We start from the raw sequence: 114,849 nt of genomic DNA, 5'->3' as shown, positions 1-114,849 counted from the left end.
TCGGTTTTGGTCGATCGGTCCGATCGCTGCGAAGCAGGCAGCTCCGCACGAACGATCGATTACCTTCCCAGGAGAGACTATTCGGTCTCTTCTCAGGAGAACTTTCGAACGGTCACGTCGAGCGTGCTGAGATCGACGATCGGGGCGAAGCCCGAATCGGGGTCGATGTTGACGCTCTTCTGGAAATCCGTCTGCGCTTGCCAGCAACCCGAGTTGATCGCGAGCACGTCGTGATACTTGCCGAAGCCGAGTTTGTGGACGTGTCCCGTGTGGAAGATGTCGGGGACGGATTCCATCACGAGGTGATCTTTCTCTTCGGGAGCGAGTCTTGTGTGGCCGCCGAACTGCGGGGCGACGTGGCGTTTTTTCAGCAGCTGGTACATCGCTTTGTGCGGTTCGTCGTAGCTCGCTTTCTCCGACGGCAACTCCGCGATCACTTCGTCGAGCGAGACGCCGTGGTACATGAGAATCGAGACGCCCTCGATCTCCACGGTCGAGGGGTTACTCACGATCTGTGGATCGTGGGCGGACATGATCGATCGCAACTCCTCGTTGAACCCCGGTTGCGGTTCGGCCAGCCGAACGGCGTCGTGATTGCCAGGGATCATCACGATGTCGAGGTCGCCGGGGACCCGTTTGAGATACTCGTTGAAGGCCTCGTACTGTTCGTAGATGTCGATGATGTCGAGTTCCTCGTCCTGGTTAGGGTAGACGCCGACGCCTTCGACCATGTCCCCAGCGATACAGAGGTACTCGACGTGCTGGGCCTCCTCGGTGTGGAGCCAGTCGGCGAAGTCGTTCCAGGCGTCGGCCATGAACTCCTCGCTGCCGACGTGGACGTCGCTGATTAGCGCGGCCTCGACGTGTCGATCGGCGGTCTTCGGCTCGTGCGTTCGCGGCACGTCCGGCGAGTACATGCTATCGACGAACGCGATCCCCGAGTCATCGGCGAGCGTCCCCTCCATCGCGATCACCTCGTCTCGCAGCAACTCGTCGACGAGGTCGACGTACTCGCGATCTTTCATCACGAGGAAGGGAAACGTCCCGGTCGTGTCCTCGAGTTCAACTAGCCAGTGACCGCTCGCCGTCGAACGGATGTCGTTCACCAGGCCGATCATCGCGACGTCGCTACCGCCGGGCATACTCTCGATCGAACTCGCCGGTCGGTGGTTGACCCGGCCGCTCAGCTTCGAACTGAGTTTGTCGAGTCGATCCCGAAAGACGGCGATGAAGTCGCGATACTCACCGGTCCCGGTACTCTCACCGGTCATGTCGCCACGAACGGCGATGTCGCGCTGTGACCGATCGCCGGCACGCTCGAACCCCCCTGTTTCAACTGCATCCACGGCCGCCTCGTCGGACGGATCCGTGGCTCGCTCTCCAGGTGAAGTGGTGGGGTCCTGGCCAGCCGTGTCAATTTCAGCGCCCCCACCGGTGTCGGTGGCCTGTACGGACGCGCTCGCTCCCGCTGCTGGCTCTGATGAAGGCGATACATCCCGAGTGCTCGCAGAATCTTCGTCGAGCACTCGTTCGACGTCGTTCGCGCCAATAACCAGCGTTTCATCTGGAGTGTTCTCGAGCACAATATCGAGGGCCTGATCCGGGTTCGGCCGGGAGGCGAGCAGCGTCACGGCTTCTCGCTCGGCGTTGTATCCGTGCGCCGTCAGTTGCTGGACGATCCGGGCCGGACCCTCGAGTGGCACAGCACGGAATTCGCGACCGCGCCCAAAAACGTATTGACTCTCACTCGGAGACTGATTTTCACCTGGGGATGGGTTGCCCACTGGGCAGCACCGAATCACCTGCGGGAGCAGAAGGTTGATTTTCTACCCGCGTGAACGGGGCTGTAATGACCGACAGGGGGTCCGACTCACCACCGGACGAGTCGGATCGTACCGGCGACCGAGGCGATGGACCCGCTCCTAGGCCGTCGACCGAATCGGAACGGGCGTCCGATCCGTCACATCGACACCCGCGAGGCTCGGAGACGGCGAAGTCGTCGGGCGGCGACGACGCGGAGTCACGTGAGCTCGGTGGATCGGGTGCCCGTGAGTATTCGAGCGAATCAGGCGGGTCGAGTGCCGACGAAGATCGGCCGAGCGCCCGTGGTGACCGGCCGGTCTCCATCGAAGACGACGGGATCCTTCGCTGGTTCCTCAAAGCGGATTCCGGCGCCGTCGTCTACGTCCGGGATATCGCCTCGAGTGTCGGGTTCGTCATGCTGATCGCGCTCATCCTGTTCGGCGTCAGTGGCGTCTGGCCGCCGATGGTCGCCGTCGAAAGCGGGAGCATGGAGCCGAACATGGAGCGTGGCGACATGATCTTCGTCGTCGAGGACGACCGCTTCGTCGGCGACGGGGCGATCGGCGAGACGGGAATCGTGACCCGCGCGGTCGGGAGCGAGACCGGCCACGACAAATTCGGAAATCCGGGTGACGTCATCATCTTCCGTCCCGGCGGATCGGAGTTCGAGACGCCGGTGATTCACCGCGCGATGTTCTGGGTCGAGAAAGACGAACGGTGGACCGAGACGAAGGCCGACGCTAACGCGCTCGGCGGGGCGTCATGTAACGAGCTTGCCACCTGTCCCGCTCCGTACGACGGGTTCATCACCAAGGGCGACGCGAACGGAGGCTACGACCAGCATCCGAGCTACGGTGCTGATCCGTCGCAGGTCGTCAAACCCGAGTGGATCGAAGGGAAGGCCGCGTATCGAATCCCGTGGCTCGGCCAGATCCGTCTCGCCGTCGACGACGTCCTCGGGAACGGCATCCCGCCCGAAGAGGCAGCACCAATCGCCGCCCTCGGCGGTGGACTGGTCCTCTCGCGGCGCGTGACGTAACCGGTCGTAGTCGCGGTTTCGTCGGTTGGGGGCTTCGTCGGACGGAGAGTCAGATTTGTCCGTCCGATGTGGACGTTCGATCCGCCCGATACGGACGGTCGAAGCCGATCCCGTTTTTTTCATCTCGGTTTCGACATCGTGAATCGCGCGTCCCGATGCTCGGTGGACACGCGGCTGACTGGGCAGAAACTGGCCGATTCCACTCGAAGGAGGGGGCTCGTGTCGGTCGGCAGACTGCCGATCGAACGGATTCCGGAGACACAGCCTGGTCGCGATCAGTTGTCGAAACGGGCCTGTACGAAGGGTTGGACGTCGTCGATGTCGGAGAGTCGGGAATCGGATCGGAGGACTACTTCCGTCTCTTCGAGTGGAACGGAGAGGCTGATCTCTTTCGTCCGGCCGTATCGGCCCTTCGAGACGACGACGGCGTTGACGATTCCCAGCATGTCGAGTTCGCTGATGAGGTCGGTGACGCGACGCTGCGTGAGGACGTCCGTATCGAGTTCCTGACAGAGCCGTTTGTAGATGTTGTACACCTCGCCGGTGTTGATGCTGTGGACGCCGTTCTGCTCGAGCATGATGATCGAAAAGAGGACGAGTTTGCTCTGCGTCGGGAGGGTCCTGACGACCTCGACGACGCGATCCAGTTCGATCTTGTCCTGGGCCTGGCGAACGTGATCCTCGACGATGGTGTCCGTCTGGGATCGTTCGGCGAGTTCCCCGGCCGTCCGGAGCAAGTCGAGCGCGCGACGGGCGTCCCCATGTTCCTGCGCGGCGAACGCCGCACAGAGTGGAATCACGTCGGGTGAGAGGGCGTCGCCTTTGAACGCGACGTCGGACCGATGCTGGAGAATGTCCCGGAGCTGATTCGCGTCGTACGGTGGGAAGACGATCTCCTCCTCACCGAGTGAGGACTTCACGCGCGGATCGAGGAAGTCGGTGAACTTCAGGTCGTTACTGATACCCATGATCGAGACGCGCGAGTTCTCGAGTTCCGAGTTCATCCGCGAGAGGTTGTAGAGCGTATCGTCGCCGCTCTTCTCGACGAGCTTGTCGATCTCGTCTAACATGATCACGACCACGCGTTCGGAGTAGTCGACGGCGTCGAAGAAGACGCTGTACACCCGGTCGGTCGGCCACCCGGTCATCGGCACTTCTTCGAACGAGTCGCGGTCGTCCTCGAGCTCCTCGATGCGTTCGGTGACGGCGTCGATCGAGTCGAAGGGCGTGTCCGCGAGCGGGTGCGTGGGTGGTACTTCGTCGACCCCCGTCGCTTCGGCTGCAACACCGCCGTCATCGTCGTCTCCGTCGCTCGAAACGACTGACTCGTCCTGGAATTGAACCGTCGGTTCTGACTCGGGATTTGCCGTTGTGGACGGCGCTTCGTCGGTCCCATCGACCCCGTCCGTTTCAGGTGGAGATTCAGCGCCGTTATCGCCCGTTTCGTCCGCCGTCGACTGCGACGACTGGTGTTCGTCGGCTTCGGTCGTCGACGACTTCGTGGCGTCCGTCCCACTCCAGTCGTCGTCGATCGATTCGGCACGGTCCTGGAGATCCGTCAGTTCGTCGAGTCGGTCGTCGATCCACTCGTGGTTCTTCTCGATGAACTTGTTCGCGAGCTGGGCGAGAACGCGGTACTGGGTGTCGGTCACCTCGCAGTTGATGTACTCGACCTCACAGGGGACGCTGTACTTCGACGAGGTCTGTTCTAACTCCTGGCTGACGAATTTCGCACTCGCCGTCTTCCCCGTTCCCGTCTTGCCGTAGATCAGGATGTTGGACGGGGTTTCCCCGCGCAAGGCGGAGACGAGGATCGTCGCCATCTTGTTGATCTGGTCGGATCGGTGGGGCAGTTCGTGTGGCGTGTACGACGGGCGAAGGACTTCCTTGTTCTCGAAGATCGGTTCGCCACTGAGGAGATCGTCGAAGAGTCCCTGATTCGACTCGTCGTCCCCGAGCGATCGCTCCTCGGGCGCGGTTCGAAAGCCCGGTGTGGAGCCGATTCCGTCGGTGTCGTTCGTGTGCGAGTTGTCGTCAGCCATCCGTCGTACGTGCCCCCCTTTGTTTCAACTGGAGATGATCCGCCGCATTCGTCGAAATTGCAGGACAAACGTCCTGTGGACCTAATTTTGGTATTCTGAGATACCCTCGAAGGTCCAGTTGATGCAGACGAACCAGATGAAGACCTGCCTATTAAATCTATCCTTCTCGAAACCAGTCACCGACCGTGATCGAACGCAACGACGTTCAGTACACGGCCGATACGGAATAGGTGAATACCATCGCTCGCGGAACCGTATCCTGTGGAAGGGTTTCAGGTGGAGTCTGCCGTGTCGTCCAGGCGAAACCGTCGCGTCGGTTCGCCCTCGAACGGCGGCCCCGCTCCGACGTCTTCGAAGCCGCCGGCCTCGAGCCGCTCGCGCTGGCGCTCGTTTCCGATCGGGACGACGGCTTCGACCGGCATCGATTCTGCCCGCGCGAACGAGATCGGCTCCTCCAGGAGGCGCCGACAGGCCTGATCCGATCCGCGCACGTTCGTCACGAAGACGGTGTCGGCGTCGGCGTCGAAACTGACGAAGCCGAGGATGTCGGTTTCCTCGTCAGCCCCGGGCCGGGCGTCCGTCGCCGATTCGTCCCCTGACGGGGTGTCTCCGCCGGACGGCGCCGGTCGATCGTCGGTCGACGGTACAGCGACGCGAACGGTCCGGGTGTGGAGCTGGGACCTGAGGACGTCCGTCGGGGCGTCTGCGAGCCCGGCGAGGGCCGCCGCGTCGGCTTCTCTGGCGTCTCGGACGTTCATTTGCCGACCTCTACGGAAGCCAGCCTGAAAGATGTCCCTCTCGAACCCGACCGGCCCGTCGAACGTGCGCTGTTGCCCGAGGGCGAGGGGGCACAACGCGGCCGTCCGCTGCTCGTCGGTGGCGCTCTCCGGGAGTGGGTAAAATTCCGTCCGAGGGACAGGGTTATCACCAGTCTTCCCAAACTGGCAGCCATGTCGAACCGGGTCTCGAACGGGTTGGATCGGACGGCTATCGGGGTGGTTTCGTGCGCGTCGTAGCCAAGTTCGGCGGGACGAGTCTCGGCAGCGGTGATCGGATAGCCAGAGCGGCCGACTCGATCGAGGCGGCAGTCGCCAACGGCCACGAGATCGCCGTCGTCGCGAGTGCCATGGGATCGACGACCGACGACCTCATCGACGACATCACGTTCGAGGCGTCGGACGCCGACCGTGCGGAGATCGTCAGCATGGGCGAACGAACGTCAGTCCGGATGGTGAAAGCGGCACTGACGGCACGGGGCGTCGATGCGACGTTCGTCGAACCCGGCGATCCCGAGTGGCCGGTCGTGACCGACGAGTACGGCGAGGTCGACGTCTCGGCCACGCGAGAACGGACCGAAGCGCTCGTCTCGACGCTCGACGAGACGGTCCCGGTGATCACTGGGTTCCTCGCAGAGGGACCTGATGGAGCCGTCTCCACGCTCGGGCGAGGTGGCTCGGACACGACTGCCGTCATGCTCGGGTCGTACATGGACGCGGACGAGGTCGTCATCGTGACCGACGTCGAGGGCGTCATGACGGGCGACCCACACGCCGTCGAGGGGGCACGTAACGTCGGCGAAATCTCCGTCGACGAACTTCGAAACCTCTCGTTTCGCGGTGCCGAGGTCGTGGCACCGTCGGCCCTTTCCTACAAGGACGAGGCCCTCGACGTCCGCGTCGTTCACTACCAGCACGGCGATCTGTTGACCGGCGGCACGACGATCGAGGGGACCTTCGAGAACCTCATCGACCTCCGCGAGCGCCCCCTCGCCTGCCTCACCGTCGCCGGCCGGTCCATTCGCAACGAATCCGGCGTCTTTCAATCGCTCGCGGGTGCGCTCGGCGACGCCGGCATCAACATCGACGTCGCTGCGAGCGGCCTCGACAGCATCACCCTGTACGTGGACGCCGAGGAGGCCGGGCGAGCGGAGAACATCCTCCACCAGCAGGTCATCGAACGGCCGGAGGTCGCGTCCGTCACGGTGGACGAGCCGCTCGCCATCATCCGCCTCACGGGTGGCGAACTTCCGACACAGCCGGGAGTCATCCACGAGATCGTCGACCCCTTCGCCGAGGAGCGCATCCAGATTCACGACCTCGTCACGTCGGCCACCAGCGTTGCCATCGTCGTCGCCTGGTCGGATCGCGAACGCAGTCTCGAACTCGTCCAGGATCTGTTCTGAACGCGGAAACGTCACGTTGCCCGCCTTTCGTCACGGTCCGCCGTCGAACGAATCACGGTAATCGGCGCGTAACGAAGCGGGTATTCGGTGGCTCGTCGGATATGACCGACGACGTACCCGTCACTGAACTATTCGAAGACGTCGAGGCCGACCCGGACGCGATCATCGCCGCCTACGGCGCCAATTCCCCCGAGGATCTCGTCGACGGGCCGGGCGAGCACGATCCACACCCTGATCCGGTTCTCGACGGTGACGTCGACGGGGCCGTAGAGCGACTCACCGAACTCGCCGACCTGACGCTCGACTCGACCAGCGACGATCACGGCCCCCGCGACGACCCCACGGACTCCGCCACCGAGCCCGACCCGTCCGCCGGGGCGACTCCACAGACCGATACCGACACAGACGGCCCGCGATACACCGCCGATTCGGTCGGTGGCGGCGTGACGGTCGACGTGCTCCCGGGAGACGGCGAGAGCCTCGGGGAGTTCCTCGGACTCGACGACACTCAGGAGGCGTCGACGGACCACGAACCCGTCCTCGTCGGACCCGAGCCGGCGGCGACCCGGGTTTCGAACGAATCGTTCGGGCCGGCGGCCACCCCTCCAACCGCCGACGGCCCAGGCGCGGGACCGGCGACGTGGCGACGAGCCGGGAATCGACCGGATCCCACACAGACCGACGCTGACGCAGCAACCGAACGGGAGACCGAACTCGCTTCGTCGGTGTTCGAGTGGGTCTCCTGAGTTGCGCTTTCACACTGCTCGGTGCACGAGTCAAGGGTACGGACGGTAGCATTCTGTTCGAACGGCCAGGAGAACAGTTTGCGCTCCAGTCGGGCTTCGAACGGCGACGAGCGGTACTGGCGTCGCGCGGCGAAACACCGCTTACCTGCTGACGACCGTCCGTGCGCGGTCGGTCACCGACTGCGTGGACGATTCCTCTCGACCGCCGAGGTACTCCTGCACGACTGCGGGAATAGCCGGGCCCTCGGTACTTTCGCCGCTGATCCAGTCGGGAACCATCGATTCCAGTTCCTCGCGGCGCTGGTCACGCATCGTGGCGTAGCGACGGAGGACGAGGCCGACACCGATGAAGAGCGCGGCGTCTCTGAGTTCGTGGCGGAAGCGCGTCGAATCGTCCCTGAGAGCGATGGCCTTGACGAGCGAGACGCCGCCGATGGCGAGGTAGACGAGGCTCGTGCGGCGGGGGTTGCCGGTGAGTAGCTGTTTGGGGGTCATCCAGCCACGTCCTACCACGTCACCCGTGATAGCCGTTCGGTCACGTTCACCCAGGCGAGAATGTGCGACCGCCGTCGACCACGCCGAACCGCTACTCGCCGCGAGCGAGTCGCGATCCGATTCGGGTGGGGAGGCCGGCCTCCGTGACGCCGTCCTGGACGCGTTCGATGTCGTACTCGACCCGGTGGGTCTCGACGGTCATCGCGTCGAGATCACAGATGGCATAGGCCGCTCGCGGATCGCGGTCGCGGGGCTGGCCGACACTCCCCGGGTTGACGACGATTCCGTCTGCGAACCGCTCGGCGTGCTGGACGTGCGTGTGTCCCATGACGAGGACGTCCTCGTCCGTTAGCATCCCCGACGAAAACTCCTCGGGGTAGGTGTAGCGATCCGGATCGTCGGGATGGCCGTGGACGATTTTCAGTCGGCCGTCGAACAGCGTTCGTTCGTCCGGGAGCGACGCGAGCCACTCGCGCTGGTCCTCGTCGAGAACCGTGAGTGCGTGCTCGACACCGGCAGCGGCCATGTCGTTGAACTGAAATCCTGTTTCCGTGACGACGGCCCGATCGTGGTTACCCATCACGGTCGGAACGTCGCGCTCGCACAACGCGTCGACGCAGTCGCCAGGCCAGGGATTGTAGCCGACGACGTCGCCGGCGCAGACGAGCGCATCCACAGCCGGGAGATCCGCGAGTACCGCCTCCAGCGCGACCCGGTTGCCGTGAACATCGGAGATGAGACCGATCTGCATTGCCTGAGCGGAGGGGTGCCAGCCGTATGTGTGTTTTTGCCCGCGACGGCGGTCGAGGTCGACGCGATGTCGCGCGATAGCGGCGTCCGACCGGTGTCGCCGTCAGTCTCGACCGTTCTCGATCGCGGTCGTGAACCCGTCGCCGTCCCGCGTCACACCCGCGGCGCAGACGGCGTGTTCGAAGTCGAGGTCGTACGCGACCGTCGCGGCCGTCTCGGCGTCCGTCGCGTCGAACTCGAACGCGGCCGGCGTGTCCCGTTCGTAGGTGGCGACCAGCGTGGGTTCGTCGACACGCTCGACGAGGAGGGCCTCGCGACGGACGGTCGCGATGGTGGCCTCGCCGTCGCCGTCGAGCACCCCCGCGATTCGCGGGGTATCGTAGTCGTCCTTCTCGAAGTCGAGCGCCAGCAGCGCCGTCGCCAGCGCGTCGCGAGCGGGGTAGCCCAGTTCGAGCTTTTCGGCGATCGGATCGACGTGCGAGCCGTTGCCGATCGCTGCCGCCTCGCCACGCGGTGTCTCCACCGTGCGCAGGCAGTTGTAGGCTACGTACGGATTGTCCGTCTCCGGCGCGTCGGGCGTCGGCCCGACGGTCAGGGTGGTATCCTCGTCGCTCCGATCCGTGATATGGCGATTCGGGAACGAGCGCGACGACACGCGATAGGCAGCCGTTTCGGGACCGACGACAACGAAGCGTCCGACGTACATACGCGTGCATGCACTGGAAGCGGGTAAGTTGGTGTCGATTGCCAACTGGCGCCCACTCGTCGATCGGCGCGGAGAAATCGGAAATTTCGGAAGCGTACGCGTAGCGACTATTATTTATTCCGTGTAAGATGGTTACGATGTCAACGACGGTCTCCGAGTGCATCGACGCCCTCCAGCGCGCTGCCGCGGAACTTGGCCAGTCGCCGACGAAAGCGCAGTACGAAGCGTTGGGATTCACTCCGGCGTCGGCAACGATCATCCGGACTATTGGTAGCTGGAACGAGGCAAAGGTGAAGGCGAATCTCGAAACGTATTACTCTCGCGGTCCCAGGGTCAGTCCAAAACCGGACGATATTGACCTTCCTGACGATCGTGACTGGTCCTCGTTGTCAGTCGATCAGCGGTGGCATTATCGAAATCGAGAGTGGAACACGAAACGGACATTGCGTCGACGAACCCGTTTACGAGAATGGGTCAGAGACCAACGCCAGCAGCGAGGCTGTACCCGGTGTGGCATGAACGATCCCGGGTGTCTCGATTTTCACCATCGAAAAGACGAATCGAAGCGGATGAACGTGGGGGAGATGGTTACGTACGGGTACGGAAAAGACGCACTTCGTGAGGAGATTGCGAAGTGCGACGTCCTCTGTGCAAATTGCCACCGACTGCTACATCATCAGGAACCGTCGTGCGACCTCCGACGGTGGAAAGTGACGCAAAAACGGAAGAGCGGCGGCTGTACCCGCTGCAGTGAAGAGCGGGCGGCGTGCCTCGATTACCATCACACGGGTGAGGACAAATCGATGAGTGTTTCGCAACTCGTTGCCAACAACAGGCCAAAGGGAGAGGTACGCCGTGAGATGAAAAAGTGCGTTATCCTCTGTGCGAACTGCCACCGGAGAGAACACTACCATCCTTCGGATACGGCTTTACAAGCCGATCGACACTAACACGATTGGCTGGGTATAGATCGAAACCACTATACCTCAAACCGCCTTACGGCTGTGTACAGTCCATTAGGGTAGCGGCCAATCCTTCGAGCTTCTGGGGCTCGAGACCCTGGTTCGAATCCAGGATGGACTACTTCTCCGTCTATTGCTAACTCAGCGTTGCGTGTATCTTGGATATCCAAAATCCGTCCCACCGGCGTAGCGGGGACGCTACACATCCGACGTCGTCGTGAGCGAACCGAAGATTCGACCCGTCGTCTCAGATCCCGACGCCTTCGGCGAGCAGCTCGTGCGACCGTTTCGCGTCGTCGAAGTCGGGAATGGTGTGCTGAACGATGACGTCGTCGACGCCGACCCGATCGGTGAGTTGGGTGAGGACGGCGTCGATCGTCTTCGGACTGCCGGAGATCGAGCGTGACCACTCGCCCTCGGGGAGCGGATTCGGCGTGTGGTCGGGGACGCCGCCGAGTTCGTCGATCGCCGTCTCGATGGGGGGGATGCCGTCGCCGATGGTCCCACGGGCCATGCGCTGGTAGACCGCTTCGGTCGGGGCTCGCAGGCGGGCGGCTTTCTCGTCAGTCTCGGCACAGACCGCGTTGATCGCGAGCATGCCCGCCGGCTCGTCGGGCCCGGCGCCGATCGGCGAGGGGGTGAACGCCTCGCGGTAGGCGTCGAATGCGGGCTCGGCGAACTGCGGACGGATGAAGCCCGCGAAGCAGTACCGGAGGCCGAGTTCACCGGCGAGTTTCGCACTGGAGGGCGACGACCCGAGCAACCAGGGTTCAGGGGTGTCCTCGGCGGAGCGTGCGAGTTGCAGCCCGCTGTAGGGATGGTCGTCGCCGAACTCGTCGAGCGCGTGTCGGAGCGTCTCCTGGACCTTTGCGCGGTGTTCGGAATCGGCTTCCTCGGGCGTCTTGGGACTCGAATCGTAGCCCATGGCGCGGTCGGCCGCTGGCGGCCCCGTCGCTCGCCCCAATCCCATGTCGATCCGCCCGGGTGCCAGCGAGTCGAGGACGCTGAACGACTCCGCGACCTTGTACGGCTGGTAGTAGTTGAGCAGGACCGTTCCCGACCCCAGCCGGATCGACTCGGTCTCCGCGGCGAGATGGCCGAGCAACACTTCTGGCGTGGTCCCTGCGATGTAGCCCGCCATCCCGTGGTGTTCGGCGACCCAGAACCGCTCGTAGCCGAGGTCCTCGCCGAGCTGGGCGAGTTCGACGGTCTGTTCGTACGCTTCAGTCGCGCTCGAACCCTCGGGAACGTGGGAGAGATCGACGATAGAGAGGTCCATATGTCTGCCTGGGACCGGACGTTCAAACGGGTTGTCCATCCGGCAGTCTGCAAGGAACGCCGTTCGCTCGTCCGTCGGGCTGATACCCTTCGATCGTCGCGGCGGGCCAACGAGCGTGTTATCGAATCCCTCTGTAATTTCACATGGAAAGAAACAAACGAGTATTCCCTCGGTTTCCACCTGAAATAGGGGGGTGTTCGGGGGCTCGACTGGTGTCCGACGACCGAGCCGATTCTGGATCGCGGTACCGTAATGGCTACTTGATTCGAACCCCTGTTCGTGGATATGAACCGACGCGCGTATCTCGCGGCAACTGGTGTTACGACGGTCAGCGTCTTCCTCGGCGGCTGTCTGTCCGACGACGAAGACCGACCGCCTCATCCGGGCACCACCCTCGACGATCCGTCAGAGTACGACGTTTCACCGACTGGTGGGTATAACGTCCCGCTCGCCCCGGTCACAGACGTCTACGGCTCGTATCTGGACGACGACCTGCTCGTCCTCGACGCGCGGAGCGAGGCCGCGTATTCCCGATCCCGCGTCGAGGAGGCGAAACTGAGTCCCGCCGGCGCACCCGACTTCGACCATCCGACGGCCGACGTCGCCACCGATCGGCGGATCGTCACCTACTGCGGCTGTCCACATCACCTCTCGACGGCCCGCGCCGCCGAGCTGTACGACGAGGGCTTCGAGACTGTCTACGCCATCGACGAGGGTTTCGGCGGATGGACCGATAACGGCTATCCGACCGCAGGCTCTGGCACGGCGAAACCCGTCTCCTACGTCGTCGAGGGGAATACCGACGCCGCCGACGCCGGCGAGCAGGTATGGCTCCGCGAACCCGAAACCCGCCAGCAGTACGTCGCCAGGATCAAATCGAACGGCACCTGGGCGATGCACTTCGAATTCGTCGAGGTCGACGATGATACGCTGGCTGTGCTCGAGCTACCGAATGGGACGATCGAGCGCACGCTCGGCGACCTATCGAGCGAAACAGTCCGGCTGTAGTCACGCTCACGACCGGTCTCTGCGGCCGCGATCGGTTCGAGGTTTACTTCTCGACGGCGAGCAGCGCGACGCGTTCGCGGACGAGAGCCGCGAGCGTCGCGTCGGTCGTATCCCGTTCCGCCTCGTCGATGTCGAAGAACTCGGTCACCGTCCGCTCGTCGCACTCGTCGAGAACGGCCGTTTCCGCGAGGTCGAGTTCGCGGCGGAGGGCTTCGGCCGCACCCGCTTCGTCGCCGCCGGTGACGACGATCGCGGCGGGGCCAGTCCCCTCGTCGACGCCCATCTCGAGTGCGCGCTCGATCTGACGGCGGCCGGCGGCGTACAACAGGAGTTCGACAGCCGGATCGCGGGCGATGGCGTCGTCGTTCGCGATCGCTCGTTCGGCGCTCGCGACGGCGCGTTCGAGGTGTTCGGTACCGGCGACGTACCGGGCGTCGAACGCCTGTATCGTGACGTCGTGTCGCTCCGCGACTCGGTCGATCGTTGCCAGAAACGCATCGAGGTCGTCGATCCGAAGTTCCCCGCCGACGATCGTCACGTCATCGGTCGCCATCAGAAGTCACCCAGGCTGGACTGGTCCTCCGAATCGGGTGTCGTCGACGCGTCCGATCCGTCCTCGCTGGTCGATCCAGAGCTGGTGCCGGCTCCCGCGGAACTGGTCGCCTCGACTCCGTCAACCTGGATCGGCTCGACGCCGGCCATCGAGGGATCCTCGCGACCGGCGTTCTCGAGGATGTTCTCGGCCGTCTTGCGCCCTCGAAGAGCGCCGAGAACGATTCCCTTGTCTACGGTTCGTAAGTCGGCTGCCGACTCGACGCCGGCCTGGTAGAGCTGGCGAGCGCGCTTGCGACCGACGCCGCGGACGGAGACGAGCTCCAGGAGTTCTTCCCGGACGCCGTGTTCGACCCGTGCGCGCGCCTCGCGGACGGCGACGCTCCAGTCCGAACTGATCTCCGCGGCGAGCGTCTCCGCGGCACCGAGCAGCCACTCGGCAGTTTCGACCTTCCCGCGGAGGTCGCCGGGGCCGATGGAGTAGCGCTCGGTGAGGCGATCCTCGTCCATCTCGTCCGCCCAGTCTTTGAGGAGTGCGCCGGTCTTCAGCGCCGCGAGCCAGTCCTCGAAGCGGTTGTCCTCGTACTCGCTCGGGGCGTCGCCGAGCAGTTCGTCTTCCAGTTCGTAGTAGAGCTGCCCGTATTTGTCGTCCTCGCCCGAGCGCAAGTAGAGTTCGTACATGTTCGGCGTGCGGGCGATCAGCTGGTAGAGCCCCATCGCCGTTGGGCGGCTGCCGGCCGATTCGAGCCCGTGGACGATCTCCGCGGCGCTCATTGGATCGAGGTAGAGCCGCGAGACCGTGTGGCCCAGGTTCGTCGCCCGGAGGTCGACGTCCTGGTCGGCCTCCGTCGCGAGGTCGGCGGCAGACGTGAACGCGTCGTCGGCGGCATCCGCGTCGGCTCCGCTTCGTGACCCGCCGGCGGTTCCCCCCTCCCGTTCTACGAAATCGTTCCGTTCCAGATAGTCCAGCACGGTGTCGGTGACCGACTCCAGGCGCCCGCGTTCGTTCGTCTGACTCGCGTAGAGCGTCTCGTTCATGAACGAGAGGAGGCCGTCTCGCGTGCTGGCGAAGCCGGAGGCGATGGTCGCGAGGACGTGGGTTCGCAGCGCGGGTTCGGCCGCCAGTTTCGACCGGACGTCTTCGGCGTCGGCCCAGATGTACCGGTCGAACAGGTCGTCCTGCTCGTCGTGGCTCTTCGCGAGGAGGACGGCCTCGCCGTAGGGGTCGAGGCCGGGCCGACCCGCCCGTCCCATCATCTGGTGGACCTCGAGGACGTCGAGCGGGGTCATGCCGCCCGCGGTCGAGTCGAAGCGGCGCCAGTCACGGACGATTACGCGACGGGCGGGCGTGTTGACGCCGGCGGCGAGCGTCGGCGTCGCACTGATGACTTTCAGCAACCGGTCGCGAAAGGCGTCCTCGACGAGCGAGCGGTGTTCACTGGCCAGGCCCGCGTGGTGGAAGGCACCGCCTTTCTCGACGGCGGCCGCGAGGTCCGTGCTCGTCTCGCTGTCGCTGACGTCCCGGATGTCGTCGGCGAGCTCGTCGAGTGCCGCTTTCTCTTCGTCGGCGAGTTCCGGCGCGACGACGTTCGCGAGTCGGCGTGCTGCGGCCTCGGCGTTGCGCCGCGAGTTGACGAAGACGAGCGCGGAGGCGTCCTCGGCGACGATGTCCCTGACGAGGGCGTCCTCCTGGCTCTCCGAGCCGTCGACGGGCACTTCGCGCTTGCTGCCGTCGTCGAAGCTGATGGCGTTTCCGTAGTGAACGCCCATCTGGAGGTCGATCGGGCGCCAGTCGGAGGCGACGAGTTCGGCGTCGAGCCAGTCGGCGATCTCGCCGGCGTTGCCCACCGTCGCGGAGAGCGCGACCACCTGGAGCGCGGGGTTGAGCGCGCGTAACTTCGCGAGGGTGACCTCAAGCGTCGGGCCACGATTTCTGTCGTCGATGAGGTGGACCTCGTCGCTCACGACGCAGGTCAGGTCGGAGAGCCAGTCGGCGCCGTTTCGCACGAGCGAGTCGACCTTTTCGCTCGTCGCGACGACGATGTCGCGGGTGGCGAGCCAGTCGTCGGTGCTCTCGTAGTTGCCGGTCGTGACTCCCACGGAGACGCCGAACTCCTCGTAGGCATCGAACTCGTCTTTCTTCTCGCTCGCGAGTGCGCGAAGCGGGACGATGTACAGCGCCTTCCCGCCGCGTTCGATGGCCGAGAGCATCGAGAGGGCGGCGATCATGGTCTTCCCGCTCGCCGTCGGGACGGCCGCGACGAGACTGTCGCCGTCGGTGGCGCCGGCCTCGACCGCCTCCGCTTGCGGGGGATACAGCGACTCGATCCCCTCGTCCTGGAAGTGCGAGACGGCGCCGGGCGGGAGCCCCGACAGCTCCTCTAAATTCATTACCCGTGGTTGGGTCGTGCTCCGGTTTAAAGTGTCGTGTCGGACGGGGCGCGTCGGCGTTCGGCTGGGGGTCGGTTGGACCCGGTGGTCCAGTCGCCGTGGCAGGCCACCACGGGTCTTCACGGCCGTCGCCGATAGGCCGATGGGGCTGGGTGCCCAATCGGAGCTATGGCCGATCCCGACCACGTCCTCGTCGTCGCCCTCGGCGACCCGGACGACGAAGACGCGCTGGCACACGCCCTCCAGACGTTTCCGGGGGCGGCGGTGACGCTCCTCTCCGTGGTCGCCCCGCTGGATCAATCCGTGAGCGAGGGCCGAATCCTGGAACGGGGAGAAACGCGCCTCACGGAGGCCCGCAATCGAGCCGACGGACTTCGGTCGTCGGTCGATGACCCGTCGCGGGTGACGGTCACGACGTGTGAGGGGCCGCCGGCGGAGCTCGTTCCGTCGTACGTCGACCGCCACGAGGTCGATCACGTCGTCGTCTCCGGGCACGACATCAGTGGCATCGTCCGGCGACTCCTCGGCGACGGAATTCCGGAACTCATCGCGGAGCGGACCGAGGTACCGGTGACGATCCTGAAGTGAGATCGAGGCCGGATCGAGGCCGGTCGGGCCCTGATTCAGGACTATCCGCCAAGTCCGATCGCGAGCACCCGATAAAGCCCGTACCCGACGGCGATCGAGCTTCCCAGCGTTAACAGCCAGAACGAGACCGTGACGCCGATCTTGCGTCGGGAGACGCCGGCTGAACCGGCTGCGAGGCCGCCGCCGATGACACCCGAGAGGATGATGTTGTTGAGCGAGATCGGGATGCCGAGGACGATCGCCAGCTGGGCGATGACGAATCCGGGGACGAGCGCGGCGATCGACCGGCGAACGCCGAGTTGGGCGTACTCTCTGGAGGTCGCTTGCAGCAAGCGAGGTGCAGCCATCCAGGCACCCGCGAGGATCCCTGCGGCGCCGAGTGCGAGCAGCGCGATCCCCGGCAACCCGAGTTCCACTCGGAAGAGATTCTCGAGTGGCCCGGTCGCCAGGCCGACCTGTGAGCCGCCCGAGGAGAAGGCGACGATCCCGCCGAGAACGAGCAGAAACGAGCGAATTCCGCCTTCGACCGAGGCGAGGACTCTCCGACGCACCCAGTAGAACGCGATCGCACCGGCTGCGATCGTCACGAAGACGACTCCAAGGTCGACGCCACCCGCAAGCGAGGGGCCACCGCCGAACTGCCGGGAGACGAGGCCGGCGAGGGTCCCCTGGTCGGCGGTGGGATCCGGGATGACGCCCAGCCGGATGTTGGCGATGATGGCTCCGACCAGCCCTGCCAGTGCCGGGACGCCGACGGATTCGGGGATATCGTCCCGGCGCAGCGTGATCGCGGTCGCGTACGCCAGGCCGCCGGACATGACGGGGACGAGCAGCCAGAAGATCCCGAGTCGCTGGTAGGTCGCCATCGCCGGATCGCCGCCGAGCGAAAGGCCCACGCCGACCATCGCGCCCGTCGTCGCGAACGCCGCCGGGATCGGATATCGCGTGTAGATGCCGATTCCCATGAACGTCGCCGCGGTGAGCAAGCCCGCGATGGCGGCCAGCGGCGTGATCGTCACGCCGTCGATGAGATCGGCCCCGATCGTCTCCGAGATGCTCCCGCCCTGCATGAGCGCGCCCGCGGCGGCAAGTAGCCCGATGATGAACGCCGCCCGCATCGTCGAGATCGCGTTCGCTCCGATCGCGGGCGCGAACGGCGGCGAGTTGCTGTTCGCGCCGAGCACCCACGCCATCGACAGGCAGGCCAGCACGGCGACCCCGATCAGGACGACGAACGACAGGGCGACCATTCCGTCTGTCGTGATTTGCCGACCGGGCGGAAAAGCGTTCCTTCGAGACGACTCGCGTCCGCAGTGGTCGCTTCTCCTGGTTGGGCTTGCGCCCCATCCGTGCAACAGCGGATCGGCGTGGTACTCAGGGACCGCTACATCACGGTCGCGCCCACCGGGTCCGACGCCGTTGATGTCGCGATGCACCCTGCCGAGCGAGCGGACTCAGTCGCCGATGTCGCTCGAATTTCCGACGGAACCGTTCGTCGCCGATTCGTTCCCCGTGGAGCCGTTCAGCGGGTACTCGTCGCGGTCTGTACACCGCTTCGACGTCGTCAACACACCGATCCCGAACAGTCCCAGTCCATCGACCATCACGTTGGGCGCGAAGCAGTCCGGATAGTCGTAATCCTCCGGGGTGACCGATTGCCACGAATCGCCGTCCGATCGCGCCGAGAGGGTGAAGTCTCCCGTCTCTTTCGGCCAGGTCGGTTCAGGAGTGACTTCCTGCAAGTACTTTGATTCGGGGTCATCGGCCGGGAGGTCGTATGACTGATCATGGACGAGTTCCCCTTCCCACTCAACTTTTAGGTCGATGGTGTGGGACTCATCGTGGCTATTTGCCACGAGAATAGCTCCGAGTTTCGATCCATCAGGCTCGCTATCGGTGTAGAAACAGCCAGCCAGTGATCCGGCTGCGACACTTGCGAGGACCGCTCGCCTGGAGGGCGCTTCCATACTCATATAATAAGACAAGATAGATAAATACGTTTGTATCTAATGTGGTATTTAGTCCGTGGGACATTTCCAGCAAGGTTGTAGTGGGGCCCACTCGCGGGTATTTTCATCCGTATAGACGCCCCGAACGGCCGCGGAGCCCCTCGCCTCCGAATCGACTCCGTTCTCGCCTGTGGTCACCCGCGGAGGTGCGGTGCCACGACCGCGACGACGACCGCGAGCAGGGCAACGATACCGGTCGCGTGGACGGTCAGCCGCCGGCGCCGCGCCGTGCGCGGCCGGCCGATCGATTCGAGCCCGAGCGAGAGCACGCGGCCGCCGTCGAGTATCGAGACCGGTAACGCGTTCATCAGGCCCACGTTCGCGCTCAGCAACGCGGTCCAGAACGCGAGGTTCGTCCCGGCGCCGAGTGCGGCGATCGAACCGGCCGTGGGAGGTGCGCCGCCGGAAACCGCCCAGCCGAAATACTGCATGAACGCGTCAGTTGGGCTCCCGGTGACCGGAGCGAACAACGCGGCGAGCGCGAGGACCGCGACGAGGACGTTGTTCGCGACCCCAGCGGCGAAGACGCGGAGTTTACTCCGCCGCGGGGCGTCGTCCAGCGCTTCGCCCGGAAGGACGTAGGCCGCGAGCGGGATGACCCCGAACAGGAGCGCGATACCGCTCTCTCGAACCGGGATCGCTTCCCGCCGGCAGGCGATCGCGTGGCCGAACTCGTGAACCCCCGTTGCGACCACGAGGGCGACGATCACGTACGGTGCGGCTGCGAGCGGCATGAACGCGTTGACCCCCGGGACCGCGACGGTGTTCTCCGGCGCGTTCATCGCGGTCGGATCGGGTTGCTGGAGGGCCAGCCACGCGCCGGTAACGACGACGGCGAGTACCGACACCTGACACGCGAGCAAGAGCCCGATCGACCAATCGTGCCACCGGTCCCACCAGCCACGACGGGCGAGGCCGTCCAGCCGATCGCTGCCGCCGCTGCGGTGCAGGTAGAGCACGCCGGCGCCGACCTTCAACTGCCGCGGAAGCGCATCGTTGAGTCGCGCCTCGAGGGCGTCGACACGTGACTGCGATGAGATCCGGCGGCAGTTTCGCCCGAACGCACGTAACTGTTGACGTCGGTCGGCTCGCGGGACGGGTCTCCAATCGGACCCGAACGCCGATCGTTCGCCGGAAGTCGGGTCACTCGGCTGTGTGCTTCCCGACGCGTTCCAGCAGCGCCCGATAAAACGTCCCGTCGTTGGTGGGAAACACCTCGTCGACGCGCCAGGGCGTCCCGGCCGTGGCCTCGCGGAGTCGATCCGGCGAACACAGCAGGAAGTGCAGCGACCGACCGATCGCGTCGAGACCGGGCGCCGTCGTCGCGCGCTCGTATTCGAAGTGGAAGCACCGGTGGGCGATTCCCTCGCGTGGATCCGGTCGGTACCCGAAGAAATCGCTGTCGAGCTCCCGCGGATCGTAGTTGTCGACGAGCGCGAGCGCATCGTCGGTCGTGACGCGAGCGAACCGATCGAGGACGTCGGCGATGCCCGCGAGGGAGCCGCCGAGACCGAGTTGCGTTCCGGAACAGTTGATCGCTCGGAACCGGTCCCGGCCGAACGGCAGGGTGAACATATCGCCGACGAGAACCTGTCGGGTCCCACGTTCGCGGGCGGTCGCCACGGCGCGCGAACTCACGTCGATACCGACTGCATCGACGTCGTGATCCCGAACCCACCGAACGTGCTGGCCGGTTCCACACCCGACATCGAGAACCGGTCCGCCGGAATCGGTCAGCCGCTTGAGCTGGGCGATTCGGTCGTCCGCCCACTCGGCAGGGGGTGTAAAGTAGAACTCCTCGACGTTGCCGTCCTTCGTCGCCAGGCCGTCGCGGTAGCGCAGCGTTCCATCCCGGCCCTGCTGGTAGTCCCACATCGCGAGCCCCAGTGCGTCCTCGGCCGGTTCTGCGGTATCGGCGGCGTCCGTGACCATACGACCGACTCGATTCGCCGGGAACATAAAATCACGATGATATATGGTCCCGACTAACGTACCACACGGTTTGCCGGCCCAACCGGATTCGACGGTCCGTCGGTTCGGACGGCCATTCCCGCCAGCGCTATAGGCCGACCGTCCTAACCCTCGACTATGAAAGTCGAGTTCGACGAGGACACCTGTATCGGGATGTACCAGTGTGTCGCCGAGTGGGGCGAATTCGAGAAAGACAAGGATCGCGGTAAGGCCGTCCTCAAGGGCGCTGAGGAGGCCGAAGACGGCGTCTTCGTCCGCGAGGTGCCCGCGGACGCCGAACTCGACGCGAAGTTCGCGGCGCGGGCCTGTCCCGTCGACGCGATCACGATCTACGACGACGATGGCGAGCAGCTGATACCCTAACGACGCCCTCCTCACCGCGTCCTGGAGGAACGGAGCGCGTATCCTGCTCAGGAACAGTCACCGGCGTGTTCTCGCTCGAACACGTCGTGGTCGTATACCATCGCCCACGCGCCGATCCGTTCGGGAACGGTCTCGGGCGTCGCGTTGCCGCTTCCGTCCCCGACTTCGACGCGGACGAAATAACACTCGCCGTCCAGATCGCGGTCAGACGCGCTTTGGTACTCACCGATCGGGTCCGAACTGGTGAACGACGTCCGTAGCCCGTGTTCCGGGACCTCGAATTCCAGTTCGTACTCGTCGGTCGCTCCCATCCAGTCTTCGACGAGCTGGACACCGTCGATAACACCGTGCTCGCCGGCCCCGTCGCTCGTTTCCGTTCGCACTCCCGCTATCGAGTATCGGTCCTCGTGAACCTGCGTTCCATTTCGCCGGGCAACGACGGTTACGTTGACCGCTTCGCCAGTTCTGTTTTCTATTTCGACGAGTGCGAGCGATGCGACGGGTTCGTCAGCGTCGTCCGACGTGCCGTTCGAGAGACAGCCGACGAGAACCGCCCCGCTTCCCGCTCCGATCGCCTGGAGGATGTTCCGTCGTTTCATGCGGCGATCTTCCTTTCAGCACAATATTCCACCCCTACGTTATTAATTATTCCATGCCAATTCTTCCTTTCGTAAAATGAACCGGCGCAGTGTTTTGCGTGTTTGCTATCGCTTTCGGACCGTTCGGAGTAGCATCCTTCTTTGCGTTTCCGGAGGTTGTCAACCCGATATCGACCAATAGTACGGCGCCGTTTTCTGCCTCAGACATACCGATTCGGGCCACTGAGTCTCGGTTGGGCCGTTGGGTGAGAACGGAATACGTATCTCCATATCCCAGTATGGGTTGTGGATTTCTGTTACACCGTGTCACCTCTTGTCCAGGGGCTATCTCGTCGAGCTTGAACCTCTCCCTCGATGAGAAGATAGTGATGGTGTTCATCTTACTCGATTGTCTGACCGCCAGTTAGGCCATCATTTCCGTTCCGACGACACGGTCACCATCCGGAACTATCGCTGTCGTCACGCTGGGGGTGCTCCCTCATTACGCTCCTGGCCAATATGCTATATAATTTCTATAGATCTAGATTATATTTTTATATTCGAAGGCCTAACTCCTGAGGGAAGATGGACGAAAATCCGAACCACCGCGCACAGCGATCAGTCAGTGACCGACCCTGCCCTGTCAGCCGGCGTTCGTTCCTCGCCGCCGCGGGCGCGGGAGTGAGCGGATTGTTCGTCGACACGGCAGGTGCATCGACGCCGACGACACAGTCCGCGATGACCGACGAGTACGCGTTCGTCGTGGATCGGGTGGGAAGCGGCGAGCGAATCCCGACATTGCTTCACCTTTTCGACGAACGGGGCTTCGCCCAGATCGAGGGCTTCGGGACCGATGTCCGAACGACGGAGAACCCGTGGCCCGCGGCGTACGCACGCCTGACACCCGACGAAGCCGCGGAACTCGCACAGCTGCCGCTGATAACGCAACTCGAGTTCTCGCCCGGCGCGAATCCGTTCTGGAAGCACCACGACTACCCGGACCGGGTGTTTCCCGACCCACAGGACGCGCTCGATTACATCGCCTACGAGGAGGCCGTCGACGGCCTCGAACACTTCGCCGCGGAATATCCCGACCGCGTCAACGTGAAACGCTTCGGGAACACGCCGGGCCTGGACAACCGACGAAGCGGCGACCGGCGTTCCTACGACCTCGTGGTCGCGGAACTCTCGAACGACGTGGATACGATCACCGACAAATCGGTCGTCGTCAACTCGCTCAGCATTCACGGCGACGAGCGAAGCGGTGTCGAAGCGGGGATGCGCCTCCTCGAAGGCGTCCTCCGCGGCGAGGAGGAAGCACTCGAGTCCTGGCTCGACGACATCGGCCTCGTCTTCGTCCTGTCGAACCCCGACGGCTGGATGGCGAGACATCCCGAAACCGTCTCGGCAGCCAGTTCCTCGAGCGATACCTTCACGCGTGTGAACGGCTCCAATCTGGATCCGAACCGACAGTACCCGACCGCGGGGCTCATCGATCCCAACCGGTATCCCGGCGAACCGAACGGCCAGAATCTGGTCAACGACGATCCCAGCGGCCCGGACGACGACGTCGAGAGTCAGTACGAACAGAACGTCCCGGACGTCCTCTGGCTCGTCCACGAACTCCGCAAATACGACGACGTCGCTTACGCCTCGGACTTCCACGGAATGTACGGCTCGAACCACTTCGTCAACTCGATGCAAGGAAACGGCGAGTACGGGCCGCGCGACCAGGCAGCGATCGACGCCCTCAACGAGCGGACGAATCAGGCCTACGAAGACGAGATCGCTCCGCTGATGGACCAGTACAGCAGTGAGATCTCCGACGCGGCCTCCCAGCGCGGCATCTACGAGGTACCCTCGGTGCCCTACGAGTGGGGGACCACCGCGGACACGATCGACTACAACGTCACCGGCAGCATGGGTGGCTGGCTCGGCAAGACCGTCGAAATGGGTGGACTCGGTGCGACGGTACTCAGCTACGAAATGGCGATCGACAACGCCCAGACGGCCAGTCCTGTCCCCTTCAACGCCGGCCTCGTGACGGTGCAGACGGCGGCCTACCAGATCTGCATGCGCGAACTCGCGCGCGTCGCGGGCGAGCCGATCGACGGCGGGATCGAGACCGACGGCCGTTCGCTCGCGATCGTCGACAGTCCGACCGTGGCCCGTAGTTCGAACGACGTCACGATCGATTCGGCGACGACGCTCTCGCGTGACGAGACCACGATCGACGCGGCGATCGGTCGCGGACGCCACCCAATCAGTGTCGACCGCGGCGTCCACACCCTCTCGATCGACGTCACCGAAGCGACGGGCCGCATCGACGAGGCCTCGCTGATCGCGCCGGACGGCACCGAGATTCGCTCCGCGCCGGTCCGCGGGCGGGAATTCGGCCGCGGCGCGGACTGGCTGGTGACCGATCCCGACTCGGGAACCTGGGAAGTCCGCGTTCAGAGCGGGGACGAGCGTGCTCGCGGCGAGAGCGACCGCGCCGGAGGCGAGAGCGGACGCACTCGCGGTGAGGGTGGTACGGCCGCTCTCCGGTTCGCGACCATCGATGCCAGCGGACAGCCCGATCCGGGGACCATGGACTACGACCAGCGTCCGTACGACGTGACGCCGGTCACCTTCCTGGAGGAGTACGGCGACGCCATGGTCGACGGCTCGGCCGCGACGCTTTCCGTGAGCGATGTCGAAAGCGGTGCGCTGGTTAGCGGCGGCCAGCCGGCCCACGATCAGCTAGTGATCCTCCACGACGACGGCGTCGACAGTTCCACTTACGTCGCCGCGATCGAGGCGTACGTCGACGCCGGCGGCGACCTCGTCCTGACCGACGCGGGCCTCTCGCTCCTGGGCTCGCTCAGTGTCGAGGGCGCGGGCTCGATCAGCGCTTCGGACGTGAACCGAACCACCCGGCAGTTTGCCACACTCGAGAGCACGTCGAACCACGAACTGGTGAACCACGTCAGCTCGCTCGAGGGCGAACTCTGGACGGGCCCGACGATCGGTTACACGCCCAGCAACGAGTCGCCGGTCCACACCGTGAACCAGAACGCGTTCACGTCGGCCGGCGGTGACGTAGCCGCCACGACGGACGGCGACGTGATCGTCGGCGAACTCGGTTCGATCACCGTTATCGGCAGCCTCCTGCCGCCGGCCAACCAGTCGAACATGCATCCCTTCGGCATGGAAAACTACGGCATCACCGCGCCTGGCATGCGGATTCTCCGGGCCGCTCTCGGGCACGATCAGCGGCGGTGACAGTGTCGGACAATGCCGATCGGCCGGGTTAGCCACCCGAACGATCGAGGTCCGTGTGACGCCCGACCGGGCTGGGACGTGCGGTTCGAACCGATGCGATAGCGGGATGAACCCGGTGTCGCCAGCTTCTGGCACTGACCGTGTCAGGCGATCTTCTCGTACTGCTCCGTGAGTTTCTCGGCGGCCTCGTCGAGCTGGTCGTGTTCGTCGTCGGTGAGGTCCCACTCGACGACTTCCTCGACGCCGTCGGATCCGAGCTTGCACGGCACGCCGAAGGCGGTGCCATCGTGGCCGAACTCGCCGTCGAGTTTTAGGCTGCAGGGCAGGACTTCGCCGGTATCCCGCAGAATCGCCTCGACCGTGTGGGCGACGCCGGTCGCGGGGCCCCATTGCGTGGCGCCTTTCTTCTCGATGACGTTCATCGCACTCTCCTGGAGCTCGCCGAGCAGTTCCTCTCGCTCGCTCTCATCGAACGCAAGGTCCTCGCCGTCCACGCGAACCTTCGAGAAGAGGGGGACCTGGGCGTCGCCGTGTTCGCCGAGGATGGTCGCGTCGACGTTCTGGACGGGAGCGTCGTAGCGCTGGGCGATGACGTACCGGAAGCGGGCGGAGTCGAGTCGACCGCCGAAGCCGATCACTTGCTGGCGGGCTCGGTCGCCAGTCTCGTAGAGGTGGCGATTGAGCAGGTCGACCGGGTTCGAGGTCGTGACGGTGACGAAGTCGTCGTTGTGCTCGGCGAGCGACGACCCGATGTCCTCCATGATCGGCGCGTTGTCGCCCGCGAGGTCGATTCTGGTCTGGCCGGGCGAGCGGGGAATCCCGGCAGTGATGACGACGACGTCGGACCCGGCCGTGTCCGCGTACGTCCCCTGCCGAACGGTCGTGTTCGAGTCGTAGGCCACCCCGTGGTTCGTGTCGGCGGCCTGGCCGATCGTGACGTCCTCCTGGTCGGGGATATCGACGAAGACGAGTTCGTCGACGACGTCGCGCAGTGCGAGATTGTAGCCGGCGGCGGCGCCGACCGTCCCGGCGGCGCCGACCACGCTAACTTTTGACATGCCGGGTTCGGATACGACTTCCTACTGGTTAAACCGTCGGGTCCCGTGACGGTGCGCCGTTCGATTGGGACGAGGCGGGCTGGAGCGGTGGTCGATACCAACCCACGTTTGTTGCCGTTTTCAGGGTTCGGCCTCAGCTTCTTCGGCCACGTCGTTCGCAGCGTCGTCCCGAAGCTCGGTGCGGCGAATCTTGCCCGTCACCGTTTTGGGCAGTTCGTCTCTGAACTCGATCTCGCGGGGATACTCGTGCGCCGAGAGCACCTCTTTCACGTGATTCTGAATCGCCTCTTTCGTCCGTTCTGACGACTCGGCGCCCTCGCTCGGGACGATGTAGGCCTTGACGATGTTGCCCCGCTCCTCGTGGGGCCGGGGGACGACCGCCGCCTCCGCGACGGCCTCGTGTTCGCCCAGTGCACTCTCTACCTCGAACGGCCCGATCCGATAGCCCGACGAGAGGATGACGTCGTCGGCCCGTCCCTCGAACCAGACGTAGCCGTCCTCGTCTTTGTGTGCGAGGTCGCCAGAGAGGTACCATTCGCCGTCGGGCCCGTCGACGAACGCGTTCTGAGTCTGTTCCGGCCTGTTCCAGAACTCGGCGAAGAAACACGGCTAGTCGCCGCGCTGGGCGATCTCGCCGGTCTCGCCGGGTTCCATGACCGCCCCCGTCTCGGGATCGACGATGTCTGCTTCGATGCCGGGCAGTGGCTTCCCCATCGACCCGGGTCGGAGCTCCATCGTCGGGTAGTTGTTGATGATCATGTTCCCGGTCTCGGTCTGGCCGTACGTATCGAGGATCGTGACGCCGAGTTCTGCCTCGCCCCACTCGACGATGCCGGCGCTGAGCGGTTCGCCGATCGAGAGCGCGTGTCGCAGATCCAGGTCGACGTCGGCGAGCACGGCTTCGTTCTCCCGGAGCATCCGGTAGGCCGTCGGCACCGAGAACAGCACGGTGATCGGGTACTCGTCGAGCAGTTCGGCCCACGTTTCGGGACCGAACTCGCCCTCGTACGTGAACAGCGGCGTTCCCCAGAACCAGGCGCCGAGCGTGTTGATCGCGCCGGTGAGCCAGCCGAGGTCGCCGGTCGACCAGTAGAGATCGTCAGCCTGGAGATCGACGGCGTACTTCTGGGTCGCGGCGACGCCGAGGAGCCAGCGCTGTTTGTGCAGGACGCCTTTGGCGGGCCCCGTCGTCCCCGACGTGTAGTACAGCAATGCGTCGTCTTCAGCACCGGTTTCGGCGACGTCGTATGCCGTGCTCGCGGCGTCGAGGGCGGTGTCGAATGCCACGTCGTCTGCGGGAACGCCCCTGCCACGGTCGACGGTGATCACGTGGTCGATCGTCCGGACGTCGTCCAGTACGTCCGCGATCGTGTCGCGGTTATCGCTCGTCGTGACGACGGCCGTCGCGTCACAGTCGCCCAGCCGGGCGGCGATGCCCTCGGGACCGAACCGTTCGTTGATGCTCCCCCAGACGGCGCCGTGTTTGAGCGTCCCGACCAGCGCCACGTAGTGTTCGGGAGTCCGGGGCACGTACGAGAACACCCGGTCGCCCTGCTCGACACCGATGTCGTCGAGGACGTTTGCGAACTGGTTCGACCGATCGGCGAGCTGCCAGAACGTCATCGTCGACAGCTCCCCGTCGGTTCCGACCTGATAGAGCGCGACCCGTCCCCGGTCGGTCGCGTGTCGGTCGGCAACCTCGTGCCCGATATTCAGGGTGGTCGGTGCGTCCCAGTCAGCTTCTGCGGCGATGTCGTCCCACGTAAACGCTTCCCGTACCGTATCGTAGTCCGAGAGGTTGTGGCTAGTTCCCATACACAATCGTGGATATCACCACCCGGAATAATGCTACTGGTCACTATCTTCTATTGAAATAACGGCCCGTCTCCGCAGAACCTATCCTTCTGCCGTCGTACTGGTGGTCTGGACCCGGCTCCGTCTGGCCTGGGTAACCCGTCCATCTGATCGTCGATCCCCCTCCGCCAGTCGCCCGTCGCCGCGACCGATCACCGCTGACGGCACTGCCGTCCGCGTCCGTGAACGTTGCCGACAACAGTCCATTCGAGTCTGCGGAACGGCGGTCCAGTCTCGACGATAGTATCTCAGACGTGAATTTCAAATTGAACTGGATGCCCTCCGGGTACCAAACAGTCAAGGGCCCGGCCCGTCCTGTCTCTCTCATGCGCGTCAGTGTCATCGGCGGGGGTGAGATCACCGATGCGGAGTCGAAACTCGCCGAGCGAGTCGGCCGGGAGCTGGGAACCCGGGGTCACGACGTCGTCTGCGGCGGACTCGGCGGCACCATGTGGGCCGTCTGTCGCGGCGCGTCGGAGGCCGGCGGCCGCACCATCGGCATCCTTCCGACCAACTCGGTCGCCGACGCCAACCCCCACGTCGACGTCCCGATCGCGACCGGCATGGGTCACGCTCGCAACGCGCTCGTCCCGCTGAACGGCGACGCGGTAATCGCCCTCGCCGGAAGCACCGGTACCCTCTCCGAAATCGGGTTCGCCCACGTGTACGAGCGTCCGATCGTGGGTCTCGGGGCGGCGGAGGTCCCGAGTCTCGACATGGAGACGGCGTCGACCCCCCAAGCGGCGGTCGAGTTCGTCGAATCCGCCGTCTCCGAGTAGCACACCCGTCGTCACCGTCACCCTCATTTCACTGCCGGCGAACGCTCCTGCATGGCAGCACCCGCAACCGTTCCCGACGGCTACACGCTTCGGCGGGAGGTCCCGACCACCGAGACGTTCCTCGTGCTCCGTGAGGCCGCCGGCATGCCCCCGCGATCACGCGACGGTGCAGAACGCGGCCTCCCGAACTCGCTGTTCGGTGTCACCGTCGTCCACGAGCCGACGGACGAGCCGGTCGGCATGGGACGCGTCGTCGGCGACGGTGGAACCGTCTACCAGCTCTGCGACATGGCCGTCCACCCCGACCACCAGGGCCGGGGCCTGGGAACGGCGATCATGTCCGCGATCGACGACTGGATCGCCGAGACGGCCCCGCCGAACGCCTACGTGAACCTTTTCGCCGACGTCGACGGCTTCTACGAGCGATTCGGCTTCGAAGCGACCCGTCCGGCGTCGAACGGGATGTTTCGACGGACGGAGTGAGCCTTCGGGGACGGTCTGCGACGGCCGCGGCGGAACGCGATCGACGGCCACCGACGCCAGTCCCTGACGCGGGTCGTAGCCTTTTCGACGTTCCAGCCCCACTAGTCGTCTATGAGCGAGACGGAGGACGACGACGGCGGTATCGACAAGGAAGCCCTCCGGGAGGAACTGCGCGAGAAGTACGAGGAAGACGACACCGAGCGTGAGGCCACCCAGCGCATGAGCGACCTCCTGTTGAAGGGCGCGACGATGACGAACTCACACTGTAACACCTGTGGCGACCCGCTCTTCCAGCAGAACGGTGCCACCTTCTGTCCGTCCTGTCACGGTGGTCCGGAGGGCGTCGAGGCGTCGGCGAACGGCGCCGCTGCCGGTGACGCCCCCCAGAACGGTACGTCCGACCGCCGCCCAGAACCGACGTCGCAAGCACCGAACGACTCGCGCACGGCCGACGAGCCCCGCGAGCCGTCGTCGGTCGAACCGGAGCGCCAATCGTTCGACCCACAGTCGTCGCCGACGAACCCGGACGCTGTCGACACACCGGATCCGTCGGAACTGGCCGGTCCCGACGCCGGCGCCACCGGTGGCCCGTCGACGCCGCCGAGACGCACGCCCGCACGGCCTGCCGACGGCGACGCGACCGACGCGGTGACCTCGCTCCGGGCGGCACTCGAACGCTTCGCACGCGAGGCGGCGACGACCGACGACCCCCGATACGCTCGCGAGTGTCTCGAAGCCGCGAACGAGGCCGCAGAAACCCTCGAAACGCTCCAGCGATAACCGCCTCACGTCCACGCGTCTCGGCAGGTGGCGAGGGTCTCGTCGATGAACGCCGAGAGGAACGACGCGACGTCCTGCGTTTCTTCGTCGATCCCTCGCTGGGTGGTGAGCGAGTCGAGGTGTGAGGCGGCGACGAACGCCCGGTAGGCGTCGGCTCGCTCGTCGAATCCGTCCGGAAGCGGTCGGACGGACTCGTAGGCCGCTCGGAACGTCGCCTCGGCGTCGTCCGGTCCCTCCCAGCCGCCCCCGTCGAACAGCGGGACGGCGGTTCGCCAGTAGTCCCACTCGGGACTGCCCGCCAGGGCGTGTTCGAAGTCGATGACACAGGTCGTGTCGCCGCCGGCGACGGCGACGTGGTCCGGCGTGAACCAGCCGTGACAGAGCGCGGCTTCGCCGTCAAGACAGTCGAATCGGGCGGCGTGATCCCGAAGGAACGCCCGCGTTTCGGCGACCGCGCTCTCGTATCCGGTGGCGGAGACGGTCCGTTCGTAGACGGCCAGCTGATCATCGAGCGCGTCGCTCCACGTCGCATCTCGGTCGGTGTCGATCCGCAGGTCGCTCTCCGGATCGGCGGGATCGCCGTCGATCGCCAGCAACCCCGGTCGGTCGAACGTCGCCTCGCCGTGGAGCGTCGCGAGCGTCCGTCCGGCAATCCGGAGCCAGTCCGTCTCGAGGACCTGCTCGTCCTCCGGCGGTTCTGTCGGCGAATCGTCCCGGTAGGCCGCGAGAAACCAGCCCGCACCCACGTCGAATATCTCGGGAACCGGAATCGACGTCTCCCTCGCTACGTACCGGAGGACTCGTCCCTCGACACCGGCCGACCCGCGATCGTCCACGGACACCTTGCAGACCGCCCGACGGTCGTCGACTTCGACCTCGTACACTTCGTGCGGCGGGACTGCATGAAGGGATCGCACTGGTTCCACCCGTCCGAGCACCGTCTCGATTCGCTCACCCGCTGGCAATTCTTCCATTGCACGATTCGGTACAATCCGAGGGGTACAAGCCCTGACGCTACCGTCCACTCCTACCGGTAGACTGAAGTGTTCAAGTGCCCTAGTCCCGACCGAAAGTTTGTTTCTCGGGGTCGAACTCGCCCGTCGAGTGCTGTCTCTATCGGCGAAAAACCGGCTCCAGGCGCGCGGAATCGCCGCTATCCGATGACGGAACCGCCTCGACGCCCGACGGTAATCGACTCATCTACGGTCGAATCCAGGCCGTTGCGGTCGTTCGAAGACGAGCACGACCCAGGTACTGACCGTGATGGCGAGCACCGAGCCGGCGCTCCACCACCGGACGCTCACGAAGGGAAGCAACCGGACAATGCCGATGGCCGCTAGCCAAACCACCAGGTCGAAGAAGATGAACGAGCGAAGCGGGTGCGTCTCGTGGAATCGGCTGATCCACTTCTTTCGCTTCTCGCGTCCGTCGGCGACACCCCGTCGATCGTCGGCCATGGGCATGTCGTGAGCGCCCCATGTAGCGCCCATGCCAAAACTGTCGCGCATCCGTGCCACCCGTGGATCGCGGCTCCACCGCTTGGACCACGGCTCGGAACATCTGAGAACAGGTGGATGCGGTTTTCCGGCGATTCCGTCGCGGTCCTTTTTCATCGAAGTTTTTCGCGACGAGTTGCGGGCAACTGCCCGCACTCGTTCGCGCAAAAAGTTCGTCGTAAGGCCTATCGCTCTCCCCACCGACCTGTCACGTATGACTGACGTCGAGGTGGACTTCGGCGAGACCGGACTGGTCCCCGCGATCGCCCAGGATGCCGAGTCGGGCGAGGTATTGATGCTCGCCTCCGTCTCACCGGAGGCGCTCGAGCGGACCCGGGAGACGGGACTGGCACACTACTACTCGCGCTCCCGTGAGGAACTCTGGCAGAAAGGGGGTTCGAGCGGCCACGTCCAGCACGTCGCGGAGGTCCGGGTCGACTGTGACGCGGACGCGCTCCTCTATCTCGTCGAGCAGGAGGGCGGCGCCTGTCACACCGGCCATCGCTCGTGTTTCTACCGCACCGTCGATGGCGACCACGTCGGCGAACGGGTGTTCGATCCGGAGGCCGTCTACGAGTAACCATGTCGAATCCTGTGCAATCTGGCAGTGATGGCGCTGACGCTGCCGGGCCGAACTCGACCGCCCGCGAAATCGACAGTGATGCGCTGGCCCAACTCGAGGCGGCGATCGATCGGGTCGAGTCCGTCCAGCATCGAATCGACGACATCGGCGCGGACGAAGTCGAACGCGGTGCCGAGGCCTATCGCCGAGCCCGGAAACTCCTCGAGAACAACGACGAGCGGGCGGTCGGGACGGGTCGCGAGGCCTTCGCGGCCTACGTCCAGTTCGAGGCGCAGTTCGACGATCTCGTCGACGGACTCGACGACGACCTGGTGGAGCGGGCGGCGTTCGAGGACGCCTACGAGGCTATCGACAAGCGTCGTCTCTACGACGAGGACTTCGAGGCGGCGAAGGCGGCCCTCGACCCCGCCGAGCGCTACGTTTCGCTCCTCGACGAACGCGAGGCGGCGACGAGCGACCTCCACGAAGCTCGCAAAGCTGCCCGCCGACGAATCGACACCCTCGACGCCGAGATCGCCCGCCACGATCGTCTCGTCGAACTCGCGTCGGTCGATCTCGACGTCCCGGTCGATCGCATTCGGGACCCGATCGAGACCTACAACCGGGCCGTCGAGGCCGCTGTCGACGCGTATCTATCGACGGCCTCGGCCCGCGAGGTCTTTGCCTTCCTCGAACGGAGTCGCCTCTACCCGCTCGTGGACTTCGAGCGACCGCCTGCGGATCTCCGTGACTTCGTCGAGTCGAATCCAGCAGGCGAGTCGACCGTCTCACAACTCCTCGAGTACGCGGCGTACTCGCGGTCGAAACTCGCCCACCACGTCGACGATCCCGACGAACTCAAGCGCCAGGTGGCCACCCAGCGAACCTACCTGCAGCGCCTCGACGCCGAGCCGCTGACGATCCCGTGGCCGCCAGCACCCGCCGAGACGCTGCGGTTTCAGGTGCGCGAACGCCGCCCGCTCGTCACCCGACTCGCGGACACCGTCATCGACGTCGAGACGGACCCGGTCGTCGCGCTCCAGGCAGTCGGGGACCTCGTCCACGATCCGGCGTACGATCGGCTCCAGACCGCTGCGACCGCTCGAACCGAACTGAGCGAGCGCGAACGCGAGCGCATCGAAGCTGGGCAGGTCGCCGCCGACCTCGAGGCCCTTCGAGCCGAACGCGCCGCGCTGCAAGACGCGCTGGAATCGGCCGACGACGTGACCTGACGCCGCTCGACGCGGACCCATCGACTTTTATCCGTCCGACTGCGTAGCCTCGTCCGTGACTCAGCAGCTCCTCGTCCCGATGGACGATTCGGCGCTCGCTCGTTCCGCACTCGAGTACGCGCTCACCGCGTTCGGCGAGGTCGCGGTGACCGTCGTCCACGTCGTCGACGACCTCGAAGTGGCCTACGGCGGCGGTGCGCCGGGCGTCGCCGACGGTGAACCGGACTTTTTCGCAGACGTTCGAACTACCGCCGACGAGCACGACGCCACCGTCGAGACGACCGTAATCGAGGGTGCACCCGCGGATGCGATCGTCGAGTACGTCCGCACCGAACCCGCAGACGGCATCGTTATGGGCAGCGAAGGTCGATCGGGCGTCTCGCGCGTCCTGCTCGGCAGCGTTGCCGAGGCTGTCGCGAGGCGGTCGCCGGTCCCGGTGACGATCGTCCCCGCCGACGATCGCGGTACTGGCGAGTCGTAGCGACAGCCCGTCGCGGACCGTCGAGTGTCGTGTGGTTCCGCTCGTCTCCGCTCCGAAACCGCGGAGTCTTTGCCCGTGTAGTGGCGACTGACGGGCGATGGACGACCGCGTCGGCACGACGTTGCACACCGGTGTGCTCCTCTCGACGACGGCGGCGCTGGCCTGGCTCACGGGACTCCCGATACTCTTTCCCAGTCTCGGGCCATCGGCGTATGTCCTCGCGCTGTTCGAACGCGGCGAGTCGACGTCTCCGCGACGGGTGATCGGCGGTCACGCCGTCGGCGTCGTCGCTGGGCTCCTCGCGTACGCGCTTCTCGCTGGCGGTGCCGATATGACGACCGCGACGGCGCCGGGCTCGATCGCGGGATTGCGCCTCGGGGCGAGCGCCGTCCTCGCGACGACGCTCACCGCCGGCGGGATGCTCGCGACGGACACTCGTCATCCGCCCGCCTGTGCGACCACGCTCATCGTCTCGCTCGGCCTGCTCCCGACGGTGGGGGAGGGCGTGCTCATCCTCCTCGCGGTCGTCGTGCTCGTCGTCGCCCACCGCGTGCTCCTCGCGACGGAGCGCCTCGGCAAAACGTACGCCGCGGCAATCGGTTCGTAACGCCGACTGAACGACGGTCCTGGTGGAATGGGAACGCAGCGAGCTACAGACAGCAATCGACGAATCGACTGACTTCCGTTTTGCCAGACTGGCCGGTGTCCGTTATGCCTGCCCCGTGGCGGCCAGCAGCGCCTCGTGGACGTCCGCCACGAGTTCCTCGGCTCGTTCTCGCTCGCGGGCCTCGGCGTAGATGCGCACGAGCGGCTCGGTTCCCGAGGGGCGAGCGAGCACCCAGGCGTCGCCGTAGTCGAGCCGGTAGCCGTCGCGGGAGGTTACCGACGCGTCGGCGTCTTCGGCGTAGGCGGCTGCGGCCTCGAGCATGGCGTCGCACTCGGCCGTGGACGCGTACTCGACGTTTCGGCGGACGTTGGCGTAGCCGTCGTACGGCGCGACGAGTTCGCTGGCGGGCGTCTCGGCGACGAGTTCGAGGAAGCGAGCCGCGATGTAGGCGCCGTCGCGCGCGAGTCGGTAGTCGGGGAAGAAGATCCCGCCGTTGCCCTCGCCGGCGATCGGGACGTGGCGTCCCTCGGCGTCGAGCTCGCGGATGCGCGTGATGATGTTCGTCGACCCGATCGGCGTGAGTTCCACGTCGGCTCCGACGTCGGTGGCGACGTCGACGAGTCGCTGGGAGACGTTCACGGCGGAGACGAGTGCGTCGTTCGCGTCGAGTTCCGCCGCGGCGAGGGCCGCGAAGGTCGCGTCTCCCTCCACGTAGGTGCCGGACTCGTCGAAGAAGATCGCCCGGTCGGCGTCGCCGTCGTGGGCGATGCCGACGTCGGCGTCGGCGGCGCGAACCAGTCGGCCGAGTTCGCCCAGGTTTTCCGCGACGGGTTCCGGATCGCGCCCGGGGAAGTGCCCGTCGGGTTGGGCGTTGACGGTGACGACGTGACAGCCCAGCGCCCGGAACACGTCCGGACTCGTCAGCGACCCGGCGCCGTGGCCGGGGTCTAACGCGACGGTGAGGTCGGCCGCGGCGATCCGCTCGCGGTCGACCGCGGCGAGGACGTCCTCGACGTACGCTTCTCGAGTGCCGTCTATCGCTCGAACCTGCCCGATCTCGTCCCAGGCGACGTCGGCGAAGTCCTCGGCGAGCAGCGTCCCCTCGATCGTCTCCAGTTCGGCGACCGAGAGCTCGACGCCGTCGGCGCCGATCAGCTTCACGCCGTTGTACTCGGGCGGGTTGTGCGAAGCCGTGACGACGATCGCCGGTACGCCTTCGCGCGCCGCGTAGGCCTGGACACCGGGCGTCGGGGTGATTCCGAGTCGATCGACGTCGGCGCCGACGCTCGCCAGCCCGCTCGTCGCCGCGTCGACGAGCATCCGGCCCGTGTGACGCGTATCGCGGCCGATCGCGACGCGCGGAGCGTCCCACGCCGTCCCAGCCGCCTTCGCGACGCGGAGGACGAACGCCGGTGTCAACTCCTCGTTCGCTACGCCGCGTGCCCCGCTCGACCCGAATACCTCCATCGAACGCTATTCCGACCGCCCACCTCAAAGACATTCCGAAGCGTCACGCGGCTGCCACCGGTTCGAGACACCACGGGTGCCGGGTGATGCCAATCCTTTCTACGATCCGCGCCGAATCGGCTGGTATGCAGACCCTGACGGAGAAGCGGGTCTACGACGAGCACGTCGGCGCGCGTTCGTGTCTCGTGGCGAGTGCAACCGGCCTCGTCGTCGTTCGAGTCACGGACACCGCCGTCGGCGAATTCTCGCTGGTCGATCGACGATCGGCCCGTGACGTGGCCGTCGAGTCGGTTGCGACCGACGCGGACGGTCTCAGCCACGTCGTCGCGGTCGCGACCGAGGACGACGTTCTCGTCGGAACAGTGGCGGGATCGACCGTCGCGCGAACCGAGTCGACGACCGACGCCGAACCGGCGACTGATTTCGACCGATCCGGCGCGACCGATGGCCCCGATCTCTCGACGTCGCTCTCGGACGCGCTCGAACCGACCGGATTCGGCCCCGCGACCTGCGTCGATGCCGGACCCGAGACGATCGTCGCCGCCACGCCGGACGGCGAACTCCGCTGTCTCGAGTACGCTGATGGGCAGCCGGCCGCCGACTCGTCGTGGATCGAGATTTCTGCGCCGAGGGAGGCGGTCGCTGACGAGCCCGTCCAGCGTCCGTCCGTTGCAGCGATCGACGCTCCGTACGTCGCGACGGACCGTGGCGTCTTCCGCATCCGAGACCGGACGCTCCGGGCCATCGGCCTCGACGAGGTCCGGGACGTCGCGTCAGACGGAGTGGTGCTGGCGGGAACCGAGTCGGGACTGTACGCGTTCGAGAGCGAGTGGGACTCGCTGCTCGACAACCCGGTCGATGCCGTCTCCGTCGTAGCCCACCCCAGCGGGTCCGAACCCACCCGCTCGGCTGTCGCGTCCGGAACGACACTCGTCGCACTCGAATTCGCGGAATCGGACGCAGAGCCGACCCACCGGACACTCACCACCGCGGACGACCAGATCGTCGATCTGACGGCTGGGCCGGCCGGTCCCGTCTACGCGATCACCGATGCTGGGTCGCTCGTAGCCGCCGACCGTACCGACCACCGCCGTCACGTGCTAGGGGTTCGTGATCCGGCCGCGATCGCACTCGTCGACTAACGAGATTTACCGCGGTCCCCGTAACCGACTCGCCGAGAGGGACGACGCAGTTGGCCCGAAACAGTCGAAGTCCAGACATATGTCTGACAAACAGTTATCCGCGACAGGTCGAAGAATCACGTATGACACAGCGGACACGACGCCGATTCCTCGCCGTCGCCGGCGCGCTCGGTGTGAGCGCGACGGCCGGCTGTCTCAGTGGTGACGAGAGTGACCCGGACGATAGCTCCGACGACGGCTCGACCGACGACGGAACCGACGGCGATGCGAATCCGTCGGACGATTCCGAGCCGACGGACGAATCGTCGACCGTCGACGGGACCGTCCTCGGCGACATCACGCTTCACAACCTGAACGACACTGCACACACCGTGACGATCCAGGTCGAAATCGACAGCACGATTCAATCCTGGCCGACGAAGGAGATCGAAGCGGGAACCGGCGGTATCACCCTCGATCGGGCCTGGGATGGCGCTAACGGTGACGTCCGCGTCCGTGCACGACTCGACGGTGAGAGTTTCGTCGAGGTCACCCCCGCCGACTGGAACGATCCCGACTGCCTCTCGCTGATGGTTCTCATCGACCAATCCGGCACGCTCCGTATCACTGCGCCCGCTAACGACGCGTTCTGTACCGAGTGAGTACGCTCGCGGGTGAAGCCTCGCTTCCCGTCTCGTTCGTTGGTCTCGCTCTCGAGCCGGCGCCGCTACCGACAACCGAAACCGGTTCGTAGCCGCCGCCAGTCGTCTCCAATATGATCGTCAGTGGGTCTTCCTCGCAGTCGCTGGCCGCCACGCTCGCTGCTGAGCTCGACGAACCGCTCGCCGCGGTATCCATCGAACAGTTTCCCGACGGGGAGTTGCTCGCCTCCGTGCCCGGTCTCGCGGACGCCGAGCGCGTCCCGGACCGCGTCGTGATCGTCGCGTCGACCGTCTCCAGCGACGCGCACGTCGAACTCCTCCAGTTGCAAGACGCCGCCCGGGAGGCTGGCGTCGACGAGATCGTCACCGTCGTCCCCTACATGGGCTACGCCCGTCAGGACGCCTCGTTCGAGGCCGGCCAGCCGATCTCCGCCCGGGCCGTCGCCCGGGCGCTCTCGACCGGTGCCGACCGGGTCGTCACCGCGAACCCTCACGAAGCCGCCATCTGTGACTTCTTCGACCCGCCGGCGACGGCCGTCGATGTCGCGCCGGCACTGGCCGAGCCGCTCCCCGACGACCTGACCGACCCCATCTTCCTCTCGCCCGACGCGGGCGCCGTCGACATCGCCGAGACCGTCCGCGACGCCTACGGGGCGGGTACGACCGACTATTTTGAGAAGACTCGCACGTCCGGAACCGAGGTCGAGATCGCACCGAGCGACGTCCGCGTCGCCGACAGGGCCGTGGTCGTCGTCGACGACATCGTCGCCACCGGCGGGACGATGAGCGAGGCCATCGGCGTCCTCGACGCCCGCGGTGCCGCCCGCGTCTACGTCAGCTGTGTGCACCCGCTGCTCGCCGGCGCTGCCTACACGCGCCTCGCTCGCGCCGGCGTCGAGGCGATCTACGGCACCGACACCATCGAGGGGCCTGCCAGTGCGGTATCGGCCGCGCCGTGGCTCGCCGACGCGCTGGAGTAATTGCTCGTCACCACCATCGCCGAACATCCCCCTTGCCGTCGCGTGCGTCCTCTTCGCTCGCGAAAATCAGGTCCCTGTGTCGCAGGTCTGGGCCACTCACTCGTCTCCCCAGAGGCCGCGCCGTCGAGCGGCGAGCACGCCGCCGAGCGCGGCGACGAGCGCCGTTACGCCCGCGATGGCCGTCGCCGAGAGCGAGGTAACCGCCGCTTCGGCCGCTGCAGCGTAGCCGGCGATTCGACCCACACCGACCAACGTCTGCCGATCGCCGGCAGTCACCTGGTTCAGCCCGTTCTCGCGGAGCGTGAACGTGGCCTCGACCCGCGTCGACTCACCGGGAGCGAGGTGAACGGTCTCCTCGGCGACGGTGCCGCCGGGGGTCCGGATGGTCACCTTGCGCGTCGACGGCCGATCCGGGTGGCCGGTTACGACGGCCGTCGCCGTGACGTCGTCGCCGACGTCGACGCTGCGGTCAGAGACCACGAGGTCGGTAACGGTCGCCGTGGCTGCCGCCTCGACGGTGACCGTTCGACGGTCGTCACCGACCTGCAACTCGTACGGTCCCGGTTCCGACGGCGTCAACGCGACCGTCTCGGTCGTTCGCTCCCCGGCGCCCAGCTGGCCGGCGGTCGCATCGACGATCTCGCCGTCGACGGCGAGTGCGGCGTCGTAGTATCCCGCCGTCGCGTCGACGTTCGTGACCGTGATCGGTATCGTCGCCGTCTCACCAGGGACGAGTTCATCGAGTTCGTCGACGGAACCGTCGCGATAGGGACCGGCGATGGAGATCGGCTCCTCGGCGAAGGCGGCGTCGAACGCGGTCGGTTCGACGGCGAACAGCGACCGATACGCCGACTCGGAGCGCGTGTCCGGGATCGTCTCGGTTTCGACGACGCGTTCGGCCGTCGCCACAGCGTCGGGGCCGCCGACATCCTCGACTGCCGCGTAGAATTCGGCCAGTTCGAGGGGCTGCTCCGCGGCGCCTACCCGCCTGAAGACTCCCTGCAGGCTGCGGTCGCCGTCGGTGGCGCGCCTGATCTCGCGGTCGATCGCCAACAGGGCGAGCGGACCGCGGGCGTACGTAGTCTCCCTGTCGGCCCAGGTACCGGGGTCGGCGAGGACACCCTGGTCGTAGGGATACCGAGAGCCTCGTTCGACGAACCGGCGGAACGCGTCGTACTCGACGTATCCGAGTTCGAGTGCCAGAGTCGCGGCGTAGTAATCGGCCTGTCCCTCGACGAGCCACCGCGTGGCGGCCGTCGTGCCGTTTCCGACGCCAGCGAACGGCTGGCGCGAGTGAGTGTACTCGTGCAGCCAGACGTTCCCCGGCCGTTCGAGGTCGGCGTCGGCCCGAACCCACGCGTCGCTGTCGCCATACTGCAGTCCGGCGGCGCGCCAGTCGACCTCCCCAACGGGCGCCGCGACGACGAAGAACTCGTCGTTTCGTGCGCCGACGTCCAACCCCTGGCTCGCCCCGCTTAGCGCCTGGAGAATCGCTTCCGGCGATTCGGCGAGATCGGCCGCCTCGGGGACCACGAGCCGGTGCCGCTCGCCGTTGGCTTCGGAGACGTACTCCTCGACGGGTCCGAAGACGGCGATCGTCTCGCCGACGGCACCCTCGCCGTCGACGCTCACCGTCCGTTCGACCGAGATCGAGTGGCCGCGTCGGTACTGCCAGCCGTAGGACAGCTGCGGGACCGCGACGATTCCCCACTCGCCGGTCTCGGCGAAGTCGAGGTCCCCGCCGCGCTGGGCGGTCGCCGTCGATCGATGGCCACCCTCCTGGTACTGGCGATTCGCCTCGACCCCGAGCGTCACCGTGGGGGCCGCCGTTTCACCGTCCCACTCGAGCGTGTTCGAATCGATCTTCGCGAACCCGTCGGTCGCCTCGATCGTCGCCTCCGACGGCGCGGAGAGTTCCAGGGCGGTGACCGCGTCGGGGATCGAAATCGTCGCCTGTGCGCCGAATTCGCCCGGCTCGTCCGGTCGCTGGCGAAGTTCGAGCGACGAATCGATCGTCTCTCGCGTCGCTGCGGCGCTCGGGCGGGCCGGTTTCGCCTCGCCCGGCGCGACCGAGGAGTGAACCGTCGCCACCGACGTCGTGGCCGCTACGGTCGGGCGCTCGTCTCCCGGCCCGGTCGACGCCGAACCCGCGGTTCCCGCTGCGGGCCCGACGGCCATCGCGGGGAGCGATAGCACGAGAAGAAAGACGAATACGATCGACAGACAGTGTCGCATCTGAACCTGTTTGAGTGACGGACCAGCAAATCCCTTGTGGGCGTGCCGTGACGATCATCGAAGCACGGACGACAGGTCAACCAGCGACGAGGGCGTGTACGTGGGCTCGGCGTCGACGGTCAGTCAGCAGGAACCGCTCCGCATCTCTCTCACGATCACCGCCGCCGCCGATGCCGAGTGGCGAGTCGTCGTGAACGGCGACGCATCGATCGCCGACTGTCTGCCTTCGATGTAGAAGTCCGTCGCGTCCGCCTAATCGGACGCCTCGGCCGTCGCGAGCGGTTCGGTTCCCGCCTTTTTCCGCTCGGGTTCGCTCCGCTCACCGCTCGCGCAAAAATCTGTCTGGCGAGAGCGTAGCTCTCGCTGACCGTTGCCTCGCTCCGCTCGGCAAGAGACCAAAAAGCGCCTCGTGCCACTCGGCGGTGCTAGTCCGACGCTTCAGCGGTCGCAAGTGGTTCGATCGCCAGTTCCATCGAGACTCCCTCGACGTCCCAGGTCTCCCGGTGGCCGTCCGAGACCGTTCGGACCTCGTCGGCGCGCACTTCCTCGCGGACGAGATCCATGCGCTCATCGACGAGGTCGGCGACGCGGTCGTCGTCGACGTCGAGTTCGAGCGCGATGCGCTGTTCGACGTCGAGGTCGGCGTCCTTGCGCATCTCCTGGACCCGGCGGATGACCTCGCGGGCGTAGCCCTCGCTCTCGATGTCCGCGGTGAGCGAGGCGTCGACGTAGGCGACGCCGTGTTCGTCGCCCTCGATCGTGATCGTCGACCCGGCCACGTCGTCGGGCGTCTGCGTGACGAACGAGACCATCTCCTCGTCGAGGTCGATCTCTTCGTCCAGAGCGTCGGAGACAGTCGCTTCGAGCGCGTCGAGGTCCGGTTCCTCGATGCTGGCCTCGTTGAGCGCGTTCATGACCTGCCCCGCTTGGTCGCCGAACGCGGGGCCGAGGAGGCTCATGTCCGCTTCGGCGCTATACTCGAGTTCGCCCCAGCGCTCGTCGGCGCCGAGCACCTCGATCTCGCGGGCGTTGAGCCGGTCGGCGAGCAGGCCTTCGTGGCGCTCCACGGCGGTGGCGAGGCGCTCGTCGTTCGCGGCCACGACGACGCGCGGGACGGGCCAGCGCAGTTTGCGACCGGCCTGCTGGCGCGCGTTGGCGCCGGCCTCCTCGATCGCGCGCAGCAGCGCGACGTCTGTCTCGAGTTCCTCGTCCGCCCAGCGCTCGTCCGGCGTCGGCCAGTCCTCCATGTGGACCGTGTCGAAGCCGTCGTCGCCGGTGAGCGTGCCGTAGAGTTCTTCGGTGACGAACGGGGCGTAGGGTGCGAGCAGGACGACGATCTCGCGGAGGACGTGATAGATCGTCGCGTAGGCCGCCGACTTCGAGGCGCTATCGGCTTCCTCCCACATGCGTTCGCGGACCGCCTGCACGTAGAACCGGGAGACGTCCTCGACGACGAACTCGATGAGCGCGTCGAGGGCCCGATCCTGCCGGTAGTCGTCGAAGTGGGCGGCCATCTCGGCCTTGGTGGACTGCAGCCGGGCCAGCACCCACTCGTCGACCAGTTCGAGGTCCTCGTCGACGTCGTCGAGCGTCACTCCGGCGGTTTCACCGCCTCCGTCTCGTTGCGACGGAGTCGCAACGCCCGGCTCGAACCCATCGAGACGCATGTACGGCAGCGGGAAGCGGAACACGTTCCAGAGGGTGCGGAGGTGGCGTTCCATCGTCTCCATGCCGTCCCAGGAAAAGCGCATGTCGTCGCCCTGCGGGTTGTTCGACAGCAGGAACATGCGCATCACGTCCCGGCCGTGCTTGTCGATGGCCTCGTGCGGGTCGACGAGGATGTCTTTGGACTTCGACATCGCGCGGCCGTCGGGCATCTGCGCGAAGCCGTGCATGAGGACCTCCTTGTAGGGAATCTCGCCGAGGGCGGTCGTCCCCATGCCCAGTTGCGACCAGAACCAGCCGCGGGTCTGGTCGTGGGCCTCCATGATGAGGTCGGCGGGCCACAGTTCATCGAAGTCGTCCTCGCTCGACGGGTAGCCGATCGTTCCCAGCGAGGCCACCGAGGAGTCGAACCAGACGTCGAAGACGTCCGGTACGCGGGTGTAGGTCGTTCCATCCTCGGTGATCGTCAGCTCGTCGACCGTATCCTTGTGCAGGTCGACGGACTGGGGATCGACGTCCTGGTCGACGCGCTCGGCAAGTTCCTCGCGGGTCCCGACGACGATCATGTCTTCAGCTGCGACACCGTTGCCGTTCTCGCCGCTGGTGCCGTCGTCGTTCTCAACGCCCTCCGGTGTCCAGACGGGTAGCGGGATCCCCCAGTAGCGCTGGCGGGAGACGTTCCAGTCGGGGGCCTCCTCGACGAAGTCACGGAAGCGGTTGTCGCGAGCCCACTCGGGGTGCCACTCGCTGTCCTCGATGTTATCGAGCAGTTCGTCCTTGACGTCGGTGATCGTGATGAACCACTGCTCGGTGACGATCTGGATGATGCCCGTGTCGCAGCGCCAGCAGTGGCCGTAGCTGTGCGAGATGGTTTCCGAGGCCAGCAGTGAGCCGTTCGCCTTGAGGTCGGCGATGATGTCCTCGTTCGCGTCGCGGACGAACTGCCCTTCGTACTTCCCGCCCTCCTCGGTATAGACGCCGTCACCGCCGACGGGACAGAAGATCGGGAAGTCGAGTTCGGTGCCGCGGTCGAAGTCCTCCTCCCCGTGGCCGGGTGCTGAGTGGACGAGGCCAGTGCCGTCGCCGTGCGTGTCGACGTAGTCCGCTGCGTAGACCTCGCAGGCACCCTCGTGGTCGGGATGGGCCGGTACGTTTTCGGCCATGGGATGTTCGTACGCCCAGCCGAGCAGGTCCGCGCCGGTCAGCTCCTCGACGACTTCGTAGTCGTCGTAACGCCCGGCCGAGAGGACGGCCTCGACTTTCGGTTCCGCGACGTAGAGGAGCTCTTCGTCCCCGTCCTTCTCTGCGCGGACGCCCACGTAGTCGCCCTCTTCGTCGACGGCGACGAACGTGTTCGCGGGGATGGTCCACGGTGTGGTCGTCCAGACGACGAGTTTGCCGTCACGGCTCGCGTCCGCTGGTGTGTCTCCCTCGCGGTCCGTTACGTCGAATTTGACGTAGATCGAGGGGTCCTCGACGTCGTCGTACTCGACTTCGTTGTTCGCGATCGCGGTCTCACAGCGGGGACACTGCGAGATGGAGCGGTGGCCCTTCTCGACGAGGTCGCGGTCGGCGGCCTGGGAAAAGCCCCACCAGGCGGCCTCCATGTACTCCGGCGAGACCGTCTTGTACGGATCCTCCCAGTCCATCCAGACGCCGAAGTCCTGGAAGTCCGACTGGAGCCCCTCCAGTTGCTCGTCGGCGTACTCCTTGCAGGCTTCGATGAAGGCGTCCTCCCCATAGGCTTCGATGTCCTTCTTGTTCTCGAAGCCGAGTTGCTCTTCGACCCGGGTCTCGATGGGCAACCCGTGCATGTCGTAGCCCGGACGGTCGGTGACGTCGTAGCCCTGCATCCGCAAAAAGCGGAGGTAGACGTCCTTCAGCGTCTTGTTCCACGTCGTGCCCATGTGCGCCGCACCGGAGGTGTACGGCGGTCCGTCGACGAAGAAGAACCGCTCGCCGTCGGCCCGGTGGGCTTTCGTCTGCTCGTAGGCGTCGACCTCGTCCCAGTGCTCGAAGACCGACTCCTCGAGTGCGTGGGGGTCGTACTGGTCGGCGACCTCGCCGAATCGACTCATACCGGATGGAATTGGCTCCGAGACTAAAGAGCAATCGGTGTGGCAGATTCACCTGTCGAACCGCTACAGACTAATCGGCGGCGTGGTCGCCGCGCTCCGGTGGTCGACTACTCCGCGAGCATGGCACTCGCGCGAAGAACCAGTTTCTGGTAGCCGACGGCGTAGACGCCCGCATACAGCAGGACGGTGCCGATCGCCGCGAGCCAGCCGGCGAGCATCATGTCGCCAGCGCCCAGGTGCTGGAGACTGGCGTTCTCCGCGAGTGCGCCGACGATCGTCAGGCCAATGGCGAGAACGGTGTACACCGCGAGCGAGACGACCTCGGCGAGCAGTTCCGATCCAATCAACGTCATTGCAAGAGGGTAGGGCTCGGCCGACATAGCCTTGACGCTCTGCCCGTACGGGGCTGCGACGATCGACCGCGACCAGACCGCTTCGAAGCGCAGACGAGTGCCAGCTGTCGCAAATGCGGAAAACGGACGGTGAGACGTAGTGGTGGAACCCCGCGAGTGGCGGCTCGCCGACCCCGACTGACGATCTGGGATGGCTCCCCGTCGGCCGAGACACTCCGATAGAATCGGTTTCGAGCCCTACCGACTGAACAGCGCGCTTTTGAGCTGCCTGTACAGTGACCGCTCGCTTCCCGGATCGACCAACCCACCGAGTTCGGCGTCCGAAATCGGCAACTCCGGCGCGAACTCGTGGCTGTAGCCGGGGATATCCGCGTCGACGTCGAAGTACGCGGGGTAGCACTCGAAGTGCTGGTACTTGCCCGTGAAGCGATACTGACCGGGGCCGAGGACTTTGTACGCCGCGGGCGGTTCGAGGCCCATTCCGACGTAGCAATCGCGGATCTGACAACGCAGATTGTAGACGAGATAGTCCCGGAAGGGTTTCAGGTCGACGAACGGTGCTGGCGAAATCTCGACGCGGGCGTCCGGGTCGCGATCGGGAACTGGCGCTTCGTCGTGACGAACGGTCGTCCGTTCGCCCTTCGCGACGTAGTACTCGACGATGACGCCCGAGACGGTTTCAATATCACCTGATTCGTCGAGGTATATCTCCTGTTCGTACAGTACGGCGCCCTCCGGGCCGATTTTGCCCGCCGGAAGCTCGTAGGGACGTTCGATGTCGCCCGTGTCGACGTCGGGATCGTCCGCGTAGTGACTCAGACTCTGGGCGAACAGGTCACCGAAGTAGTCGTCGAGTTCGTCGACGGTGAGGGCGGCCAGCGAGTCGCGGACGGTCTCGAACCGCTCGGGGTTCAGGTCCCACGGGATCGTATCGTATTCGGTCTCTTGAGCGACGTAGTACTTGGCGTAGCGACGGGCCTGGGAGAACTGCTCATTTTCAGTTTGTGTTCTCGTAGACGGGTCATCAGAAATATCATCTACCTGATGGTGAAGGATGTCTCCTTCACTATTCACCCCCAGTTCGTGTTCTCTATTCTCATTATCGGAGAGAACAAGTCCTACACCAGCGTCGTCTTGGCCTATGATTTTTGCGTTCATTATTCCCTCAAGCTGCTGAACCAGCCACTCTTGTCCTGTTTCTCCTCCTCGGTCTCGAACTCCTGATCGGTAGTGAGTCCGAGTAGTGACCGGAGGCGCTTCTGTATTGTGTCGGCCGTTCCGTTCCCATACTGCCGGGCGAGAAGGTAGCCGACTGGCATCGCCGCGAGGCCACCCGCCACCGCCCCAGCGGGGCCGGTGAGCGAGCCCGCCATCGATCCGGCCTTCCAGCCGCTCGTCGCACCCTTGAACCCACTTCCCATCGTGTCCTGCAGGCGGCTGGAGACCTCGATGTCGTTCGCTTCGACGTATTCGGTGAGCTCGTCAGGTGTGTCGACCGCCTCGACGAGGTCGACGAGCTCGTCCTGCGTCAGCCGGTAGGTCTTGGTGGTCAGATCCGCGACTGTCTCGTCGACGAGGCCGGGGCCCTCGGCCGTCGAGAGGCGCTTGGCGTTCGCGGGACCGGCGTTCCAGTCCTTTCGCTGGACGTGGACGTCCGTGCCCAGCCGGTTCACAATCAGCGGTTCCTCCCCGGACAGCGCTTCTTCGGCCGCCTGACCAGCCTCCCGCTCAAGCTGCGGGTCAGGATCGATTGCCAGATCGGCGTCCGACTGCGGCATCATGGAAATTTCCGTCCCGGTTTGCTGTTTTACGTGCGCCAACTCGTGCGCGAGCAGATACTGGCCATCCCCACTCTCTGGATCGTACTCGTCGTCGTTGAACACGATGGCATTCCCGCAGGTGAACGCCCGCGCGTCGATTGCGTCGGCGGCTTTCGCCGCTTCGGGCCCAGTGTGAATCTCGACGTTCGAGAAGTCGGCATCCATCCGCTCTTCGAGCGTACGTTGAAGCGAGGTGTCGAGTGATCGTCCAGATCCAGTCGCGAGCACGTCCAGCACCGGATCAGGAACGTCGTGGGGATCCGTCTCCGTCCCCTCCGTCGCGCGCATGATGTGTTCCTGTGCCTCGGGTCCGTAGCCGCGACTGGCCATCGGCACCCGTTCTGTCCGCGGAATCGGATCCACGTTCTCCATCGCCGGCAAGCCGACCGACGGCGCGGCATCGGGCGGTGTCGCGTCCGGGACTGGCGCGTCGGGAATCGGTACATCGGGCATTCCCATCGGGGTGAACGCCTGCTCGTCGTCCTCACGACTTTCTTTGTGGCGATCGTCTCGGTCGCGTGCCCGCCGCTCGCCGTTGTCGCGTTTTCTTCGACGCTTTCTCTTCCGCCCCATCTAACCGTCCTCCGTCCGTCTATACGGACTTTTTGACCGACGACAATTGCCCGGAGCCATCATACGCGAACACTTCAATTTTGTATAGTATAGTTGTTTCCATAGGGTAGTAGGACGAGTCGTACAAAGATGGATGGTAAACACAATTCTCCAACAGATTTCTGAGGCGAGTCGACGACTGCCAGCTGGCTTCCGGCCTGTTCCCCTGTGTGCGAGGTGGACGCGACGGATCGATACGCCCTTCGTCGATGCGCCCCTTCCTCAGTGCGTGTCCTCCAAATCGCCCTCCGACCCTACCGATCCTGCGTTCCCCACGTCGCGCCACGTCGTCGAACCGGACTGCGATCGCTGTCCGCAACTCGCTGCCTGCCGCGAGCGGATCTCGTGGGGAACGGGCCCGCTTGACGCCTCGGTCTTCGTCGTCGGCGAGGCGCCAGGTGCCGGCAATCGCGACGCCGACCCGTGGCGCGGCGGCAACTGGACCGGGATGGCCTACACCGCGCGCCACTCCGGTCGGCGGATCCGCCGGATGATGGCCGAGGTTGGTTACGCCGACGAGAGCTACTACACGAACGCGGTGAAGTGCATGCCCGCGGACGAGACGCGTGGCGCCGCTGCCGAGCCGGACACTGATTCCGCGAGTGAGTCCGCCGACTCGGTAAGTACGCGCGAACCTGCCGCCGAGGAACTCGCGGCCTGTCGCCCACACCTCCTGACGGAACTCGATCGTGTCGAGCCCGCTGTCGTCGTCGCGACCGGCAAACACGCTACCACGTCGGTGTTAGCGGCTGACGACCGCTCGCTAGACGACCTCGACGGATCCGGCTTTCTCGACACCGTTCTCGAACCCACCCGCTGTGAGGCGCTGGAGACCTGGCTCCTGCCGATCCTCCACCCCTCCTATCAGGACGTCTGGATCAGTCGGATGGGCTACGAACGTGCAGAATACGTTACCGCTCTCGAACGTGCGATCGCTGACTGTGTCGACCGAGACAGCAGTTGACCCAGAGGGCTCCTTCGGCGCCACGCGTCGCCGCTACCGCGTTGCCCCGTCTCGACGTTCTCCAGCCACCTTCGTGTGCAGCCAGTCGCCTGCCATCGCGCTGAGGGCACAGACCAGGGCGGCAAGCCCGACGCGATCCCGATCGCGACCGGCGTCAGGAGGACGGAAACGCCGCCGAGCCAGCCGGGTTCTGAGTCGACCGTCGTGGCGGTGTTCGCGAGGTAGACGACGACCGTCGCGAGCGACCCGACGAGACCGACCTGAAGACCGGCCTGTCGTGACGACGTCGGTCGATCGCTGTAGTAGTACCCGGCGATCAGTCCGGCGAGCACCAGCGGCCCGCCGGAAATACTTCCACCCAACACGACACTGGGGTCAGTCACCGCACTCCAGGAGAGCGCGACCGTGATCGGTACCGTCGCGAGGCCGAGCAGGGTCGCCACTCGCCGGTCCTCGTCGGCCATCCGACCGACGCTCCGTCCGAGTCTCGTCGTCACGTCGGACATACGTTCCTCTCCAACAGCTGGGTAAATAATGCTTCTCGTCACCATCGACGGCTGGGAGGGTGGCGTGACTTCATCGGCCCATCGTCGCCGGTTTCCCCGCTCCACCGGTCGGTGCTGGTAACCTTCATACGACGTGGCGACACAGCCACAGACATGCCCACGATCTTCAGTCAGATCGTCGACGGGGAAATTCCCGCCCGCACCGTCTACGAGGACGAGACCACGTACGCCTTCCTCGACGCGAATCCGCTCGCACCGGGACACACGCTCGTCATCCCGAAAGACGAGTACGAGCGATTGAACGACGTCCCTGACGACGTCGCGTCGGACCTCTACACGACGATCCACGACCTGGTCCCGGCGGTGGAGGACGCCGTCGACGCCGACGCGACCACCGTCGCGTTCAACAACGGCGAAGCGGCGGGACAGGAGGTCCCGCACGTCCACTGCCACATCGTCCCGCGATTCGACGGGGACGGCGGTGGACCGATCCACGCGATCGCCGGGCAGACGCCCGATCTCGCGGACGACGAACTCGACGATATCGCGGCCGACATCGAATCACGGTGCTGACCGGGGTCCTCGGCCGACGGCTTCGACCCGAGCTGAGCCGCTTCACGTTCGGGCATCGGCCGGGAGCCTGACACCGCTCACATCGATCCAAGCTATTTAGTCGCTCCCTTCCCCGTGTGATTCCATGACCCGGGGAATCGGCGAGCACGCGCTGGTGAACGAACTGCTTCCGGACTGGCTGGCCGTCGTCTTCGGCATCTTCACCCAGCTCGGTGATATCTGGCTACTCTCGCTCCTCCTCGCCTCGCTCTTCCTGCTCGATACGCCCTCTCGATCGGGCGTGGCCTTCGTCGGCGGTGCGTGGTTCGCCGGACTGGGGCTGTACCGGGGGCTGAAGGATCTGCTGGCGTGGCCACGGCCGAGTGCGATGCCCCTCGACCCGAATCCTGCCGGTGTCGTCGAACTCGTCTACGAAGTGACCGCCTTCGCCGGGGGCTACGGCTTTCCGAGCGGACACGCGACCAGCACGACGATCGTCTACGTCGGGCTGGCGTCCGTCCTCACCGTGAGTACCGCCCGGCGTCGATACACAGCCGCCGGCACCGTCGTCGCCCTCGTCTGTCTCGCGCGAATCGTCCTCGGTCTCCACTACCTCGTCGACGTGGTCGCTGGGGTTACCCTCGCTCTCACGCTTCTCTTCGGCGCACGAGCGCTCGCTGACCACCGTTCGCTGGACCGCGCGACCGTCGCGTTCGCCGTGGCGATTCCGCTGGCCGGTTTCTACCTCGTGACGAGTGGCGCCGAACTCGAGGCCGTACTGATCCTCGCGGCCTCACTCGCCGGACTCGTTGGCTGGCGACGATACGACTCCACCCGGATGGCGTGACCGAGTTCGAACCGATCGAGATGAATGTTATTATCGTGCACGAGTCCGTTGGAGTGGATAGACGGCCTCGTTCGGCCGATTCGGCCGGGGCCGACCTCGAGTGATCCACAATGTCAGACGCAATCGCAGAAGAGTACCAGCTCTTCATCGACGGCGAGTTCGTACAGGCGGCGGCAGGTGAGACGCGCGAGACGATCGATCCGGCGACGGGCGAGACACTCGCGACGGCCGCGGAGGCGGGTGCGGCGGACGTCGACCATGCGGTCGAGGCCGCCAGCGAGGCCCAGGCCGAGTGGGAAGCCATGTCGGCCGGCAAGCGCGGCCGGATCGTCTCCCGGCTGGGCGAACTCATTGCCGAACACTCGGACGAGCTGGCCGAACTCGAGAGCCGGGATCAGGGCAAACCGCTCACCCAGGCTCACCACGACGTGTCGGGTGCCGCCCGGTTCTTCGAGTACTACGGCGGCGCAGTCGACAAGTTAGAGGGACGAACCGCGCCGACGGGTGACGGCAAGCTGGCGTTCACCGAGCGCACACCCTACGGCGTCAGCGGCCAGATTGTCCCGTGGAACTTCCCGTTCAACCTGACCGCCCGCGGCGTCGCGCCGGCGCTGGCCGCCGGCAACAGCGTCGTCGTGAAGGCGGCGCCGACGACCCCGCTCACCGCGATCCGACTGGCGGAGCTTGGCAAAGAGGCCGGCCTCCCGGATGGCGTTCTCAACGTGCTCACCGGCGGCGGGGAGCCGGGCGCCGCCCTCTCGGAACACGAGGATGTCGATATCCTCACCTTCACCGGCAGCGTCCCGACGGGCCAGGCGGTCATGGAGTCCGCCGCGAAGACGATTACGCCCGTCACGCTCGAACTCGGCGGCAAGAACGCCTCGATCGTCACGCCGGAGGCCGACCTCGGTTCGGCCGTCTTCTGGACCTCGCTCGGTATCTTCACCAACGCCGGCCAGATCTGCTCGGCGGCCGACCGCGCGGTCGTCCACGAGTCCATCTACGACGACTTCGTCGACGCGATCGTCGACCGCGCCGAGTCCTACGACCTCGGCCCCGGCGTCGAGGACCCCGGGATGGGTCCACTCAACTACGAGGAACACTACGAGAGCGTCCTCGAGTACATCGACGTCGGCGTGAAGGAGGGTGCGACGCTCGCGACGGGTGGCGAGCCGGCCGATCGCGAGGGCTTCTTCGTCGAGCCGACGGTCTTCACCGACGTCGAACCCGACATGCGAATCGCCCAGGAGGAGATCTTCGGGCCGGTGCTCACGGTCATCCCCTATTCCGACCCCGAGGAGGCGATTCGTATCGCCAACGGCGTCGAGTACGGCCTCACCGGTGGCGTCTTCTCACAGGACATCGACGAGGCGCTCTCGCTCGCCCGCGACGTCGATGCCGGTACCGTCTTCATCAACGAGTGGTTCGGCGACGGCGTCGAGACGCCCTTCGGCGGCACGAAGAAGAGCGGCATCGGCCGTGAGAAGGGCATGGAAGCGCTCGACTCGTACCTCCAGACGCAGTCGATCACTGTCAACATCGACAACTAGGCGTCGCGGGCGCTTCGTTACGCCCGTGTACCGCAGATACGTTCACCGTGAGTGTTTTGTCGTCGCCCTTCGAGAAGCGTCTATGGTCCTCGCTTCGTTCCTCGCCGCGGTGCGTTCGAACCCCGTCGCGGCCGCGCTAGAACTGGGGAGCCTCGTCCTCTCGTTCCTCCTGCTCCTCGGCGTCGTCGCAGCCCTTGCGACGGGGTCGCCGGGCCGACCTGGTGGGCTCTGGCTAGTGGTCGTCGCCGTCGGCGCCGCGTTCGCCTGTTTCTGGACCGTCGGCTGGCCGCTGCTCGAGCGACTGCGTGAGCGAATTGCGGCCTAACGCCGCTTAGCTCATCAGCGAAATGAGTACGTCGCCGTAGCCAATCGCGACGAGCAGCCCGAGAAAGAGCGGGACGAGAAACGGCGTCCCCGGTGAGTACCAGACGCGATTCTCGGTCGCGAGGACGTCGAGTCCGTCGCGGAGATCCGCAGGTGCGGTGCCGTAGGCCGTGCCCTCGATCGAGTCGAGAAACGCCGCCGCACCCCAGGGATCGTCGAACTCGGCGTCGCTTGGGTCGGCGTTGGTCGGATCGCCGTCGGTCGGCTCGGCGCTGGAATCGGGTTCGTCACGCTCCGTCGACTCCACGGCGTCGACGGATTCCACCGCCCCACCGTCGGCGACGGGCGGCCCAGCGTCGATCGCACCGTCGGTCGGCTGATTCGGTTCGTCAGGGAGCGTCTCGGGATCGCGGAGTCGCTCCGGGTCGGCCCGCAGTTCCGCGAACGTCGCCCCGCGCCAACGAAGGTACATTCTGAGCGCGTCGAGATCCAGTCCGGAGAGCGTGTAGCCGTCGGTCGTCTGGAGGAGTTTGCCGTGGCGGTGTGGAATGCGGTCGACGGCCGTCGGCCAGCCGAGCGGGGCGATCGGGGTGAATCGTCCGGCGAGCGCGTTTCGGAGCCCGAGCGCGACCGGAATCGCGAGCCCGACGAGGACGCCGTTGCCCAGGATCGCCAGTGAGAAGGGCAAGAGCTGGTCGCCGCCGACGAGCGGGAACGCCCAGTCGCCGATCGCGTACGACGGGGTGACGGGAAAGAGCAGTGCGAGGACGAGCAACGCCTTCGCGTCGGCGCCGCCGAAGCCGCCGAACCACCAGAAGAGGTACGCGAGCGGCACGACGAAGCCGACGCTGAACGCCGTCGGGATGAGGAACGACTGCCAGGTGTGGAGGTCGGCGGTGTAGGCGACCCAGCCGTCCCAGGCGAGCAGGGCCGCACCGAGCGCACCGAGAGGAATCCAGACCGCACTCGGGACGCGCCGGGTTCGGACGTCGAGGATGGCCACCCATGCGAAGACGGGGAGCGCGAGCAGGCGAAGGAGATCGGGGACTGAAGCGGCGAGATTCGACAGCACGAGCGCTCATCGACGCGCCACTCGTGTTAGTGTTTCGGGCGTCCCGGACGGGGTGTCTCCTCGAAACCCATCGTCGCCCGATTCGTCCGAGAGACTCCCGATATCGAAACCCACGGCTCGGATCCGGTGGGCGAAAACGGCAGTATCGCGAAAGAGGAGACCGCTTAGATGACGCGGTTCTGCAGGTAGTCTAAGTGCTTTGCGTTGTAGACGATCTTGACCTCGTCGGTCAGGGCGTGACCGATGCAGGTCAGGCGGACGTTCTTCTCTTCGACCTCCTCGTCGGAGAGGATCTGCTGCATGTCCATCTCGAGTTCGCCTTCCTTGAGGATGGCCGCACAGTTCGCACAGGCGCCGGCGCGGCAGGAGAAGGGCCAGTCGTAGCCCTGGGCCTCGGCGGCTTCGAGGATGTACTCGCCCTCGTTGACCTCGAGCGTGCCGTAGTCCTCGTCGTCGAGGCCGGCGTCGGCAGCCTGATCGAAGAGGTCGTCGTCGTCCATCTCCCAGCCGTGATCGTCCAGCACTTCGTAGTTGAGGTATTCTACCGTGGGCATCAGCGGAGAATTCGGCACCCGCCCTGTAATACCTTGCTGTTGCGACTTGCATCGTTACTCACGTAGGATATCCTGGGAATCGACGGTGAGAGTCCGGTATTCCACAGAATACGGGGTCGATCGACTGCGGGACCGGCACCTCGGCGGTCGATGCATCCGACCGATTACTTCGCCGATACCGTTCAGAGCCCGAAAGCCGGGAGGAACCGGAACGTGAGATAGGCCCCGACTGTCGCGATGGCCGGCACGACGTTCTGCATGAGAACGACCTTGGCGGTCGTCCCCGGGTCGAAGAGGTCCGACGCCCGGGGGATGTCCGTCGGCTCCTCCTCACCGATCTCCGGGAGCGGCTCGCCTTCCTCCTCGGCCGTCAGTGCGCCGACGGAGACGTGCGTCTCTTCCCCTCTGGCGACTTCGGGGAGCGTCGTCGTCCGGGTCGCCCGGCCCCAGCCGAGGCCGATGATGCTCATCGTCGCGATGACGACGAAGCTCGCGGGCACGCCGAGCGAGGAGAGGACGATGACGATCGAGGAACTCACGACGGCGACGACGATCGCCGCCGTCAGGGGCAGGTTCGTGATGTCGTTGCCGAGCGTGTCGAGCGTGCGGCGGGCGATCGTGAAACAGCCGACGGTGACCGCGGCGGAGCCGAGCAGGATCAGCGGGATCATCTCGACCTCGCCGGTTCCGTAGATCGGCGCGATCGCGTTCGCGATGTTGCTCGTCCCGGAGGAGAAGGCCATCAGACAGCCGATGGCGACGACGACCAGCGCGCCCGTCTTCTCGCGGCGATCGGCGTCCGGTCCGAATCGGATGCGGGGGAAGACCCCGTTCCACGCGATCTGCACCATGAGTTCGTCCTCGTCGTTGCTCCCCTCGATCGCGACCCAGGCGTTGATCCGCGGATAGAAGTACCGCCCGACGACGCCGGAGACCCAGAAACCGAGGATCGGGGCGACGATCCACCAGCTGACGATCTCGCCGAGGACGACCCAGTTCACCGCGTCCGTCGCGAACCCAAGCGCGGCGATGGCGCCGACGGCGGTCATCGACGTCGAGGCCGGCACGCCAGCGTAGTTGCCGACGAACAGGGCCCCGCCGATGAAGAAGAGGACGGCGACGTTCGCCCGCATCGTGAAGATCCCAGTGTCCGTGACCAGCTCCTCCCCGAGGGTCGTGACGACCTGGGGGCCGATCGTGATTGCCCCGAGGAAGAAGAACACGGCCATCAGGCCGGCGGCCATCACCTTCGAGATCACGTTCGCGCCGACGGCTGGGCCGAAGGCCGGGCCGGTCGTGGCGCCGCCGATGTTGTATCCGACGAAGACGGCGACGCCCAATCCGACGACGAGGAGCGGTTCCAACACGGTATCTATCACCATCCACACCGTCCGCGCTCAAAAGAACGTTCATCTGCACTGATCGGGGGCCGCCGTCGACGTGATGATCACCCGCACCGTTCGCCGACGGCCGCCGATCCAGAGGTTTTACCGGGGTACGCCGCAAGGTCGTAGCCATGAACCCGGTCCGCATTGATGCGATCGTCGATCTGACCTACGGCGCCTTGATCGTCCTCTCGATCGGGCTGATCGCCACCGGTGATACGAACGTCGGCCTCGCGTTCGGGGTCGGCGTCTTCGCCTCCTACGTCGTCCACGTCGTCTGGAAGATGTCCCGATTCGATCCGGACTGGATGACGAACGCCGTCCGCGAGTCCGTCGAGAAGGAAGTCGGCGAGACGATGGACAAGACGGTCGGGAAAACCGTGGAGGAGACGGTCGAGAAGACAGTCGACGAGACGGTCGGCGAAACGGTCGAACAGACGGTGGAGAAGACGATGGACGAGACGGTCGGAAAAACCGTCGAGGAGACAGTGGAGAAGACAGTCGACGAGAAGGTCGGCGAAACGGTCGAGCAGACGGTCGGTGAAACGGTCGAAGAGACCGTCGGCGAGACTGTCGAACAGAAAGTCGGCGAAACCGTGGAGGAGACGGTGGAGAAGACGATGGACGAGAAGGTTGGCGAGACGGTCGAAGAAACGGTCGGTGAAACCGTCGAACAGAAAGTCGGTGAGACGGTCGAGGAGACGGTCGGGGAGACCGTCGAAGAGACGGTCGCCGAGACCGTGGAGGAGACGGTCCCGGACACGATCGAAGAGACCGTCGTCGAGCAGATCGAGGACGTCCAAAAGCAAGTCGAGTCGGTCGAAGAGCGCGTCGATCGCCGGCCACGAGAGGACGAAGTCGAGGAGTTGATCGAAGAGACGACCGAGAACGACGACGAACAGGCGTAACTCGTTCGGTCCGCGATCGGCGACACTCGTTCGATCAGTCGACCGACAACACTCGTTCGGTCAGCCAGTCCAATACACTCGTTGCTCGCCAGTCGAAAGCACGCGTCCACATCCTTCCCGGATCGGCTCGATCACCGGATCGACGTGACGGGAATGGGCGACCGACGGAACACGTCTCTCGCGACGTTGCCGACCAGGAATCGCCGTGTGACGTCTGCACTGTGTTCGCCGTGGCTGCCCATCACGATGACGTCGTAGTCGTCCGCGTCGCGAACGATGACTCGTGCCGGATGGCCCACTCCGACGGTGGTGTCGATCTCTTGCTCGTGGTCGGCCGCAACGGCGCGGGCTCGTTTCAGCACGGGGGCGGCATGTTCCCGTGACGCCTCGTCCAGATCGTCTTCCAGCGCGAGACTGACCGCGTCGCCCATCAGCATCGAGGGCACGCCGACGACCGTGAGGACGGTCACGTCGGCGTCGGGATGCGTTTCGAGTGCGTACTCGAGGGCCCGCTCGGCCATCTCGGAGTCGTCCATCGGAACGAGGACGCGAAAGCCCATGTGACACGCTACACCGAGACGGTGAATAAGTACGGTGGTCGAATCAGTGGACTCCGTCGGTAGATACCCTCACGCGAGAGGCCGCCCTCTCAGGCGATGCCAGGGACGAGCACGAAGAAGCCGTACGCCAGCGCCGTCGACATCGTCGGCCCGATTATCCACATCGAGATGTACTTGATGATGGCGCCCGGGTTGAACAGGTCGCGCGCGTCGAGGACCTCGCTCCGCTCTGCTTCGCCGATCGGGCGCGGTTGGGTACCCGCCGTCTCCTCGGCGGTGAGGGCCCCCATCGCGATCTCCGACTCTCCGGCTTCGCCCGCGACCGCCTCCTTGACGGTAACCGGTCGGGTCGCCCGGCCCCACCCGAGACCGACGATCGTCATGACCGACCCCATCACGAGGCTGATCGGAATTCCCATCGACGAGAGGACGGTCGTGATCGTGGAGGCCGTGATCATGACGATCAGCGCCGCGAGCAGGGGAATGTCGCTCAGTTCGCCCCCGACGGACTCCATCGTCCGGCGGGCGATCGTAAAGCCGCCCAGTCCGATCGCCACCGTCGCGATGAGGATGGCCGGGTTCGGTTCGAGCGCCCCGCTGCTGACGAGCGGTGCGACGGCGTTGGGCACGTTACTCGCACCGGCGCTGAACGCCATGTAACAGCCGACGATCAGCACGACGATCGTGCTCACGAGTTCGCGATAGGTCGTGTTCGGTCCGAGAGCCGGTGTCGGGAGACCCCCGCTTCGATCGAACGTGAGCAGCGGCCCCGGCGAGTTTTCGATTCCGACCCGGCGATTGAGCTCCGGATAGATGTACCGGCCAATGAACGCGCCGATCCAGAACCCGATAATGGGCGTGACGATCCACCACGAGAGGATCCAGGCGATCGTCTCGTAGTTCACCGTCCCCGTCGCCAGCCCCAACCCAGCGATGGCGCCCACCGTCGTCATCGACGTCGGCACGGGGACGCCGAAGACGTTCGCGATCAGGATCCCCAGACCGATGAAGAACAGGACGGCGACGCCTGCCGCGAGCGAGATCTCGATCGTGATGATGTCGCCCGAAAGCGTGTCCATCACGTTCCGTCCGACGGTCCACCCGCCGAGGAAGACGAACACCGTCATCAGCCCGGCCGCCGTCGTCTTCTTCAACAGACCGGCGCCGACGGCCGGTCCCCACGCGATCCCGGTGGATGAGCCCCCGATGTTGAAGCCGACGAAGAGCGACGCGATCACACCCACGATCAACACCGTCTCTACCATACTAGCAGGGGCAATGCCGTCCGTCCTGATGTAGGTACTGTCTTTCAACGAAGTATGTCGGCGGTCGGCCACCGATATCGGAACTGCGACGGCTGCTCCGACTACACGCCCCAGATCACCACGATTCCGAGCGTCGTCACGACGGCCAGCAGCAACTGCAACGGGGCGCCAACCCGCGCGAAGTCGCTAAACCGATAGCCGCCGGGGCCGTACACCATCAGGTTCGTCTGGTAGCCGACGGGCGAAAGGAGCGGCGTCGAACAGGCGAAGACGACGGCGAGGACGAACGCGTAGGGATCCGCACCGATTCGGACGGCCACGTCGAACCCGATGGGGATCATGAGGACGACACTCGCGTTGTTCGAGAGCAGTTCCGTCAGCAACGCCGTAAAGAGATACAGCAGGCCGAGGACGAGGACGACGTGATACTCGCCAACGATCGCGACGGCGTGTCCGGCCAGGAACGCTGCGGCACCGGTCTCTTCTAGCGCGATGCCGAGCGGGATGAGCCCCGCGAGCAGGACGATCACACTCCAGTCGACGCCATCCCAGAGTTCGCGGGGTTCGAGGATCCCGGCGGCGACCATCGCGCCGGCGCCGGCGATCGCCGTCACCAGGATCGGCTGCACGTCGAGGGCGGCGAGCCCGACGACACCGGCGACGATTCCGAGCGCGAGGGGGAGCTTCTCACGCCGGTACGTCGGTCGGGTGAACTCCTGGGCGACGATGACGTTCCGGTTCCGTCCGAGGCGATCGAGCGCGTCGTGATCCGCCTGAACGAGCAGGGTGTCGCCACCGCGAAGCGGGCGCAGGTCCATCCGCGTGTTGAATACGTCCGGACCGCGTCGCAAGGCGAGCACCGTCGCGCCGTATCGCTGGCGGAAGCTCGTCGATTCGAGTGTCTCACCGACGAGATCGCCGTCGGGGGCGACGATCACCTCCGCCAGTCGCTGTTCAGTCCCGCCGTTCTCGTCGCAGGCGATCTCGAGGTCCGCCTCGTCGATTCCCCGTCGCGGGCGGTGAGAGAGCCCTTCGACGGCCGCGAGGTCGATCACCCCTTCTCGGCCCGTCCGCACGATGAGGACGTCGGCTGGCCGCAACTCCTTCTCGTCGATCGAGGCGCCGAACGCGTCCTCGTCGCGCAGGAGGGTGACCGCCTCCAGGTCGACGTCGACCGCTTCGAGCGCGGCGTGGACGGTCGTTCCAACGAGCGGCGAGTCGGTCGGGACGGTCACTTCGGTCAGGTAGCCGGAGACGTCGAACTCGTCCGTGAGCGCCTCGCTCGGTTCGATCCGCTCGGGAAGCAACGCCGGCGCGACCAGCAGAAGGTAGAGCGATCCCGTCGCCAGCACTAGCGCGCCGAGCGCGGTGAACTCGAACATCGAGAACGGGCGCCCGAGGTAGGCGTCCCTGGCGACGATCGAACTCGCCAGGATGTTCGTCGAGGTACCGATCAGCGTGAGCATCCCGCCGAGCATCGAGGCGTAGGAGAGTGGGATGAGCAGCCGCGATGGCGAGGTCCCCGTCCGCTCGGCCAGGTCGATGACGACCGGGATCATGATCGCGACGACGGGCGTATTGTTGATGAACCCGGCCGAGAGACCCGAGACGCCGACGATCGAGCCCAGCTGGCGCCGATCGCTGTCGCCCGCGAACGCGGCCAGGCGCTCGCCCAGCAGCTGGACGGCCCCGGTTCGACGGATACCCTCGCTCAGGACGAACATCATGAGGACCGTAATCGTCGCCGGGCTGGCGAAGCCCGAAATCCCTTCCTCCGGCGAGATGGTCGTCCACGGCTCCAGAACCACGAGCGCGACGATCACGCCGAGCGCGGTGACGTCGAGTGGCACCGGCTGGGTGACGAAGAGGACGACTGCGACCACGACGATCGCGAAGACGACGAGCATCGCTGGCGATAGCGATGGCGTGTCGACAGGCTGCGCGGCGAGTGGTCGGGTGAGTCCGGCCACTGCCGGCTGCGAATCGAGATGCATCACTGTCTGTGGATCGACCGCCGTCGCAATCTGCAAATCGAGCGCCGTCACAGCCCGCGGATCGAACGCCATCGTCCCGCAGTCGCTGACACTCCACGGTATCGGTCCACCGGGCCGCGTCACGAGGCCCGTTCCTACACCGTCACGACCTTAATATGGCAATCGTTCCGTTCGTCGAAGTCACGCACCGCGGAACGTCCACAGTCACTGTACGGCCGCGTGCCGAGCGCCGCCGGTGGGGCCTGCCCGATGGCCCGTGGATCGCGACTCCGTGTGAACGTCGCTTCACCAACGTGAATCGTGCTTCACAGAACGGTTACGACCCGGTCGGCCGTGGGTTTCGCCGTGAACGCAACTGTCATCGGTTCCCAGCTTGGGGACGAAGGAAAAGGCGGCATCGTCGACGTCTTCGCCGGCGATGCGGATATCGTCGTCAGGTATCAGGGTGGCGCCAACGCCGGCCACACCGTCGCACACGACGGTGAGACGTACGAACTTCGGCTGCTTCCGAGCGGTGTCGTCCAGGGTGCCGTGGGCGTCCTCGGAAACGGCTGCGTCGTCGACCTCTCGGTCCTCTTCGCCGAACTCGATGCACTCCGCGAGCGGGGCATTTCTCCCGACGTACGGATCGACGCTCGCGCACACGTCGTGTTGCCGTATCATCGTGCACTGGATTCGATCGAGGAAACAGCCAGAGGCGAGACTGGTGACACCGTCGGGACGACCGGCAACGGGATCGGCCCGGCCTACGAGGACAAAGCCGGGCGGCGCGGCGTCCGGGCGGGTGATCTGGTCGCCTCCGGACCACACGACGGCCAGCTCGACGCCCTCGTCTCGCGGAAGCGGCGACTCGTCGAGGCCATCACCGACGGAGATGCGGCTTCCATCGCTGTCGACGGCTCCGATGTCACCTCTTCTGCGGCCGACTCGACGGCTCCGTTCGACGCCGATGCCATCGCAGAAACGCTCCGGGAGTGGGGCGAGCGCCTCGACGCCGAAAATATGGTCGTCGACACCGGAGCCTTCCTCACTGCGAGCCATCACGACGGGAAGTCGATCGTGTTCGAAGGGGCGCAAGGAACGCACATCGACGTCGATCACGGCACCTACCCGTTCGTCACGTCGTCGAACCCGACGCTCGGGGGTGCGATCACCGGTACCGGTGTCGATCCCTCGATCGTCGCCGGCGGTCACGTGATTGGCGTCGTGAAGAGCTATCTCTCCCGGGTTGGCAACGGTCCGATGCCGACGGAACTGGCCGAACGCCGGGCCGACGAGGTGCGGGAGCTGGTCGGCGCGTTCGGCACGGTCACGGGTCGCCCCCGTCGGATCGGCTGGCTCGATCTCCCGATGCTCCGACACGCGACCCGCGTGAACGGTTTCACGGGCCTCGCGATCACTCACGTCGATACCCTCGCCGAATTCGACGGGCTTCGGCTCTGTACGGCCTACGAGCTGGATGGTGAACGCGTCGAGACGATTCCGGCCACTCGATCGGCGTGGGAGCGGTGCGAGCCGATCTACGAATCGATGGCGACCTGGGCACCACAGGACTGGGATGCGGTCGCCCAAACAGGCTACGGCGCCATCCCGGACGCCGCGAGAACGTACCTCGAGACCGTCGCCGAAGCGCTGGACGTCCCGCTCGTCGCGGTTGGCGTCGGACCCGGGCGCGAAGCGACGGTCGTCCTGGCGAACCCGCTCGACGAAGCCCGCTCGCTCGATCGGGGTTCGGACACCAGACCGATAGTCCCCCGTGACGAATCTGCCACCTGAACGAATGCGTCCCGACGAACCGGTTGGCGACGAATCGGATCCGAGCGCCCTCGACGCCGAGACCGCGTTCTCGCTCCTGGCCGACGAGACGCGCGTCGCGATCGTCCGGGAACTCGGCGAAGCGACGGCTTCACCCGAGACCGGAATCGCCCACCTTGGCTACGCCGAGTTGCAGTCGCGCGTCGATATCCGCGACTCCGGGCGTTTCAACTACCATCTGACGAAGCTGTGTGGCAACTACGTCGCGAAGGAATCCGACGGATATCACCTCCGCTGGCCCGGGATGGTACTATTCCGGACGCTCGTCGCCGGCCTGCTCACGGAGGAATCGGCGCCGGCGCTCGCCGACGTCGACGTCGGGACCGACTGCCACCGGTGCGGTCACTCCATCGAACTCACACGCTACGAGACGCTCGTCCGCGTTCGCTGTCCCACGTGCGACGCGAACTACACGGACATCTCGCTGCCGTCTCACGGCCTGGTCGACCGTGACCGAGACGCACTATTACAGACCGTTCACCGACGGAGTCGGTCGATCATGAGTGCGATGACGGCTGGCCAATGCCCCTGGTGTGCGCAGGCCGTCGAGCCCGAAATCCACGCCGAGCGCTCCCTCCCGTCCCAGCATGACACGCGTGAGCTCGATGCCTACGTCGTCTACCACTGCACCGAGTGTACCGGCTTTCAGTACGCACCGGTTGCCCAGACGCTGTGCTATCAGCCGGTCACGATCTCGTTCTTCCACGAACACGGGCGCGATCTCACGGCGATCCCGCGCTGGGAGCTCGTCTGGGCCGTGACCGACCGGACGACCACCGTTCTCGATCGTGACCCGTGGCGGTTCTCGATCCGGGTCCCGCTCGAGTCGGCGGAACTCGTCGTCGAACTCGACGAACGACTCGCCGTCGTCGACTCACGCACGCAACCACGTGGCGGGGAGTGAAGGCCCCGATGGGGAGTGTATTGCCGATAGGAGTCGCGATGCCCGGTCGGCCGGAACAGTCGACCCGTCGACCGAATCTACGACGACCCGCCGACCTGACCACGATAACCCGTCGACCGGGATCAGCACCCTTACTTCGTCGCCGGCCGCCTCCGTACGTATGAACCACTTCCCGACGTTCGAGGTGATCCCCGCCGTCGACGTCCAGGATGGCGAGGTCGTCCAGCTCGTCCAGGGCGAGCGGGGGACCGAGAAACGGTACGGCGATCCCGTCGAGGCGGCCGAGCGTTGGATCGACGCCGGCGCTCGATCGCTGCATCTCGTCGACCTCGACGGTGCGTTCGACGGTGAGCGGGCCAACGCCGCGGCCATCGAAGCGGTCGTCGACGCCGTCTCCATCCCCGTCCAGGTTGGCGGCGGTATCCGCACCGCGGGCGAGGCCCTCTCGCTGCTCGATCGCGGCGTCGACCGCGTCATCCTCGGGACTGCGGCCGTCGAGGAGCCAGCCATCGTCGCCGAGATTGCCGATACCCGTCCCGAATCGGTCGTCGTGAGCCTCGACGCGAAAGACGGCGAGGTCGTCGTCGAGGGGTGGACCGAAGGAACCGGTCTCACGCCCGCGGAAGCGGCCGAACGCTACGCCGACCTCGGTGCCGCCGCGATCCTCTTTACGAACGTCGACGTCGAGGGCCAGCTCGAGGGGATCGCTGCAGAACCAGTCCGCGAACTCGTCGAGGCGACGAACCTCCCGGTGATCGCCAGCGGCGGCGTCGCGACGCTAGCGGATGTTCAGGCCCTCTCCGACGCCGGCGCGGCGGCCGCAGTCGTCGGGAGTGCACTCTACGAGGGCCGATTCACGCTCGCCGAGGGGCAGCAGGCTGTCGAGGAATAGGGAACCGCGGTCGATCGTGATGGACTGTCCAGCGCGGGGATGGCGGCTGGCGGCAGCGGGGCGGTCTCGATGGGGAGACGGCTCCGTGTGGCGTGTCAGGGCTGTTTGTGTCCGTGACCGACGTACAGCGCGAGGAGGTTGAGGACCACCAGTGCGACGAACGAGAGGGCCGCGCCGGTACTTTCGAGTCCGTTCGTGAGGACGCCGACGATGACGAACGGGAGCCCGATGGCGCCCCAGAACGCGACGACCTGCAGGGGCGTCTTCACCGTTCGGAGGACCGGGCTCACCAGTGCGTCCACTTCGCGACCGAACCGTGCGACCGGGCCGGGGACCAGGAGGGATGATTTGGACAGCATCTGTGATCAGCGCTCGTGAGAACCACGGGATCCGTACCGTCATATAATCCGACCAATCTTGGCGTCATTTCGGTTGGTTTCACAGTGTAAGGGTCCGATTATGACATTTTATACGGGGCTCAAAACTGGTTAGACGTTTTATCGTACTATCTATGGGCCTTAAATTGGTCTCGCCTGATTGTCCCCCTTCCACTGGAACGGTCGGTCACTCGCCGGCTCGATCAGCGCCGATCTCCGTTGCCAGTTGTCGCTGACTCCCGTTTTACCGTCCTCGATCCGCTGGCTAGCGTCGTGAGCGGAACCGCCTTGTAGCCGCAGGTTCGTGTCTCCGGCATGAGCGATCGAGCCGCGACGGTTTCGCGGGAGACGGCCGAGACGACGATCGAGTGCACGCTCGCGCTCGACGGAACGGGCGAGGCCGACGTCGAGACGGGTATCGGTTTCTTCGACCACATGCTCACTGCGGTCGCGACGCACGGGCTGTTCGACCTCTCCGTCACGTGCGATGGTGACCTCCACGTCGACGACCACCACACCGTCGAGGACGTCGGCCTCTGTCTCGGCACCGCACTCGACGAAGCGCTCGGCGACCGGGCCGGTATCGTCCGCTTCGCCGACCGTCGGGTTCCCCTCGACGAGGCCGTCGCGAGCGTCGTCGTCGACGTCAGCGGCCGCCCGCTCTACCGCTTCGACGGGGAGTTCTCCCAGGAGTCGGTGGGCGGTCTCACGAGTCACATGGCCGGACACTTCTGGCGCTCGGTCGCGACGAACGCCGGCCTCACCATGCACGCCGATATCGAGGGCGAGAACGCCCACCACGAGATCGAGGCGCTGTTCAAGGCCGCCGCGCGAACGCTGGACGACGCGACCCGTATCGACGACCGGCGCGCCGACGCGACGCCGAGTACGAAGGGCGAACTGTAGCGAACAGCGTGGCCGAGCCGCTCCATCTCTCCGTGGAACCGCTGGTGCCGTCACTGCCACCACGAAACCGTTTTTCCCGTCCAGCCCGGAGTACGTCCTATGTCCCACTGTTTCCGGGATTCGGGCGTGCTGCGGCTCGTTCGCGGTGTCACGAGTCTGCACGCCGACCGGAAACGCCCCGCCTCGGGTGATCGTCGGTGACCGCCGACGTCGGTCCCGAGACGGACGGCACCTGCACACTGTGTGAGCTACCCCTCGAAGCGACGGTCGTCACGGACGACGAGGGGAATCGGTACTGCTGTGCCGGCTGCAAGCACGTCGCGGGCACGCTCGACGACGCGACGGATCCGGCCGACGTCGACGGCGCTGCCGTCGCCGAGGGAACGGCGTCGGAGCCCGACGAACCGACGGAGGCACCGCCGGGAACCGAGCGCGCGTTTTTCCAGATCGAGGGGATGCACTGCTCGACTTGTGAGGTGTTCATCGAAGGGTCGGGTTCGGAGGCCGACGGCGTCGCCGACGTCGCGGCGAGCTACGTCTCCGAAACCGTCCGCGTCGATTACGATCCCGACGAGACCGACCCCGACGCGGTCGCCGAGGACCTGACCGGCCTCGGCTACACCGCCTACCACCGGGAAAACGCCCTCGCGAAGCGCCGTGCGGAGGACCAGAACGAGATCCGCCTCATCGTGGGCATCCTCTTCGGGATGGTCGTGATGATGCAGTATCTCCTGCTCGTCTACCCGCTGCACGTCAACCTCTTCTACCCGGAACGCACCCACGAGTTCCTCACCGAGATGGTCACGAGCTCGGCCTCGGTCCCGTTCTTCCTCGTCCTCTTCGCGCTGACGAGCGTCGTCCTCTTCGTCACCGGCGGCCCCATCCTCAGAGGCGCCTACGTCAGTCTGAAGACGCGGAACCCGAACATGGACCTGCTGGTCGCACTCGCCGCCACGGCAGCCTACGTCTACAGCACGCTCGCGGTGGTCGTGGGTGAGCCGACGGAGATCTACTACGACGTCACCGTCGCGATCGTCCTCGTCGTCACCGTCGGCGGCTACTACGAGGGGACGATCAAGCAACGGGCGACCGAGGCCCTCGCCGATCTCTCGGCCGCCCAGGTCGACACGGCCGAACGCTACGAGGCCGACGGCTCGACGACCACCGTCGACGTCTCCGCCCTCACCGACGGGGACCGATTCCTGGTTCGCGGCGGCGAACGGATCCCGGTCGACGGGGTCGTCGACGAAGGTGCGGGGGCGGTCGACGAAGCGGTCATCACCGGCGAATCCTTGCCCGTCTCGAAGGAGCCGGGCGACCGCGTGGTCGGCGGCTCGATCCTGGCCGAGGGCTCGCTCGTCGTCGGCGTCGACGGCGAACCGACGAGCAGCGTCGACCGCATCGCCGACCTCGTCTGGGACCTCCAGAGCGCTCGCGGCGGTATTCAGGGACTGGCCGATCGGTTGGCGACGATCTTCGTCCCGGTGGTCGTGACGCTGGCGCTCGTCGTGACGGCGGGCTACCTCGTCCTCGGCGCGCCTGTCTCGAACGCGTTGCTCGTCGGCCTCACCGTCCTCATCGTCTCCTGTCCCTGTGCGCTCGGCCTCGCGACCCCGCTCGCGGTCGCGTCGAGTATACGCGAAGCCCTGGAACGCGGCATCGTCGTCTTCGACGAGACCGTCTTCGAGCGCATCCGCGACGTCGACGTCGTCGTCTTCGACAAGACGGGCACGCTCACCACCGGCGAGATGGAGGTGCTGGACGCCAGCGGTCCCGCCACCCTCCTCGAACGCGCCGGGGTCCTGGAGCAGCGCTCTGCCCACCCCGTCGCGGGGGCGATCGCCGACGCGTTCGGGCCGGACGCGGCGGGTGCGGACGGAGGCGACCAGTCGACTCCGGGATCGCCGTCGAGCGCCAGTGTCGGCCCGGCGACCGACGGCGGCGTCCCGACCGGCGAGTCGGACAGGGCGACGGCCGCGGACGGCCAGCAATCGGACGAAGCACTCACGGAATCTGCCGCCGACGCGCCTGCGAACGCCGACGACGCACCGGCAGACGGCACCACGGACGACGAATCGACGGACCTCCCCGCGGACGACCGCCTGTCGGACTTCGAGTCCTACGCCACGGGCGTCGGTGGAACCGTCGACGGCGCGGCCGTGCTGGTCGGTCACCCCGATCTGTTCGTCGAGCGCGGCTGGACCGTCCCCGACGAACTCGCCGGCCGCGCCGAATCGGAGCGGGCCGCCGGTCGCCTTCCGATCCTCGTCGGCCGTGACGGCGCGGCCGCCGGAATCGTCGTCGTCGGCGACGAACCTCGCGACGGCTGGGACGAAACGGTCACCGATCTCGCCGATCGCGGCGTCGACGTCGTCGTCCTCACCGGCGACGAGGAAGCGGCTGCGACCCGGTTCCGCGAGCACGACGGCGTCGCGGAGGTCTTCGCGGGCGTCCCGCCGGAGGGGAAAGCCGAGACGGTCCGCCGCCTGCGCGCCCGCGGCAAGACGGCGATGATCGGCGACGGAACCAACGACGCCCCTGCACTCGCCAGCGCGGATCTCGGCATTGCACTCGGCGGTGGGACGGCACTGGCGGCCGACGCGGCCGACGTCGCCATCGTCGACGACGATCTCTCCTCCCTGTCGACGGTCTTCGCCATCGCGAACGCCGCCCGTCGCCGCGTCCGTCAGAACATCGGCTGGGCGTTCGTCTACAACGCTATCGCGATCCCACTCGCCGTGTCGACCCTGATCAATCCGCTGTTCGCCGCCGTCGCGATGGGCACGTCGAGTCTCCTCGTGGTGACGAACTCTTCGCGGGCGTTGCTTAGCGACGAGGAGTAGTACTCAGTCCGTTCGATCTTCTTCGACGGCACGGATTCCCGACGGTCGACTCCGTCGGTCCCCACGGACCAACCTATCCCAACCGGACGTTCCGGCCGTCTTCGATCAGGTCACCCTGTTCGACGGCGTGATCGACGACGGCTTCGACCTGGTGGTCTTCCAGGTCGTAGGCGCCCGCCGCGAGCGCCTCGACGTCGGCCCGGGCCATCGGGAACTCCCGGTTCTGCAAGAGTCTGAGCACTTTTCCGTAGGCTTTCGGCGCCGAGGGAGTGTTCGAGGTACCGGCCTGTGCCCCGGTCACGGTCGATGCGTCGTCGTTCGCGTTGGCAGCCTCAGTCGCCGACGGGGTGGTGTCGTCGGCTGTTCTGTCTCCCGGCTGGATCGCGACGCCCTCGTCGCCGGTCGAGCGCTCGGACGCACTCGGCGTGACGACGTCGCCAGCCTCGTCATCGGGTGCGTTGGTCTCTATCCCCGGCGTGCCACGGCTCGTGGTCTCCTCGGTATCACGGGTGCTGAGGGGACGGGTTTCCGACTGGTCGTCGTGTTCGTCGTCGGTTCCGGACGCCTGGCGATCGGTTCGCCCGTTCGATTGCGCGTCGTCTGCGGACTCCTCGCTGCCTGTTTCTCCCGTCGGCGCCGCCCCGGCGCGGGCGAGTAGCGGTTCCAGCAGTTCTTCGAGCGTCGGCTGGCAGTCGCCACAGAGGACGACGCGGCGCTGCTCGGCCTCCGTCGGGTCCAATTCCGGTGGCACGATCTCGAACGTGCCGACCGCGTCGTCGCCACAGAAGTCACAGGTCCGGAGCTGTCGCATGCGCGGTGATTGCCGGTCGGTGACCAAAAAACCGCCCGTCCCGATCGGTCGTCGGACGACGCCCCGTGCGACCGCCGCCTCGCCTGTCGTCGGTTCGTCGCGGCTCGCCCCGTCAAGCTCGACTGCCGTCGCCGAATCGGCTCGTCGTCACCAGCCCCGGTCCGCGCTCCGGGACAGATATGTGCGTGGCCCCAAAAGCGGGGCGCATGTTCGACGAGATCATGGAGAAGTTCGAGGGCTCGCCGAGCCAGCAGGCCGTGATCCGGCTGCTGTTAGAGCGAGGCTTCTCCGTCAGCGACGAGGGGCGGGTGGTCTCCGGCGGGATCGAGATTCCCAACACGGGCATCGCTCGCGAGATCGACGTCGATCGCCGCGTCGTCGACTCGACCACCGACGCCATCCTCGCGGATGGGGAACTCCGGCGTATCTTCCAGAACATCTCACAGGTGCCGAGTCTGATGGACCTCGCACCGGTACTCGACCTGACGGTCCTCTCGATCGAGGTCGACGACCCCGACGCCGGGGGGATCGTCGCGACGGTGACGGGCGTCGTCGCCGACCGCGGCGTCTCGATCCGCCAGACGATCAGCGAAGACCCCGAATTCACGGACGAACCGCGCCTCTACCTCGTCACCGACCAGGACATCCCCGGCTCGCTCATCACGGAACTTCGTGATCTGTCGTTCGTCCGTTCGATCGAGTTGCAGTGATCGCGTCCGGGAACTCCTCTCTCGCCATGGATTCGTACACCACCGTCGCCGAGGCCGCCACCGCCAGCTTCGAGGTGCAGGGATCGGAGTTTCTGGGCCACGTCCGCCCCGTCGAGTCGGTGGCGGCGGCCGAGGACTTCGTCGACGAGGTTCGCGAGACCTACGCCGACGCGACGCACAACGTCCCTGCCTACCGCGTGCGGACGGATCCGGACGCCGACTTTCTCCGTGAGTATTCGAACGACGACGGTGAACCGTCGGGATCTGCCGGCAAACCCGCACTCTCGGTCCTGCAAGGACAGGAACTCGAGAACGTCGCCGTCGTCGTCACGCGCTACTACGGCGGGACGAACCTCGGCGTCGGTGGTCTCGTCAGGGCGTACTCGCAGGCAGTGAAAGACGCCGTCGAGGCCGCCGGCGTGGTGGAACGGCGACCGCACGAGCGGGTCGTGATCGGCGTCGACTACGACGATTCGGGGACGGTTCGGGCCATCATCGAGAGCGAGGGCTACGACGTCGACGCCGAATACGATGAGGCCGTGACGTTCGCCGTCGACGTTCCGGTCGCCGAGGCCGACGCCTTTCGCGACCGACTCCGGAGTGCGACCAGCGGGCGGGCGAACCTCGATTGAGCGCCGTCTCACTCGCCGTCCACCTTCGGTCCGGGCTGGTGGCGAACGTAACCGGTCGCCCCGCTGCAATCGGTCGAGTGCGACGCCACCTAGTTTCGAAGCGAAACGTATAATCGCTGTCGGCTGTTGGCACGGGGTATGCACCCGATTGCCGCGGCCGATTTTCACACCCTCGTGCAGGTTGGCGATCCGCGACTGTCTCCGGACGGCGAGCGAGTCGCGTTCGTCCGGCAGACGGCCGACGACGACGACCAGTCCGCCGTCGCGACGATTCACGTCGCCTCGGCCGACGGCGGTGAGCCTCGACAGTTCACCGTCTCCGAGGGCGTCGACAGCCAGCCCCGGTGGGGCCCGGACGGCGAGTACCTGGCGTTCGTGAGCACGCGCGGGGCAGACGACGACCGCCCACAGCTGTGGGTCCTCCCGACCGCGGGTGGCGAGGCGCGTCAGGTGACCGAAGTCGCTGGCGGCGTCGCCGGCATCGAGTGGAGCCCCGACGGCTCGCGCATCGTCTTCACCCAGGCGTCGACCCCCGAGGACCGCGAGGAGGGCCGTGACCTGTCCGTCGAGCCGGACTTCGAACCCGAGACGCCGGATCCGCGGGTCATCGATCGGATGAACTTCCGCTCGATGCAGCAGTACGCCGACGGGAAGCGAAACCACGTCTACGTGCTGGACGTCGAACGGGCGATCGAGGCCGCCGAGGCGGCGGGCGACGAGCCCGCTCGCGAAGACGCGCTCACGCGGCTCACCGACGGCGACACTGACTACATCGGTGCCGCGTGGGGCGACGACGAGACGATCTACTACGCGAGCAAGCCCGCGGACGAGGCCGTCCCGGACGATTCGGTCGTCCTCGACATCTACGCGCATCCGCTCGACGCGGACGCCGACCCCGAGGTTCTCACGCAGACGATCGGCTGGGGCGGGATGATCGAGGCGACGACCGATGGACTGGTCGCGTTCCCGCGCACGCCCGAAGAGCGGATGACGATGCGACAGGTCGACATCGTCGTCTACGACACCGAGACCGGCGAGGAAGTAGTGCCGACGGACCCACTCGACCGGACGCTCGCCCACGGCGGCGGCTTCCAGTGGGGGCCGGACGAGGAGTCGCTCTTCTTCGCGACGCCCGACGAGGGGGCAGTCTGCCTGTGGTCCGTGCCCGGTGACGCGAGCGCCGATCCGAACCGTGTCTACGACGGCCGGAGTCACGTCGACGGATTCTCCGTCGGTGCCGACCACCTGGCCGTCACGCAGAGCGAGTGGGACCACCCCGGCGACGTCTTCCTCGCCGACCGCTCGGGCGGCGATCCGACTCGCCTCACCGACGTCAACGCCGACTACTTCGCGGAGCACGCGGTCGCCGAACCCGAGGAACTGTGGTTCGAGAGTGACGGCGCCGAGTGTCAGGGCTGGCTGCTGACGCCGCCGTCTGGCGTCGAACCTGCGGACGTTGGTGACGACGCCGACACAAACGGCGCCGACGCGATCGGCGACGAGCCGTACCCGCTCGTCGTCGAGATCCACGGCGGGCCGCACGTCCAGTGGACCACGTCGGGAACGATGTGGCACGAGTTCCAGACGCTCGCCGCGAACGGCTACGCCGTCTTCTGGTCGAACCCGCGCGGCTCGACGGGTTACGGCGAGGACCACGCGACGGCCACCTACCGCGACTGGGGCGACAAGACGCTGGAGGATGTCCTCGCGGGTGCCGACGTGGTGAGCGAGCGCCCCGAGGTCGACGCCGACGAGCAGTACGTCACCGGCGGCAGTTTCGGCGGCTACATGACCGCCTGGGCGGTCGGGCGCACCGACCGCTTCACCGCCGCAGTCGCCCAGCGGGGCGTCTACGACCTCACCGGCTTCTACGGGTCGACCGACGGCGCGTACAAGCTCGTCGAGTACGACTTCGGCGCCACCCCGTGGGAGGAGCCACAGTTCCTCTGGGAGCACTCGCCGGTCTCGCTCGTCCCCGAGGTCGACACGCCCACGCTCCTCGTCCACTCCGACCGCGACTACCGGACACCCGCCAACGGCGCCGAACTCTACTACACCGGCCTGAAGAAACACCGCGTCGACACCCGTCTCGTCCGGTATCCTCGCGAGGGACACGAACTCTCGCGATCGGGTGAACCGGGCCACGTCGTCGACCGCATCGAGCGGATCGTCCGCTGGTTCGACGGCTATTCCGACCGCACAGACGTCCCGCCAGCGCTCGAACGCGAACCGAACGCGGGGCTATCGGCCGCTGGCGACCCTGGCGAAGATGACGAGGACGAAGGCCCAGACGGCGAGTCAGCCAACGACGCGTAACGGAGTCTACAGCCCGGGCTGGCTGGTTGTCCCGGTTTCGACGGTACGTGACGGAAACCGATGGCACGTGACCGGCAGTCGAGTCGTTCGTGAATCGTCCCTGACTACTAACTCGCTTCTCCACGAACGCCCGGGTATGGACCGGAACGTCGGTGGATTCGATCGTGCGCTTCGCGTTTTGGTCGCACTCGTCCTGCTCGTCGTCGGCTATCGGCGGCGCGATTCGACGGCCGGGACGCTCGCGTTTCTCGCCGGGAGCGATCTGTTGGCGACCGTCGTGATCGGTCGCTGTCCGGTGAACGCGGTCCTCGGCATCGACACCTGCTCGTCGTGACCTCGCGGGGAACGGAGTGACCCGCTCGGTGTTCCGCGATTCTCGCTCACTGCGTTCGCTCACGGGTCACGTGCGTTCCCCGTTCGCGCTCCCGAGGCCTCACTTCGTTCGGCCTCGCACGCTCCGAACCGCGCTTACGTCGTCCGGAACGCCCGATCCCCAGCGTCACCGAGACCGGGGACGATGTAGCCGTCGTCGTCGAGATAATCGTCGATCGAGACGGTGAGGAGGTCGGCCTGCGGGAACGCGTCGCCGACGCGGAGCAGTCCTTCGGGAGCCGAGACGGCCGAGAGGACGATGAGGTGCTCCGGGTCGGGGGCGTTCTCGACGACGTGGTCGAGGACGGCGTTCATCGTCGACCCGGTCGCGAGCATCGGATCGGCGACGATGACGGTGTCGTCTTCGGTGATCTCGGGGAGCTTGACGTAGTCGATGGTGATCGGGAACGAGCCGTCCTCGGCGCGGCCGCCGGACTCGTCCCGGCTGGCGCTGATGACGCCCTGCCGGGCGCGCGGGAACGCCTTCAGCAAGCCCTCGACGAACGGCGTCGCAGCCCGGAGGACGTTGATGATGACGACGTCGTCGAGCCCTTTGACGCGCTCGCCCATCGTCGGTTCGAGCGGCGTCTCGATCTCGACGTACTCCGTCTCCATCCGGCCGTCGATGATCTCGTAGCCACAGAGTCGACCCAGCTTCACCAGTCCCTTCCGGAACGCGACCTGTTCGGTCTCGACCGATCGGAGCCGAGAGAGTGTGTCCCGAGCGAGCCCGTGCGTGACGAGGTAGGCGTCGTCGCGATCTTCGATTGGCATGCGAGGTATTCGGACCAGTGCCTGCCTGAACTTTGCGGTCTCGTGTCGCCGCCACCGTCCGCACTGCGGCGGCGACCTGTCGGGCGATTCCCCATCGTCTGGGACGTTTGGTCGGCCACCCGTCGATCCGGGACGGTCGCTCCCGCGGCCGTGGGCACTGATGACACGCCCGGCCCCTTCGGCGACGAAGTTTATAACGACGCAAGTCATAGACCCGCGCCAGTCGGATGGAAGAGAGCATCTCCGGGTTCAAGATCCGCGGCGACTGGGGCGACGTCGTCGAGCATGGCGAACGGATTACCGCTGCCCTCCGGGAAGCGGACGCCCACGACGCCGAGACCGACGTCGGAAGCCAGTACGCTGACGCCTTCGTCGAGTGGGAGGAGTGGCGTCCAAAGAGTCACGAACGGCTGGACAGCCACGTCAGCGAGAAGACCGCCGAACAGGCTCGCGTCGAGGAAGGAAAGGGCGAAAAAGCCGGGAAAGACCCGGACGAGGACATCAAAACCGCCGGCGAGAAACTCTCGGAGTCCTACAAGGCGCTCGAGGACGACGACGCCGACGAAGCCGTCAACAACTGGCGCGAGTCGATCGACTACGTCGCGCGCGCCGCTGACTCCGCCAGCCGCAAGGCGATCCGTCGCGTCGAGGACACCGTCTACCAGCGAGTGATGACCCAGCTCGCGCCCTACTACTTCGACAACGAACTGATCAGCGCCAACGTCCAGCAGTCGGGACGGGGCAATGGCACCGAGGAGTTCGTCTTCGAGGTCAACGTCAACGACGACGACCTCAAAGATCGCGTCTCGGCCACGCTCGCCGACCTCGACGACGAGATCGACCGCTGGCACGTCGAGACCGAGAAGGACACCGAGGCCGCCGAAGCGATCGAAGGGGCCGAGCCCCCACCGGAACCCGAAGACAGTTCGCGCTCCACGACGACCTGAGGCTGCGTTCGCGTCACTCTCTCTCTCTCTCGATACACGTTCTCACAGCCCGTCGGCCCTCCCGTGGCAACTCTGAACTCGTTGCGTCGGTCGGCACACACTTGTACCCCCCGCCGGTACGGGCGAGTAGATGGTCGACATCGTCACGCTGGGGACGTTCCTCGTCGCCGCTGGCGCCAGCCTCTTCATGGCCTGGTCGATCGGTGCTGGCTCCAGCGGGTCGACACCGTTCGCGCCGGCGGTCGGCGCGAACGCGATATCGGTGATGCGAGCCGGTTTTCTCGTCGGGTTGCTCGGCATCTCCGGGGCGATTCTCCAGGGACAGAACGTCTCCGAGGCGATGGGCCGGGATCTCATTGCCGGCGTCTCGCTCTCGCCGGCGGCGGCGACACTCGCGCTCACGATCGCTGCCGTTCTCGTCGCAACCGGCGTCTTCACCGGCTACCCGATCGCAACTGCCTTCACGGCCACCGGCTCGGTGATCGGCGTCGGTCTGGCGCTGGGCGGCGATCCCGCCTGGGCGAAGTACACCGAGATCGGGGCGATGTGGATACTCACTCCGTTCGTCGGCGGCTTCGCCGCGTACCTCATCGCCCGATCGTTGCGTGACGAGCCAATCTCCGAGCGGACGCTCGTCGCCCTGCTCGGGGTGCTGGTCGGTGTCATCGTCGCCAACATCGAGTTCGCGGTTCTCGGTGAGGGGACTGCCGCGGCCTCGATCGCCGCGGCAGCCGGGGGGCCGATCCCCGGTCCCGCCGCAGTCGGCCCGGTCCTGGTGACGGTCGCCGTCGCCGTGCTCTGGGCCGTCCCGATCACGATCGGCATGCACGCAGATCCCATCAGGACAGAGCGTCGATTCCTCCTCGTCATGGGCGGCCTCGTCGCCTTTTCGGCCGGTGGCAGCCAGGTCGGGCTGGCGGTCGGTCCGCTCGTCCCCTTGAGCGAGGATGTCGGCCTCCCGCTCGTCGCCCTGCTCGCCGGCGGCGGCGTGGGGCTGTTGATCGGCTCGTGGACCGGCGCGCCCCGGATGATCAAGGCGATCTCGCAGGACTACTCCTCGCTCGGCCCCCGTCGTTCGATCGCGGCGCTCATCCCGTCGTTCGCCCTCGCGCAGGCCGCCGTCCTGTTCGGGATCCCCGTCTCCTTCAACGAAATCGTGGTTAGCTCCATCATCGGCAGCGGATTCGCCGCGGCCGGCTCCGGGGGCGTCAGCGCCCGGAAGATCGGCTTTACGATCCTCGCGTGGATCCTCTCCTTTCTCGGCGCGCTCGTCGTCGGCTTCGGCGGCTTCAGCGCGTTTCAGTTCGTCGTCGGCTAGAATCGCTGCGAGACCGAAGGGTCTACTGTCGTCGGCCGGCGAGTGCGGGTATGACAGAGGCGGCTCGCATACAATGGCATCGTGATGCCGACACCTCGCCCCTGATCAGGGTCTGCTGGAGCCTCGGCGTCGGAACCCTGTTCGGCGCACTTGCTCTCATCGTCTTCGGCCGCCTGCTCGGACTCGCAGCGCAGGTTGGCGGGCAGGGGCTCTTGCTCGGCGCACTCGTCGCGACGGGCGTGGCGGTGCTGGCGCTCGCGCTCGCGGGGAACCCGGCACAGCGACTCGCAACCATCGTCGGCTATCTGCCCGTCGTCGAGTACATGCCGGACGAGGCGGCCGACACCCGCCTCAAACGCGGGATCGACGCGGCCGTCGGCGCCGTGTTCGTGGGCGCGCTCATCGCCGGTTTCGACACGTTCATCGAGGGGAACGTCGGCGAGATGCTCGCCGCAGCGATGATCCCGCTCTCGGTCGTTTTTCTCCTCGCTGCCGTCTTCATGCGCTCGACCGGCGTTCTCGACCGTGACGAAGGCGTCCTCTTCCTCTACGACCCCGAAGATGCGATCGATCTGGCGCAGCTGTCGGCCGTCTCGACGCGGTCGATCGGTGGGTCTGCGCTCGTCCGACTCCACTATCGGACACCGGACAACGAGTACGTCCCCGGCCCCCGACGACTCCTCCTGCCAAAACGAGTCGCGACCGAACTCGAGTCGCTCGTCGGATAACGAGCCGTTCGTCAGAAACGAGTCGATCGTCGGAGACGACAGTGCTCAGGCGCCGTCGCCGTTCTCTGCGATGGCCGGGTCGGGGTCCGTTTCCGATCCGTCCGCGGATTCGTTCTGGTCCGGTTTTCTGAGCCTGGCTTTCATGATCCGCGTGTTCTCGACCTGCTCGACACGGATATCGATCCCGTCGTAGCAGATCGACTCGCCCTCTTCGACGAGGCGACCGGCACGGTTGAAGATGAAGCCGGCGATGGTCTCGAACTCCTCGCCCTCGGGGAGATCGACGCCGAGGGCCTCGTTGACGTCCTCGATGTTGACCTCGCCGCGAACGATCATCGTCCGGTCGTCGATCGTCTCGATCGGTTCGTCCTCGCCGCCCTCTAGGATCTCGCCGACGATCTCCTCGATCATGTCCTCCATCGTCACAAGCCCCTCGGTCGTCCCGAACTCGTCGATGACGATGGCCATGTGCATGCGATTCTCGCGCATCTCGGTCAACAACTCGTCGACGTTCTTCGACTCGGGGACGTGCAGCGTCGGCTGGATGACGTCGTTGATCTCGAGGTCTCCGTCGTCGGCCTCTCCGTAGTTACGATCACGGACCAGATCGCGGATGTTGACGACGCCAAGGATGTTGTCCAGACTGTTCTCGTAGACGGGAATGCGAGCGTGTCCGCTCTGGATACAGGTCTCGATGGCTTCGTCGATACTGTCGTCGACGGCGACGGCGGTCACGTCGAGCCGCGGCGTCATCACCTCCTTGACGATGGTGTTGTTGAAGCGGAAGATGCGCTGGAGCATCTCGTGTTCGTCCTCTTCTAAGACGCCCTCGCGCTCGCCCGACTCGATCATCTCCTGGATCTCGTCGCGCGTGACGTACGGTGACTCGATCTCGCCGCTCGACCCAGTCAGCTGGTTGATCCAGCGAGTGAGGTAATCGAAGAGGACGACCAGCGGGAGCAGGAGGTACTCCGTGGCTTTCAGTGGGGCAGCCACGCGGATCGACCAGGACTCGGGGTGCTCGACGGCGTAGGATTTCGGTGCACTCTCGCCGAACAGGAGGACGATGGCGGTGATCCCGAACGTCGCGAGTAACACGCCGACGAGGCCACCGAAGTGGATCGACAGCACTGCCGTCGCGATCGAGGACATCGCGATGTTGACGATGTTGTTCCCGACCAGGATCGTCACGAGCAAGCGGTGTGGGTCCTCTTTCAGCGCTTTCACCCGTTCAGCGCCCGGTACGCCGTCCTCGACGAGGCCGTCGACGCGGTGTTTCGGGAGCGAGAACATCGCGAGCTCCGACGACGAGAAGAACGCCGAACCGAGCAAGAGGAAGACGATCGCGATGCTCCCCAGGACCGTCACCACCGACTCGGTCAGACTGACACCGACGAACGGGATCTCGTACGCCGCGAGGACTGCCCCTGTCAGCGATCGAAGCACCATTGGCTGTCTGCAGTTTGCACTCCCCCCGATTAACGTTTGTCATGTGGGAAATCAACCTGTTCACCGTTCATACTCCGGACATACGGGCGATTCTGGACTGTGGGAGGAACCCTCTCCCCCTGCTCGCACGCCGCCGCGGCGCCAGTGAGCCCCTGTGAGCATCGTCGCCTGCGTGTCGTTCCGGAACCAGTGACCCTGCCAGCGACGAAGTGCCCACGGTCCCGGCGAGCCGTGCCGCAAGCCAACCGTTTTCGGACGCGATTCCCTATGGCGTGAGTATGACGAGCACAGCTTCCGACTCGATCACGCTCTATCGCCTGCAGGGCTGTCCGTTCTGCGAACGAGTCGTTCGCGTCCTCGACGACCTCGGTGTCGACTACCACTCTCACTTCGTCGAACCGCTTCACTCCCGGCGAAATGCGGTCAAACGCGCCGCGGGCGTGCGAACGGTGCCCGTCATCGTCGACGAGTCGACTGGCGTCACGATGGCCGAGAGTGAGAACATCGTCGCTTACCTCGAACGCACGTACGGCGAGGGTGGTGCCTGATGGTCGACTTCGACGTCGTCGACCTCGGCCCGGCCGACCACGTCGCCACCGGCGAGACGGCCCCGGACTTCACGCGTCCGCTGGTCACCGACGAGGGGTGGCACGACATCTCACTCGCCGACGCTACCGGCTCGCCGACCGTCCTCGTCTTCACGACGATGGCCGGAGCATTTCCCGCCGAATACACGCTCACCGAACTCCGTGACCGCGGCATCGGTGTGAGCGCGACGGACGCGGATCCAGATCGGACCGAGGACGGAGACAAAGCCGACGACGGTGCCACAACCGACGAGGAAGCGACGCAAATCGACGACCGACCGTCGACTGCGGCCGCCTCGGCGACCGTCCTGGCTGTCTCCATCTCGAGTCCGTACGAACTCGCTCCGTTCCTGCGCGACCACGACATTCCGTACGGCGTCTTCAGCGACCCGACGAACGCGGTCGCCGAGACCTACGGCGTGGTCCACGACCTCGACGGCATGGCCGGCATCACCGAACCGCGGCCGTCGATCTTCGTCCTCGACGGGGATCGAACCGTCGAGTACGCCTGGGTCGCCACCGAGTGGCCGGAGTTTCCCGACTACGACGAACTCGAGGCCGTACTCGCCGACTGGTAACCGAGGCGCTGTCTCGCCGCGTCGATGCAATGCCCACCGTCTGAGCGCTACTTTTTTGCCCCGAATCCCCGGAGTAGCGGGCATGCCCCCGATTCGTACGGCCGCCGACGCGATCGATGCCGGCGAGCTGGTCGTCTACCCGACCGAGACGGTGTACGGGCTCGGCGCCGACGCCCTCGATCCGAGTGCGATCGAGCACGTCTTCGAGGCGAAAGGAAGGGACCGAGACAAGCCGCTCTCGATGGCCGTCCCCTCCGTCCCCTCGGCGCTCGAGCACGTCAGGGCGACCGACCGAGAACGCCGATTCATGGCGACGTTCCTCCCTGGCCCGGTCACAGTCCTCTGTACGCGTCGCTCGTCGGTCCCGGACGTGCTCACGGCTGGTCGGGACCGAGTCGGAATCCGCGTGCCCGACCACCCGCTCGCGTTGCGCCTCTGTGAACGCGCCGGCACGCCGATCACGGCCACGAGTGCGAACGTGAGCGGGCGACCGAGCGTCCGTCGTCCGGACGAACTCGACGACTCGATCCGCGAGCAGGCAGCGGTCGTTGTAGACGGCGGCGAGACCGACGGAACCGAGAGTACGGTGGTCGACGTCGCCACCGACACCATCCACCGTCGTGGCGCACGCGCCGACGACATCGAACACTGGCTCACCGCGAACTGACGTCGGTCGCCGGTCTCGTTCTTCTCTCCGGTCATCTCGTCGTGCGGGCAGCGACCGTCACGTCGCCCCTATCGTCGTTCGAGCAACGATCGCAGTGTTCGGGTGCGGACGCCGCACTTGTGAACGTAGTCGCAGTGGTCGCACTTTGACCGATCGTTCGTTCGCGGTGGCGGGCCGTCGATCTCGCGGACGGTCCGGAGCGTCCGCCGGTAGGCGGCTTTCCGACGGGTCGTGAGGTCGATGCGTCGGATCACGGCGGCGGCTGGATACTCGACGTACGCCGACTCGACGGACTGTTTGCGCTCCCAGGCGAGGGCCTTCGCTGCCGCGACAGCGACGATCGAGTGACTCTCCCAGACGCCGCGATCGGGTGGCGTGCCCGTCGAGACGATAACCGGTTCGAGCGGCGCCTCGAACACCTTGTGGACGATGCCGCGACAGTCTCGCCCGTCGACCAGGACTTCCCGACTCGCCGGGGTACAGCACTCGCGCCAGCGATCGTGACGCGTCTTCGTGTCGGCCAGCCGTCGCTGGTACACTGCGGGATCGACATCGATCGGCTCGTCGGCGAGCGACAGTCGATCCGCACGGAGGAGTTCGTCGTACCGGAAGGCGAGCGATCTGACTCGCTCGACGTGCGGTGGCGGGTCTCGGTCGTCGTCGACCCACTCGTAGTAACACTGGCGCGGACAGAACGCCGCCGACCGGAGATCGCTGAACGTCACGTTCGCCATGGACCGTCCTGGCCGCGTCTTCCGATATAAACCGTCGGCCGCAGCTCTCGTCGCCGGCGCTTGGCACCCGCGGCTCGCCGTTACGTCGGTGTCGTGACCCGGCTAGAAGGAGACGTCGGTTTCCATGCCTTCCGTCGCGTCTTCGAGGCCGTCCTCTCGGACGTCGCTCGCCATGCGCGTCGACATTCCCGTATCCGCGAGGATGCTGTCGAACTCGTCACGGTAGCGGTCGTTGGCCGCCCGCGACTCGGCGTTCGCCTCGGCGATGGCCCGGTACCGGGCGACGTCTTCTGTGGCGCAGTCGAACTCGTCGGCGATGGTCTCGACCGACCCGTCGTGTTCGCGCAGGGCCACGAGATCGACGTCCTCGGCGACCTCGTCTCGCGTCAGGTGCATCGCCAGTCGTGCCTCGAAGACCTCGTCGGGGTCGGCGCCGATCTCCTCGGCGATGGCGTCGTCACTCGCCCCATCGTAGAACTCGCGTGCGACCGTTCGGAGCTCCGCTGTCGAGAGTGCGGTGTCGAACGCGTACCGGTCGCGAAGCTGTTCGATGACGGCGTCGAGGCGCTCGTCGACGCTTCGCTCGTCCTGTTCGAGCGAGCCCCGGTCTGCCTCTTGCGATTCGGTGACCGCCTCCTCGTCGGTCACCTCGGTGAAGATGTCCCGGAGTTCCTCGGTTTTCTCGTTCATGGGTGGGAACTCCCGACGGGCGCGTATATAAGCCTGTTGCCAGATCCCGTCACGTCGGAGTCGTCCCGGTCGCGCGGCGGCGATCCGACCGTCAGTCCGCCTGGGAGTGCTGCTTGCGCTCTCGGTGACTGTCACGCGCTCTAGTACCGCCTCGATTCACGCGGGTTTATACCGGATGGGGGCCCTAGGCCAGTGCAATGGCGCAAGCGGGGAACGCGGAACTCATCGACGAATTCGAGCAGTTCTTCCGCAACTACTACGACGCGGAGATCAAGGAACTCGCACAGCGCTACCCGGGCGAACAGCGCTCGCTCTTCGTCGATTTCGACGACGTTCACCGATACAGTCCGGATCTGGCGGACGACTACCTGGCCCAGCCCGAGCAGCTTCGCCAGTACGCGGAGGAGGCGCTGCGACTGTACGACCTGCCGATCGACGTGAGCCTCGGACGGGCCCACGTCCGCATCCGGAACCTCCCGGAGGAACAGACGCCCGAGATCCGCGAGATCCGGTCACAGCACATGAATCGGCTCGTGGCGGTCCGCGGGATCGTCCGGAAGGCCACGGACGTTCGCCCGAAAGTCGAGGAAGCGGCGTTCGAGTGCCAGCTCTGTGGGACCCTCACGCGGGTCCCGCAATCGACCGGCGACTTTCAGGAACCCCACGAGTGTCAGGGCTGTGAGCGACAGGGCCCCTTCCGGGTGAACTTCGACCAGTCAGAGTTCATCGACTCCCAGAAGCTGCGAATCCAGGAGAGCCCAGAGGGACTGCGCGGCGGCGAGACGCCCCAGGCGATCGATATCCACATCGAGGACGACATTACGGGCGAGGTCACCCCCGGCGACCACGTCTCCGCCGTCGGCGTCCTCCGGCTCGAACAGCAGGGCTCGGATCAGGACAAGTCGCCCGTCTTCGACTTCTACATGGATGGCATGTCCGTCGAGATCGACGAAGAGCAGTTCGAGGACATGGACATCACCGAGGAAGACAAAGCCGAGATCGTCCGTCTCTCCCAGCGCGATGACATTTACGACACGATGGTCGACTCCATCGCCCCCTCGATCTTCGGCTACGACCAGGAGAAGCTCTCGATGATGCTCCAGCTCTTCTCCGGCGTCACCAAGCACCTCCCCGACGGCTCGCGCATCCGTGGCGACCTCCACATGCTGCTGATCGGTGACCCTGGTACGGGGAAGTGCGTCAGCGGCGATACGCGTGTGACCCTCGCCGACGGGTCCAGGATCCCGATCCGTGAATTAGTCGAGGATAACCTCGACGAGCCGAAACCCATCGACGACGGCTGGTGGGACGAAATTGATATCGACGTTCCGTCCATGCAAGTCGACGGCTCGCTTGCCCCACAGGAAGCGACGAAGGTCTGGAAGCGTGACGCACCCGACCGGATGTATCAGATTCGGACCTTGAACGGGCGAGAACTCAAGGTGACACCGTCACACCCGCTTTTCGTCTGGATGGGGGCCGGATACGAAGCTGTCCGGAGCGAGGAGCTCTCTGTGGGTGATTTGATCGCCGTTACAACGCAAGCTATCGACGAACCGGACGCATCGGTAGCTGTCGCAACTGACGGTGGACGAGTTGACACAGCAGTCGAGACGGAAACGATCGAGTCGATTGAAGCTACTGAACCCGACGACGACTGGGTGTACGACCTCGAAGTCACCGGTACGCACAATTACGTCTCGAACGGCGTCATCTCGCACAACTCGCAGATGCTGTCGTACATCCAAAATATTGCGCCCCGGTCCGTCTACACCTCTGGCAAGGGTTCGTCGTCGGCCGGGTTGACGGCAGCCGCGGTTCGCGACGACTTCGGCGACGGCGACCAGTGGTCGCTTGAAGCCGGTGCGCTGGTCCTCGCCGATCAGGGGATCGCGGCGGTCGACGAGCTCGACAAGATGGCCCCCGACGACCGATCGGCGATGCACGAGGCCTTAGAGCAGCAGAAGATCTCCGTCTCGAAGGCCGGGATCAACGCGACGCTCAAGTCGCGCTGTTCGCTGCTCGGCGCGGCGAACCCGAAGTACGGCCGGTTCGACCAGTACGAACCGATCGGCGAGCAGATCGATCTCGAACCCGCGCTCATCTCGCGATTCGACCTCATCTTCACCGTCACGGACCAGCCCGACGAGGAGAAGGACGCGAACTTAGCCGAGCACATCTTGACGACGAACTACGCGGGCGAGCTGACGACCCAGCGCGCGGAGATGAACTCGACCGACGTCAGCGCCGCCGAAATCGAGGAGATGACCGAGTCCGTCGACCCGGCAATCGACGCCGACCTCCTCCGGAAGTACATCGCTTACGCGAAGCAGAACTGCCATCCACGGATGACCGAGGAGGCACGCGAGGCGATTCAGGACTTCTACGTCGACCTCCGCTCGAAGGGCGTCGACGAGGACGCACCGGTCCCGGTCACCGCCCGCCAGCTGGAGGCACTCGTCCGCCTTGCGGAAGCGAGTGCGCGGATCCGTCTCTCCGACACCGTCAGCCGCGAGGACGCAGAGCGTATCATCAAGATCACGCGAGATAGCCTCCAGGACATCGGGGTCGACCCCGAGACGGGCGAGTTCGACGCCGACATCGTCGAGGCCGGTCGCTCGAAATCCCAGCGCGACCGGATCAAGAACATCAAGGCCCTCATCGGCGACGTCGAGGAGGAGTACGACGACGGCGCGCCGATCGACGTCGTCTTAGAACGCGCCGAGGAGATCGGGATGGACGAGTCTCAGGCCGAACACGAGATCGAGAAGCTCAAACAGAAGGGCGAGGTCTACGAGCCGAAGACCGACCACCTGCGGACGACGTGACCCGGGACCAGCCCCGTCCGAATCTCGTCTAGTCCGCTGTTGACGGCCGCTCGGAGTTGATCCGATACGTCTGTTTACAACCTGTTGACCCGCCTACTCGCGGTCACAGACAAGCTTTCGGAACTTCTCGGCGAGTTCGGCGTGTGCTTCCATCGCGTCGAGAGACGACGGTGGCCTCGTTCACGTGTCAGCCCACATACGTTGCGCCTATATTGTATATTTAATTGATATAATCAAATTAGTTATTACTATGGCCGACCAATCGGCGGGTGCGGAGCACCCGTGGCTTCGGCGGCTTTTGGGGGTGTCGCCTGCTCCGCCCGCGCGGTCAACGCCATCCGAGACGTGGCTGATCGCGAGCGTGTTCACTCGCGCTCGTGATTCGGGCTGCTGGAACGATTACGGGCTCGACCTACCGCATTTTTACTCGTATTCCACGTTCCGGTCCCGCGACCGGTCGCGAACGCGGCTGTCCGTCTCCGTCGGGTCCGTGTCGAGCAGGTCGTCGACGCGGCGTTCGAACTCCGCTTCGTCGATCTCGCCGCGGGCGTAGCGCTCTCGGAGCGTCTCAAGCGGGTCCTGGCGCTTGCTGGCGACATCGTCCGTTCGCTCTCCTCTCTCGATGTCAAAATCCTCGTCGCTGAGTCCGGAGAGCACGCCGAGGAGCGGCACGAGCAGGAACCAGCCGACGATGAAGATGGCGAGCCCGATCGACGAATCCAGAAAGATGAGCGCGAGGGTGCCGATCGGCAGCGTCGCGACGGCGATCACCGGAATGAGGGCTTCGATCAGGGGAGATGTGGACCGGTGCATGACACCTCGTTGGCATAGCACTGAAAAAGCCGTTGTGGTCGGGCGCTTACGTTCCCCTGATTTCCAGTGGACGGATTTGTCCGATATCCGCTGAGTCGGCTCAGGACGTTCGTTCTCATTTGAACAATATTAATTCTCTCCCTCTCTAACAGTCAATTATAAGGCAGCTCCATTTCTATATAGATGTAGCGACGGACATCGGGTCTGCACCATCTCTATGGGCCGAAATCATGTAACTACGGAGGGAACCTCGAGGCGTACTGAAATCCTTCTGATCGGGCTAGTGATAGCTGGATCGTTCGTGCTGGGGTACATGACTAGAGCTATCCTGTTCTGGTTTGGATACGCTGTAGTGCTCGTTTTCTTGTACCTCTTCTGGAGGGCAGTAACGGCACTCGAACTGATCGCTGACGCCCAGTCTTGATGCCGTGGCAGTAGCGGTCGAAAAATCTCAATTTAGTTCCGCGAGTGTCTGGGCGGTCTTGCGAATCGTCACCGGGGCGACATCCGCCACAGAGCCGGCTTCGACCTGTGTGACGGGGCAGCCTTGGCGTTTCGCCGCCACGTACAGGCACGCGGCAGCGACGCCACAGGGATTGCGGCCGCCGATGGCGTTGTTGGCCACCAATCGCTCGATAAACGACCGGGCGAGCCGTTCGATGTCGGTCGAGAGGTCGAGTTCGGAGGCGAATCGAGGGATGTACGTCGTGGGTTCGATGGGTCCAGTCGGGAGTCCCAGCTCGCGGTTCATCGCGTCGTAGGCCGCTTTGAGCTCGGCGTCGGTCGCGCTCGCGCTGGCGACGACCTCGTCGATCGTTCGCGGGACCTCGAGCGTTCGGGCGACGGTGTAGACGCAGGCGGCGGCGAAGCCTTCGATCGACCGACCAGGGAGGAGGCCGTCGTTCTGGGCCGATTCGAAGAGGCGGCAGGCCTGCTCTCGTGCATCGAGCGGGAGTGAGAGCCGATCGACGAGTCCCTTGATCTGTGAGAATCCACAGACCTGGTTGCTGTCGGCTTTCGTGGCGATTCGCGCCCGATCGTGTTCGCGTCGAAGGCGGGCGAGTTGTCGGCGCTTTCGACCGGTGATACGCCCACGTGCCTCGTAGCCGATTTCGGTCGAGAGGCCGCGGTCGTGACGTGATCGAGTAAGGGGTGCGCCGGTCCGTCGTCGATCCGGTCCGTCCTCAAATGAGCGCCACTCCGGCCCATGGTCGATGGCGTCCTCCGCGACGACGAGGCCGCACTCCTCACAGCACAGTTCAGTGCCGTCCATCCGAAGCCTGCCATCACATTCGGGACAGTTATCGCTATCAGTTATGCCCATGCATAACTGCATGTAGAAACTCCTATACAATAAATCTATTGAACATATATAATTAAATGAATTTAGATGGCAGTGACGCTAACTCTGGTAATCTGTGCCGCGAGTCCGATGACAGTTTGCTCGAAAAAGCGTTCATCGGGGTTCGTTCCCAGAAGTTTCGATGGTTGTCGAAGCGCCATAGACAGCACTCTCACTCGTTTACTTTCGCTTCTACACGCTCACTCACCCGGTCGTGTCCTACTGTGGGTGCTGCGTGCGCAGTCTGCCACCCTACCATCCACCACCACGGCCACGTCGCCAGCGGCGGTTTACTCGGCGTAGTCACTCCCGACGACCTCGCGGATGCGTTCTGCCGTCACCGGTCCGACGCCCTCGACCTCCAGGAGGTCGTCCTCGCGGGCCGTCATGACGGCCTCGACGGTGCCGAACTCGGCCAGCAACGCCCTGGCCGTCACGGGGCCGATCTCGGCGATGGCGGAGACGACGTACTCCTGTTGCTCGCCGAGGGTCTTGTCCTGTTTCTCGCCGTGGACGGAGACCTCGCGGTCGGCCGTTTCCTGCTCTCGCCCGGCGATGACGGCCAGGAGTTCGGTCGTGTCGGCTTCGCTCTCGGTCCGCAGGACGCTCGCCCCGAAGTCAACGGCCAGGCTCGAGAGCGCACCCCGGATCGCATTCGGGTGGATGTCACGCTGTTCGTAGAGTCCCTCGCCCTCGACCACGACGACCGGCCGGCTGTAGTGGCGCGCCATCGCCCCGACCTGCTCGAAGACCGACCGATCGCCGCCGACCAGCGAGTCGACGAAGTCCGCCGTCGACTTGCGCTCGACGACGACACGATCCGAGCAGACGTAGTCGCCGACCGATAGCGTCTCCAGTCGAACCTCGGCGTCGTCGCGTTTCGAGAGGTCGCGGGCGATGTTCGCATCCATCTCGCGCTGGTCGGCGACGATTTCGACTGTGCCAGAATCGCCCGACGGCATCGGGGTCGAATCTTTTTCTCCACCTGAAACAGGGGGGTTGTCGGTCGACTCTTCGTCAGTTTCTGCCGCGAAATCCTGGAGGCCCGGCTGCTCGTCGACCCCTCCGTTTCGACTGGAACCACCGTCATTCCGAGCGCCAGTGCTGTCGCCGGCGTCACCCTCGCCTGCAGCACCGGCAGCCGGTGATTTGTCCCCATCGAAGTCGGCGAGCGAGTGCTGGGCGTCGTCGAGTTCGTCGGCGAGGTCGTCGGCCATGCTCTTGAGTTGGCGCAGTTCGGACTCCATCTCCTTCTCGCGCCGGCGCGAGATCCAGAAGTACGCCTCGTCGCGGGTGTCCTCGGCCATCAGGACGGCGACGCGTCCCTCGGACTGGCGACCGGTTCGGCCCTTGCGCTGGATCGAGCGGATGGCCGTCGGGACGGGTTCGTAGAAGAGGACGAGGTCGACTTCGGGGACGTCGAGTCCCTCTTCGGCGACGGAGGTCGAGACGAGCACCTCGAACTCGCCGGCGCGGAAGTCCTCCAGGGCGTCCTGCTGTTCGGTTTGGGTCATGCCGTCCGAGCCCTCCCGGTCGCCCTGGCCGACGAAGCGGCGGGCGTCGAAGCTTTCCGAGAGGAACTCGGTGAGCGCCTCCGCCGTGTCCCGCGATTCGGTGAAGACGATGACGCGCTCGCCGCCCTCCAGGCCGAGGGTTTCGGCCAGCAGCATGCGGGTCTTGGCGTACTTGGGGTGGAGTTCGTCGAAGCTCTCGGCCTTGCGCATCGCTTCGCGCACGCGTGGGTCGGACACCAGTCGCTGGCTCGCCTTCGACGCACCGGAGGAGCGAGCCTGGTTGCGCTGGCGTTCGAAGTACCGCCGCAGCGCCTCGACGCTCTGGGTCTCGACCAGCGTCACGGCCTGGCGGAGCTTCATCACCTCCGCGTGGGCGGACATGCCCTTGTAGCCCTCCGACTGGTCGTTGTTGATCAGCTTCTGCAGCTCCGCGCGCATCTTGTTCAGGTCCTTCTGGGACTGGTCGGGCTGGGTGGAGGAGGCGACGCCCAGTTCCTTCAGTTTCTCCAGTCGGTCGGTGATCACCTCGTTCAGCGCGTCGCGGATCTCGAGCACCTCGTCGGGGAGGTCGATCCGCTCCCACTCGACGTCGGTGTCGTGGGTGAACTCCTCGACGTCGGCGTCCTCGCGGGTCATCACGGCGACCTCCTGCAGGCCGAGGTTGTCACAGACGTCCAGGATTGCCTCCTCGTCGCCGCCGGGCGAGGCCGACATCCCGGTCACCAGCGGGTCGCGAGCGTCGGCGTGGTAGCGCTCGGCGATGTAGTTGTACGCGTAGTCGCCGGTCGCGCGGTGGCACTCGTCGAAGGTGCAGTGGGTGACGTCGGCGAGCGAGATCCGGCTCCCGACGAGGTCGTTCTCGATCACCTGCGGCGTCGCCAGGACGATCGTGGCCTCGTCCCACAGCGCCTGCCGGTCGTCCGGACTCACTTCGCCCGTGAACACGACGATCCCGTCGTCGGGGACCTGCAGCGCCTCGCGGTAGAACTCGGCGTGTTGCTGGACGAGGGGCTTCGTCGGCGCGAGCATGAGCGACGTGCCGCCCACCTCGTCGAGCCGTCGGGCGGTCACCAGCAGGCTTACCGTCGTCTTCCCGAGGCCCGTCGGGAGGCAGACGAGCGTGTCGTCGTCGGCTGCGGTGCCCGCGAGCTGGAGCTGATACAGCCGTCGCTCCAGGAAGTCGGGCTCCAGGAGGGGATGATCGATGGAGGGAACCTCCTCGTCCGTCACTGCCATTGAACGGGCTTCGTCACTGGATCGGTTAAGGGTTGAGATAGCGTGGTGGAAGTGGACCGAACGGCTAACTTCTCGTCCCGTTTCGGTACTGTTCGATAGATCGTAACCGCGGGACGACGCAATAATCGGCGTTAGCCGCACGTTCTCGCCGGACTGACGAACGACGTTACTCCTCAACCGGTCGCTCACCTCGTCGCGCGTGCGCTTTCAGTCGCTCTGAGAATTCTGAGAGGTTCATCCCGGCCGCGCAATCCGGACAGCAGAACCGTTCTGCCGTCTGATAGTCGTGCGACAACGCGGCTGGCGGCTCGGTGGTGACCCGAAACAGCCGCGCCGGTGCCACGTCCCGATCACACCGATAGCACTCCCGGTCGGGAGTCGATTCGCCGGTTCCGTCGCTCATTCGCTCGACGGATTTCATCCGAGCACCCCGCAGCTCTGGCAATCGAACCGACTGAAGGAACTCGGCACCCCATCCCCGAAAACGAAGCTCTGCGACGGATAGCGATACGACTCTCTAGGCAACGGGCGTGCGAGACCTTTTTGTCTCGAAGGTGCGTTTCGGAACATGGCGACTGAAAACCCTCGTGAGGGTTTCGGAAGCCACGTCTCGGGTGCCTCTAACACCCGGGGCATTTCTGCCCGTGCGGACGCGGCTTCCGTGCGGATGATTGACGTGAAGGGTAATATAGTTACTGGTGAATTAGTGGAATCAAGTCGACGATCACGATTGATTTCGACATCCCTCGCCGCGAACCCCTTCGCTTCCACTGGAACTCCCGTCGCCGGGTGAGTGCGAATAGGGCGTCACGAACGGGTGCGGCCGCCGATGTAGTGCACAGGCGGATGGCGGTGCCGTCTCATAGATCACCGGCCTGGATACCCGCCTCGAAAACCGCTTTGTAGCCACAGTTGCTACGTCCTCATGTGACAGAACACGACGTTTCCGACCTTTCGGCGCGCGAACGGGGTCGCCTGATGAAGACGGCCGTCTCGCCGCGACCGATCGCCTGGATCTCGACGCGGAGCCCCGACGGCGTGGACAATCTCGCGCCGTTTTCGGCGTACAACTACGTCTCCTCGGGCGAACCGGTCGTCTCCTTCAGCGTGCCGGCGGGCGACCGCGACGAACTGAAGGACACGGTGCGGAACGTCCTGGAGACGGGCGAGTTCGCGGTGAACGTCGCCGCCGAGGCGCTCGCCGAGGAGATGGACGCCACGTCTGCCTCGCTCGAACCCGACGAGAGCGAGTTCGACTTCGCCGAGGTCGAACGCGCGCCGTGTACGACGATCGACGCCTCGCGCGTGGCCGACGCGCCCGTCACGATGGAGTGTACGCTCTACGGCACGATGACCGTCCACGACCGGTTGCTCACGCTCGGCGACGTCCGCCACGTCCACGTCGACGAGGCCGTCCAGACCGACGGACAGATCGACGCGACGAAACTCGAGACGGTCGCGCGGCTCGGCGGCCCGCACTACACGGATTCCGATCCGATCGATCTCGAACGGCAGTTCTGAGCGCGGACAGGCGGTGTCGTCCGGCGATAGTGGGTTGGTCTTACTCGTCGGGGCCGCCCCTGACGAGGACGTTCCCGTCGGCGTCGACGACGACCGTGTACTCGCCGTACGCGAACCTGATTCGGCCGATGGACCGTCCCGCTCCCGCGAAGAGGGCCTGCAGGGCGTCGGGGTCGACGACGTCGTGGAGTGGCTGGAGTTCGGCCGGCTCACAGCCGCGGGCGGCCGCGACGGCGTCGACGATCGAGATCACGAGCTCGTCCGGACAGCCGCCGGTCGGCGCACTGGTCGTCATACGTTTCGATACCTTCTCCAGGCCCAATAGGATGGACGTTCCGTTAGACACCTATTTATAACAGGGTTACTATAGCTGGTCGGATATGCGAGCTGGCCGGCTGATCACTCGACGTGTTCGCCGACGAGCGTTTCGAGACCCCGCCGCAGCCGCTGGCCGACGGCGGAGGCCGAAATATCGAGTTCCTGTGCGAGTTCCGCCTGTGACACCTGGCGCGGATCCTCGAAGTACCCGCGGTGATACGCTAGCGCCAGCGTCTCGTCCTGGGCATTCGAGAGGGAATCGTCGCCGACGCCGAAGTACTCGCCGATCGATTCCAGTCGCTGTACCGTCAGGGGAACGTCGTGTGTCTGACAGCACTCCTGAAACGCCGACGTCGCGGCACTGTCCTCGAACCAGACGGTCAGTTGCCACCGATCCGGCGTCCCCTGCGCCTCGAGGACGATCCCGTCCGCGTCGGTGATACAGCGGACGAGGGGGCTGTCGACCTTCCAGGCCGTCTTGTAGAACGCTCCGTCGTCGGTCCGGTCGATTCGATCGACGATGGCGACGTTTTCCTCCGCGGTAACTGCTGATTCGACCGCGGTCGGCGCCGCGCCGCTCATCCAGACGTACGGGATCGCGAGCGGCCCGTCCTGGCCGATGTAGACGACGTCGACCACGATCGAGTCGAATTCGGAGATGATTCGTCGGGGGGCAGAATCGGGCGCTGGCGCGGTGTTGGGGGAGGTGAGGACGACGACCCGCATTGTCGCTGCACTCCTCGCCGATGGGAATAAGTAACGTGGTCGTTTATTTCGTTGTTGTCACCGCTGACGGTCGGCTCACTGCTAGCCATCAGATCGGACCGATCTGGATCGCGATCCAGGCCGCCACGCCGGCGTAGATCGGGATCGTCAGGTTGTCGTCGAGCACGAAGTCACCGCGTCGGACCGTTACCCCGTCCGCGACGGTCGCTCCAAGGGCGGCCGCGACGACGGCGAGCGGATAGTCGCGGAGGAACGGCGTCGCGAGCACGACACAGAGGACGAACATCCCGGCGAGCGTTCGTCCGTCCTTGACACGCTGGAGCGAGTCCGCCGAGAGGGCACCGCTGATCGGATCACCGAGCGACAGCATCAACATCGCCGGCAGGGCGATGTGCGGCCCGAAGACCACCACGACCAGCGCCATGCTGACCATGTACCAGCCGTAGCCGGCGAACTGGTCCTGTTCGTACTCCCGCGTGAGTTTGTCGTAGAGCCACCACTCGAGCCCGAAGTGGAGTCGCAGGATCTCGAGACCGACCGCCCCGGTCGCGAGGACGACGAGCAAAATGCGAAACAACGGCCACGACAGCCCGAGCTCGAGCGACTGCGCGAGCAGGTACAGAACGACGAGGCCGGAGCCACTCGCGTGGACGAGCCGTCGCTTCAGTTCGTCCGCCATCGTCTGGTCGCTTCGTCGGCGTTCCCTTCAGTCAATCGGTTGGCCGTGGCGGATCGGTGTGTGCCAACACACCGCCCGATTGTCGGGCTGGCGTGCCTACAGAGGAATCAGCCGTCGAGTTCGTCGAACGTCAACTCGCCCGTACGGAGCGCCTCGATCGTCACGGCGAGGTCGTCGATCGCGACGCGTTTCTGGGCCGTCGAGTCGCGCTCGCGGAGGGTGACTGTTCCCGAAAGTGTCTCGCCATCCCCGCCTGCACCGTTTCGACCGTCGCCGCTCGCGTCGCTTCCTTCCACCGTCTCGTAGTCGACGGTCACGCAGTACGGCGTCCCGATCTCGTCCTGGCGCCGGTAGCGGCGACCGATGTTCCCCGAATCATCGTACGTGACCGACAGGCCCACTGCGCGTAACTCGTCGACGATGTCGCGGGCCCGCGTTTCGAGTTCGTCGTCCGACTGCAGGGGGAAGACGCCGACGAACGTGGGGGCGACTTCCGGTTCGAGTGCCAGGTACGTCCGCTCCTCGCCGTCGACCTCGTCCTCGCGGTAGGCGTGGTGGCAGACGGTGTAGACGAGTCGATCGACGCCGAACGACGGCTCGATGACGTGCGGGACGATGTGTTCGCCGGCTTCGGTCTGTTCCTCGACGGCGAAGCCGGTTTTTGCGACGGGGATCTCGTGTGTCTCGCCGTCGACCTCGATTTCGACGCTCTCCCCCGCAAACGCGGCCCGATCTCGCTCGGCTTTCGTTTCGAGCGCGTCCACGACGGCTTGGGCATCACCGCCGAACTCCGGACCCAGGTAGCTCATGTCGGGGTCGACGACGGCGCGCTCGACGGTTCTGGGCTCGTCGTACTGTTGGAAGACCGTGAAGCGATCTTCCGAGTACTCGTCGTGCTTCGAGAGGTCGTAGGCGCCGCGATCGGAGAAGCCGGCGATCTCGATCCAGTTGCCGTCGATCTCGGCTTCGGCGTCCCAGCAGTCGCTCGCGTAGTGTGAGCGCTCCCCGGCGAGGTGCTGGCGGTAGCGAAACCGGTCCATGTCGACGCCGAGGGAGGCGTACCATTCTCGGGCAACGCCGAGGTAGTAGGCGATCCAGGGCTGGAGGACCCCATCGTTCACAGCGTCGCCGATGGTGGTTTCGACGTGACCACCGTCAGCTGCCTCCTGTTCGCTCGCGGGATAGAGCGTCACGTCGACGTCGGTGACGGCCGAGAGGTCGGGCTCGTCGTCCTCGGGGTCGATGAACAGTTCCAGCTCGGCCTGCGTGAATTCCCGCGTGCGGATGATCGAGCGCCGGGGGCTGATCTCGTTGCGGTAGGCCCGGCCGATCTGGGTGACGCCGAAGGGAAGCTGGTTGCGCGCGTACTCTTTCAACCGGGGGAACTCGACGAAGATGCCCTGTGCGGTCTCCGGGCGGAGGTAGCCGGGCTGGGCGTCGCCGGGACCGATGTTCGTCGCGAACATGAGGTTGAACGTCTCGACGGCCTGGTCGGCGAGGCCGGCACCGCAGGCCGGGCAGACGAGTTCGTACTCGGCGATGATCTCCTCGACCTCGGGGATCGGGAGTCCTTCGGCGTCCTCGTACTCGGTGTTGTCCTCGACGACGTGGTCGGCACGGTGGCTCTCGCCACAGTCGGGACACTCGACGAGCATGTCGTCGAAGGTATCGAGGTGACCCGAGGCCTCGAACACCGGTTCGGGCATGATCGTCGGCGCGTCGATCTCCATGTTGCCTTCGGCGACGGCGAAGCGCTCGCGCCAGGCGTCCTCGACGTTGCCCTTCAGTGCCGCACCCTGCGGGCCGAACGTGTAGAAGCCGCCGACGCCGCCGTAGGCGCCGGAGGCCTGGAAGAAGTAGCCCCGCCGCTTCGCGAGCTCGACCAGTTGCTCGCTGGTTCGAGCGTCGTCCGTGGAAGTCGTGCCGTCGTCACTCATACAGAGCCCTCAGCAGGTCGATGTCCCGGACGACGCCGACGAGGCGCTCGCCCGTGACGAGCGGGATCTGTTCGATGTCGCTCGAGATCATCTCCTGGGCGGCCTCCTCGACGCCGCGGTGCTGGGTCACGGTCACGACGTCGTCTGACATGAACTCCCGGACGGGACCGGTCGGCAGTTCGATGTCGCGGGTCGGGAGCGACCGGCTCCCGACGGCCTTGATCCCTTCCCAGGACCACTCGGCGTCCTGATCGGGGAAGTTGTCGCCCGTCGACTCCTCGCCTTCGACGATGTGGGCGACGTCCAGAATGTCGACCTCGGTGAGGACGCCACACATCGTTCCCTCGTCGTCGAGGACCACGGCGTAGGGTGCGTTCGCGTAGGACAGCTGCGCCTCCGCGACGAGCAGCGGCGTCTCGTGGTGGGTAGTGTTCACGTCGCGTGCCGCGTAGTCGCCGACCTCGGCGTCGACGTCGACCTTCCCTCTGGCGATCGCGGCGACGACGTCAGTCACGGTGACGATCCCCTCGAACTCCCCGTCGACGACCGGGACGCGACGCGCCCCCTTCTCGACCATGAGCGCGGCGATGTCCCTGACGTCGGTGTCGGCCGTCGTCGTCGGGACGTCCTCCATCAGCATCACGAGCTGATCCTCGTCGGGCTGGTCGATCAGCGACTGTCGCGAGATGAGTCCCCGGTACTCCGGGCCGTCGTCGCTCTCCGCGATCACGGGTACCGAGGAGAACGATCGCTCCTGGAGGTACTCCAGGACGTCGCTGCGCGTCCCCGGCAGCACCGCCGTTACGACCTCGTCGCGAGGCGTCATCGCGTCGGCTACCTTCATGTCGTCCGGATACGGCCAAAACCCGTATAAAGCCAGTGTTTCCGTGCTCACTCGACCCGTGCGAGTCGACACCACACCTTCGACGGTTTTATCAATCCCTGGGTGAGATTCCTTCTCATGGAGGGTAACCCACTCCCTACTGCGACGCAGGATGCAGACACGGTCGTCGCGTCGATCGATCCAGCGGTCGGCGGCGAAGAGTACGTCATCGCCGACATCTCGACAGACGGGGCGTGGGTATCGATGAACGTGGAGTCCGCACCGGCGCTTGCCGCCTGGCGGTGAGCGGGCGACGCCGATTTTCCCGGCCCAGTGTATCGCCTAGCGGTGGAGGTGACAGGCGCTGAAGTGCCTGCCATCGCCGAACTCGGGCTCGACCTCGTAGGCCGGTCGCTCGCGGGCGCAGATGCTCTGGTCGGCGAAGGAGCCGACGAGCAGCGACGCGGCTTCGTCCCACTTGGCTCGCGCGCTGGCACTCCGCTGGGACGCCGCCGAGTCGTCGGTCGCGACGAGTTCGATGGCTTCCTCGACGATCGCTCCGGCGTCGCCGCCGGGGACGCCCTGCTCGAAGAACGCTTCCCGGAGCTCGGCCGCCGGCGCGGCGTCGATCGTTCGCCGGTCGACCGCCCGCATGAACGCCCTGACGTCGGTCCACTCCCGGTCGGTCAGGTCGTACGCCTCCGGCGCGATGAGTTTTGGACAGCGAGTCCGGAAGCGACACCCCGAGGGCGGGTTGGTCGGGCTGGGCACCTCGCCCTCGAGGACGCCTCGCGCGTCGCTGTCGCGTGGGTCGGGGACCGGAATCGAGTCGAGGAGCGCCCGGGTGTAGGGATGGGACGGGTTCTCGAAGAGTTCCTCCTTCGTTGCGAGTTCGACGATGTTGCCGAGGTACATCACGGCGACGCGGTCGGAGATGTACCGGATGACCGAGAGGTCGTGGGCGATGAAGAGGTACGTGAGGCCGAATTCCTCCTGGAGCTCCTCCATCGTGTTCAGTACCTGCGCCTGGATCGAGACGTCGAGCGCGGAGACCGGCTCGTCACAGACGATGAAGTCGGGATCGACCGACAGCGCGCGGGCCAGGTTGATCCGCTGGCGCTGGCCGCCCGAGAAGGCGTGGGGAAACCGGTTGTAGTGGTGCGGGTCGAGGCCGACCTTCTCGAGGAGCATCTTTGCACGTGCTTCCCGGCCCTCGGCGTCGAGCATGCCGTGAGCCCACATCGGTTCCTCGATGATGTCGCCGACGCGCATGCGCGGATCCAGCGACGACTGCGGGTCCTGGAAGATCATCTGAATGTCCGACCGCATCTCGCGCAGGTCCGATCCGCTCAGCTCGGCCAGGTCGCTTCCCTTGTAGTAGATGTTCCCTTCCGTCGGCGTCAGCAGCCGGAGGATCGTCCGGCCGAGTGTACTCTTCCCGCAGCCGGACTCGCCGACGAGACCGAGCGTCTCGCCGTCGCGAATGTCGAACGAGACGTCGTCGACGGCCTTGACGGGCTCGCGATCTACGTGGATCGGCGGGAACGTACTGGGGTCGAAACTGAGTCCCTCGAACAGCCCGGACGACGAACGGAAGTACTTCTTCAGGCCGTCGACGCGCACCATGGTCTCCGCCTCGGTGTCGCCTCCTGGCCGACCGTGGGCGTCCGTGCGGGCCGAATCGCCGCTCTGGGCAGAATCGCTACTCACTCGCCCCACCTCCGCTGGCGACTTCCGAGGCCTCCTGCCCGCGCTCGCTCTCGCCCCGTGCGAGGTTGTCGAGCGGCGGACTCTCGTCGTAGCCGACGTCGAAGACGTCGCGCTTGAAACACGCGGATCGGTGGGAGAATCCGTCGACCCGATCGATCTCCGCCGGCTCGGGGTGGACCTGCCGACAGACCTCTCTCGCGTCGGGACAGCGCGGGTGGAATCGGCAGCCTGGCGGTGGATCGATCGCCTCCGGCATGACGCCACGAATGGGATCTAGGTCCGTGACCGTTCGATCCGGTCGCGGCATCGAGTCGAGCAGGGCCTTCGTGTAGGGGTGGCCGGTCTCGTAGAAGAGTTCGTCGACGGGCGCCTGTTCGACGATCTCTCCCAGATACATGACGTTGACGCGGTCGCAGATCTCGGCGACGACGCCCATGTCGTGGGTGACCCAGATGAAGCTCGTCCCGTATTTGCGCTGGAGCTCGTCGACGAGATCCAGGATCTGCCCTTCGACCGTGACGTCCAGTGCCGTCGTCGGTTCGTCGGCGATGATCAGGCTCGGTTGGCAGGCCAGCGCCATCGCGATCAGCACGCGCTGGCGCATCCCGCCGGAGAACTGGTGGGGATACTCGTCGTAGCGCGCCTCGGCGTCGGGAATGCCGACCTCGCGGAGCATGTCGATCGCCTCCTTGCGGGCCTCGTCGCCCGTCAGATCCCGGTTGAGTTCGATGAACTCTCGGAGCTGGCCGCCGATCGTGAAGACGGGATTGAGTGACTCCATCGGATCCTGGAAGATGACGGCGATCTCGTTGCCGCGGATCTCCTGGCGGACCGTCTCGGCCGAGAGCACGCCATCCTGGAGCCGCCTGTCGCCGTCTTCGGTCTCTTCGGCCGCGAAGATCGTCCGTCCCTTGTAGGTTATCTCGCCGGCGACGATCTCGCCGGGGTTGTCGACGAGCCTGAGGAGGCTCATCGAGGCGACGCTCTTTCCCGCGCCGCTTTCGCCCACGATGCCGACGATCTCGCCTTCGTAGACCTCGAATGAGATGCCGTCGACGGCACGGACGGTTCCGTTCTCGGTGACGAACTGTGTCTTCAGGTTCTCGACGCGGAGCAGTGGTTTGTCTCTCATTGTCTGGTGTTAGTTGTCGATTCGCGGGTCGAGGGCGTCCTGGAGCCCGTCGCCGAAGAGGTTGAAACCCATGATGGTGAACATGATCGCGAGTCCCGGCCAGATCGAGAGCCAGATGTTCGAGTGCATGTAGCGGTACGACTGGGCGAGCATTCGGCCCCAGTCCGGTGTCGGTGGCTGGGCGCCGTAGCCGAGAAACGACAGGCCGGCCACGATGAGGATCACGACGCCGATCTCCAGCGTCGCGTAGACGAGCACCGGCGCGAAACTGTTCGGGATGATGTGCTTCGCGATGATGTACCGATCCTTCACCCCGGCCGCTCGCGCGGCCTCGATGTAGTCCATCTCGCGCACCGAGAGCACCCGTGACCGGATGATTCGCGCGAAGATCGGGATCGTCGTCAGCGAGACGCCGATGATCGCGTACTGAATGTTCCGTTGCCCGCCGCTGGCGAACTCGGTGAAGACGATGATCAGGATCAGTCCCGGGATCGCGTAGAGCGTCTCGACGCTGCGCATCAGGATGTCGTCGATGCGGCCGCCGTAGTAGCCGGAGACGGCCCCGACGACCGTCCCTGCGACGGTGCCGAGCAACGTCGCGACGATGCCGACGCTGACCGAGATCTGGCTCCCGTAGACCAGCCTCGTGAAGTAATCGCGTCCTTCGGGGTCCGTTCCGAGCGGATACTCGAGCGTGCCGTCGACGTGGAACGCGGGCGGCTGATTCGGCTGGGACTCACCCGGGGCGGGAAGGTGTTCTGGATGGTCGAAGATCGGAATCGCCTCCGCCATCGTGTAACTGTCGAGGGCGCCGAAGGTGAGCGTCGACAGGTAGGTGTCGACGAAGGCGTAGAGGCCGACGACCAGGACGACGCTGATGACGTACAGCCCCCACCGGGCCGTCGTGTCCCGCTTGATTCGGCCGAGCGTGTCCCGCCACGTCTTCGCCGCAACTTCGCCGCTCGCGCCGTCGCCACCGTCGACCTGTGATTCGCTGGAGACGGCCATCGTCACTCACCCTCCCCGTACGTGACACGCGGGTCGACGTACGCGTACGCGATATCCGTGATGATGACGCCGATGACGAAGATGACCGCGAGGATGGTCGCGACGCTCATCACGACCTGATAGTCTTTCTGCTGGATGGAGTCGATGAGCAGGCGCCCCATCCCGTTGATGTTGAAGACGGTCTCGGTCAGCACGGCGCCGCCCAGCGCGGTCGACAGGCCCAGCCCGACCAGCGTGATGACCGGGAGCTGAGCGACCTGGAAGGCGTGCTTGCGCAGGATCGTTCGCTCCGAGACGCCGTACGCTCGGGCGAGTTTGACGTACTCGCCCTGCAGCGAGTCGATCATCTGCGTTCGCTCGACGCGCATGATCGTCGCCATCTGGAGGGTCCCCAGCGCGATCATCGGCAGGAACAGGTGATGGAGTACGTCGACCATGTGCCAGAAGTAGCCGGACAGGCCGGCATCGCTGGGGGCGTCCCACGGCATGACCAGTCCCGCGGACGGGAACCAGCCCAACTGGACGGCGAAGATGATGATGAGCATGATGCCGATCCAGAACGACGGCGTGCTCACGCCGAAGAGCGCTACGATCCGCGAGATGTGGTCTGACGGCTGATTTCGCCGCTTTGCCGCGAGTATGCCGAGCGGAATCGCCGTCACGACGGCGAAGAGAAAGGCCGAGAGAACCAACAGCAGGGTTGGACCGATGCGGGCCATCATGACCTCGCTGACCGGCCGGTTGTAGTGGATACTCCGCCCGAGATCTCCCGTGAAGAACCCGGACAGGTAGTCCCAGTACCGGACGTGAATCGGTCGATCGAGTCCGTAGCGCGCTTCTAAGTACGCGAGGTGTGATTCCGACACCTCTTGGCCGGCCGTCATGATCCGGATCGGATCCCCCGGCGTCATATTGATGAACAGGAAGAGGATCACGGTGATGCCGAGCAGTACCGGTATCGCCTGTGCGAACCGGAACAGCGTGTAGCGTAGGAGTCTCATTGATTGGTAGCGGTCTCTGAGTGGTCGATAGCGTGTCTGTGAGTCCTGTGGAGCTGCCGTGTGATGTCGATCAGTTCGTCGCTCTCGCGTCGGAATCTCGATGCTGGTATCGTCTCACTCTCACTAGTCCTCGACCCAGACGTTCCCGTACTCCCTGGCGAGTTGCGGGTTCGTGGCGACGTCCGGGTGCGCGTGCAGGTCCTGTACGTGCGTTCCGGACGCCATCGAGTTGTGCTGGGTGAACGCGGGGAGCGCGGGGAGCTGTTCGAGAATCTCGATGAGGACCGGTTCGTAGAGGTCGTAGCGTTCCTCCTGGTCGGCCGTCTCCCGCGCGGCGAGGATGTTCTCGTGAAACGAATCGCTCCCCTCGTAGAAGTGGCCCTGGTTCAGGCCGGCCGAGTCCTCGTGGAAGAGGTTGTAGAGGTACGTGTCCGGATCCGGACCGCCGGTCCACCCGAGCAGGTACATCTCGTAATCGTCCGGGTTCCCGCTGGTGTACGTATCGACCAGCGTGCCGAAGTCGAGCACCTGGACCTGCGCGCCGTAGCCGATCTCGTCGAGCCGGGTAGCGACGCGCTCGGCGAGGTCTGCCCGGATCCCCGCCGGGCAGATGATCGTCGGGTTGAAGTCGTCGGGCGCGTGCTCGTTGAGCAGCGATTCCGCGTTGTCGGGGTCGTACTCGGGATAGTACTCGTCGTTCCACTCGTCCATCGGGAAGCCCCACTGTTCGTTGGTGATCGGCGGGACCGGCGTCGTGATGGGCTGGGCGGTGTTCGAGGCGTTCGTCTCGACGAAGTCCTGCATCGAGAACGACTGACAGACGGCTCGGCGGACCTCCGGCGAACTGGTGTCTGCCTCGTCCGTGCAGTTGAACGCGAGGTACATGTACGAGGGACTCTGGCTCATGTAGCGCCGAATTCCGTCCTGATCCAACTCGGGCCAGGTGTTGTCGGGGATCCCCGAGATGACGTCCGTGTCGTCCGCCTGGATCTGGCTGACGCGGCTCGATGGGTCCGCCGCGGCCTCGAACGTCACCCGCTGCAGGTACGGCGTCGGGTCGCCCCAGTAGTCGTCCCGGCGCACGAGCGTGGCCGGTCCGTTGAGCTCGAACGACTCGAACTCGAACGGGCCGCTCCCGATCGTGTTTCCGACCGGATCGTCGTTGTACGTCGAGTCCACGTACTCGTTCACCGCGTCGGGGGCCGCTTCGACGGTGTCCGGCGCCGCCTCGTCGTACGCCTCGACGTCGGAGAGGCGGTCCTCCTTGCTGACGACGGTGACGGCCTGCGTCATGATCTGCCACGGGCCGAACGGTTCGGAGAGGTCGACCTGGAGGGTGCGTTCGTCGACGACCTCCGTGGACTCGATGACGCTGTACGTCGGTGCGTTCTCGGTCTGTTCCAAGACCGGCGCGATGAACGAGTGTTCGACGTCCGTCGCGGTGACCGGATTTCCGTTGCTGAACTCGGCATCCTCGACGATCTCGTAGATGAACCGTGTCCCGTCGTTCTCGATATCCGGCTCCCCGGTCGCCAGCTTCGGTGTGAGGCCGAGGCCGTCGTCGTACTCGAACAGACCGTCGAACACCTGTGTGAACACCTGGAAACTGTACGCATCGTTCGAGACGATCGGATCGAAGTCCTCGGCCCGCTCTTGCTCTTGCGTGTAGTGAATCTCGCTATCTCGAGCCGCCTCCTCGTCGTCCGGCTCCGATCGATCGTACTGGAACTCTTCGGGGTCGACGAGGCCGTCACTGCCGTCGTCGTCTCCGTCTCCACCGATGCAACCAGCGACCGCAACGCCCGAGACCACCGCGCCGGTGGCGAGCAGCCGCCGCCGCGATAGCGTCGTGGGTCGTGCCATGGCACAGGGCCACACGGCGATAGTATTATATATGATATTATTACTCGAGGTGTATCTCCCGCGTAATTTTTGAAACCAATGCTAAATCCCGCATTTACCTCGGTACGCACTGCATACTGCGAGCGCGACGAACCGGGCGCCTCGCAGGCTCCGTCGGCGCCGTCTCGCGATGGGGTCGTTCTCACCTCGTGACAACGACAGTAGCTGGGTGCTACGACCGATTCGGACCGCTCCGCCGTCCCGCGCCCCCGTCTATCCCCGCCGTTCCCACTGCGAACGACCCGGCAAGCGGCGGTGAGACGAGTCGGATCCCGGTCGGAACGCCTCGGCTAAAACGGTCCGCTGCGACCGAAACGGTTCGACAACTCGGCTGAAACGATCAGCCGACTCGGACGGAACGGTTCGACGATTGGCCAGTCTCCAAGCGGAGACTTTTTCCACGCTGCGCGGGTGAGTTGTCCCATGCACTTTCGATCGGTCGAGACCGCAGGCGAGTACGTCGCCCGGCTCGAAACGGGTGCGGACTGGCGGACCGAGATCGAGGCCCTCGCCGCCGCGGTCGACGCGGACGCGGCCTGGTTCACGGCACTCGGCGCCGTCCAGGACGCCGAACTCTGGTTCTACGATCAGGACGAGGGCTCCTACGATCCGATCACGTTCGACGAGGAACTCGAAGTCGCGAGCTGCGTCGGCAACGTCTCCCTCCTCGACGGCGAGCGATTCGCCCACACCCACGCCGTCCTCTCGCGCCCCGACGGCGAGGCCGTCGCCGGCCACCTGAACGCGGGGACCGTCTTCGCCGGCGAGGTCTACATGCGAGCGTTCGAGACGCCGCTCGAACGCGCCCACGACGAGACGACCGACCTCGACCTCTGGCCGCTCTGATATGCGCGAGGTAGACGAACGCTACTTCGAGACGCTCGAGGCCGAACTCGACGACGCGTTCGACGTCGCCGAGCGCGCTCGCTCGCGCGGCGGCGATCCGGAACCCGAGGTCGAGATCCCCGTCGCCAGAGACATGGCCGACCGCGTCGAGAATATCCTCGGCATCGAGGGCGTCGCCGAACGCGTCCGCGAACTCGAAGGCGAGATGAGTCGGGAAGAAGCCGCGCTCGAACTTGCGGTCGACTTTGCGGAGGGTCGCGTCGGCGACTACGAGACCAAAGCGGGCAAGGTCGAAGGCGCCGTCCGCACCGCGGTCGCGCTGTTGACCGAAGGCGTCGTCGCCGCACCGATCGAGGGTATCGATCGCGTCGAATTCCTCGAGAACGGCGACGGCACCGAGTTCGTCAACGTCTACTACGCCGGGCCGATCCGCTCTGCCGGCGGGACCGCTCAGGCACTCTCGGTGCTCGTCGCCGACTACACGCGCGCGCTCGTCGGGCTCGAAACCTATCAGGCCAGGGACGAAGAGATCGAGCGCTACGCCGAGGAGATCTCGCTGTACGACTCCGAGACTGGCCTCCAGTACACCCCGAAGGACAAGGAGACGAAGTTCATCGCCAAGCACCTCCCGATCATGCTGGACGGCGAGGCCACCGGCGACGAGGAGGTCTCGGGCTTTCGGGACTTAGAACGGGTCGACACCAACTCCGCCCGGGGCGGGATGTGTCTCGTCCTCGCAGAGGGGATCGCGCTCAAGGCCCCGAAAATTCAGCGATACACGTCCCAGCTCGACGAGGTCGACTGGCCCTGGCTGCAGGACCTGATCGACGGCACCTACTACGACGACGCGGACGGTGAGGCGGACGAGGCTGACGGTGAGGATGGCGCGAGCAACGGTGACGGCGGGGACGGCGGTGAGAGAGGCGACGGCGACGAGGACGATTCGAGTGCCGACGAGGTGGCGACGGAATCCAAGGACGACGCTCCGGTCGAAGCCGTCGACTTCGACGGGCCCGAACGCGTCGAGGAGTCGACGAAGTTCTTGCGGGACCTGATCGCCGGCCGGCCGGTCTTCTCGCACCCCTGTGCGGAAGGCGGGTTCCGCTTGCGATACGGTCGTGCTCGTAATCACGGGTTCGCGACCGCGGGCGTCCACCCGGCGGCGATGCACCTGCTCGACGACTTCCTCGCGACGGGGACCCAGATCAAGACCGAGCGTCCAGGGAAGGCGGCGGGTGTCGTTCCCGTCGATTCGATCGAGGGGCCGACGGTCCGGCTGGCCAACGGCGACGTCAGGCAGATCGACGACCCCGAGGTCGCCCTCGAACTGCGAAACGGCGTCGAGAAGATCCTCGACCTGGGGGAGTACCTCGTCAACTACGGCGAGTTCGTCGAGAACAACCATCCGCTCGCCCCTGCCTCCTACGTCCCCGAGTGGTGGGTTCAGGATCTGGCGGCCGCCGGTGTCGACGTCCAGGCCCTGCAGGACGACCCGTCGATCGACCTCGACCACCCGACGATCGAGCGCGCACTGGAGTGGGCCGAGACGTACGATGCGCCGCTGCACCCCGCCTACACTTTTCTCTGGCACGACCTCTCGGTCGCGGCCTTCTGCGACCTGGCGGCCGCCGTCGCCGCGGGCCGGATCGAGGACACGGACGCGGGTCCCGTCCTCGAACTCGACCACACGGATGCGACGCGCGACGCACTCGAGACGATCGTGATCGAACACCGCCAGCGCGAGGACCACATCGAGATCGACGACCCACGTCCGTTCGTCCGCTCGCTCGGCTGCCGGATCACGAAGACCGGTCGCATCGAACGTGACTGGGCCGACGACGACCTCTCGGAACACGCTCGAACGTGGGGGACGGCCGAACCCGGTGACAACGCCGTCGAAGCGGTCACCGAGGTCGCGCCGTTCGAGATCCGTGAGCGGGCACCGACGCGCGTCGGCAACCGGATGGGCCGCCCGGAGAAGTCGGAGAGTCGTGACATGAGCCCCGCCGTCCACACGCTCTTTCCCATCGGCGAGGCCGGCGGCGCCCAGCGAGACGTGGCGAAAGCTGGCTCGCACGCCGACACCATGGCAGACACGCCCGGCGTCGTCGAGATCCAGGTCGGGCGCACTCGCTGTCCCGAGTGCGACACCGAATCGTACGACCATCGGTGCCCGGAGTGTGATGCCCGCACCGAACCCGACTACCGCTGCCCGTCGTGCGACGAACGCATCCGGCCGGACGAGGCAGGTCGCGTCGAGTGCGACCGCTGTGAGAAGACTGCAACCTGCGTCGAACCCAGGCCGATCGACCTCAACGCGGCATATCGCGACGCCCTCGAGTCCGTCGGCGAGCGCGAGAACGCCTACGACATCCTGAAAGGCGTCAAGGGGCTCACCTCGACGGATAAACTCCCCGAACCCATCGAGAAGGGCATCCTCCGGGCGAAACACGACGTCTCCTCGTTCAAAGACGGCACCGTCCGCTACGACATGACCGATCTCCCGGTCACGTCCGTGCGCGCGAGCGAACTCGACGTCACCGTCGGCCAACTCGAGGCACTCGGCTACAAGGAGGACATCCACGGCGAACCGCTCGCCCACGAGGACCAGCTGGTGGAACTCAAGGTCCAGGACATCGTCCTCTCCGACGGCGCGGCCGAGCACATGCTCCAGACCGCCGACTTCATCGACGATCTCCTCGAACAGTACTACGGGCTCGAGCCCTACTACGAACTCGAGGGTCGCGACGAACTGGTCGGCGAACTCGTCTTCGGGATGGCGCCCCACACAAGCGCCGCGACTGTCGGCCGCGTCATCGGCTTTACGAGCGCGGCCGTCGGGTACGCGCATCCGTACTTCCACGCGGCAAAAAGACGCAATTGTGACGGCGACGAAGACTGTGTGATGCTCCTTCTGGACGGACTGTTGAATTTCAGCAAATCATTCCTTCCGGACAAACGCGGCGGGCGGATGGACGCCCCACTGGTCATGTCCTCGCGAATCGACCCCTCCGAGATCGACGACGAGGCCCACAACATGGACATCGTCTCGCGGTATCCCCGCGAATTCTACGAGGCGAGCCTGGAGATGGCCGATCCGGGCGAGGTCGACATCCAGATCGGCGAGGACACCCTCGGGACCGACGGCGAGTACACCGGCTTCCAGCACACGCACGACACCACCGATATCGCGATGGGGCCCGACCTCTCGGCGTACAAGACGCTCGGCTCCATGATGGACAAGATGGACGCCCAGCTCGAGATCTCGCGCAAACTCCGGGCCGTCGACGAGACCGACGTCGCCGAGCGCGTCATCGAGTACCACTTCCTGCCCGACCTGATCGGCAACTTGCGCGCCTTCTCACGCCAGGAAACCCGCTGTCTCGACTGCGGCGAGAAGTTCCGCCGCATGCCGTTGACCGAGGTCTGTCGCGAGTGCGGCGGCAACGTCAACCTCACCGTCCACGAGGGGTCGGTGAACAAGTACATGGACACCGCCATCCAGGTCGCCGAGGAATTCGGCTGTCGCGACTACACCAAACAGCGCCTCGAAGTGCTCGAAACGTCCCTCGAGAGCATCTTCGAGAACGACAAGAACAAACAGAGCGGGATTGCGGATTTCATGTAGACCAAACTTTTGCGCTGCGGGTGCGCCAACGGCGCACCCTCGGCAAAATCTTCAAAAGAGCCGTACGGCTCTTTTGGACCTCGCGGAAGCGAAGCTTCCGCTTAGCTTTGATGAAAAGCACTCCTCGCTCCCGCTGGTCGCTTGTCGGCCCGCTCGCTTCGTTCGCGGTGGATCCACGTAGCGATCATACCGCTCCGTTGGATGCGTTTCTCGGACCGTGTGTTTCTGGCCGTCGACGCTACCCTTGCCAACTCCGGGTGGAAGTTTACCCGATGGTTCGATGTCTCTTCATCTATGGAGGATACAGGCGACGTCACGACGGCGGGGAACGATGCGGTCCAGGACGCCTCCGAGATCGCGCTCGGGCAGACGATCTGTGACGAACGGGGGACCGTCCTCGGGACCGTCCGCGGCGTCGACGACGACGGGTTCTACGTGACGACGCGGGAGGGGATCGACTCGCTGTCGGTCGAACACGTTCGTTCTGGGCAAGCGTTCGGCGAGGCCGAACTCATGTGGCGCTGTACCGTCTGCGGCGAGATGGGCGTGTTGAGCGACGGCCTTCCGGGAACCTGTCCCAACTGTGGTACCGAGAAGGAAGACCTGATGTACTGGACCGAGGACTGAGTCGGTTCGAGAACTGAACCGATCCGCCCGTCGCGGATCGGGGCAGACGCGACCGAATCTTCTATTGATCGGGGGCGGTAGGCTCCGGTATGGACATCGTCGTGTTCGGCGCGGGCAGTCTCGGCAGTCTCGTCGGGGGACTGCTCGCACGCGAGCACGACGTCACGCTCGTCGGCCGCAATGCACACGTCGACCAAATCGAGCGAAATGGCCTCAGAATCGATGGGCGACTCGACACTCACGTCTTCCCGTCGGCGACGACCGATGGGACTGGCCTCGATGCAGATCTCGCCGTCGTAACGGTCAAAGCGTTCGACACGGACGCAGCGGCCCGGACACTCGCAACCGGCTCGCTCGACGCCGCTCTCTCTCTGCAGAACGGGATGGGAAACGAGGCGACGCTCGCAGCTCACCTCGATTGTCCCGTCCTCGCCGGCACGATCACGTACGGGGCCATGTTCGTCGAGCCTGGCCACGTCGAGTGCACGGGTATCGGCGAACTCGCACTGGGGCCGCGCGACGGTGGGTCCAGTCCGCTCGCCGATCGAATCGGGACGGCGTTCGGTGCAGCCGACATCGAGACGACCGTCGCGATGGACATGCCGCGGCGGCTGTGGCGGAAACTCGCCGTCAATGCCGCGATCAACCCCATCACGGCACTCGCCCGCGTCGAGAACGGCGCGATTCTCGACCCACCAACTGCCGACCTCGCCGCGGCCGCTGCCCGCGAAACCGCGCAGGTAGCCCGCGCGGATAGCGTCGATCTGACCGACACCGAGGCGACTGACGCCGTCAAATCGGTCGCGACCGCCACCGCGGCCAATCGCTCGTCGATGCTGCAAGACGTCGAGTCCGGTGCCCGGACCGAGATTGACGCGATCTCCGGCTACGTGGTCGATCGAGGCGAGGAATTGGGAGTCGACACCCCGACGAATCGGACACTCGCCACTACGGTTCGAACCTGGGAGCGCGGTCTGGGTCTTCGGTAACCTGCGGCAGCGGATTCACGTCGCAACGTACTTCCCTCGGACCGAACAACCAAATTCTTATTTTTTTGGAATTTCCCGTTCAATATTTTCTGGTATCGGGTGGTCTGGGGCGTTATTGGCTGGTTTTGGAGGGTATCGGCCCGTTTTGGTTGGGGATTGCCATCATTCCGGTCGGTCGGTATCGGGCTTCGTCGAGAATTTTGGTATAGCGTAATAGGATTCAATATATAAATGGGTGCCGCGGTTGGGGTCTTGCCCGATGTTTGTGGCCTGTTCTGGGGTTCTGTGGGGTTGTTACTGGCTGGTCGCTCTAGTGATCTCGTGAGAAGCGAACCGGCAAGGGGACAGTGAACCGCTCGATTTCCTCGCGCACGCGAGTCTCGTCTACTCCCCTGGCCGACTGGCACGGTTGGGGGGTTGCACTGAATCTAGTTATCGGACGAATCGTTTTCTGTGAGTGTCGATCCCGTTCGATCACACTACTTGGTCGGGTTGAGGCGTTCCAGTGACACTGTTTGGGTTGCCTGGCTATTCGTGGGCCACTCTCGGCCCAGCTGATGGTGGCAGATAGGATCGAGGGTGTGGTGCACGCTGTGGTTCGTGCGGTGCAGGCAACGTGCCGCGGGATTTTGTGTGTGTGTGTGTGTGTAACTCACACACTGAGTAACGTTGATAGCGGCCTGCAGAGAGAAGTCGTCCCTTCCGGCCCGGGTGGTGGCTTTCACGTTTCGTTTTTGCTCTGGTCTTTGTCCGGTCGGTGTCGATCGGATCGGTTCGTTCTCAGTTATCGGACAATCGGGCGATCGCCAACAGTTGTCGCAAACGGGTCGGGAAGCCGATCATCGAGGGGCGTTTTTGGCCTGTTGATCTGCTCTACGAGTAGGGTCGATAACCCTGGTCAGTGTGGCTCGTCCGGGACGTTTCGAAACTCTCTGCCATGAATACACTCTATATCGCGATATCGAATCTGGGCGTGCACGCTATTCGGCCGATAGCTCTGGTCCGGTAGCACTCGTCACTCGGCGGCGAGTGAGTGGCGACAATCGAAACGCTATTGGGCGGAAAATCGGATTTTCACGTCTATATATACACGGTTTTCGGTGGATTCCGTGAATACGAGAACGACCTGCGAAACGAGTCGAACGCGTTAGAACGGCGCCTGCGGCCCTTCGTCGTCCTCTTCTCCCTCGTCGACGGTTTCGCCGGGGAACGATGGACTCATTCCGCCGCCACCCATCCCGTCACCGTCGTCCATGCCGGTACTGGCGTTGACCTGCGTGATCTCGGGGATCTCCTTGACCATCCGACTCTTGATCGCCTGGATCGTCATCGGCGAGATCCCACAGCCGCTGCAGGCACCGCCGAGAGCGATCGAGACTTCTCCGGACTCGCGGTCGATGTTCTGCACTGCCGCACTTCCCCCGTGCATCTGGATCTGCGGGAAGTTACGCCGCAGGAAGTTGGCGACGCGCTCTTCCAGGTCGTCTCCATCCTGAGTTTCCGTGCTCATAGCACTCGATTAGGTGCGAACCTCCTTAGGCCTTCCGTCGCCCGTGTTCGGGCACCGACAGCCGGCTCGATGCGGGCTGGCGATTCTCGAACGCGGCGATTTCTCAGGCGAACCCGAACACTCGCTGGAGCTCCGTTTCGATCTCCTCGACGTGAACCGCGAGTACGTCCTCGAACTTGTCTTTGGGAACGACGACACCCTGGAGTCGATCGTACGGATCGTCCGGTAATTCGATACGGAATTCGCCGTCGCCCTCGTAGAACGGTTCGCTCTCGTTCAGCACCTGCTGGTCGATCCCGTGGACCAGCTGCGAGTCGTAACGGTCGTTCATTCGGGTGAACGCGTTCTTGTACGCCTGCTGGAGTTCCGGGAAGTAGTTCGCGTACTTGTCTTCGAACAACTCCGGATCGAAGTCGGCCATACCGGTTTCGACGTGCCAGGCGGCTAAAAGTCGGACGATCGGACGGTGACAGCTATCTCCTCCGAACGAGGCGTCCGTTCGAGGCCAGTTCGGCCCAGTTGTGTTGCGTGCGCAAGCCGAACCCACTTTCTCCCTGCAGGCATCCGTCGGCATAGATGTCGGTCGAATGGGATTCCCTGCGAGACGATTTGCTCCCCCCAGGCTGGGCGGTCGTCTCGATGACGCCGGATGAGGTCGTTTTCCGGCACACTGACCTGGGTTTCTCAGTGGAAGGCGTTTGCGTCGATCCCGAACCACCGGATGCGAAGTTGGGAATCGACCGATGCTGGGAATTGCGTCTCCGATACGCGATCGGTGAGTGTACGGCCACCGACGTTCTCGCCCGCGCCTCGACGAGAGCTGACCTGCAAGCGGAACTTGGGTCGATTCTGGACGCGTTTCAGCGCCGACTTCCCGATATCTCGGATCCGATCGACGCCTGTCGATTGCTCCGATCGGATGATAACTCGGTGCCGTAGGTGCCAGCCAGACGTGCGCTACACTGTCGTCTCGTTCCTACTTCTCGCTGTTCTCCGGCCCTCTCGAACGTGTTACGAGACGATCCAGTCCCGAATCGGTGCTACCTTCTGATCGACCCCGGGCTTCGATGTGGTGGGTCCCCGTCACGGTGCTCGCCCCCGGGTGTCTAATTCGGTATCGCATTATGGGGTTCAATATATAAAATGGGGCTGGTACCGTCTGGGGTTGGTTCGATTTTGGTGTGGCTCGCTCCGATACCGCGGAGCACTAGTTTTCAACGGTCGCTACTTGGCCGGCTTCGCGCAGTTGGGAAGGGGCAACCTCGTTGACGACGATGTCTGCTAATTCTGGGGTGGGCTGGCTACGGGCAGGACAGCACTTCCCGCATGCACGCGCGTAGCAACCAACACTATCGGCGGCGGATCCGGCTGGCTGTCGGTGGCGTCGCTTCGTACCGGAAGCGAGGGGGCGAGCTGGACTCCGAAGAACCTGGCTTCTTCCCGTGTGGAGCCGATCGAGTCTGCGCTCGGTCGGACTCAACCCGTCTCCCCCTCTTCAGAACTTCTCGCTTCGGGCCTCTGTCCTGCCGTGCGTGGGGCACTACGTACGATGCGCCCTTTCTGTTTTGGTGATCGATGGGGTCTCGGCTACGTCTCGGTTGACGGCAGCTTCGAATTGGCGGTGTGCTATCGGTGGGGCGTTCGCAGCCATCGGCGATCGAGCCACTGGTCCCTGGAGGGGTGCTTCGGAGCTGTCCGATACACGGCCGGTCTGTTCTCGGTCTGGCGGTTGCGGTCGGCCGGTTCGCTGCGTGCGATTGAGCTATTCGGCCTCCTGTCATCGCCCGCTCGTTCGATGTCTCACTGCACTGGCTGGCGCATCGAACGGTTCGTCTGATGGGTTGCGCTGGGATGGCAGTGGTCGGGTCCAGTGCGCTAGTGCTACTTTTCCTCTTGGGTGGTGGTGGTGCTGGCCCTGCCTGAGCGCACCTGATTATATAGTATATCGTATAGTGCGATATCGAATTCGGATACCACGGCTCACTGAGATGGTACTAGTGGGTGCTGAGGACGAATACGCCAGCGATCAGCATCTATTCGTTCTCTGTACGTATCGACGCCCCTCGGGCAGTGATTTGCTCGTACTAGCGAGTGGCTACGTGTTCGCAGCGGTCGAATCGGCCGCCGTTACTGGCCGAGTTGTTCGCCGACGAGGTCGTCGGCCCGCTTCAAAAAGTCGGGTTCGCGTCCCGCCGGGACGGTTGCGCCGGCCGCGACGTCGTGTCCGCCGCCGTCGCCACCCACGTGGCGGGCGGCCTCGCCGAGGACGACGGAGAGATCCAGCCCCTGGCGGACGAGTGCGTGGGTGCCGCGACCGGAGACCTTGACGGCGTCGGGTTCGTCGCTCTTTGCGGCGAACGCGAGGATCGGTCGATCGCGATCGATGCCCTCGTTCCCGAGCGCCATGCCGGCGACGATGCCGACGATCGTCTCCCGGATGCGGTCACCGGCGTGGAACCACTGGACGTGCCCTTCGTTGGTGACGCCCTCCGTGGTCACGAGGTCGATTCCCTCCGAGAGGTTTCGGCGGTGCGACCGGAGTAGTTCGCGGGCGCGTTCGAGCGCACCGCCGCGGTCGCCGAGACAGACGGCGAGCCCGACGTCGGCGCGGTCGTACCGCGCGGTCGCGTTGAGCAGCGTCGAGAACTCGCTGGCGTCGCGAAGCTCCGTTCCCGCCGGTTCGGCCGTGAGCTGGTAACTCGTCCCGACGAGGCCGTCGATCTTGCTGGCGGGGACGCCACGGGAGATAGCGTGTTTGACGAGTGCGCTGGCGACAGTCTGCTGTTCGGCCGTGGTAAGATCGCCCCATCGGCGCCACTCACCCGCGTCGTCTCGCAGTTCGAGGTCGAGTCCGTCGAGAAAGCGCATGGCTCCGCGCTGATCGTTCGAGATGCCGGGAATGCGCACGTCGGTCGCGTACTCGAGTAGTTTCGGGAGCGGCCGCGTCTGCGTGCCGTAGAGGGCGAGGTCCGTCGTCGGTTCCAGGACCCCGGCTTCGACGCCGTCGGCCACGATCTCGGCGTTCGCGCCGTGGAGTTCGCCGCTGGAGGCCTGCATGTCGCCGACGGCACCCACGACGGCGAGGGCGGCCAGGTCGCGGTTGTCCGCCCGCGCCGTGGTCGCGACGGTGCCGCCGTCCGTCATCGTGGGGTCTGTGGGCGGGTTCGGCCCCGATTCGCGCTCGCGGCGTTCGCCGCTCGCTTCGTCGTGGTTCTCGCCCTTCGGGCTCCGAACCACGCAGTCCCCGGCCAGTTCGCGGGCGAGGAGGTACGTCGTGCCGGCTCCCGACAACTCGCTCGCGCCGTCGAGTCCTTCGAGCAACGGGTTGCAGTGGAACTCGGTGTCGGCGTCGGCGGGCTGGTGGTGGTCCGCGATCACGGGCGTGAATCCGCCGTCGGCGGCGTAGTCGGTGATGACGTCTAACTGCCCGCTGCCGAAGTCGGTGAACCAGACCGTCTCGTAGTCGGTCCGGGCGATGCGTGCGATCGCGTCCTCGTCGAGTTGCTTCTCGAAGACGACTTCGAACGGCACGCTCGCACGTTCGAGCGCACTCGAAGCGACCGCGGCGCTGGTGAGCCCGTCGGCGTCGATGTGCGAGGCGAGCAGGACACGGTCAGCCTCGTGGAGTCGCTCAGCGCACGCGGCCGCTCGATCTTCGAGTTCAGGCACCGGTCCTGCCATCGGGTGAGAGTCGGGCGGCTTCGGTCATAAACCCGCGGACCGCTGGAGACGTGTCGCCAACCTGCGTACGAGTTGCCCGGTGGCCAGCGTTCGCGTTTCCCGGTGCCGGCTCTGTCGGGCGCTGCGGGCGGCCGTTCTGTGTGACAGCGATCCGTTCGAGTCGCCAGTTCATGCTCGGGTTGAACGTGTGACTGTCCTCCGTTTAGGACCGTTCAGCAGGGAAAACGGTGGTGAACCATCGGGGCCTTTTCACCGACTCCGCCGAACCGCCCGAGTGCAATGCCCCGTACAGAATCGACTGCCGACGCGTCGACCGACGCGGACGACGCGAGCGAGACAGCCGACAGTCCTCCGACCGAGAGCGGGAGCGCCGATCCACCGACCGGACCCGACGATCCGATCGGCCACGGGCCGCTCACGCCCGAATCGTGGCGAAAACCGCTGCACGACGAGCGCGCGCTTCGCAAGGCCACCAGCGCCGTCCTGGGTGGCTTGGCGATCATCGTCGTGTTGTTCCTGCTGAGCTTGCTCCCCGGGCTGAACGCGACCGGTGACGCGTTCGCGGCGCTGGCGAACGGCATTCTTGCCGCCTCGCTCGCGGCCGTGCTGGGGTACGTCGCCATGGTTATCCCGTGGTACGTCCGCAGCGCGTTCGACGGCCCGCGAGAGGTGCGCGAACCCGGCGTGACCGCAACCGTCTGGGCACTCGTGCTGGCAGCCGTCCTGACGCTGCACCGCGGCTTCGTCCCGCTGGTCACCCTCGTCGACGGGCCGATGTGGCTCTACGACGGACTCTTCCTCCTCGCAGCGCTCGTCCCGGTCGCGTTCATCGCCCGCGCGTTGTGGGAGATGGTCGACCCCGCCGCGTCGTACCTGACGGGTCGACTCACCGACGAATAATGTGCGGACGGGCGAGCGCGATCCGCCGTCACTCGCCGACCCGTGTCTGATCGGTGAATCGCGGATTCGGGCCGATTTTTCGAGAATTGCTTGGGTCACCAAGCGAGTGATGCCGTCGCTGCTCCGTCCGTGGGCCGTCGCTATCGTGCGGCTCGTTCGTCGAGTCGGGTCACCGTCTCGCGTGCGAGCGTCTCGAACGTGGCCTCGCTCGCCATGACGTCGACGTCGATTCCGCGGTCACGAGCGGTCTCGGCCGTCGGTGCGCCGATGACCCCGACGACGAGTCCGCCGAGGGCGTCGCGCGCAGCCGCGCCGACCTCGCGTTCGTCGGCAGCGGCGAGGAAGTGTTCGACGGTGAGCGACGAGGTGAAGCAGACGGCGTCGAGCTCGCCGGCTGCGGCCAGCTCGGCGGAGTCGCCGCTCGCTGCGGGTCGGACGAGTCGATACAGGACGGTTTCGTGGACTGTCGCACCCGCGTCCGCCAGGCCGTCTATGAGCACCTGACTGCCGTGATCGCTCCGGGCGATCTCGACGGATTCCGCGTCGATGTCGGGTTCGGCGGTGAGCGTCTGCACGAGGCCGTTCGAGGTGTACTCCTCGGGGACGACGTCGACCTGATAGCCAGCCTCGTCCAGTGCGTCGGCGGTCGCCGGGCCGATGGCACAGACGGTCGCGGCGCCGGGCTCCCAGCCGGCGTCAGCGGCGAGTTCGACACCGGTCTTGCTCGTCAGGACGACGTAATCGGCGCCCGAGTCGGGTACTTCACCGGTCGGCTCCACGGCGAGCATCGGGTCGGCGACGGGTTCGGCGCCGAGCTCGCGGAGGGTGTCGGCTGCGCGGTCGAGTCGCTCGTCGGCCGGTCTGAAGGTGGCGACACGTGGGCGCTCGCCCGCCGATCGCTGCGCCGATGCCGTGTCCGGCGCCATCACTTGCCCTCCGGCTGGTCTTCGGGTCCCGGTTCGCCGTCGTCTTCGAGTTCCTTCCTGGACTCCTCGATCAGCTCGGCGGCGCCACGGTCGGCGAGTTCCTCGGCGAACGAGCGGGCGGCGGTCGCGTGCGTCTCGATCGGGAGGTCACGCGTCGCTTTCACGGACGTCTCGCCGTCGCGATCGTAGACGGCGACGGCGGTGTGGACGTACTCGCCTTGGACGACCGCGTGGATGCCAAGCGGGGCGATGCAACCGCCGCCGAGGGTCGCGAGGATCGTCCGTTCGACGGTCACTTCAACCCGACTTCGGGGATGGTCGATCGCCGACTGAATCTCGCGGGCGGTCTCGCCGTCGGTCGCCGTCACGCAGAGGGCGCCCTGGCCGGGCGAGGGCACGAACGTCGTGAGCGACAGGGGTTCGAAGTCGACCGCGTGGGCGAGGCCGCTGCGTTCGAGCCCGGCGCGGGCGAGGACGATCGCGTCGTACTCGGTCTCGACCTCGCGGCCGAGCGCGCCCTTCTCGAGTTCTGTACAGTCGTCGAACCACTCTTCGACGGTCCGGTCGTATTCTGGTTCGAAGTCCTCGTCGCCGGCGTGGCCCTTGCGCTCCTTGTCGGCCTCCGTTCGCGCCTCGTGTTCGGCCTGCAACGTGGGGGCGAGGAGTTT

The 114,849-nt window shown here is 65.5% G+C and carries 104 protein-coding genes, 1 tRNA gene and 1 pseudogene (1 of these 106 only partly in view); 50 read left to right on the top strand and 56 right to left on the bottom strand.

Annotated elements, in window-relative coordinates:
- Positions 1-92 precede the first annotated feature (92 nt).
- Positions 93-1,703, bottom strand: coding sequence for a DNA-directed DNA polymerase II small subunit (locus tag C479_RS08930; RefSeq protein ID WP_007701199.1), 1,611 nt, complete (start codon positions 1,701-1,703; stop codon positions 93-95).
- A gap of 146 nt (positions 1,704-1,849) precedes the next feature.
- Between C479_RS08930 and C479_RS08925 the strand changes: the two genes are divergently transcribed.
- Entirely contained in the window at positions 1,850-2,842 is a 993-nt protein-coding gene (locus C479_RS08925; protein ID WP_007701196.1) for a S26 family signal peptidase, read from the top strand.
- A 275-nt stretch (positions 2,843-3,117) separates the two neighbouring features.
- Here the strand turns inward: C479_RS08925 and C479_RS08920 are convergent, their stop codons facing one another.
- Positions 3,118-4,884, bottom strand: coding sequence for a Cdc6/Cdc18 family protein (locus tag C479_RS08920; protein WP_007701193.1), 1,767 nt, complete (start codon positions 4,882-4,884; stop codon positions 3,118-3,120).
- 272 nt (positions 4,885-5,156) lie between these two features.
- On the bottom strand, positions 5,157-5,642 hold the full coding sequence (locus C479_RS08915) for a hypothetical protein (protein WP_007701190.1): 486 nt from the start codon (positions 5,640-5,642) through the stop codon (positions 5,157-5,159).
- A 245-nt stretch (positions 5,643-5,887) separates the two neighbouring features.
- Between C479_RS08915 and C479_RS08910 the strand changes: the two genes are divergently transcribed.
- On the top strand, positions 5,888-7,066 hold the full coding sequence (locus tag C479_RS08910; protein ID WP_007701187.1) for an aspartate kinase: 1,179 nt from the start codon (positions 5,888-5,890) through the stop codon (positions 7,064-7,066).
- Positions 7,067-7,167: 101 nt separating this feature from the next.
- Complete coding sequence (locus tag C479_RS08905) at positions 7,168-7,812, top strand: hypothetical protein (protein WP_007701185.1); 645 nt, start codon at positions 7,168-7,170, stop codon at positions 7,810-7,812.
- A gap of 141 nt (positions 7,813-7,953) precedes the next feature.
- On the opposite strand, the gene C479_RS08900 is transcribed toward C479_RS08905, so the two are convergent.
- The 3 genes from C479_RS08900 to C479_RS08890 form a co-directional block, all read right to left on the bottom strand.
- Positions 7,954-8,307, bottom strand: a complete 354-nt coding sequence (locus C479_RS08900; RefSeq protein ID WP_007701181.1) for a hypothetical protein — start codon at positions 8,305-8,307, stop codon at positions 7,954-7,956.
- Between the two features lie 91 nt (positions 8,308-8,398).
- A complete protein-coding gene (locus C479_RS08895) occupies positions 8,399-9,058 on the bottom strand; it encodes a metallophosphoesterase family protein (protein WP_007701178.1) in 660 nt (219 codons plus the stop codon).
- Positions 9,059-9,160: 102 nt separating this feature from the next.
- Positions 9,161-9,763: an IMP cyclohydrolase gene (locus C479_RS08890; protein WP_007701176.1), complete on the bottom strand. Its 603-nt coding sequence runs from the start codon at positions 9,761-9,763 to the stop codon at positions 9,161-9,163.
- A 128-nt stretch (positions 9,764-9,891) separates the two neighbouring features.
- On the opposite strand from C479_RS08890, the gene C479_RS16795 reads away from it, so the two are divergent.
- Both C479_RS16795 and C479_RS08885 read left to right on the top strand, forming a co-directional pair.
- A complete protein-coding gene (locus tag C479_RS16795) occupies positions 9,892-10,713 on the top strand; it encodes a homing endonuclease associated repeat-containing protein (RefSeq protein WP_338034099.1) in 822 nt (273 codons plus the stop codon).
- Positions 10,714-10,773: 60 nt separating this feature from the next.
- Positions 10,774-10,846 (top strand) — tRNA-Gln (locus C479_RS08885).
- 126 nt (positions 10,847-10,972) lie between these two features.
- On the opposite strand, the gene C479_RS08880 is transcribed toward C479_RS08885, so the two are convergent.
- On the bottom strand, positions 10,973-12,004 hold the full coding sequence (locus tag C479_RS08880; protein WP_007701173.1) for an LLM class flavin-dependent oxidoreductase: 1,032 nt from the start codon (positions 12,002-12,004) through the stop codon (positions 10,973-10,975).
- A gap of 285 nt (positions 12,005-12,289) precedes the next feature.
- On the opposite strand from C479_RS08880, the gene C479_RS08875 reads away from it, so the two are divergent.
- Positions 12,290-13,012 (top strand): rhodanese-like domain-containing protein, encoded by a 723-nt coding sequence (locus C479_RS08875; protein ID WP_007701171.1) that lies wholly within the window; start codon positions 12,290-12,292, stop codon positions 13,010-13,012.
- A 43-nt stretch (positions 13,013-13,055) separates the two neighbouring features.
- Here the strand turns inward: C479_RS08875 and cgi121 are convergent, their stop codons facing one another.
- Together cgi121 and C479_RS08865 are read right to left on the bottom strand one after the other, a co-directional pair.
- Positions 13,056-13,565: a KEOPS complex subunit Cgi121 gene (cgi121, locus tag C479_RS08870; RefSeq protein WP_007701170.1), complete on the bottom strand. Its 510-nt coding sequence runs from the start codon at positions 13,563-13,565 to the stop codon at positions 13,056-13,058.
- Complete coding sequence (locus C479_RS08865; protein WP_007701169.1) at positions 13,565-15,955, bottom strand: ATP-dependent DNA helicase; 2,391 nt, start codon at positions 15,953-15,955, stop codon at positions 13,565-13,567. Before C479_RS08865 ends, cgi121 begins: the two co-directional genes overlap by 1 nt.
- Positions 15,956-16,123: 168 nt before the next feature.
- On the opposite strand from C479_RS08865, the gene C479_RS08860 reads away from it, so the two are divergent.
- Positions 16,124-16,543, top strand: coding sequence for a universal stress protein (locus tag C479_RS08860; protein ID WP_007701168.1), 420 nt, complete (start codon positions 16,124-16,126; stop codon positions 16,541-16,543).
- A gap of 41 nt (positions 16,544-16,584) precedes the next feature.
- Here C479_RS08860 and C479_RS08855 read toward each other — a convergent pair whose 3' ends face one another.
- The 4 genes from C479_RS08855 to C479_RS08840 all read right to left on the bottom strand — a co-directional run bounded on the left by C479_RS08855 (position 16,585) and on the right by C479_RS08840 (position 20,484).
- Positions 16,585-17,793, bottom strand: coding sequence for an inorganic phosphate transporter (locus tag C479_RS08855; RefSeq protein ID WP_007701167.1), 1,209 nt, complete (start codon positions 17,791-17,793; stop codon positions 16,585-16,587).
- Between the two features lie 204 nt (positions 17,794-17,997).
- Positions 17,998-18,510 (bottom strand): hypothetical protein, encoded by a 513-nt coding sequence (locus tag C479_RS08850; RefSeq protein WP_152415846.1) that lies wholly within the window; start codon positions 18,508-18,510, stop codon positions 17,998-18,000.
- A 176-nt stretch (positions 18,511-18,686) separates the two neighbouring features.
- Complete coding sequence (locus C479_RS08845) at positions 18,687-19,511, bottom strand: site-2 protease family protein (protein WP_241430177.1); 825 nt, start codon at positions 19,509-19,511, stop codon at positions 18,687-18,689.
- Positions 19,512-19,695: 184 nt separating this feature from the next.
- Positions 19,696-20,484, bottom strand: a complete 789-nt coding sequence (locus tag C479_RS08840; RefSeq protein WP_007701161.1) for a class I SAM-dependent methyltransferase — start codon at positions 20,482-20,484, stop codon at positions 19,696-19,698.
- A gap of 156 nt (positions 20,485-20,640) precedes the next feature.
- On the opposite strand from C479_RS08840, the gene C479_RS08835 reads away from it, so the two are divergent.
- Positions 20,641-20,886 (top strand): ferredoxin, encoded by a 246-nt coding sequence (locus tag C479_RS08835; RefSeq protein WP_007701159.1) that lies wholly within the window; start codon positions 20,641-20,643, stop codon positions 20,884-20,886.
- Between the two features lie 47 nt (positions 20,887-20,933).
- On the opposite strand, the gene C479_RS08830 is transcribed toward C479_RS08835, so the two are convergent.
- Positions 20,934-21,485 carry a hypothetical protein gene (locus C479_RS08830; protein WP_007701157.1) on the bottom strand — a complete coding sequence of 184 codons (552 nt, stop codon included), beginning with the start codon at positions 21,483-21,485 and terminating at the stop codon, positions 20,934-20,936.
- A gap of 564 nt (positions 21,486-22,049) precedes the next feature.
- Here C479_RS08830 and C479_RS08825 point away from each other — a divergent pair.
- A complete protein-coding gene (locus tag C479_RS08825; protein WP_007701155.1) occupies positions 22,050-24,728 on the top strand; it encodes a M14 family zinc carboxypeptidase in 2,679 nt (892 codons plus the stop codon).
- A gap of 143 nt (positions 24,729-24,871) precedes the next feature.
- On the opposite strand, the gene mdh is transcribed toward C479_RS08825, so the two are convergent.
- Positions 24,872-25,786 carry a malate dehydrogenase gene (gene mdh, locus C479_RS08820; RefSeq protein WP_049907179.1) on the bottom strand — a complete coding sequence of 305 codons (915 nt, stop codon included), beginning with the start codon at positions 25,784-25,786 and terminating at the stop codon, positions 24,872-24,874.
- 120 nt (positions 25,787-25,906) lie between these two features.
- A pseudogene (locus C479_RS08815) lies at positions 25,907-27,601 on the bottom strand (acyl-CoA synthetase).
- A gap of 365 nt (positions 27,602-27,966) precedes the next feature.
- Between C479_RS08815 and C479_RS08810 the strand changes: the two are divergent.
- The 3 genes from C479_RS08810 to C479_RS08800 all read left to right on the top strand — a co-directional run bounded on the left by C479_RS08810 (position 27,967) and on the right by C479_RS08800 (position 29,682).
- Positions 27,967-28,419, top strand: coding sequence for a TIGR00725 family protein (locus C479_RS08810; RefSeq protein ID WP_007701143.1), 453 nt, complete (start codon positions 27,967-27,969; stop codon positions 28,417-28,419).
- Between the two features lie 51 nt (positions 28,420-28,470).
- Positions 28,471-28,902 carry a GNAT family N-acetyltransferase gene (locus C479_RS08805; protein ID WP_007701141.1) on the top strand — a complete coding sequence of 144 codons (432 nt, stop codon included), beginning with the start codon at positions 28,471-28,473 and terminating at the stop codon, positions 28,900-28,902.
- 111 nt (positions 28,903-29,013) lie between these two features.
- Positions 29,014-29,682, top strand: a complete 669-nt coding sequence (locus tag C479_RS08800; RefSeq protein ID WP_007701133.1) for an Sjogren's syndrome/scleroderma autoantigen 1 family protein — start codon at positions 29,014-29,016, stop codon at positions 29,680-29,682.
- 5 nt (positions 29,683-29,687) lie between these two features.
- Here C479_RS08800 and C479_RS08795 read toward each other — a convergent pair whose 3' ends face one another.
- Complete coding sequence (locus C479_RS08795; RefSeq protein ID WP_007701131.1) at positions 29,688-30,656, bottom strand: phosphotransferase family protein; 969 nt, start codon at positions 30,654-30,656, stop codon at positions 29,688-29,690.
- Between the two features lie 222 nt (positions 30,657-30,878).
- Positions 30,879-31,190: a hypothetical protein gene (locus C479_RS08790; protein ID WP_152415845.1), complete on the bottom strand. Its 312-nt coding sequence runs from the start codon at positions 31,188-31,190 to the stop codon at positions 30,879-30,881.
- A 202-nt stretch (positions 31,191-31,392) separates the two neighbouring features.
- On the opposite strand from C479_RS08790, the gene hisI reads away from it, so the two are divergent.
- From hisI to C479_RS08770, 4 genes are all read left to right on the top strand, one after another.
- On the top strand, positions 31,393-31,758 hold the full coding sequence (gene hisI, locus C479_RS08785) for a phosphoribosyl-AMP cyclohydrolase (RefSeq protein WP_007701125.1): 366 nt from the start codon (positions 31,393-31,395) through the stop codon (positions 31,756-31,758).
- A gap of 2 nt (positions 31,759-31,760) precedes the next feature.
- Positions 31,761-32,972, top strand: a complete 1,212-nt coding sequence (locus C479_RS08780) for a DUF7118 family protein (protein ID WP_049907178.1) — start codon at positions 31,761-31,763, stop codon at positions 32,970-32,972.
- Between the two features lie 55 nt (positions 32,973-33,027).
- On the top strand, positions 33,028-33,453 hold the full coding sequence (locus C479_RS08775) for a universal stress protein (RefSeq protein WP_007701120.1): 426 nt from the start codon (positions 33,028-33,030) through the stop codon (positions 33,451-33,453).
- 97 nt (positions 33,454-33,550) lie between these two features.
- Complete coding sequence (locus tag C479_RS08770) at positions 33,551-34,060, top strand: HPP family protein (RefSeq protein ID WP_007701117.1); 510 nt, start codon at positions 33,551-33,553, stop codon at positions 34,058-34,060.
- Positions 34,061-34,162: 102 nt separating this feature from the next.
- Here the strand turns inward: C479_RS08770 and glmM are convergent, their stop codons facing one another.
- Positions 34,163-35,527 (bottom strand): phosphoglucosamine mutase, encoded by a 1,365-nt coding sequence (glmM, locus tag C479_RS08765; protein WP_007701114.1) that lies wholly within the window; start codon positions 35,525-35,527, stop codon positions 34,163-34,165.
- A 125-nt stretch (positions 35,528-35,652) separates the two neighbouring features.
- Here glmM and C479_RS08760 point away from each other — a divergent pair, with 125 nt between their 5' ends.
- The 3 genes from C479_RS08760 to C479_RS08750 all read left to right on the top strand — a co-directional run bounded on the left by C479_RS08760 (position 35,653) and on the right by C479_RS08750 (position 38,290).
- Complete coding sequence (locus C479_RS08760) at positions 35,653-36,669, top strand: HVO_0234 family beta-propeller protein (protein WP_007701111.1); 1,017 nt, start codon at positions 35,653-35,655, stop codon at positions 36,667-36,669.
- Between the two features lie 122 nt (positions 36,670-36,791).
- On the top strand, positions 36,792-37,310 hold the full coding sequence (locus tag C479_RS08755) for a hypothetical protein (protein WP_007701109.1): 519 nt from the start codon (positions 36,792-36,794) through the stop codon (positions 37,308-37,310).
- Between the two features lie 113 nt (positions 37,311-37,423).
- Positions 37,424-38,290, top strand: a complete 867-nt coding sequence (locus C479_RS08750; RefSeq protein WP_007701090.1) for a ribose-phosphate diphosphokinase — start codon at positions 37,424-37,426, stop codon at positions 38,288-38,290.
- A gap of 96 nt (positions 38,291-38,386) precedes the next feature.
- Here the strand turns inward: C479_RS08750 and C479_RS08745 are convergent, their stop codons facing one another.
- Entirely contained in the window at positions 38,387-40,525 is a 2,139-nt protein-coding gene (locus tag C479_RS08745; protein WP_007701086.1) for a CARDB domain-containing protein, read from the bottom strand.
- Between the two features lie 94 nt (positions 40,526-40,619).
- Between C479_RS08745 and C479_RS16250 the strand changes: the two genes are divergently transcribed.
- A complete protein-coding gene (locus C479_RS16250) occupies positions 40,620-40,760 on the top strand; it encodes a hypothetical protein (protein ID WP_161607167.1) in 141 nt (46 codons plus the stop codon).
- A gap of 190 nt (positions 40,761-40,950) precedes the next feature.
- Here the strand turns inward: C479_RS16250 and ileS are convergent, their stop codons facing one another.
- From ileS to C479_RS08725, 4 genes are all read right to left on the bottom strand, one after another.
- Positions 40,951-44,268: an isoleucine--tRNA ligase gene (ileS, locus tag C479_RS08740; protein WP_007701083.1), complete on the bottom strand. Its 3,318-nt coding sequence runs from the start codon at positions 44,266-44,268 to the stop codon at positions 40,951-40,953.
- A gap of 107 nt (positions 44,269-44,375) precedes the next feature.
- Complete coding sequence (locus tag C479_RS08735; protein WP_007701080.1) at positions 44,376-44,621, bottom strand: hypothetical protein; 246 nt, start codon at positions 44,619-44,621, stop codon at positions 44,376-44,378.
- Positions 44,622-44,858: 237 nt separating this feature from the next.
- Positions 44,859-45,779, bottom strand: a complete 921-nt coding sequence (locus C479_RS08730; protein WP_049907177.1) for a hypothetical protein — start codon at positions 45,777-45,779, stop codon at positions 44,859-44,861.
- Entirely contained in the window at positions 45,779-47,014 is a 1,236-nt protein-coding gene (locus tag C479_RS08725; RefSeq protein WP_007701074.1) for an eCIS core domain-containing protein, read from the bottom strand. Before C479_RS08725 ends, C479_RS08730 begins: the two co-directional genes overlap by 1 nt.
- Before the next feature lie 268 nt (positions 47,015-47,282).
- On the opposite strand from C479_RS08725, the gene C479_RS08720 reads away from it, so the two are divergent.
- Positions 47,283-48,017 (top strand): uracil-DNA glycosylase, encoded by a 735-nt coding sequence (locus C479_RS08720; RefSeq protein WP_007701071.1) that lies wholly within the window; start codon positions 47,283-47,285, stop codon positions 48,015-48,017.
- Here the strand turns inward: C479_RS08720 and C479_RS08715 are convergent.
- Complete coding sequence (locus C479_RS08715; protein ID WP_049907176.1) at positions 47,945-48,523, bottom strand: DUF5518 domain-containing protein; 579 nt, start codon at positions 48,521-48,523, stop codon at positions 47,945-47,947. The genes C479_RS08720 and C479_RS08715 overlap by 73 nt on opposite strands.
- 153 nt (positions 48,524-48,676) lie before the next feature.
- On the opposite strand from C479_RS08715, the gene C479_RS08710 reads away from it, so the two are divergent.
- The 4 genes from C479_RS08710 (at position 48,677) to C479_RS08695 (ending at position 51,797) form a co-directional block, all read left to right on the top strand.
- Entirely contained in the window at positions 48,677-49,096 is a 420-nt protein-coding gene (locus C479_RS08710) for an HIT family protein (protein WP_007701068.1), read from the top strand.
- A 124-nt stretch (positions 49,097-49,220) separates the two neighbouring features.
- Positions 49,221-49,922, top strand: coding sequence for a phosphatase PAP2 family protein (locus C479_RS08705; protein ID WP_007701065.1), 702 nt, complete (start codon positions 49,221-49,223; stop codon positions 49,920-49,922).
- 110 nt (positions 49,923-50,032) lie between these two features.
- Positions 50,033-51,472 carry an aldehyde dehydrogenase family protein gene (locus tag C479_RS08700; protein WP_007701058.1) on the top strand — a complete coding sequence of 480 codons (1,440 nt, stop codon included), beginning with the start codon at positions 50,033-50,035 and terminating at the stop codon, positions 51,470-51,472.
- 82 nt (positions 51,473-51,554) lie between these two features.
- On the top strand, positions 51,555-51,797 hold the full coding sequence (locus C479_RS08695; RefSeq protein WP_007701056.1) for a hypothetical protein: 243 nt from the start codon (positions 51,555-51,557) through the stop codon (positions 51,795-51,797).
- Positions 51,798-51,803: 6 nt separating this feature from the next.
- Here the strand turns inward: C479_RS08695 and C479_RS08690 are convergent, their stop codons facing one another.
- The 3 genes from C479_RS08690 to C479_RS08680 form a co-directional block, all read right to left on the bottom strand.
- Positions 51,804-52,868: a prepilin peptidase gene (locus C479_RS08690; RefSeq protein WP_007701054.1), complete on the bottom strand. Its 1,065-nt coding sequence runs from the start codon at positions 52,866-52,868 to the stop codon at positions 51,804-51,806.
- A gap of 164 nt (positions 52,869-53,032) precedes the next feature.
- Positions 53,033-53,422, bottom strand: coding sequence for a ferredoxin Fer (fer, locus tag C479_RS08685; RefSeq protein ID WP_007701052.1), 390 nt, complete (start codon positions 53,420-53,422; stop codon positions 53,033-53,035).
- 182 nt (positions 53,423-53,604) lie between these two features.
- Entirely contained in the window at positions 53,605-54,804 is a 1,200-nt protein-coding gene (locus tag C479_RS08680) for an inorganic phosphate transporter (RefSeq protein ID WP_007701050.1), read from the bottom strand.
- A gap of 134 nt (positions 54,805-54,938) precedes the next feature.
- Here C479_RS08680 and C479_RS08675 point away from each other — a divergent pair, with 134 nt between their 5' ends.
- Positions 54,939-55,715, top strand: a complete 777-nt coding sequence (locus C479_RS08675) for a hypothetical protein (RefSeq protein WP_049907175.1) — start codon at positions 54,939-54,941, stop codon at positions 55,713-55,715.
- A gap of 131 nt (positions 55,716-55,846) precedes the next feature.
- Here C479_RS08675 and C479_RS08670 read toward each other — a convergent pair whose 3' ends face one another.
- The 3 genes from C479_RS08670 to C479_RS08660 form a co-directional block, all read right to left on the bottom strand.
- Entirely contained in the window at positions 55,847-56,275 is a 429-nt protein-coding gene (locus C479_RS08670) for a universal stress protein (RefSeq protein WP_007701045.1), read from the bottom strand.
- A gap of 89 nt (positions 56,276-56,364) precedes the next feature.
- Positions 56,365-57,540, bottom strand: coding sequence for an inorganic phosphate transporter (locus C479_RS08665; RefSeq protein WP_007701043.1), 1,176 nt, complete (start codon positions 57,538-57,540; stop codon positions 56,365-56,367).
- 101 nt (positions 57,541-57,641) lie between these two features.
- Positions 57,642-59,447 (bottom strand): SLC13 family permease, encoded by a 1,806-nt coding sequence (locus C479_RS08660; protein WP_049907211.1) that lies wholly within the window; start codon positions 59,445-59,447, stop codon positions 57,642-57,644.
- Between the two features lie 432 nt (positions 59,448-59,879).
- Here C479_RS08660 and C479_RS08655 point away from each other — a divergent pair, with 432 nt between their 5' ends.
- The 3 genes from C479_RS08655 to hisA all read left to right on the top strand — a co-directional run bounded on the left by C479_RS08655 (position 59,880) and on the right by hisA (position 63,145).
- Positions 59,880-61,310 (top strand): adenylosuccinate synthase, encoded by a 1,431-nt coding sequence (locus C479_RS08655; protein WP_049907210.1) that lies wholly within the window; start codon positions 59,880-59,882, stop codon positions 61,308-61,310.
- A 4-nt stretch (positions 61,311-61,314) separates the two neighbouring features.
- A complete protein-coding gene (locus C479_RS08650; RefSeq protein WP_007701036.1) occupies positions 61,315-62,253 on the top strand; it encodes a DUF7351 domain-containing protein in 939 nt (312 codons plus the stop codon).
- Between the two features lie 160 nt (positions 62,254-62,413).
- On the top strand, positions 62,414-63,145 hold the full coding sequence (hisA, locus tag C479_RS08645; protein ID WP_007701032.1) for a 1-(5-phosphoribosyl)-5-[(5-phosphoribosylamino)methylideneamino]imidazole-4-carboxamide isomerase: 732 nt from the start codon (positions 62,414-62,416) through the stop codon (positions 63,143-63,145).
- 95 nt (positions 63,146-63,240) lie between these two features.
- Here the strand turns inward: hisA and C479_RS08640 are convergent, their stop codons facing one another.
- Entirely contained in the window at positions 63,241-63,504 is a 264-nt protein-coding gene (locus C479_RS08640) for a hypothetical protein (protein ID WP_007701028.1), read from the bottom strand.
- Positions 63,505-63,837: 333 nt separating this feature from the next.
- Here C479_RS08640 and hisB point away from each other — a divergent pair, with 333 nt between their 5' ends.
- Both hisB and C479_RS08630 read left to right on the top strand, forming a co-directional pair.
- Entirely contained in the window at positions 63,838-64,428 is a 591-nt protein-coding gene (gene hisB / locus C479_RS08635; RefSeq protein WP_007701025.1) for an imidazoleglycerol-phosphate dehydratase HisB, read from the top strand.
- A 197-nt stretch (positions 64,429-64,625) separates the two neighbouring features.
- Entirely contained in the window at positions 64,626-67,271 is a 2,646-nt protein-coding gene (locus tag C479_RS08630; RefSeq protein ID WP_007701023.1) for a heavy metal translocating P-type ATPase, read from the top strand.
- A gap of 73 nt (positions 67,272-67,344) precedes the next feature.
- On the opposite strand, the gene C479_RS08625 is transcribed toward C479_RS08630, so the two are convergent.
- On the bottom strand, positions 67,345-68,082 hold the full coding sequence (locus tag C479_RS08625) for a hypothetical protein (RefSeq protein WP_007701020.1): 738 nt from the start codon (positions 68,080-68,082) through the stop codon (positions 67,345-67,347).
- 206 nt (positions 68,083-68,288) lie between these two features.
- Between C479_RS08625 and C479_RS08620 the strand changes: the two genes are divergently transcribed.
- The 4 genes from C479_RS08620 (at position 68,289) to C479_RS08605 (ending at position 72,074) form a co-directional block, all read left to right on the top strand.
- A complete protein-coding gene (locus C479_RS08620) occupies positions 68,289-68,792 on the top strand; it encodes a hypothetical protein (protein WP_007701015.1) in 504 nt (167 codons plus the stop codon).
- A gap of 26 nt (positions 68,793-68,818) precedes the next feature.
- Complete coding sequence (locus tag C479_RS08615) at positions 68,819-69,424, top strand: IMPACT family protein (RefSeq protein ID WP_049907209.1); 606 nt, start codon at positions 68,819-68,821, stop codon at positions 69,422-69,424.
- A 138-nt stretch (positions 69,425-69,562) separates the two neighbouring features.
- Positions 69,563-71,740 carry a S9 family peptidase gene (locus C479_RS08610; RefSeq protein WP_007701011.1) on the top strand — a complete coding sequence of 726 codons (2,178 nt, stop codon included), beginning with the start codon at positions 69,563-69,565 and terminating at the stop codon, positions 71,738-71,740.
- Positions 71,741-71,876: 136 nt separating this feature from the next.
- On the top strand, positions 71,877-72,074 hold the full coding sequence (locus C479_RS08605; RefSeq protein ID WP_007701008.1) for a YgaP family membrane protein: 198 nt from the start codon (positions 71,877-71,879) through the stop codon (positions 72,072-72,074).
- Between the two features lie 134 nt (positions 72,075-72,208).
- Here C479_RS08605 and upp read toward each other — a convergent pair whose 3' ends face one another.
- Positions 72,209-72,886, bottom strand: coding sequence for a uracil phosphoribosyltransferase (upp, locus tag C479_RS08600; RefSeq protein ID WP_007701004.1), 678 nt, complete (start codon positions 72,884-72,886; stop codon positions 72,209-72,211).
- Positions 72,887-73,113: 227 nt separating this feature from the next.
- On the opposite strand from upp, the gene C479_RS08595 reads away from it, so the two are divergent.
- From C479_RS08595 to C479_RS08585, 3 genes are all read left to right on the top strand, one after another.
- Positions 73,114-73,833, top strand: a complete 720-nt coding sequence (locus tag C479_RS08595; protein WP_007701001.1) for a DUF5828 family protein — start codon at positions 73,114-73,116, stop codon at positions 73,831-73,833.
- 130 nt (positions 73,834-73,963) lie between these two features.
- Positions 73,964-75,151 (top strand): inorganic phosphate transporter, encoded by a 1,188-nt coding sequence (locus C479_RS08590; RefSeq protein WP_007700996.1) that lies wholly within the window; start codon positions 73,964-73,966, stop codon positions 75,149-75,151.
- A 50-nt stretch (positions 75,152-75,201) separates the two neighbouring features.
- Positions 75,202-75,879, top strand: coding sequence for a hypothetical protein (locus tag C479_RS08585; RefSeq protein ID WP_007700993.1), 678 nt, complete (start codon positions 75,202-75,204; stop codon positions 75,877-75,879).
- 45 nt (positions 75,880-75,924) lie between these two features.
- Here the strand turns inward: C479_RS08585 and C479_RS08580 are convergent, their stop codons facing one another.
- A complete protein-coding gene (locus tag C479_RS08580) occupies positions 75,925-77,328 on the bottom strand; it encodes a hemolysin family protein (protein WP_007700990.1) in 1,404 nt (467 codons plus the stop codon).
- 278 nt (positions 77,329-77,606) lie between these two features.
- On the opposite strand from C479_RS08580, the gene C479_RS08575 reads away from it, so the two are divergent.
- The 3 genes from C479_RS08575 (at position 77,607) to C479_RS08565 (ending at position 79,160) form a co-directional block, all read left to right on the top strand.
- On the top strand, positions 77,607-77,876 hold the full coding sequence (locus tag C479_RS08575; RefSeq protein WP_007700986.1) for a glutaredoxin family protein: 270 nt from the start codon (positions 77,607-77,609) through the stop codon (positions 77,874-77,876).
- Positions 77,876-78,493 (top strand): redoxin domain-containing protein, encoded by a 618-nt coding sequence (locus C479_RS08570; RefSeq protein ID WP_007700982.1) that lies wholly within the window; start codon positions 77,876-77,878, stop codon positions 78,491-78,493. Before C479_RS08575 ends, C479_RS08570 begins: the two co-directional genes overlap by 1 nt.
- An 82-nt stretch (positions 78,494-78,575) precedes the next feature.
- Positions 78,576-79,160 (top strand): L-threonylcarbamoyladenylate synthase, encoded by a 585-nt coding sequence (locus tag C479_RS08565; RefSeq protein ID WP_007700979.1) that lies wholly within the window; start codon positions 78,576-78,578, stop codon positions 79,158-79,160.
- Positions 79,161-79,228: 68 nt separating this feature from the next.
- On the opposite strand, the gene C479_RS08560 is transcribed toward C479_RS08565, so the two are convergent.
- Entirely contained in the window at positions 79,229-79,894 is a 666-nt protein-coding gene (locus C479_RS08560) for a CRISPR-associated protein Cas4 (protein WP_007700976.1), read from the bottom strand.
- A 102-nt stretch (positions 79,895-79,996) separates the two neighbouring features.
- On the bottom strand, positions 79,997-80,584 hold the full coding sequence (locus tag C479_RS08555; RefSeq protein ID WP_007700973.1) for a hypothetical protein: 588 nt from the start codon (positions 80,582-80,584) through the stop codon (positions 79,997-79,999).
- 197 nt (positions 80,585-80,781) lie between these two features.
- Here C479_RS08555 and C479_RS08550 point away from each other — a divergent pair, with 197 nt between their 5' ends.
- Positions 80,782-83,412: an ATP-binding protein gene (locus tag C479_RS08550; RefSeq protein ID WP_007700969.1), complete on the top strand. Its 2,631-nt coding sequence runs from the start codon at positions 80,782-80,784 to the stop codon at positions 83,410-83,412.
- A 423-nt stretch (positions 83,413-83,835) separates the two neighbouring features.
- On the opposite strand, the gene C479_RS08545 is transcribed toward C479_RS08550, so the two are convergent.
- From C479_RS08545 to C479_RS08525, 4 genes are all read right to left on the bottom strand, one after another.
- The gene (locus tag C479_RS08545) at positions 83,836-84,225 is read right to left on the bottom strand and encodes an SHOCT domain-containing protein (RefSeq protein WP_007700967.1); all 390 of its coding nucleotides are present in this window, start codon (positions 84,223-84,225) and stop codon (positions 83,836-83,838) included.
- A gap of 451 nt (positions 84,226-84,676) precedes the next feature.
- Positions 84,677-85,549 (bottom strand): transcription initiation factor IIB, encoded by an 873-nt coding sequence (locus C479_RS08535; protein WP_049907174.1) that lies wholly within the window; start codon positions 85,547-85,549, stop codon positions 84,677-84,679.
- Positions 85,550-85,857: 308 nt separating this feature from the next.
- Positions 85,858-88,317, bottom strand: coding sequence for a DEAD/DEAH box helicase (locus C479_RS08530; protein ID WP_007700958.1), 2,460 nt, complete (start codon positions 88,315-88,317; stop codon positions 85,858-85,860).
- Between the two features lie 166 nt (positions 88,318-88,483).
- Complete coding sequence (locus C479_RS08525; protein ID WP_049907173.1) at positions 88,484-88,738, bottom strand: hypothetical protein; 255 nt, start codon at positions 88,736-88,738, stop codon at positions 88,484-88,486.
- Between the two features lie 506 nt (positions 88,739-89,244).
- Here C479_RS08525 and C479_RS08520 point away from each other — a divergent pair.
- Complete coding sequence (locus tag C479_RS08520) at positions 89,245-89,838, top strand: flavin reductase family protein (protein ID WP_007700955.1); 594 nt, start codon at positions 89,245-89,247, stop codon at positions 89,836-89,838.
- A 40-nt stretch (positions 89,839-89,878) separates the two neighbouring features.
- Here the strand turns inward: C479_RS08520 and C479_RS08515 are convergent, their stop codons facing one another.
- The 5 genes from C479_RS08515 to C479_RS08495 form a co-directional block, all read right to left on the bottom strand.
- On the bottom strand, positions 89,879-90,133 hold the full coding sequence (locus C479_RS08515) for a HalOD1 output domain-containing protein (RefSeq protein ID WP_007700953.1): 255 nt from the start codon (positions 90,131-90,133) through the stop codon (positions 89,879-89,881).
- A 104-nt stretch (positions 90,134-90,237) separates the two neighbouring features.
- A complete protein-coding gene (locus tag C479_RS08510) occupies positions 90,238-90,882 on the bottom strand; it encodes a helix-turn-helix domain-containing protein (RefSeq protein WP_007700951.1) in 645 nt (214 codons plus the stop codon).
- 88 nt (positions 90,883-90,970) lie between these two features.
- Entirely contained in the window at positions 90,971-91,561 is a 591-nt protein-coding gene (locus C479_RS08505) for a hypothetical protein (protein ID WP_007700949.1), read from the bottom strand.
- A gap of 107 nt (positions 91,562-91,668) precedes the next feature.
- The gene (glyS, locus tag C479_RS08500; protein WP_007700947.1) at positions 91,669-93,498 is read right to left on the bottom strand and encodes a glycine--tRNA ligase; all 1,830 of its coding nucleotides are present in this window, start codon (positions 93,496-93,498) and stop codon (positions 91,669-91,671) included.
- Positions 93,491-94,342, bottom strand: a complete 852-nt coding sequence (locus C479_RS08495) for a CBS domain-containing protein (protein WP_007700945.1) — start codon at positions 94,340-94,342, stop codon at positions 93,491-93,493. The genes glyS and C479_RS08495 overlap by 8 nt, the downstream gene beginning before the upstream one ends.
- A 117-nt stretch (positions 94,343-94,459) precedes the next feature.
- Between C479_RS08495 and C479_RS16520 the strand changes: the two genes are divergently transcribed.
- Positions 94,460-94,627, top strand: coding sequence for a DUF7556 family protein (locus tag C479_RS16520; RefSeq protein WP_007700943.1), 168 nt, complete (start codon positions 94,460-94,462; stop codon positions 94,625-94,627).
- 36 nt (positions 94,628-94,663) lie between these two features.
- Here the strand turns inward: C479_RS16520 and C479_RS16675 are convergent, their stop codons facing one another.
- From C479_RS16675 to C479_RS08470, 5 genes are all read right to left on the bottom strand, one after another.
- Complete coding sequence (locus C479_RS16675) at positions 94,664-95,947, bottom strand: ABC transporter ATP-binding protein (protein WP_007700942.1); 1,284 nt, start codon at positions 95,945-95,947, stop codon at positions 94,664-94,666.
- A 76-nt stretch (positions 95,948-96,023) separates the two neighbouring features.
- Entirely contained in the window at positions 96,024-97,163 is a 1,140-nt protein-coding gene (locus C479_RS16670) for an ABC transporter ATP-binding protein (RefSeq protein WP_007700940.1), read from the bottom strand.
- A gap of 9 nt (positions 97,164-97,172) precedes the next feature.
- Entirely contained in the window at positions 97,173-98,171 is a 999-nt protein-coding gene (locus C479_RS08480; protein ID WP_049907172.1) for an ABC transporter permease, read from the bottom strand.
- Between the two features lie 2 nt (positions 98,172-98,173).
- Positions 98,174-99,172, bottom strand: a complete 999-nt coding sequence (locus tag C479_RS08475; protein WP_007700934.1) for an ABC transporter permease — start codon at positions 99,170-99,172, stop codon at positions 98,174-98,176.
- A gap of 123 nt (positions 99,173-99,295) precedes the next feature.
- Positions 99,296-101,035 carry an ABC transporter substrate-binding protein gene (locus tag C479_RS08470; protein ID WP_007700929.1) on the bottom strand — a complete coding sequence of 580 codons (1,740 nt, stop codon included), beginning with the start codon at positions 101,033-101,035 and terminating at the stop codon, positions 99,296-99,298.
- A 462-nt stretch (positions 101,036-101,497) separates the two neighbouring features.
- Between C479_RS08470 and C479_RS08465 the strand changes: the two genes are divergently transcribed.
- From C479_RS08465 to C479_RS08450, 4 genes are all read left to right on the top strand, one after another.
- Entirely contained in the window at positions 101,498-101,920 is a 423-nt protein-coding gene (locus tag C479_RS08465; RefSeq protein ID WP_007700926.1) for a PPC domain-containing DNA-binding protein, read from the top strand.
- Position 101,921: 1 nt separating this feature from the next.
- Positions 101,922-105,548 (top strand): DNA polymerase II large subunit, encoded by a 3,627-nt coding sequence (locus tag C479_RS08460; protein WP_007700924.1) that lies wholly within the window; start codon positions 101,922-101,924, stop codon positions 105,546-105,548.
- Between the two features lie 294 nt (positions 105,549-105,842).
- Positions 105,843-106,175, top strand: coding sequence for a DUF7130 family rubredoxin-like protein (locus C479_RS08455; RefSeq protein ID WP_007700921.1), 333 nt, complete (start codon positions 105,843-105,845; stop codon positions 106,173-106,175).
- Between the two features lie 89 nt (positions 106,176-106,264).
- On the top strand, positions 106,265-107,164 hold the full coding sequence (locus tag C479_RS08450; protein WP_007700918.1) for a ketopantoate reductase family protein: 900 nt from the start codon (positions 106,265-106,267) through the stop codon (positions 107,162-107,164).
- 1,147 nt (positions 107,165-108,311) lie between these two features.
- Here the strand turns inward: C479_RS08450 and C479_RS08445 are convergent.
- Together C479_RS08445 and C479_RS08440 are read right to left on the bottom strand one after the other, a co-directional pair.
- The gene (locus C479_RS08445; protein ID WP_007700915.1) at positions 108,312-108,674 is read right to left on the bottom strand and encodes a NifU family protein; all 363 of its coding nucleotides are present in this window, start codon (positions 108,672-108,674) and stop codon (positions 108,312-108,314) included.
- Between the two features lie 103 nt (positions 108,675-108,777).
- Positions 108,778-109,095, bottom strand: a complete 318-nt coding sequence (locus C479_RS08440; RefSeq protein WP_007700912.1) for a DUF5783 family protein — start codon at positions 109,093-109,095, stop codon at positions 108,778-108,780.
- Positions 109,096-109,361: 266 nt separating this feature from the next.
- Here C479_RS08440 and C479_RS08435 point away from each other — a divergent pair, with 266 nt between their 5' ends.
- Positions 109,362-109,613 carry a hypothetical protein gene (locus tag C479_RS08435; RefSeq protein WP_241430176.1) on the top strand — a complete coding sequence of 84 codons (252 nt, stop codon included), beginning with the start codon at positions 109,362-109,364 and terminating at the stop codon, positions 109,611-109,613.
- Positions 109,614-110,801: 1,188 nt separating this feature from the next.
- Here C479_RS08435 and C479_RS08430 read toward each other — a convergent pair.
- A complete protein-coding gene (locus tag C479_RS08430) occupies positions 110,802-112,355 on the bottom strand; it encodes a DHHA1 domain-containing protein (RefSeq protein ID WP_007700908.1) in 1,554 nt (517 codons plus the stop codon).
- Between the two features lie 279 nt (positions 112,356-112,634).
- Here C479_RS08430 and C479_RS08425 point away from each other — a divergent pair, with 279 nt between their 5' ends.
- Positions 112,635-113,255 (top strand): hypothetical protein, encoded by a 621-nt coding sequence (locus tag C479_RS08425; protein WP_007700906.1) that lies wholly within the window; start codon positions 112,635-112,637, stop codon positions 113,253-113,255.
- Between the two features lie 140 nt (positions 113,256-113,395).
- Here the strand turns inward: C479_RS08425 and C479_RS08420 are convergent, their stop codons facing one another.
- Both C479_RS08420 and hemC read right to left on the bottom strand, forming a co-directional pair.
- A complete protein-coding gene (locus tag C479_RS08420) occupies positions 113,396-114,181 on the bottom strand; it encodes a uroporphyrinogen-III synthase (protein ID WP_007700903.1) in 786 nt (261 codons plus the stop codon).
- Positions 114,181-114,849: the 3' portion of a hydroxymethylbilane synthase gene (hemC, locus tag C479_RS08415; RefSeq protein WP_049907171.1), read on the bottom strand. Its footprint extends 468 nt past the window's final position; the window shows 669 of its 1,137 coding nt (coding positions 469-1,137); its start codon lies off the right edge, out of view — the gene reads right to left on this strand; its stop codon occupies positions 114,181-114,183. Before hemC ends, C479_RS08420 begins: the two co-directional genes overlap by 1 nt.

It is taken from the genome of Halovivax asiaticus JCM 14624 (assembly GCF_000337515.1).
Classification (GTDB): Archaea; Halobacteriota; Halobacteria; order Halobacteriales; family Natrialbaceae; genus Halovivax; species Halovivax asiaticus.
This window is presented reverse-complemented; position numbering and strand designations above follow the sequence as displayed.

Bases quoted from the DNA above. Each gene is read 5' to 3' on its own strand.
- C479_RS08920 (WP_007701193.1), bottom strand. From the start codon at position 4,884: ATGGCTGACGACAACTCGCACACGAACGACACCGACGGAATCGGCTCC.
- C479_RS08510 (WP_007700951.1), bottom strand. From the start codon at position 90,882: ATGCGGGTCGTCGTCCTCACCTCCCCCAACACCGCGCCAGCGCCCGAT.
- C479_RS08565 (WP_007700979.1), top strand. From the start codon at position 78,576: ATGCCCCCGATTCGTACGGCCGCCGACGCGATCGATGCCGGCGAGCTG.
- C479_RS08900 (WP_007701181.1), bottom strand. From the start codon at position 8,307: ATGACCCCCAAACAGCTACTCACCGGCAACCCCCGCCGCACGAGCCTC.
- C479_RS16520 (WP_007700943.1), top strand. From the start codon at position 94,460: ATGGAGGGTAACCCACTCCCTACTGCGACGCAGGATGCAGACACGGTC.
- C479_RS08530 (WP_007700958.1), bottom strand. From the start codon at position 88,317: ATGGCAGTGACGGACGAGGAGGTTCCCTCCATCGATCATCCCCTCCTG.
- C479_RS08850 (WP_152415846.1), bottom strand. From the start codon at position 18,510: ATGGAAGCGCCCTCCAGGCGAGCGGTCCTCGCAAGTGTCGCAGCCGGA.
- C479_RS08680 (WP_007701050.1), bottom strand. From the start codon at position 54,804: ATGGTGATAGATACCGTGTTGGAACCGCTCCTCGTCGTCGGATTGGGC.
- hisA (WP_007701032.1), top strand. From the start codon at position 62,414: ATGAACCACTTCCCGACGTTCGAGGTGATCCCCGCCGTCGACGTCCAG.
- C479_RS08505 (WP_007700949.1), bottom strand. From the start codon at position 91,561: ATGGCGGACGAACTGAAGCGACGGCTCGTCCACGCGAGTGGCTCCGGC.
- hisB (WP_007701025.1), top strand. From the start codon at position 63,838: ATGAGCGATCGAGCCGCGACGGTTTCGCGGGAGACGGCCGAGACGACG.
- C479_RS08715 (WP_049907176.1), bottom strand. From the start codon at position 48,523: ATGTCCGACGTGACGACGAGACTCGGACGGAGCGTCGGTCGGATGGCC.
- C479_RS08725 (WP_007701074.1), bottom strand. From the start codon at position 47,014: ATGGGGCGGAAGAGAAAGCGTCGAAGAAAACGCGACAACGGCGAGCGG.
- C479_RS08515 (WP_007700953.1), bottom strand. From the start codon at position 90,133: ATGACGACCAGTGCGCCGACCGGCGGCTGTCCGGACGAGCTCGTGATC.
- C479_RS08535 (WP_049907174.1), bottom strand. From the start codon at position 85,549: ATGGGCATAACTGATAGCGATAACTGTCCCGAATGTGATGGCAGGCTT.
- C479_RS08710 (WP_007701068.1), top strand. From the start codon at position 48,677: ATGCCCACGATCTTCAGTCAGATCGTCGACGGGGAAATTCCCGCCCGC.
- C479_RS08615 (WP_049907209.1), top strand. From the start codon at position 68,819: ATGGATTCGTACACCACCGTCGCCGAGGCCGCCACCGCCAGCTTCGAG.
- mdh (WP_049907179.1), bottom strand. From the start codon at position 25,786: ATGTCAAAAGTTAGCGTGGTCGGCGCCGCCGGGACGGTCGGCGCCGCC.
- C479_RS08810 (WP_007701143.1), top strand. From the start codon at position 27,967: ATGCGCGTCAGTGTCATCGGCGGGGGTGAGATCACCGATGCGGAGTCG.
- C479_RS08445 (WP_007700915.1), bottom strand. From the start codon at position 108,674: ATGAGCACGGAAACTCAGGATGGAGACGACCTGGAAGAGCGCGTCGCC.
- C479_RS08455 (WP_007700921.1), top strand. From the start codon at position 105,843: ATGGAGGATACAGGCGACGTCACGACGGCGGGGAACGATGCGGTCCAG.
- C479_RS08550 (WP_007700969.1), top strand. From the start codon at position 80,782: ATGGCGCAAGCGGGGAACGCGGAACTCATCGACGAATTCGAGCAGTTC.
- glyS (WP_007700947.1), bottom strand. From the start codon at position 93,498: ATGAGTGACGACGGCACGACTTCCACGGACGACGCTCGAACCAGCGAG.
- C479_RS08460 (WP_007700924.1), top strand. From the start codon at position 101,922: ATGCGCGAGGTAGACGAACGCTACTTCGAGACGCTCGAGGCCGAACTC.
- C479_RS08750 (WP_007701090.1), top strand. From the start codon at position 37,424: ATGATCGTCAGTGGGTCTTCCTCGCAGTCGCTGGCCGCCACGCTCGCT.
- C479_RS08700 (WP_007701058.1), top strand. From the start codon at position 50,033: ATGTCAGACGCAATCGCAGAAGAGTACCAGCTCTTCATCGACGGCGAG.
- C479_RS08925 (WP_007701196.1), top strand. From the start codon at position 1,850: ATGACCGACAGGGGGTCCGACTCACCACCGGACGAGTCGGATCGTACC.
- C479_RS08660 (WP_049907211.1), bottom strand. From the start codon at position 59,447: ATGCTCGTCGTCTTCGCGATCGTCGTGGTCGCAGTCGTCCTCTTCGTC.
- C479_RS16675 (WP_007700942.1), bottom strand. From the start codon at position 95,947: ATGGTGCGCGTCGACGGCCTGAAGAAGTACTTCCGTTCGTCGTCCGGG.
- C479_RS08465 (WP_007700926.1), top strand. From the start codon at position 101,498: ATGCACTTTCGATCGGTCGAGACCGCAGGCGAGTACGTCGCCCGGCTC.
- C479_RS08855 (WP_007701167.1), bottom strand. From the start codon at position 17,793: ATGGTCGCCCTGTCGTTCGTCGTCCTGATCGGGGTCGCCGTGCTGGCC.
- C479_RS08560 (WP_007700976.1), bottom strand. From the start codon at position 79,894: ATGGCGAACGTGACGTTCAGCGATCTCCGGTCGGCGGCGTTCTGTCCG.
- C479_RS08595 (WP_007701001.1), top strand. From the start codon at position 73,114: ATGGAAGAGAGCATCTCCGGGTTCAAGATCCGCGGCGACTGGGGCGAC.
- C479_RS08585 (WP_007700993.1), top strand. From the start codon at position 75,202: ATGACAGAGGCGGCTCGCATACAATGGCATCGTGATGCCGACACCTCG.
- C479_RS08835 (WP_007701159.1), top strand. From the start codon at position 20,641: ATGAAAGTCGAGTTCGACGAGGACACCTGTATCGGGATGTACCAGTGT.
- fer (WP_007701052.1), bottom strand. From the start codon at position 53,422: ATGCCCACGGTAGAATACCTCAACTACGAAGTGCTGGACGATCACGGC.
- C479_RS08570 (WP_007700982.1), top strand. From the start codon at position 77,876: ATGGTCGACTTCGACGTCGTCGACCTCGGCCCGGCCGACCACGTCGCC.
- upp (WP_007701004.1), bottom strand. From the start codon at position 72,886: ATGCCAATCGAAGATCGCGACGACGCCTACCTCGTCACGCACGGGCTC.
- ileS (WP_007701083.1), bottom strand. From the start codon at position 44,268: ATGAGTCGATTCGGCGAGGTCGCCGACCAGTACGACCCCCACGCACTC.
- C479_RS08860 (WP_007701168.1), top strand. From the start codon at position 16,124: ATGGCCGATCCCGACCACGTCCTCGTCGTCGCCCTCGGCGACCCGGAC.
- C479_RS08650 (WP_007701036.1), top strand. From the start codon at position 61,315: ATGCGTCCCGACGAACCGGTTGGCGACGAATCGGATCCGAGCGCCCTC.
- C479_RS08620 (WP_007701015.1), top strand. From the start codon at position 68,289: ATGTTCGACGAGATCATGGAGAAGTTCGAGGGCTCGCCGAGCCAGCAG.
- C479_RS08780 (WP_049907178.1), top strand. From the start codon at position 31,761: ATGTCGAATCCTGTGCAATCTGGCAGTGATGGCGCTGACGCTGCCGGG.
- C479_RS08605 (WP_007701008.1), top strand. From the start codon at position 71,877: ATGGACCGGAACGTCGGTGGATTCGATCGTGCGCTTCGCGTTTTGGTC.
- cgi121 (WP_007701170.1), bottom strand. From the start codon at position 13,565: ATGGCGACCGATGACGTGACGATCGTCGGCGGGGAACTTCGGATCGAC.
- C479_RS08840 (WP_007701161.1), bottom strand. From the start codon at position 20,484: ATGGTCACGGACGCCGCCGATACCGCAGAACCGGCCGAGGACGCACTG.
- C479_RS08875 (WP_007701171.1), top strand. From the start codon at position 12,290: ATGAACCGACGCGCGTATCTCGCGGCAACTGGTGTTACGACGGTCAGC.
- glmM (WP_007701114.1), bottom strand. From the start codon at position 35,527: ATGGAGGTATTCGGGTCGAGCGGGGCACGCGGCGTAGCGAACGAGGAG.
- C479_RS08915 (WP_007701190.1), bottom strand. From the start codon at position 5,642: ATGAACGTCCGAGACGCCAGAGAAGCCGACGCGGCGGCCCTCGCCGGG.
- C479_RS08555 (WP_007700973.1), bottom strand. From the start codon at position 80,584: ATGAACGAGAAAACCGAGGAACTCCGGGACATCTTCACCGAGGTGACC.
- C479_RS08705 (WP_007701065.1), top strand. From the start codon at position 49,221: ATGACCCGGGGAATCGGCGAGCACGCGCTGGTGAACGAACTGCTTCCG.
- C479_RS08590 (WP_007700996.1), top strand. From the start codon at position 73,964: ATGGTCGACATCGTCACGCTGGGGACGTTCCTCGTCGCCGCTGGCGCC.
- C479_RS08745 (WP_007701086.1), bottom strand. From the start codon at position 40,525: ATGCGACACTGTCTGTCGATCGTATTCGTCTTTCTTCTCGTGCTATCG.
- C479_RS08770 (WP_007701117.1), top strand. From the start codon at position 33,551: ATGGACGACCGCGTCGGCACGACGTTGCACACCGGTGTGCTCCTCTCG.
- C479_RS08665 (WP_007701043.1), bottom strand. From the start codon at position 57,540: ATGGTAGAGACGGTGTTGATCGTGGGTGTGATCGCGTCGCTCTTCGTC.
- C479_RS16670 (WP_007700940.1), bottom strand. From the start codon at position 97,163: ATGAGAGACAAACCACTGCTCCGCGTCGAGAACCTGAAGACACAGTTC.
- C479_RS08795 (WP_007701131.1), bottom strand. From the start codon at position 30,656: ATGGAAGAATTGCCAGCGGGTGAGCGAATCGAGACGGTGCTCGGACGG.
- C479_RS08425 (WP_007700906.1), top strand. From the start codon at position 112,635: ATGCCCCGTACAGAATCGACTGCCGACGCGTCGACCGACGCGGACGAC.
- C479_RS08905 (WP_007701185.1), top strand. From the start codon at position 7,168: ATGACCGACGACGTACCCGTCACTGAACTATTCGAAGACGTCGAGGCC.
- C479_RS08760 (WP_007701111.1), top strand. From the start codon at position 35,653: ATGCAGACCCTGACGGAGAAGCGGGTCTACGACGAGCACGTCGGCGCG.
- C479_RS08825 (WP_007701155.1), top strand. From the start codon at position 22,050: ATGGACGAAAATCCGAACCACCGCGCACAGCGATCAGTCAGTGACCGA.
- C479_RS08800 (WP_007701133.1), top strand. From the start codon at position 29,014: ATGAGCGAGACGGAGGACGACGACGGCGGTATCGACAAGGAAGCCCTC.
- C479_RS08610 (WP_007701011.1), top strand. From the start codon at position 69,563: ATGCACCCGATTGCCGCGGCCGATTTTCACACCCTCGTGCAGGTTGGC.
- C479_RS08430 (WP_007700908.1), bottom strand. From the start codon at position 112,355: ATGGCAGGACCGGTGCCTGAACTCGAAGATCGAGCGGCCGCGTGCGCT.
- C479_RS08890 (WP_007701176.1), bottom strand. From the start codon at position 9,763: ATGTACGTCGGACGCTTCGTTGTCGTCGGTCCCGAAACGGCTGCCTAT.
- C479_RS08790 (WP_152415845.1), bottom strand. From the start codon at position 31,190: ATGCGCGACAGTTTTGGCATGGGCGCTACATGGGGCGCTCACGACATG.
- C479_RS08675 (WP_049907175.1), top strand. From the start codon at position 54,939: ATGAACCCGGTCCGCATTGATGCGATCGTCGATCTGACCTACGGCGCC.
- hisI (WP_007701125.1), top strand. From the start codon at position 31,393: ATGACTGACGTCGAGGTGGACTTCGGCGAGACCGGACTGGTCCCCGCG.
- C479_RS08420 (WP_007700903.1), bottom strand. From the start codon at position 114,181: ATGGCGCCGGACACGGCATCGGCGCAGCGATCGGCGGGCGAGCGCCCA.
- C479_RS08805 (WP_007701141.1), top strand. From the start codon at position 28,471: ATGGCAGCACCCGCAACCGTTCCCGACGGCTACACGCTTCGGCGGGAG.
- C479_RS08580 (WP_007700990.1), bottom strand. From the start codon at position 77,328: ATGGTGCTTCGATCGCTGACAGGGGCAGTCCTCGCGGCGTACGAGATC.
- C479_RS08525 (WP_049907173.1), bottom strand. From the start codon at position 88,738: ATGAAATCCGTCGAGCGAATGAGCGACGGAACCGGCGAATCGACTCCC.
- C479_RS08575 (WP_007700986.1), top strand. From the start codon at position 77,607: ATGACGAGCACAGCTTCCGACTCGATCACGCTCTATCGCCTGCAGGGC.
- C479_RS08495 (WP_007700945.1), bottom strand. From the start codon at position 94,342: ATGAAGGTAGCCGACGCGATGACGCCTCGCGACGAGGTCGTAACGGCG.
- C479_RS08545 (WP_007700967.1), bottom strand. From the start codon at position 84,225: ATGCACCGGTCCACATCTCCCCTGATCGAAGCCCTCATTCCGGTGATC.
- C479_RS08440 (WP_007700912.1), bottom strand. From the start codon at position 109,095: ATGGCCGACTTCGATCCGGAGTTGTTCGAAGACAAGTACGCGAACTAC.
- C479_RS08730 (WP_049907177.1), bottom strand. From the start codon at position 45,779: ATGAACGCAAAAATCATAGGCCAAGACGACGCTGGTGTAGGACTTGTT.
- C479_RS08755 (WP_007701109.1), top strand. From the start codon at position 36,792: ATGACACAGCGGACACGACGCCGATTCCTCGCCGTCGCCGGCGCGCTC.
- C479_RS08865 (WP_007701169.1), bottom strand. From the start codon at position 15,955: ATGAATTTAGAGGAGCTGTCGGGGCTCCCGCCCGGCGCCGTCTCGCAC.
- C479_RS08895 (WP_007701178.1), bottom strand. From the start codon at position 9,058: ATGCAGATCGGTCTCATCTCCGATGTTCACGGCAACCGGGTCGCGCTG.
- C479_RS08480 (WP_049907172.1), bottom strand. From the start codon at position 98,171: ATGGCCGTCTCCAGCGAATCACAGGTCGACGGTGGCGACGGCGCGAGC.
- C479_RS08830 (WP_007701157.1), bottom strand. From the start codon at position 21,485: ATGAAACGACGGAACATCCTCCAGGCGATCGGAGCGGGAAGCGGGGCG.
- C479_RS08695 (WP_007701056.1), top strand. From the start codon at position 51,555: ATGGTCCTCGCTTCGTTCCTCGCCGCGGTGCGTTCGAACCCCGTCGCG.
- C479_RS08450 (WP_007700918.1), top strand. From the start codon at position 106,265: ATGGACATCGTCGTGTTCGGCGCGGGCAGTCTCGGCAGTCTCGTCGGG.
- C479_RS08670 (WP_007701045.1), bottom strand. From the start codon at position 56,275: ATGGGCTTTCGCGTCCTCGTTCCGATGGACGACTCCGAGATGGCCGAG.
- C479_RS16795 (WP_338034099.1), top strand. From the start codon at position 9,892: ATGGTTACGATGTCAACGACGGTCTCCGAGTGCATCGACGCCCTCCAG.
- C479_RS08475 (WP_007700934.1), bottom strand. From the start codon at position 99,172: ATGAGACTCCTACGCTACACGCTGTTCCGGTTCGCACAGGCGATACCG.
- C479_RS08470 (WP_007700929.1), bottom strand. From the start codon at position 101,035: ATGGCACGACCCACGACGCTATCGCGGCGGCGGCTGCTCGCCACCGGC.
- C479_RS08735 (WP_007701080.1), bottom strand. From the start codon at position 44,621: ATGACGTTGATTGGATCGGAACTGCTCGCCGAGGTCGTCTCGCTCGCG.
- C479_RS08640 (WP_007701028.1), bottom strand. From the start codon at position 63,504: ATGCTGTCCAAATCATCCCTCCTGGTCCCCGGCCCGGTCGCACGGTTC.
- C479_RS08625 (WP_007701020.1), bottom strand. From the start codon at position 68,082: ATGCGACAGCTCCGGACCTGTGACTTCTGTGGCGACGACGCGGTCGGC.
- C479_RS08880 (WP_007701173.1), bottom strand. From the start codon at position 12,004: ATGGACCTCTCTATCGTCGATCTCTCCCACGTTCCCGAGGGTTCGAGC.